The following is a 114,307-nucleotide window of genomic DNA, read 5'->3' as shown; positions in this document are numbered from 1 at the left end:
GAACAACAGGCTGGGCTGAATACTATGCAGACGAGCCACATGAGACAGGGTCATACCTGGCTCCATAGCCTGTTGAATAATGGCGATCTTTTCCTGCGGAGTCTTACGTTTACGGCGCTCCTGTCCCAACAGTATTCCAGTCATCTCAAAATTAGAACCAGTATTAGACATATGTTTAAGCCTATCTCTTATTTTAAGATACATCTACTGTCTGGTGTTTCTTGGGGCCGCAGCAAATGGATCCCTCTCTATCTCAACATAATTAGTAAAAATGCACAGCATTAAATAAGAATCACTCTTATTGACATGTTGAATAATAGACTTTTTTAAATATATCGACTTGCAATACAACCACAGCACATTGTTTACTTAACGCAATTTTTTTAAAAGCAGGGATCACTCATGCAAAAAATGACCAATGCAATCCAAAACTATGCTTGGGGTAGTGTTGATGCATTAACTCGCTTATATGGCATTGCCAACCCTTCGGGTAAACCCATGGCGGAATTGTGGATGGGAGCACACCCGAAGAGCAGCTCTCAACTTGCTGATGCCGCAGGAAATTTCTGTTCGTTACGCGCAGTGATTGATAGCGACCCGGCTAAACAGTTGGGAACCGAAGTGGCCCAACGATTTGGCGAATTACCGTTCCTGTTTAAAGTGCTATGTGCCGACCAACCACTGTCGATCCAGGTTCACCCCAGCAAGCGTGCCGCTGAAATAGGCTACGCCAAAGAAAATGCGGCGGGCATCCCTCTTGATGCTGCTGAGCGCAACTATAAAGATCCCAATCACAAACCAGAACTGGTGTTTGCTTTGACGCCATTCCTGGCGATGAATGGCTTTCGTGAACTGGATGATATTGCTTCCCTGCTGCAACCCCTCGCCGCAGCACATCCTGATATCGCATCATTTTTGCAACAACCGGATATTGCTCATCTGACAACTTTGTTTGCCAGTCTGCTAGCCATGAGTGGCGAGCAAAAAGCACAAGCACTATCAGTACTAAATAGTACGCTGAAAAACCAGCAAGGTGAGCCTTGGGACACCATTCGCTTTATCGCCGGTTTTTATCCAGATGACAGCGGCTTGTTCTCCCCATTGCTGCTCAATGTGGTTAAGCTGGCCCCAGGGGAAGCCATGTTCCTTTATGCAGAAACCCCACATGCTTACCTCAATGGTGTCGCGCTGGAGGTGATGGCCAACTCAGATAACGTTTTGCGTGCCGGGTTGACGCCTAAATTTATCGATATCCCTGAGTTATTGGCTAACCTGCAGTTCCGGCCACAAGCTGCCTCCTCGTTATTGACGCAAGCTGAAAGCCATGGCGATGAGTTATTATTCCCGGTTCCGGTTGAAGACTTCGCCTTCTCATTACACCACCTCACGGCGACGGCGCAACCGTTAGTGCAACAAAGTGCGGCTATTGTGTTCTGCCTGGAAGGCGAAGCTACATTGGAAAAACAGGGGCAACAGATCATATTGCAGCCAGGTGAATCCTGTTATATTGCTGCCTTTGAATCACCCGTTAACGTCGCCGGTAGCGGCCGTATCGCCCGTGTTTATAATACATTGCAATAATTCAGCTAAACTTTGGCAACTACGCAAGGCAAATTAGTTGCCAAGATGATTAAATTAGCTTCACAATAACTGTCTTCAGGTGTTTATTGCCTACAGACTCATTTTGCCCAGCCATTTTTTGTATTAGTTGGCCTTAGAAAGGATAAACGGAACTATGAAAAAATCAGTCGTTGCAGTCAGTATCATTGTGGTTCTTGGCGCTGCATGGACCGGGGCCTCTTGGTACACCGGTAAGCTAATTGAACAACGAATGGGTGAAGTGGTCGCTAATGCCAATAACCAATTGAACGATTACCTGCCGAAAGCGGGTCTTAAGCTCAGTGCTGAAAACTATCAGCGCGGTATTTTCAGTAGCCGGATGCGCTATGTTCTCCGTACTAATAGCACCAGCGATAATGCATTCTTGAAGCCCGGTGATGAAATTGCATTTATCGAAACTATTGACCATGGCCCTTTCCCTCTGAGCCAACTGAAAAGATTCCACCTGCTGCCAAGCATGGCTTCGGTTTACACCGAATTGGAAAACACCGCGAAAGTTAAACCTTTGTTTGAGATCACTAAGGGTAAATCGCTGTTTAGCGCTAATTCACGTGTTTCCTATAGTGGCGCTATTAACACCGTTGCTGACGTGATCCCTCTTGAGTTCACCAAAGATAAAGTGTTGCTGAAATTCAGTGGTGCACAGATTAATGCGGATATGGGCCGTGATATGCAAACCCTGAAACTGGATGCCAATAGTGACAACCTCACCATTAGCGGGCCCAGTGCGTTGGGGCAAAATGAACAAGTGACCATACAAGGCGTTACACTCAACGTTGATACTCATCTAGGTCAATCTGGCATGACTCTCGGTAACCAGAATATGGGCGTCAAGCAGTTTGCAGTGGCCGTTGACGGTAAAACGTTAATGTCAGTGGAAGGCTTCAACCTGGGCAGTAAATTTGATGAACAAGGCTCAAATTTGGCAGGCCAACTCAGTTATACGTTGGATGGGGTAAAAGTTCAGGATATGGACTTTGGTTCTGCTAAGTTGTTACTGAAAGTTGATAATTTGGATGCTAAAGCCCTAAAAGAATTCTCTGAGCAATACAATCAGCAAGCCATGGCTTTGTTGAAAGATAGCCAAGAGATAGATCCAGTGGCTTATCAGGAAGAAGCCAGAACGATTCTACTGAAGAATCTGCCACTATTGCTGAAAGGTAACCCAAGTATCGCTATTGCCCCGTTGAGTTGGAAAAACAGTCAAGGTGAAAGCAGCTTTAATTTGAATGTTGCTTTCCAGGATCAGGCACAGTTTGCTACACCAACTGAAGATCCAGAGCAAAAATTCGCCCGTACATTCAAGAAAATTGAAGCCAACCTCTCCATCCCTATGGCAATGGCAATAGAAACCACTACCCAGGCAGCAAAACTGCAAGGTTACAGTGCTGAAGACGCGCAGAAATTTGCACAACAGCAAGTGCAAACCTTGTCGGCAATGGGGCAGATGTTCAAACTGACGACGGAAAAAGATGGGGTAATCAGCAGCAGCTTCAATTATGCCGACAATCAGATTGAGCTCAATGGCAACAAAATGTCACTGCAAGACCTTTCTCGCCAGCTCGGTGCGTTTGGCGGTAATGATGGGCTAGAGTGAATTAGATCGGCATAATTCACCGGTACCACTATAACAATACATTAAGGGCCCACATTGGGCCCTTAACTGTTTTTGTCGTCAATACAACTGTCGCGGCTGGCTGTAAGGTTTTTGGGTCTCGCTCAATATGCAGGTAGATCAAGCGGATCCGCGTTTGATCAACGTGGGTTGCAATATCACGCTTTGTGGTGGTAACTGATCGTTATCAATGCGTTGCAACAAACGGCTAGCAGCACTGCGGCCGACATCGCGCGCCGAGTTAGAGATAAACGTCAGCGGCGGTTCCGTTAACTCAGCTTCGGGAACATCCCCAAAACCAATCAATGCCACCTGCTGAGTATAAAAACTGTCTAGGCCTTCGGAACCAATATTACGGCCACTGCGCACAATACCAAAATAAGCCCCCAATGCCACAGAGGCCTTATGACATACCAGCGCACTAATATTTGGGTACTGACTTAATAGGTTTTCGGCAGCTTGCGCCGCTATGCGTTGATGGCAATCGCATTCCACAATCCACTCCGTGCGAAATGGCAAACCATACTGCACCAGCGTGGCACAGAACCCGCCTAAGCGTTCAGCCCGGGTCAAAGAATCGCTCTTCCCTCCTAAATAGGCAATTTGGCTATGACCGCGCTTGATCAAAAACTCGGTCGCCATTTTGGCCGCCTGCATATTATCTGGCCGCACTACATCTACGCCTTCCAGGCCATTAGACCGTGCAGCGCACACCAGTGGTACCCCCTGCTCTGCCGCTTTTTCTTGCAAGCCGCTCACAGAACGCAGCCCGCCGGCCAAAACCATCCCATCCACACCCTGTTCCAGCAGCGTATCAAAACAGCGCCTTAAGCCCTTACCATCTCGGCCACTCTGCGTCAGAAACAGCACCTTGCCATGAGCTTCCAGCACCTCACTCAAGCCTGCTGTCACCTCAGCATAAAAAGGTTCACTGATATCACGCAGAATCAACCCCACTATGCCTGACGCTCCGCCACGTAATGTCGCCGCCTGACGATTACGGACATAGCCAAGCTGCTCGATGGCCTGATTAACACGCATCATGGTGGCCGGTGAAATACGCCCTTTACCACTCAGGACTAACGAGACGGTGGTAACGGATACCCCAGCCAATTGGGCAACTTCAGTGATAGTGATCTTTTTGATGGTTATAGCCTCTGCCAAGCCATATCGGAGTGCTTCTCTCGCTGACGACAAATGGTATACCGAATTTCTTTACGCAGTAAAACGATTTACTGATATTGCGGCTGAGGCAGCAAAAAGATGATTCACATTTGTGATTATTAGCGCATTTTTAGTAGGTAAAACGTTTTATCTTATTTTTTACCTAATAGAGCACGCACATTGTTGCGTATTTTTTTGCCAGGAGTTATCGGTTATGCCCGCACCCAAAAAACAAAAAATTACGCTTTGGGAGTTCTTCCAGAGCCTGGGCAAGACATTCATGTTGCCCGTCGCACTACTTTCGTTCTGCGGCATCATGCTGGGGATCGGCAGTTCCCTCAGTAGCCGAGATGTTATTACCCTGCTCCCGGCGCTCAACCATCCGGCGTTCCAGTTACTGTTCACCTGGATGAGCAAAATCGGTTCTTTTGCCTTTAGCTTCCTGCCGGTGATGTTTGCTATCGCTATTCCATTGGGTATGGCGCGTGAAAACAAAGGCGTTGCCGCCTTCTCTGGCTTTGTTGGTTTTGCCGTGCTTAACCTGGCCACCAACTTTTATCTGACTACCGCCGGGATTCTACCGACCACTGACCCACTGATACTGAAAGCCAACAATATCCAGAATATTTTAGGTATCCAATCCATCGATACCGGGATCTTGGGGGCGGTGATCGTCGGTATCATCGTTTATCTGTTGCATGAACGTTTTAATACCATCCGCCTGCCTGATGCACTGGCATTTTTCGGTGGTACCCGGTTTGTGCCTATCGTTACCACCGTGGTGTTGGGCCTGTGTGGGCTGGCGATCCCGTTGATTTGGCCATGGTTTGCCATGGGAATCAACGGGCTGGGGAATATGATCAACAGTGCGGGGGCGTTTGGCCCGATGATCTTTGGCTCCGGCGAACGTCTACTGCTGCCATTTGGCTTGCACCATATTCTGGTGGCGCTGATCCGCTTTACCGAAGCAGGGGGAACGCTGGAAGTTTGTGGCCGTGAAGTTAGCGGCGCGTTGACCATTTTCCAGGCACAACTCTCTTGTCCAACCACTCATGGCTTTGCCGAGAGCGCCACTCGCTTCCTGTCACAAGGTAAAATGCCGGCCTTCCTTGGTGGACTGCCAGGGGCTGCTTTAGCCATGTATCACTGTGCAAAACCAGAGAACCGTCATAAAATCAAAGGATTATTAATTTCCGGCGTCGTTGCTTGTGTCGTGGGTGGCACCACAGAGCCAATCGAATTCCTGTTCCTGTTTGTTGCGCCATTCCTCTATTTGATCCACGCAGTGTTGACTGGCCTCGGTTTCACCGTGATGGCGCTGCTCGGGGTGACTATTGGTAATACCGATGGCAATATCATTGACTTTGTGGTGTTTGGTATCCTGCATGGTACTGCAACCAAGTGGTATTGGGTGCCAGTTGTGGCCACCATCTGGTTCGTTATGTACTACGCTATTTTCCGCTTCGCCATCCAGCGTTTTAATATTAAAACACCGGGCCGTGATAATGACACCAGTGCGTCACAGACGGTATCAACGGGCAACGTCGGTAAGTCCGGTTATAATGTGCCCGCTATCCTGCTGGCTCTCGGCGGTAAAGAGAATATTATCTCCTTGGACAACTGTATCACCCGGTTGCGTTTGTCGGTTAACGATATGAGCAAGGTGGATGATGCGCTACTCAAAGCCAACCGTGCCATTGGTGTGGTTCATCTCAATGATCACAATCTGCAAGTGGTGATCGGCCCACAAGTACAATCCGTGAAAGATGAATTAGACTATTTGATGACCAGTGCATAATTTCTTTCAGGCGCAGCATTGCTGCGCCGTTGCCCGGAGTTTTACATGTTTGATTTTTCCACCCCGATTGATCGCCATGGTACTTGGTGTACCCAGTGGGACTATGTTGCTGACCGTTTTGGCAGCGCCGATCTGCTCCCTTTCACTATCTCCGATATGGACTTCGCCACCGCCCCTTGCATTCTTCAAGCCCTGCAACAACGCCTGCAACATGGTGTGCTGGGCTATAGCCGTTGGCAGCATGAAGACTTTCTCGGTGCCATCAGGCACTGGTACCAACAGCGTTTTCATTGCGCTATTGATACTCATCTAGCGGTGTATGGCCCATCGGTGATTTACATGGTGGCGCAGTTGGTACGCATCTGGTCGGCACCAGGTGAGTTTGTGGTTACCCATACCCCGGCTTATGATGGGTTCTATAAAGTGGTGGCAGGCAATCAGCGTCAAATACTCCCTTGCCCATTGCACAAAGTGGGTAATGATTGGCACTGTGATATGGCCCAACTGGAAGCCCTACTGGCGTTACCACAAACCCGGATCTTGCTGCTGTGCAGCCCACACAACCCTACCGGCAAAGTTTGGACCCAGCAGGAGCTGGCGCAGATGGCAGCACTCTGTGAACGCCATAAGGTCAAGGTGATCAGTGACGAGATCCATATGGATATGGTTTGGAACGGACAGCAACATATCCCATGGAGCCAGGTCGCCACCACCCCTTGGGCATTACTGACTTCAGCCTCTAAGGCATTCAATATTCCGGCACTCACCGGGGCTTATGGCTTGATCAGTGATGATTACACCCGTGAAAGCTATACCCGTGCACTGAAAAACCGTGATGCTATCTCATCACCGGCGGTGATGGCACTTATCGCCCATATTGCCGCCTATCGTCATGGTGAGCCCTGGCTAGATGCACTGCGCGATTATCTGCAAGCTAATCTGGCTTATGTCGCCGAGCGCCTTAATCTGGCCTTTCCACAGCTTAACTGGCAACCACCCCAGGCCACTTATTTGGCATGGATAGATTTGCGTCCACTGGCGATTGATGACCAACAGTTGCAACAGGTTCTGATTGAGCGCGAGAAAGTAGCCATTATGCCGGGCTTTACCTATGGCGAAGAGGGGCGCGGTTTTGTGCGCCTGAATGTCGGTTGCCCACGCAGCAAAGTAGAAGCGGGTGTGGATAAATTGATTAATGCCTTGAATTTTCTGCTAGCCAGCAGTTAAAACCATCTTCAACTTACTACTGAACTCCTCGCCCACATTTCAATTAGGGCGAGGGGTTACCACAGTTTTTTGCTGACACGCTATCTCATCCGGTTTGGAGACTCAGCTAAACAAAAGGGATTGTTGCCGAGATGCCTTCGTGATGATTAATCGACCTTAAATCAGCGAATCGACCCTATGATAAGGCAATACCACTCGATGACTTTCCTCAATCAATGACACAATCTCTGTTCGCGGCCCTTCACGCCAGGCTTTGCTGTGATAGAAATCATGCAGTACCTGCTCCATTTCCTCCATGCCATCAAACAAACGAATCAAATAGTAGGCATCGGCGGCATGCAATGAAATACCATACTCAAGCACAGTAATGCCTGATGTTAAATGCAATGGCACACTGTTATGTTGCATTATATGGTGAAAGCGTTCTCCACTTCCCACCCGTAATCGGTACTGTAAAATCTCGATCACTTTGCCCATAGAGGCTCCTTCGGTTGAATGCGCTGACAAGTTATTTCCCTACCTCCGCGTCTGCCTGCTGCTGCGCCGTCTTGCGCGCATAACGTTGCGCCAGTACCGCGCACACCATTAACTGTATCTGGTGGAATATCATTAAGGGCAACACCATAGCCCCAACGGCAGATGCCGAGAACAGGACATTGGCCATCGGAATACCATTGGCCAGACTCTTTTTCGAACCACAAAACACGATGGTGATCTCATCGGCGGTATTAAAACCGAGCCAGCGCGCAATATAAGTGTTGAAAATCAGTACCACCGTTAGCAGCAGCATTGACATAATCACAATCATCAGCAATGACCAGCCATCAATACGCTGCCAGATCCCTTCAACGACTGCGGCGCTAAACGCGGTGTACACCACCAGCAAGATTGATGAGCGGTCAGTGAGATTAATTAATTTACGGTGCCGTTCAACCCACTTGGCAATCAGTGGTCGCGACAGGTGGCCGATAATAAATGGCACCATCAGCTGCAAAATAATGGCACCAATGGCATGCCAAATATCCGTTCCTTCCCCTTGGGCATGCATAAGCGCCCCCACCAGCAACGGTGAAAGAAACACGCCCAAAAGACTAGAGGCAGACGCACTACAAATAGCCGCAGCCACATTTCCCCCGGCAACAGAGGTAAATGCTATCGCCGATTGAACCGTGGCAGGCAAGGCACATAAATAAAGAAAACCGAGATAAACCGTTGGGGAAAGATAATCCGGCACCAAGAATTCCATACTCAGCCCCAGCAACGGAAATAGCGCAAAAGTACTGAACAACACCAGCAGGTGTAACCGCCAATGGCTGATCCCGGCAATAACCGCAGCACGGGAAAGTTTTGCCCCATGCATAAAGAACAACAAAGCGATAGCGGCGGTAGTAAGATGCTCAAAGAACGTTTTCCAAGCCCCCTGGCAAGGAAACAGTGAAGCAAGAATCACCACTATAATCAGAACCAGCAAAAAACTATCGATACGTAGGCGCTGCAACCAGGACATTTAACACCCTACCTTGAAATTAATGGCCTATCCCATGGGTTCGGACCGCTGGATGATCGGTTATCACAAAAGCTACCTATACCCTTAATACGCTTAATACGCTTAATACCCTCAATACGCTTAAGCAGCGTACATAAAAAAGGGTTCAAACCGAACCCTTTGATAAGCTGATTATTATATAACTTATACTGCCACTTAAACTATCGGCAGTGCTTTTTGCTGCCGGGCAGAGTCGATACCCAGTTCAATCAGCTCCATCACTTTAATCGCTTCATTCGCCGCTACCGGGTTAACCCCCTCACCGTTGATGGCATCACGCACCGCAGCATAATAGGCAGGATAGTTACCCGGAATGGTCAGTAAAGGTTTCTCTGTTAACACCCCATCAAGTGACAACGTCACCACACCATCACGCATATCATAACCCCAATCTGCTTGTGGCAAGCGTTCACCGGCTTTCAACCGATCTTCTTGTGGGTCGAGTCCAAATTTAACAAAACTGCCTTGAATGCCATGGACCACATAGCGCGGGCTTTCTGCCGCCGCCAGCATGCTACTGTGCAGCACCACACGGCGATTGGCATAAGTTAGCACTGCATGGAAGTAATCCACTGATTGAGCACCGGGGCGCAACTCCCCAAGGTCAACAAACAGCGTTTGCGGCGTGCCAAACAGTTGCAGAGTCTGGTCAATTAAGTGTGGAGCCAGGTCGTACCATAACCCGCTGCCCGGCCCGCCTTGCTCGCGCCAGCGCTGGCGAACTTCTGGCCGAAAGCGATCAAAATGAGATTCAAAATAGACCACTTCCCCGAGCGAGCCCTCTTTTAGCAATGCTTTCAAAGTCAGAAAGTCACTGTCCCAACGGCGATTATGAAACACCGAAAGTAGTAACCCACACTGTTCTTCTTGCTGCTGTAACTGTTGCGCTTGTGACAACGTCACCGTAAACGGTTTATCCACCACCACATGTTTACCGGCGGCCATCGCCTGCTGTGCTAACGGGAAATGGGTCTCGTTTGGGGTCGGAATAACAATCAGATCAATCGCGGGATCATTAAACAATGCCTGCGGATCACTCACCACCTTCATGGTGGGCCAATCCGCATGAACTTTACCGGCATCACTACTAGAAACCGCGGTCAACTCCATCCCAGGGGTTGCAACAATCAATGGGGCATGGAAAGTCTTACTGGCATAGCCATAACCGACCAGGCCAACATGGATTTTTTCGGTCATTTTGGGTCCTCATAACAGAACAATGCTATCGCTAAGTGTATATCAGTTGCCGATAAGCAACGGCGCCATTAAACCTGCATAATCCTCTACTGACTGTAATTTGAATAGCACTGATTATTTAAAAAATTGAAACCGGTTTCAGAAACCGGTTGTAATCCAAAGCGCATCCCCCCTAAACTAGACTCAATTTTTATTATCCAACGAGATGTGGAGTAAGAGGTTATGACTGCTTTTCCAAAATCCTTCCTTTGGGGTGCCGCTAGCGCAGCGTATCAAGTTGAAGGGGCCTACAACAGCGATGGCAAGGGCCTATCTATCTGGGATACCTTTTCCCACCTGCCTGGCACCACCTACCAGGGCACCAATGGTGATGTCGCTGTCGATCACTATCATCGTTTCCGTGAAGATGTCGCCTTGATGGCAGAAATGGGCTTGCAGAGCTATCGCTTTTCTATCTCCTGGCCACGTCTGTTGCCACAAGGACGGGGCGAGATCAATGAAGCGGGCGTCAAGTTCTACAGTGACCTGATTGATGCCCTGCTGGAACATAACATTGAGCCGATGATTACGCTTTATCACTGGGATTTACCGCAAGCATTACAAGATGAAGGTGGCTGGGAAGCACGCAGTACCGCAGAGGCGTTTGAAGAGTATGCCCGCCTGTGTTACGAGCGTTACGGCAAGCGCGTCAAACTCTGGTCAACCTTCAATGAAACCGTATGCTTTATCGGCTTTGGTTATATTACCGGCGGGCATCCACCGGGTGTAAAAAACCCCGCACGAGCGATACAAGCCTGCCATCATGTTTTTGTCGCGCATGCCAAAGCTGTCGCCGCCTTTCGCACCAGTGGCATTGAAGGCCAAATCGGCTTCGTTAATGTGTTGCAGACCCATACGCCACTCAGCCAATCAGCAGATGATCTTGCCGCCTATCAACTGGCCGAAGGGATCTTTACCCATTGGTTCTATGATCCGGTGCTGAAAGGTGAATACCCAGCAGAACTGCTGGCTCAAGCTCAAACCATATGGGGAGTGCCGCTATTTGCCCCTGGGGATGAACAGCTATTACGTGACAATATTTGCGACTTTATTGGCTTGAACTACTACAAGCGTGAAACCATTGCCGCCAATCATCAAGACTCACACCTGAGTATGAATACCTCCGGTGAAAAAGGCAGTGGCCACCAGCAAGGCAACGAATTTGGCTTTAAAGGGCTATTCAAGTTCGTTCGCAACCCTCACGGCGTCTATACCGATTGGGATTGGGAGATTTATCCACAGGGCCTGACCGAAGGCATTATGAACATCAAAGCACGCTACGGTGATATCCCACTCTACATTACCGAGAATGGACTGGGTGCCAAAGACCCTATTATCAACGGTGAAGTGGTGGATGATGCGCGTATCGATTATCTGAACCAGCATATCAGCGCGGTTGAAGATGCCATCAAACAAGGGGCTGATGTTCGCGGTTACTACCCATGGTCATTTATCGATCTACTGAGTTGGCTCAATGGTTTCCAGAAGCAATACGGTTTTGTTTATGTCGACCATAACAAGGGGCTGGCTCGCCAACGCAAGAAGAGCTTCTTCTGGTATCAGCAGTTAATCGCCAGCAATGGTGCTGAGCGTTAATCCCTTTCCGGCGACGTTTGCTGTCACCTGAACTTGGCAGCGTCGCCGTCTATCGGCTCATTTAACTTAATTAACCGCACTATTTTCAGCAAAACCGACAAAAAGAGCCATAACCCTACAATTCAAGTGTTGTTGTTACGCCGCCAATTTCCGATAATAGGCGGCTTTTATTTTTTAGGCATCGCAATGACCGAATACCTGCTCCTGTTCGTTGGCACCGTGCTAGTGAATAACTTTGTCCTGGTGAAATTTCTGGGGCTGTGTCCTTTTATGGGTGTTTCCAGGAAGCTGGAAAGTGCCATAGGCATGGGCATGGCAACGACTTTCGTCATGACACTGGCCTCTATCTCTGCCTGGTTGATTAACAGTTTGATCCTGATCCCGCTGGATCTGGTGTATCTGCGCACCCTATCCTTCATTTTGGTGATCGCGGTAGTGGTGCAATTTACTGAAATGATGGTGAGAAAAACCAGCCCGGCACTATATCGTCTGCTGGGGATTTTCCTGCCGTTGATCACCACCAACTGCGCGGTGCTGGGTGTCGCTTTGCTGAACGTTAACCTGGGTTATAATTTTCTGCAGTCTGCCGTCTATGGCTTTAGTGCCGCCGCCGGTTTCTCCTTGGTGATGGTGCTGTTTGCTGCCATTCGTGAGCGTTTGGCGGTTGCTGATGTCCCCGCCCCCTTCCGCGGTTCGTCTATTGCGCTGATCACAGCCGGGCTGATGTCCTTGGCCTTTATGGGCTTTACCGGATTGGTGAGATTCTGATGAGCGCGTTATGGATTGCGATTATCGCATTAAGCCTGTTAGGGCTGCTATTTGGCGTGGTGCTGGGTTTTGCTTCACACCGATTTGCAGTGGTCGAGGATCCCCTTGCCGAACAGGTCGATGAGATTCTGCCGCAAAGTCAGTGTGGCCAATGCGGTTATCCTGGTTGCCGACCCTATGCGGAAGCAGTGGCCAATGGTGAGATGATCAACAAATGTGCGCCCGGTGGTGAGGCAGTGATGCTCAAACTGGCTGAATTGCTTAATATTGACCCGCAACCCCTTGATGGCGGCGAGGCGGTGGCCGTACCAATCCGCACCGTGGCTTTTATTGATGAAGCCAACTGCATTGGTTGCACCAAATGTATCCAAGCCTGCCCGGTAGATGCCATTGTAGGGGCGACCCGGGCGATGCATACCGTGATCGCCGACCTTTGTACAGGCTGCGATTTGTGCGTTGCCCCCTGTCCGACGGATTGTATTGAAATGATACCGGTCACCACCACTACCGCCACCTGGAAATGGGATATGAAAACCATTCCACTGCGCGTGATCCCCGTGGAGCCACATGTTTAATCTGTTTAGCCGCGCGAAAAAAGGAAAGATTTGGGATTTCACTGGGGGGATTCATCCACCCGAAATGAAAAGCCAATCGAGTGGTGTGCCTCTTCGTACCGTGCCTCTACCAGATATTTTTATCGTCCCATTGCAGCAACACCTGGGGCCTGAAGGTGAGCTACGGGTTAAAATCGGTGATTCGGTATTAAAAGGCCAGCCTCTGACCTTCGGACATGGGCGAACACTGCCGGTACATGCCCCGACATCAGGCATGATCCGCGCCATTGAGCCTCATATCACTGCTCACCCTTCTGGCTTGCCTGAACTCTGTGTCATTCTGCAACCTGATGGTGAAGATCGCTGGTGCCCACTGTCACCAATCGCCGATTACCATCAATGGGATGCCGATGAGCTAATCCAACATATCCACCAGGCCGGAATAGCTGGCTTGGGTGGAGCAGGTTTCCCCACCGCCAGTAAACTGCAGGGCGGTGCGGATAAAGTGGAAACACTGATCCTCAACGCTGCTGAATGTGAGCCCTATATCACCGCCGATGATCGCCTGATGCAAGAGCACGCCGATCAAATCATTGAAGGCACGCAAATTTTACGCCACCTACTGCAACCCAAGGTGACGTTGATCGGTATTGAAGACAATAAACCACAAGCTATTGCGGCATTAAAAAAAGCCCTTGGTCAACAGCGTGATATTACCTTGCAGGTGATTCCCACCAAGTACCCATCTGGTGGTGCCAAGCAGCTAACCAAGATCCTGACGGGTAAAGAAGTCCCCCATGGTAAGCACTCCTCGGCCATTGGCGTGCTGATGCAAAATGTGGGCACCGCCTTTGCCATTAAGCGTGCCATTATAGACGGTGAACCACTGATTGAGCGTGTGGTGACATTAACTGGCGAAGCCATGAGTCAACCGGGCAATGTTTGGGCACGCATTGGCACGCCTATACAGCACCTGCTGAATATTGGCGGCTATCAACCGCAGCCTCGGCAAAGCGTTATTATGGGCGGGCCATTAATGGGCTTTACCCTACCGCAACTTAACGTGCCGATTGTGAAAATCAGTAACTGTATCCTGGCACCTACGGCCAACGAGATGGCACCACAAGAAGCGGAGCAATCTTGTATCCGTTGTGCCTTGTGTGTTGATGCCTGCCCAGCCGGTTTGTTACCACAGCAACTCTACTGGTTTAGCCGTGGTGAAGAACATGAGAAAGCGCGTAATCATCATCTGTTTGACTGTATTGAATGTGGTGCCTGTGCTTATGTTTGCCCCAGCAATATTCCGCTGGTGCAGTATTACCGCCAGGAAAAGGCTGAGATCAGAGCCTTGGATCAGGAAGCAGTACGAACTGCGGCTGCCAAAGCCCGTTATGAAGCCAAACAAACCCGTTTAGCGCGGGAAAAAGTGGCACGGGAAACACGCCATCAGCAAGCAGCAGCAAAATCGAATAGCAGTGACCAAGCAAAGGTTCAGGCAGCGCTGGCTCGAGTTCAAGCTAAACATGTCGGGGATACTACGATTATCATCACTGGCGGTGAACCTGACAATAGTAGCGCTATTGCCGGCCGTGCAGCGCTTAAGGCGCAAATACGCGCACGTAAAGCCGAGCAGCTCCCTGATACCAACCAGGCTGACACGCCCGCTGATGATCCGCGCCAAGCAGCTATTGCCGCCGCATTGGCAAGGGTAAAAGCCAAGAAAGCTGAGTCACAGGCAGAGCAGCCAGAAAGCACGGAAGCGGAAACTCAACCTGACCCGCGCAAAGCAGCTATCGCGGCGGCTATTGCCCGGGCTAAAGCCAAAAAAGCTGAGCCACAAGCAGAGCAGCCAGAAAGCACGGAAGCGGAAGCTCAACCTGACCCGCGCAAAGCAGCTATCGCGGCGGCTATCGCTCGGGCTAAAGCCAAAAAAGCTGAACAACAATTGCCGACAGCGGAAAAAGAGTGAGTAACGTTGTCATACCCCAGAAATGGCGGCGACTACAGCACTGCGGCATACACCCTGGCATCCACAGTGTAATACACTGATAATATGGAAAAAATGGTAGCTATTTTATGAAGTTCAGGCCGAAACAACAAATCGTTAATGGGGTACATATCGCCAGTTCCCCGTTTACCCATAACCAGCAAAGCACCAGTCGTATCATGCTGTGGGTAATACTGGCCTGTATCCCGGGTATTGCAGCACAAATCGTATTCTTCGGTTACGGTACGCTTTTTCAGGTCGCTTTTGCCATAGTCACGGCCTTACTGGCGGAAGCCGCTATTCTAGCGATGCGAAAACAACCGATAAAAGCTCGGCTGGCAGATAATACGGCCTTGCTCACGGCACTCCTGCTGGGCATCAGCCTCCCACCATTGGCTCCCTGGTGGATGGTGGTGATTGGTACCTTCTTCGCCATTGTGATCGCCAAGCAACTCTATGGTGGATTAGGGCAGAATCCTTTCAACCCGGCCATGGTCGGTTATGTGGTACTGCTGGTGTCCTTCCCGGTACAAATGACCAGTTGGTTACCGCCAGAAGAACTCCGCATCACCTCACTCTCATTGCAGGATACTCTACTGACTATTCTCAATGGGCATAGCGTACAAGGGATGACGCTGCATCAACTCGCGATGGGAGTTGATGGCATCAGCCAGGCTACGCCGCTCGATGGATTTAAAACCGGGTTACGTAGTGGTCATCCCATAGAACAGGTGTTGCAGCAGCCGTTGTTTGGCGGCATGTTGGCAGGTATCGGCTGGCAATGGGTTAATTTGGGCTTTCTGCTTGGTGGCCTATTTTTATTGGCGCGTCGGATAATCCACTGGCAAATCCCCGCCAGTATGCTGGTTTCCATCATGCTGTGTTCCGGGCTAGCCTGGATGCTGGACCCTAGCCATCAGGGCACCCCGCTATTTCATCTCTTCTCCGGTGCCACCATGTTAGGCGCTTTCTTTATTGCCACGGACCCGGTGACTGCAGCCACCACCCGCAACGGCCGGTTAATTTATGGCGCACTTATCGGCCTGCTGGTCTGGCTTATCCGGGTGTATGGCGGCTACCCAGACGGTGTGGCCTTTGCTGTGCTATTGGCCAATATGACTGTGCCATTGCTCGATCATTACACGCAGCCTCGTGTCTATGGCCACCGCTGAGGAACCGATATGCTGAATTCAATGCGTAAACATGGCATTACCTTGGCACTCTTTGCCGCCGTAACCACCGGCCTGACTGCTTTGGTCTATCAATTGACCAAAAGCACCGTTGCTCATCAGGCGGCACTTCAGCAACAAGCCTTGCTCGATCAGGTTATCCCCGCTGAATACTATGATAATGATTTACAAAAAGAATGTTTTCTGGTGAGCGACCCGGCGTTAGGCAGCGCTGCCCCTCGCCGCCTCTATCTGGCGCGTAAACAGGGCCAGCCGATTGGCGCTGTACTTGAAACCACCGCCCCAGATGGCTACTCAGGTGCCATTCAGCTCTTAGTGGCTGCCGACTTCAATGGTACGGTGTTTGGCAGCCGGGTGGTGGAGCATCATGAAACCCCAGGGCTTGGTGATAAAATTGAGTTACGCATCTCCAACTGGATTACCTATTTTAGTGGCAAAACCATTGATGGCCCGGATGATAAACGTTGGGCAGTTAAAAAAGACGGCGGCATGTTTGATCAGTTCACCGGGGCAACCATTACCCCACGAGCAGTGGTGAACGCAATTGCTCGCACCGCGCTCTTTATCAAAACCTTGCCAACTAAACTGGATACCTTGCCAACCTGTGGAGGCACTGAATGAGTGAAGTCAAACAGTTAATCGTTCAAGGATTATGGAAAAACAACTCAGCATTGGTGCAATTATTAGGCCTGTGCCCATTGTTGGCCGTCACCTCCACCGCGACCAGTGCTCTTGGTTTGGGGTTAGCCACAACGTTGGTCCTGGCCATCACCAATAGCGCTATTTCGATCTTTCGCCACTGGATCCCAAGCGAGGTGCGTATTCCCATTTATGTGATGATCATTGCTGCAGCGGTGAGTGTCGTACAAATGTTAATCAATGCCTATGCCTTTGGCTTGTATCAATCTTTGGGGATCTTTATTCCATTAATCGTCACCAACTGTATTGTGGTGGGGCGAGCGGAAGCGATTGCCGTCAGAAAACCACTGGGGTTAGCACTGATTGATGGTCTGTCCATTGGCTTTGGTGCAACCGCTGCCATGCTGGTTCTCGGTTCCCTGCGTGAATTGCTGGGTAACGGTACGCTGTTTGATGGTGCGGATTTGTTACTGGGTAACTGGGCCAAAGTGTTGCGTGTTGAAGTAATACATTTTGATAGTGCCTTTCTGTTAGCCATGCTGCCGCCGGGTGCCTTTATCGGCTTGGGATTGCTATTGGCTGCTAAATATGTGATTGATGAAAAAACCAAACAAAAACAGTCCGAGAAAGCGCCATGAATAAAGAGAAACGCCTGGAGATCCTCACCCGCCTGAGGGATAACAACCCACACCCCACTACCGAACTGATGTATAGCTCGCCTTTTGAGCTATTAATTGCGGTATTGCTTTCCGCCCAAGCCACCGATGTCAGCGTTAACAAAGCAACGGCCAAATTGTACCCGGTTGCCAATACGCCAGCGGCGATGCTGGCGCTGGGTGTCGAGGGTATCAAGGGTTACATCAAAACCATTGGTCTGTTCAATAGCAAAGCGGAGAATGTGATTAAAACCTGCCGTCTATTGCTGGAAAAACATGGCGGCGAAGTGCCTGAAGACCGTGCCGCGCTGGAAGCGTTACCAGGTGTGGGCCGTAAAACCGCCAATGTGGTGCTCAATACCGCCTTTGGTTGGCCAACCATTGCCGTTGATACCCATATTTTCCGGGTCTGTAACCGCACCCGTTTCGCACCGGGCAGTAATGTTGATCAAGTGGAGGACAAATTACTCAAGGTGGTACCCAGCGAATTTAAAGTCGACTGCCATCACTGGCTGATCTTGCATGGGCGCTATACCTGCATCGCACGCAAACCACGTTGTGGTTCCTGCATTATCGAAGATTTATGCGAATTTAAAGATAAAGTTTACCCAGCTGAGTAAGCCTCTCCAGCCCTGCTTTTTCTACTGCCCAGCTATCACCGGTTCGGGGACTGCATACACAATGCAGTTCTTGTTGGTTCTTTATGCTGCTTCAATCTCCACTGTAGGGATACACGGCTATCTTTGCATTATTTTTAAGCAGAAAAAGTGTCTTTTTTTCACTTACGCCACAGATCTACTTTCACATTTTTTTCACAATCGCCTGGTTTGATTACTTGCCCTTCCCCCTGCAATATAGCCACCAGCTTCAGATATATAATCCTTATTGGTAATATTTTATAGAATATAGATTTGCAATTATTCAATAAAATGGGGTATTAATCTTATTGGGGCGTTATTATTTCATTTTGAAATAATAATTTGCCAATCATGAAAATATCAAACGTTAATTCTGCATATGTTTTTTAACATAGTTACTTAGCGTTGTAATGATTATATGTAACAGAACATGTCAAAATGCTTGCCTCATTGACAAAGATAGTGAACATTAGCCGCCGTTATTCCATCCTAAAACATCGAATACTCATCATTTTTCACGTTGCATTTTTGTCTCGGCCCACAGCCGGCCTGCTGCCAACATGATCTATTTAGAGTTTTAAGTATAAAAGGGTGCAGCCCTGCACCACTTTTGCCGTTTCCCGTATTGATCAACGGACAGTGATCCTGCGGACAGTAAAAAAACTAGAGGTACCCGTGTCAACTGCAAACAACAAATCATCCGAAAGCGTTAGCCTTAACGCATTCAAACAGCCTAAAGCGTTCTATCTGATCTTCTCCATTGAGCTCTGGGAACGTTTTGGCTATTACGGCCTACAAGGCATTATGGCTGTCTATCTGGTCAAAATGCTGGGCCTGAGTGAAGTCGACTCCATTACTCTGTTCTCTTCCTTTAGTGCGCTGGTTTATGGCTTTGTCGCCGTCGGTGGCTGGCTCGGCGATAAAGTGTTGGGTTCAAAGCGGGTCATTGTATTAGGTGCCATCATTCTGGCTTGTGGCTACGCCATGGTTGCCTATTCAGGTCACGAAGTTTTCTGGGTCTACCTGGGGATGGCGACCATTGCCGTGGGGAGTGCGCTGTTCAAAGCCAACCCCTCTTCTTTGCTGTCTACCTGCTATGAGAAAGATGACCCACGCTTGGACGGTGCATTTACCATGTACTATATGTCCATCAATATCGGTTCATTTTTCTCCATGCTGGCTACCCCATGGTTGGCCGCTAAATATGGCTGGAGTGTCGCCTTCTCACTGAGTGTGGTGGGGATGCTGATTACACTGGTCAACTTTATGATGTGCCGCAGTTGGGTTAAGCAATACGGCTCCAAACCGGACTTTCAACCGTTGCAGATACAGAAACTGCTGATGGTTCTGGTGGGGGTTGTGGTACTGATCGCAGTGTCCAGTTGGTTGCTGCATAACCAGACCATTGCACGCTGGGCGCTGGCAGTGATCTCTGTAGGGATCATTGTGATCTTTGCCAAGCAAACCTTTATGTTAGAGGGTGCGGCACGCCGCAAGATGATCGTCGCCTTTCTGCTGATGTTGGAAGCCGTGGTGTTTTTTGTGCTGTACAGCCAGATGCCAACCTCACTGAACTTCTTCGCTATCCATAATGTTGAACACAGTATTCTGGGGATTACCTTTGAACCAGAGCAATTCCAGGCATTGAACCCATTCTGGATCATGCTGGCCAGCCCACTCTTGGCGGCACTGTATAACAAAATGGGTGATCGCCTGCCGATGCCACACAAGTTTGCCTTTGGGATGTTCCTCTGTTCCGGCGCCTTCCTGGTGCTGCCATGGGGCGCCACCTTCGCCAACGAACAAGGCATTGTATCGGTTAATTGGCTGATTCTGTGCTATGCCCTGCAAAGTATTGGTGAACTGATGATCTCTGGGCTGGGCCTGGCAATGGTCGCACAACTGGTTCCTCAGCGGCTGATGGGCTTTATCATGGGTTCCTGGTTCCTGACCACCGCTGCGGCAGCATTGATTGCCGGCAAGGTGGCAGGGCTGACTGCTGTCCCTGCTGATATCAACGATGCCCATGCCTCACTGGCAATTTACAGCCACGTATTTATGCAGATCGGCATTGTTACTGCGGTTATTGCCGTAATTATGGCGTTAACCGCACCGAAACTGTATCGCATGACGCTTGATACAGAGGAAGATACGGATAATAAAGCACAAGTCGCGACAGCTAACTAAGTCTAACGCCCACCGCTGCAACTTGAATTGACTCTGAATAATTTGAGTTGCAGCGCGGCATCATCAGGAACAGAATGCAGATGTAACCTGTATCAACCGACAAAACCAGAATCCATTCAACCTGAGCTGTGATGAGTATAAGGATAACCAATGTCATTCTCACCATTACGCCGTAAACTCCTCCTTGCCGCCGCCACTATCCCCGCGTTCACTGCCCTTCACCCTCTATTGGCCTATGCGGCAAGTGATAAAATACAACAAGCGCAACAGCAACTCGCTGCATTGGAAAAACAGCATATGGGTCGTCTGGGGGTCTTTGCCATCGATACTACCAGCAGTAACACCTTGCAATTAAATGCTCACCAACGGTTTGCCTTTTGCAGCACCTTTAAAGTGATCGCAGTGGCTGCTATTTTGCACCACAGCTTGAGCCATCCTGGTTTTCTTGATCAACGTATCCATTACCAGGCAAGTGATTTAGTTACCTATTCCCCCATCACCGAGAAGCACCTCGACAGTGGCATGACCATTGCCGAACTCTGTGCAGCGGCATTGCAATACAGCGATAACACCGCAGGCAATATGCTGATGAAACAGCTTGGTGGCCCTGCGGCCATCACGGCCTATGCACGCAGCCTTGGTGACACCACTTTCCGACTAGATCGCTGGGAGACCGAACTCAACAGTGCTATTCCTGGTGATGAGCGTGATACCACCACACCAGCAGCTATGGCGGCCAGCTTACAAAAGCTGACCCTGGGAACGACGGCATTGCCGGAAGCTCAACGTCAACAACTGGTGAACTGGATGAAGGGAAATACCACCGGCAATAAACGTATCCGAGCAGGTATGCCACCTGATGCGGTCATTGCGGATAAAACCGGCGGGGGCGATTATGGCACGACTAACGATATCGGTGTGGTCTGGTTATCAGGCAGAGCGCCCTGGTTGGTCGTTATTTATTTTACTCAACCCAATCAACATGCCACAGCCAATAATGAAGCTGTTGCGGCTGCCGCACGCATCATCAGTCAGGCATTTATTTGACACCACGCGCCATTAACTGTTGTGGTCCCTGTTCGATATGAGCATACACTGCCTCCCTAGGGCAAATATCATGCTCTACGTAGGTCCTTGCCGATATCTTGCAAAAAAATGGCGATAAACAACAAATTTTCGGTTATAAAACCAGTACAGTGGCAGTTCAACTTCACAACATAGGGTGTCATGATGAAAAAGTTAACGCTGAAAGAGATGACAGAAAGTGAACAACGTGAAGTAAAAACGGAGTTGGATAGAGCGCGCAAAAACCTTGAACGCCCGTTAACCAACTCTGAACAGAATAAGATTAAAGAGCAAGCCATTGACCGCATTATGGCGGCACGAGAAAAAATAGCCAAAGTGGCGCGGGCAGAACGCAAAGCCAACCGTGCCAAACCGACAGACAGCACCTTCAACTGGACCGCCTCCATCAGTACCCGGCCCCACCGTTAATCATTTGCTATTTCAGCCCGGTTGCCAAAATAGGTGGCCGCGTTGATGTCGTTAAAAGGTAAAAAATTGTTGGCAAAAACGCTGTAATTTTGCCGCCAGAGCACTAGGATGTGTAGTTGAACTTGTCTGTCCTTCATCTTATCAAGGAGTTTTCGATGAAATTGTTCTATAAAGCTGGCGCTTGTTCCCTGTCACCACATATTGTCTTGCGTGAAGCTGGACTCGATTTTACTGCGGAGAAAGTCGATTTAGCGCAAAAGATAACAGAAAGTGGCGCCAACTATCTGACAATCAACCCTAAAGGGCAAGTCCCGGCATTAGTGCTTGATGATGGTAGTCTATTAACCGAAGGTGTAGCGATTGTGCAATATCTGGCAGACCGCGTACCGGATCGTAATTTGCTCCCAGCAGCAGGAACCCTTGCCCGCTACCACGCGATCGAATGGTTGAACTATGTGGCCACTGAGATGCATAAAGGGTTTAGTCCGCTGTTTAACCCCAAGACACCTGATGAATATAAAGTCATTGTGCGTGAAAAGTTAGCGTCTCAATTCAGCTATCTGGATTCAGTGCTAGAGAAACAGGATTATCTGTTAGGTCAGCGTTTCAGCGTAGCCGATGCTTACCTGTTCAACGTGTTATGTTGGGCGCCGCATATGCAGTTTGATCTCAAAAAATACCCTCATCTGCAGGCTTACGTTGAGCGCGTAGCAGCGCGCCCTGCGGTAGAAGCGGCGTTAAAAGCTGAAGGTTTGAAGTAAATTGATGACCCCGGCTACCAGTGAGCCGGGGATCTCTTTAACATTTTACTGCGCGGAACTGACATTCCGGCTCAACAATACGGTCTTGTGCTGCCACTACCTGCAACTCGTACTCCCCCATCGCCTGGGTGGTTAACATCACTTCATATACCGCCGCCGTAACATGTTCCAGTGCTTTAGCCAGCCCCTCACCCTTAAGCAAGTTCACCAGTAGCAGGCCACTCGTCAAATCCCCCACCCCAACGGGATGGTGTGAGCCGAAATCCACCAGAGGACGGCTGATATGCCAGGCTTCGTCGGCGGTGACTAACAGCATCTCAAAACAATCCAAATCATAACCAGCTCGGCTGAGGTGTTTTATCAATACCACTTTCGGCCCTTTGGCGATCAACTCCCGCGCCGCAGCAATCGCCTGCTCAACATTATGAACATCATGCCCCGCCAACTTTTCCAGCTCCAACAGGTTCGGGGCCACAATATCGCAACAAGGCAAAGCTTGTTGGCAGAAGAACTCTGCGACACCCGGTGCCACAATGCAGCCCTTTTCAGGGTGACCCATCACCGGATCACAGAAATACCAGGCATTGGGATTAGCCTGTTTGACTTGGCGCACAATGTCCAGAATATGACTGCCCTGCTCGGGTGAACCGATATAACCACTTAACACCGCATCGCAGGTTTTCAGTTTATCGATATTTGCAATGCCTTGGGTTATTTCTGTCAAGTGACTGGCAGGCATGACACAACCGGTCCACTGCCCGTACTGCGTATGATTAGAAAATTGCACGGTGTTCAGTGGCCAAACATTAACCCCCATTCGGCGCATGGGAAACTCTGCCGCACTGTTACCCGCATGCCCGAAGACCACATGAGATTGTATGGAAAGAATATTTTTCATGAAAACAAACCTGGTTAAACATAAAAAAGAGGATCATCACCTGACAACCCAAAAAAAACAAAGGGGCCAAATGGCCCCTGAGTGTAAAGCTGATTATTCCCAATCAACCAGGCAGTAATGTTTTTTACCACGACGTAGCAGTGTGTATCGGCCAAACAGGCGGTCACTATCCGTAAACTGATATTCGGGATTAGATTGTTTTTCGCCGTTGATAGTCACTGCATTGGAGCTGATCATGGTCCGCGCCTGCCCCCGGGAAGGCACCAGCTCGGCATTGACCAATGCCTGCTGCAGGTCGGCATCATGCTCCAGCTTAATGGTTGGCATACCATCTTGCGCCAATTGGGCAAAGTCTGCTGGAGTCATTTCATGCAAGGCACCGGAGAACAAGCTTTGGGTGATACGCTTCGCAGCGGCCAGCCCTTCAGCACCATGTACCATCCCTGTCACTTCTTCTGCCAGTACATATTGAGCACGTGGCGCTTTACCGCTATTTTTATCCTCTTCTTCCAGGGCATTAATCTCTTCAAGGCTTAAGAAGGTAAAGAATTTGAGGAAGCGATAAACATCGGCATCCGCGGTATTGATCCAGAACTGGTAGAATTTGTATGGGCTGGTTTTTTCTGGTGCCAGCCAGACCGCGCCCCCTTCTGTCTTACCAAATTTGGTGCCGTCCGCTTTGGTGATCAACGGTACCGTCAGGCCAAATACCTGCTTTTGATGCATACGACGGGTCAGATCGATACCTGAAGTAATGTTACCCCATTGGTCCGACCCACCGATTTGCAACTCCACCTGATGACGGTTATAGAGTTCAGAAAAGTCAAACCCTTGCAGCAGATTGTAAGAGAACTCGGTAAAAGAGATACCGGAATCATCACGGTTCAAACGCTGTTTTACCGCTTCTTTATTGATCATCTGGTTGACAGAAAAGTGCTTACCGATATCCCGCAAGAAAGTCAGCACATTCATGCCACCAAACCAATCATAGTTGTTGGCTGCAATGGCACTGTTGCTGCCACAATCAAAATCAAGGAACGGAGAAACCTGCTTGCGAATTTTCTCGACCCATTCGTTAACCGTTTCTGTGGTGTTCAGCTTACGCTCAGCCGCTTTAAAGCTGGGATCACCAATCAGACCGGTGGCACCGCCGACCAACGCCACTGGCTGATGACCCGCCAGTTGGAAACGTTTCAGGCACAACAACGGCACCAGATGGCCCAAATGCAAGCTGTCTGCGGTCGGATCAAAGCCGCAATACAGCGCGATTGGCCCTTGCGCCAGTCGTTCTGCTAACGCGTCCTCATCCGTTACCTGGGCCACCAGGCCCCGCTCTTGCAATTGTTTAATCAGGTTGCTGCTAGCCATCAATTTCTCCATCTTTAAACGAATGTACCTTTGCCGGTACACAACCTTCACCCATTGGCGAAATAATAAAATTCGAGATAGCGCATAGAATAAAGCGCCAGCGATATCTGTGCCAGCGCTTAAAAGAGATTTTCTTGCTATTAGGGGGCTAGGCGGTCAATTTTCCAGTCATTTTCTACCCGTTGGTATAGGAAACGGTCATGTAACCGGTGCTCCCCTCCCTGCCAAAACTCAACAGAGTGAAATTTAACCCGAAAACCACCCCAGAAGCTGGGCACCGGTATTTCACCCTGTTGGAATTTTTGCTTCAACTCAAGAAACTTGCTTTCCAAGATGCCTCTGGTGGAAATACGTGTTGATTGTTGTGAAACCCAGGCACCAATCTGGCTATCTTTGGGGCGACTACTGAAATACTTCATCACCTCCAAAACAGATAAGCGTTCAGCCTGACCAAGGAAAGCCACCTGACGATCCAGCATATGCCAAGGGAAGAGCAGACTAATACGCGGGTTTTTCGCTAACTGCTGTGCCTTACGGCTACCGAGGTTAGTGTAAAAAACCAAGCCTTGGTCGTCATAATGTTTAAGCAAGACAATGCGCTGGAAAGGTTGCCCCTGCTCATCAACCGTAGCGACACACATCGCGGTGGGATCAGCCAGGCGCGCTTCACACGCCTGCTTTAACCAACGTTCGAACAAATCGAGCGGATTAGCCGTCAAATCGTGACGACGCAGCCCTCCTTTGATATATTCACGTCGCAAATCTGCCACATCAAATTCATTTTTATCAGTCATTTAGATTACCAACCAACAGTAAATTTATCATTAGATTCGTGCCGACCGGTGCGGGTTAACCCGCGCCTGCCGACAAATTACAATTAGAATAAGACCAGCTAACGCGACTCCACTGGCAAAACCGGGTAAATCCCCCCTAGTAGCGTTTCACAACTGGCCCCCGTGACCGACGGTAGATTACCCGGCTGACCTGAAAGGGTACGGAATGCCAGCCAGGCAAACGCTAATGCTTCCATCGCATCGCCACTGACACCAAAATTATCGGTGGTCGCCACCTCAATGCCCGGTAGCAACGCGGACATTCTGGCCATCAGCAACGGATTGCGCGCCCCGCCACCACACACCAGCAACCGCTCGCAACCTCCTGCTAACAGAACTTGTTCACAGATAGTCATTGCCGTCAGCTCTATCAGGGTGGTCATCACATCCACAGGCGCAAGATCCGGTAGCCTCACCAACTGCTCTTCCAGCCAACTGATATTGAAATATTCTCGCCCGGTACTTTTGGGTGCAGCCAAGTAAAAGTAGGGATCAGCCAGCATCTGCTGTAATAACGGTAAACAGATGCGCCCTTCCATCGCCCAAACCGCATCCTTGTCATAAGGTTGTGAATGATGGCGCCATACCCAGGCATCCAGTAGTATATTCCCCGGGCCCGTATCAAAACCGCGCACCGGTACCCCCGGTAACAACAAGGAAAGATTCGCAATCCCGCCAATATTCAGAACCATGCGTCGTTCTGTCGGGTGAGCCAGTAAAGCCTGGTGGAATGCGGGGACCAGTGGTGCCCCCTGACCACCGTAGGCCATATCACGACGGCGGAAATCGCCAACGGTGGTGATGTTTGTCAGGGCACTCACTCGGTTGTTGTCCCCCAACTGCATAGAAAAACGTGTCTCTCCTTCTGGCTCATGCCACACCGTCTGCCCATGGCAGCCAATGGCGGTAATTTCATCGGCTTTAATATCAGTCTGTTTCAGTAACCCCAATACCGCTTCACCAAACAAGATGCCTAACTGCGCATCCAGCCGCCCCACAGCGGAAAGCGTGGTTTTCTGCCCTTGGCACATGCCCAGGATATCTTGCTTTAATTGCATCGGCATCGGGTGACTATAGATAGCCTGTTGGGCCACCGTATGTTCATCGATCGCAGCAAGGACTACATCAACCCCATCCAGACTGGTGCCAGACATAACACCGATATAACGACCTGATCTCATAGCAATACCTTAGATTCTATTTCGAGTGACAATCGTTTTGGCCCCGTTATACTCATCACTATTCAACCTGACAACGTATTGCTGCAGCTTGAAGACGATAGGTATCTGCCCAAAATAATTCGAGTTGCTTGCAGGCAGTAAGTTCTAGAGTCCCCAGCAGCATAGCCCGCTATGTGACTGGGGCGATAGATGTTGCCAACAAACTACCGACTTGAATTATGTATGAAGGGTATAATGCAATCTGAAGTATGATGAGTATACATGTGACTCAAAATATTTAGAGTATACTTGCTGAACATTTTTATAAGCCTGATTTGAATATGCCCAAAATTATTCGAGTTGCTTGTAGCGGCAAATGAACGCTGGCGGCCCCGTAAGGGCGAGTCTCATTAATGAGGCGAATAACCGCCGTCAACCCCCAAGCAGCCTGAATGATGACGAGTATTGATGGTCAAATCAGGATGATTAACCGCAGGAGTTTTATATGATTAAGCGTATTCTCGTTGTTGCTCTGACCGGGGTCATGTTGGCTGGATGTGCAGACCCAACAACATCCGGTGATGTCTATTCAGCCTCCCAGGCAAAGCGTGTGCAGACTGTCACCTTTGGTACCGTAGTCTCTGTTCGCCCGGTACAAATTCAAGGTAGCGAAAGCGCAAATACCATTGGTGCTATCGGTGGTGCCGTGCTGGGTGGGTTGATAGGGAATACCATTGGTGGTGGTAGTGGCCGTAATATTGCAACCGCCGCAGGTGCAGTGGCCGGTGGCGTGGTGGGTAACAGTGTAGGTAGTGTTGCCGGCCGCAGCAGTGGTGTCGAACTGGAAATCAAAACCGACAATAAAGAAAATATTGTCGTGGTACAACGTGCCAGTGCAACCCAGTTCAACCCTGGCCAGCGTGTTCGTATGGCGCAAAATGGTGATACTGTGACGGTTTCCCCACTGTAATATTTCCAGCCTAATGCGGTAGCAGCCAAATGATTGGCAAGTGAGGCTCATGGATGAGCCGGCCCATGCCTTCTGCGCATATCTTAAAATGAATAGCGCTGTATTAAAGAGTGCCTTTCGCTATTTTTTATCAAATAGAAACCGAAACCTAACAGAATATCAGGCTTCTATTTGATGCTATGCCGAAAAATCACCTGCTCTACGCTTGTTCTTGCAGCTTGATAATGTTTCGTTCAAGTTTGCTAATCAAACCGGTTAATAGTTTCAATTCTTCCGGCGAAATGCCATCAAGAATTTCCCCTCTGACCATAGTGATAGTTCGGTTCATTTCCTGAATAATCGGCTCAGCAGCCTCCGTGAGTTTAATCAGTTTGGCACGCCGGTCATTAGTACAAACATGACGAGTAATCAGCCCCCTGGCTTCCAGTTGATCCAGTGTCCGTACCAGTGACGGTTGCTCGATGCCAATCGCTTTTGCTAATTGGTTTTGTGATTGTTCTGGCGGCAACCGATTAATGGTGTATAGAGTCAACCAATGAGTTTGTGTCAGCTCCAATGGCTTGAGCCGATAATCAATGAGCGCACGCCAAACACGAACCAATCGCGCTAAATCTGGACCCAATGTAGATTCCACTTATTCATCCTCATAATTAGCATGCTAATATTGATTTCCCGAAACCTGTTTTTAAGTTTATGCAAATTGCAAAACATCAGCAACTCGCATCAGGTAATAAGGTTATATTAAAAATACAAATGTATATGATTCATACTTTTGAATAATATCATGGTTCTACCAGTTATTGATTATCATTTACACTTTTTGAATTACTTCAACATGCGGACACCGGATACGGTGAGTGGATATCACCACGATAGTCACGTGTCGCTTTAGCATACAAAGCCCACATGGATTGATTAGCCATATTAATAGTAAGGCTATTGTAACCATGCCTGTTCAGCACTGACCAAAACATCATCACCGAGAAAGACATTCAGCATCGGACATTAGACGCCGCGTTACAGGCGTTTCAACGGATGAGCGACTCTCGGAACCCGCAGTTGGTGATTTAGCATGGCTGGTGATTTAGTACGGGTTAATTTGGCGGCTTTATTGCTCATTACAGCAATTACAGCAAACAACAATTGCGGAGCAACCTGTATCTCGCTGATGCAGGTTGCTACCAATCAACGGAGGCCTGTCTTAAGGCACATCATAACCTAACGCCGCTTTACGAATCCGGAACCACTGCTGGCGGCTGAGCTCAAGTGAGGACGCCTTCAATGCTGACCGTACTCGGTCGATTTTACCCGTTCCGATAATCGGTAACGGTTGAGAGGGTAAGCGCATCACCCAAGCGTAAACCACTTGCTCAATGGTTTCAGCCCCTATCTCCTTGGCCACCGCATTCAGTTCATCACGTAGTGGCTGGAATTGAGCATCACTGAATAGCCGCCCCCCACCAAGGCATGACCAGGCCATCGGTTTTATCCGCAGTTGTTGACACTGATCCAATGTACCATCAAGAATGGCGGGCTGGTGCAGCGGTGAAATTTCTACCTGGTTAGTGACCAATGCAAATGGCAAACGTGACTGTAACAGGGAAAACTGCGCAGGAGTAAAATTGGATACGCCAAAATAGCGTACTTTGCCGCTTTTATGCAGAGCAACAAAGGCTTCTGCAACTTCATCGGCATCCATTAGCGGGTCCGGCCGATGGATCAACAGCAGGTCGAGATAATCAGTATGCAGATTAGACAGTGACTGCTCAGCACTGTGCACAATATGCTCGTGGGTGGTGATATAATGACCTATGGTATTGCCTGGCTTGTCCAGGGTCGCGATACCACATTTTGACACCATCTCCATTTTTTGACGCAGTGAAGGTTTCAGTTTGATTGCCTGACCAAAAGCTTGTTCACAGGCATAACCACCATAAATATCCGCGTGATCGGTTGTCGTCACGCCTAATTCAAGATGCTGTTCAATAAACGCCAGCAACTGTTGTGCTGACATGCCCCACTCCATCAACCGCCAGTAACCACAAATCATGCTCGAAAACTCGGGCCCCTGCGGTGATAGCTTAATACGATCCAGCATAATTAACCTCGTGACACTATTTAACTTAGCGCCAGCATACACAAGCGAACTATCACTGGGAATCTCAAAATAACCCTATTGAAATAGGTGCTTCATCTATTACGAATCGGCTAATGAATCGCCGACTCAAAATGAATTGCTGTCTCAAAACAAGCTGTCTCAAAACAAGGAAGGCTGCTCGGGTGGGATTTCATCCGGCTGCTTTTGCGCACGTTGCAAGCGCAGATAACGCTGGCGGCATAGACGCAGCACTTCGCGTTTCTGTGTATCGTTCATTTTCATCCAGCCAAAACGTTCCTCGCGGCTACGCAAGCAGCCACGACAATAACCGCGCTCATCCGCCTGGCAAATGCCACGGCACGGGCTAGGGATGTCAAAAAACTCAAGTTGCTGTGCCACGCATCCTCCGGCATTGTATCCTTAAGTTTTTCACCTTACCTCAAGACTGTAATTTGAAACAACTTAGGTATATAACGATAGTATTAACTTAAGCGCATGGGTTGGTCTATATAAGGATATATTATGAAGCTCGAAAAGCTATTCTCTCCGATTAAAGTGGGTCATCTCACATTACCTAACCGCATATTTATGGCACCGTTGACCCGTCTACGCAGCATTGAACCTGGTGACATTCCTACCCCCTTGATGGCGGAACATTATGCGCAGCGTGCCAGTTCGGGGCTATTGATCAGCGAAGCGACCCAAATCTCTTACCAGGGAAAGGGTTATGCCGGTGCACCTGGCATACACACGCCAGAACAAATCGCTGCATGGCGTAAAATCACCCAAGCCGTTCATGAAAAACAGGGCCATATTGCCGTACAGTTATGGCATGTGGGGCGTATTTCCCATAATAGCTTGCAGCCCAACCACCAAGCCCCTGTGGCCCCTTCGGCGATTAATGCTGAAACCCGCACTACGGTTCGTGATGAAACCGGTGCCCTGACACGTATACCAACCTCTACCCCACGGGCGCTAGAACCGTCTGAAATCCCACAGATAGTCAATGAATTTCGTCAGGCGGCGGCCAATGCACTTGACGCCGGTTTTGACTATATTGAGCTGCATGCGGCACACGGTTATTTATTACATCAGTTTATGTCCCCCGAAGCTAACCAGCGCACGGACCAATATGGCGGCACGATTGAAAATCGTACCCGCCTGACGCTGGCGGTGCTTGATGCCACCATCGCAGAGATCGGTGCTGACCATGTCGGTATTCGCATTTCACCACTGGGCCCATTCAACGGTCTGGATAATGGGGACGATCAAGAAGAAGCCGCGCTCTATCTAATTGAAGAGTTGAACAAGCGTCGCATTGCCTACCTGCATATTTCCGAGCCTGATTGGGCGGGTGGCAAACCCTTCTCGGTTGCTTTCCGCGATGCCATCCGTGCCCGTTTCAGTGGAGTGATTATCGGATCTGGTGGTTACACGGCAGAAAAAGCTGAAGTAATGATTGAGCAAGGTTTGGTCGATGCTGTCGCTTTTGGCCGCAGCTATATCGCCAACCCGGACCTGGTGGAACGTTTTAAGCAACGAGCCCCACTGAACGAACCGCAACCTGCTACCTTTTATGGCGGTGGTGCGGAAGGTTATACCGATTATCCAGTCCTATGACTCGGGGCCAGGGAAATTGACCGTCATAGCAATAAGTAAGCCAGCAGCAATTTCTTTTTTGTGACACCGTAACACTGATTATTGCTGTGGTCGTCTCGTTGAGTTGTCTTATAGGACAAGGCTATACTGTTCTCCGCTTCAATACATTGCCGTTCACTACGGCCTATCTACTTAGAGGGAATTATGCGCCTACTTCATACCATGATCCGCGTTGGTGATCTGCAACGCTCGATTAATTTTTATACCAAAGTATTGGGCATGCGTTTGCTGCGCACCAGCGAAAATGCCGAATATAAATACTCATTGGCGTTTGTTGGCTATACCGATGAAAAGGATGGCTCAGTAATCGAGCTCACTTATAACTGGGGAGTCGATAGCTATGACATGGGTTCCGCCTTTGGTCATCTGGCACTGGGCGTTGATGATGTGGCCGCTACCTGCGACATTATTCGCCAATCGGGAGGTAAAATTACTCGTGAAGCGGGCCCAGTAAAAGGGGGCACCACGGTGATTGCCTTCGTTGAAGATCCCGACGGTTACAAAATTGAACTGATCGAAAAAAAGTATGTGGGTCATGGTCTAGGCTAATCGACGTTTAGGGCGCTTTAGCGCGCCCTTGTTTATACCCGTCGCCAATGAAACTGCAGGGGTGTTGACTACGCGCGTTCGCCCTAGTCACATAGTTATCTATGTTCCCAGGGACTCACTCTCTTGTCGCCTACTGCAACACCATTGAACTTGGGTATATATCTGCTCTCTGCGCTGCATTAAGGGCATAAATTTGGCATAATGCGCGCTGTATTCGATCAAGATAAGAAACCGATGACCGAAAAAAATGATCTTAATGCCCTCAGTGGCCGTTTTCGTGGATTTTATCCCGTTGTTATTGATGTAGAAACTGCCGGATTTAACGCCAAGAGCGATGCGCTGCTGGAGATTGCCGCCGTCACCTTGAAAATGGATGAGCACGGTTGGTTACAACAAGATGAAGCGCTACATTTTCATATAGAACCGTTTGAAGGTGCCAACCTGCAACCGGAGGCGCTGGCTTTTAATGGCATTGACCCACATAACCCGCTGCGTGGGGCAGTGAGCGAATATGATGCGTTACACGCGATTTTTAAAGCGGTACGTAAAGGCATTAAAGACCAAGGGTGTAATCGCGCAATTATCGTCGCCCATAATGCCAACTTTGATCACAGCTTTCTGATGGCGGCAGCGGAACGTGCCAGCCTGAAACGTAACCCATTCCACCCGTTTGCCACCTTTGATACCGCCGCATTAAGTGGGTTGGTATTAGGGCAAACGGTTCTGGCTAAAGCCTGTATTACTGCGGGTATCGCGTTTGATAGCAGTCAGGCACACTCGGCGTTGTATGATACCGAGCAAACCGCCCTGCTATTCTGCGAATTGGTTAACCGCTGGAAACGCCTGGGCGGCTGGCCAATTACCGGGGACCTGACGGAAAAATCTTAAGCTCAGAGCAGGTTTGTTCCCTGCCTTTACACTCAGGCAGGGAATGATTATCACTTAATATCTGCTCACTGTTACGGCTGTATCTCTTGCTGATCTTTGTATTTTTCAGCCGTTTGTTTGATTAATGGTTGCAGTTCACCACGCTGATACATCTCAACAATGATATCGCTACCACCAATCAATTCACCGTCTACCCATAATTGTGGGAATGTTGGCCAGTTAGCATACTTAGGCAACTCTGCACGAATATCCGGGTTTTGCAGAATATCCACATAGGCAAAGCGTTCACCACAAGCGGAGAGTGCCTGCACAGCCTGAGCAGAAAAACCACAACTGGGTAATTTCGGCGAGCCTTTCATATACAACAGAATGGGATTAGTGGAGATTTGCTGCTGAATTTTTTCAATCGTGCTCATTATTGCTTCCTCAAGCTATACCATGGCGACAAATACATCATACGGATATTGTAGCGGTAGCAACAGACCAAGAAAACACTATCTTTTGCATGGGTATGCTCCCTCCTCCGCCCTATACTTAAGTGATTTGATTGATTTGACACAGTGCGATGAAGGTTAAATAGCATTTATGCCCGCCCTAATGTTAAGCCAAGGCCGTGAGACTTATCCCTATGGTAAATATTTTTTGACGATCTGTGATTAATGAATAATAATTTTCAATGCTACTGCTGAACGCAGTTTGATCTTTCAATGTGCTATTTTTTGACCTGATAAAAAGTCATTAATGTTTTCTCACAAAATAAATCATTATTTATGAGATCAATAGCACGTTATATGGTTAACTTCGGGATTATTGTACTCGGATTTAGCAAGTACATTATTTATACATTTTCTGTTTGAGCCAAGGTTGGTAATATAGACATGCGGTTAATTACAACATTTTTAATGCTGCTATTCACACAACTGTTCTTTAACCTCGCCCATGCTGCGCCGCGGGCTGATGTTTCTGCTGAGCAACGCAAAAACCACGTTAAGCAAGCTCAGCCAAATGCTGGTAAGAAAAAGAAAGCCGATAAAACCAGCAAAAAAGCAAAGCTCGCCTCTCCACCAAAAGCAGTAAAAGCGTCATCCTCTGCAGTGAAGACCAGCAAGAAAACCAGCAGCCTGAAGTCAAAAACTAGCACCCGGAAAATCGCCGGTACTAAAGTGACCCCCAGCAAAAAAGGAAAAACAAAGGGTTATGGCCGTCATCGTGAAGCCGGTAAGGCTACGGCAAAATTGCTGACACAGGAAAAAACACTAAAACTTAGCCCTGAGCACAAAAAACGTTTTCAGCGTGCCAAGCAAACCGCCGTCAGTAAGCTGATGGGACAAATGGGTAAACCTTATAAGTGGGGAGGCTCATCACCAGGTACCGGGTTCGATTGCAGTGGTTTGATCTATTACGCCTACAAAGACGTCGTCAAGATCAAAATGCCGCGGACTGCTAACGAAATGTTCCACTTGCGTGATGCCGCCCCTGTCAAACGTAGTGAATTGGAAACAGGTGATCTGGTGTTTTTCCGTATCAATAATCGCGGCACTGCGGACCATGTTGGCGTCTATATCGGTAACGGTAAGTTTATCCAGTCGCCACGCACGGGTGAAGAGATCCAAATCACTCAGTTGAATAATGACTACTGGCAAAACCACTATATTGGTGCCCGCCGTGTGGTTACACCTAAAAACATCCGCTAATCCACCTTCGCTGGCTGAGTAGTTAAACTCAGCCTCTCCTTTTTTCTCTTGTTATTTAGTTAGTTACTCAATTAGTACACATTGGATCTTTTATTCACTCGGAAAGTTGATAAGATTAACAACTATGAAATATCTATAACAATTCTGTGTTTCCTCTCTCCGCGGCTCTGACTGGCGCTAACGAGAGAGAACTCTGTATATAAAAAGGAGAAAGCAATGCCGTTTCAATTACCTGCACTACCGTATGAAAAAAATGCGCTTGAGCCTCATATTTCCGCTGAAACTCTGGAATACCACTATGGTAAACACCATAACACCTATGTGGTTAACCTGAATAACTTAGTGAAAGGTACCGAGTTCGAAGACAAAACCCTGGAAGAGATCGTCAAAACTTCCACCGCTGGTATCTTCAACAACGCCGCACAGGTATGGAACCACACCTTCTATTGGCACTGCCTGTCACCACAAGGCGGCAATGAGCCAACGGGTGCTGTTGCTGAAGCCATCAACAAATCTTTCGGTTCTTTCGCTGCATTTAAAGATCAATTCACCGATGCCGCAATAAAGAACTTCGGCTCCGGCTGGACCTGGCTGGTGAAAAAAGCTGATGGTTCACTGGCAATCGTCAGTACTTCCAATGCAGCAACCCCACTGACTGGCGCTGACAAGCCGTTATTGACGGTTGACGTTTGGGAACATGCTTATTATATCGACTATCGTAATGCACGCCCTAAATACCTGGAAAACTTCTGGGCATTGGTCAACTGGGCATTTGTAGCAGAAAACCTGGCTTAATCGCCGGCAATTGCTCAGAGAACAGTGACCTATCGAGCTGTTACTCATAAAGCTGTTACCAATAAAGAAGGCGCGGAATTTTTCCGCGCCTTAATTTATGGTACTCGTCATTGACATTACTGTGGCTGACCGCCCAGCAACCTGAATATACCCGTCGCCAATCAAACTGCTGCGGTGTTGGCTACGCGCACTCACCCTAGTCACATAGTGGGCTATGCTCCTAGGGATTCACTTGCTTGCCGCCTAGCTGCATCTTGATTGAACTTGTGTATAAACTAATTTAATGCGGCAATAAGGCCGAACGCCATAATCACTGCCAATGCACAGCAGGTAGTAAACAATGACATCTTCAAATTGGTATCCATAAACGTCTCCCTCTCTATGATCTTCGTCGTACTGTAAGTGGTATGGTTCCTGGTTGCCCTTTCGTGACGTAGCTGCCTCAGTAACCGGGGGGCTGCTTACTGATTTGCCCCGTTATGACTATTTATTGTTACTGCTCATTGCGACTACTCATTGCAACCGAAATAAACTCAGGTATGTGGTTACTCAAGCATAAGCGACGCAGCCAATACAGCAAATCATTTTTCCCACAGTTCGTGACTTATCTCTTGTTATCCCAGTAGTCTATGCCCCCATTACAATCTAAATGACGGTGTATCCGTTATGGCTCGAATAAACTTGATGTTAAATACATGATTAGCTCTTCCACTTTGCTGCAATATACGACAAAATCGCCCATTCATAACCGCATACCGGTGTAATGCCCTCCTGTTTAAGCGACTGACGAATTCAGTACTAAAAACTCAGTTTTCGCTTATCTAAATAACTATGCCTCCAGGTGGGTATGATGCAGGTTAGCTGAGCGTTGAGCGCATGGATGCGCGATACGAGCCCCCACGGATGGGTTCACGGCGTGTCAGCGTTCCGCATCGTGCCCACAAGCCAGATGCTTAACGTGAAGCGACATCAGGTACGGTTATCTAGACAGGTAGGCAAACGATTAACATCACACCTGCATAATGGACATGTAGGTTTAGGAGTCATTTTTTACATGGCAACGATTAAAGATGTAGCCAAGCGCGCGGGCGTTTCCACAACGACCGTTTCACACGTTATTAATAAAACGCGTTTCGTCGCCGAAGAGACTAAGATAGCCGTTTGGGCTGCGATTAAGGAGCTACATTATTCGCCCAGTGCTGTGGCCCGCAGTCTGAAGGTTAATCATACCAAATCGGTGGGTTTGCTGGCGACCTCCAGCGAGTCCCCCTACTTTGCCGAAGTGATCGAGGCAGTAGAAAACAGTTGCTATAGCCAAGGCTATACCTTGATCTTATGCAACTCTCACAATGATTTGGATAAGCAACGAGCCTATCTGTCGATGCTGGCGCAAAAACGCGTTGATGGCTTGCTGGTAATGTGCTCCGAATATCCAGAGCCTTTACTGGAAATGCTGGAAGATTACCGCAATATCCCTATGGTGGTTATGGATTGGGGCAGCGCACGCAAGGATTTTACTGATACCATTATTGATAATGCTTTTGCGGGCGGTTACCTGGCTGGCCGTTATCTTATCGAACGTGGGCACCGGGATATCGGCGCGATTCCTGGCCAACTTTCGCGTAATACCGGCGGTGGACGTCATCAGGGATTCCTGAAAGCGCTGCAGGAAGCACATATCGACATCCGTGAAGAGTGGATCGTTCAAGGTGATTTCGAGCCGGACTCTGGTTACCAAGCCATGCACCAGATCCTGTCGCAAAAGCAACACCCTACTGCCGTTTTCTGTGGCGGTGATATTATGGCGATGGGTGCCATCTGTGCTGCTGATGAACTGGGGTTGCGCGTGCCACAAGATATTTCGGTGATCGGGTATGACAATGTGCGCAATGCTCGCTACTTTACCCCGGCACTGACCACTATCCATCAACCCAAAGAACGCTTGGGTGAAATGGCCTTCACCATCTTGCTGGACCGCATTACCAGCAAACGTGAACAATCCAAAGTAATCGAAATTCACCCAACCCTGATCGAACGCCGTTCTGTCGCCGATGGTCCTTTTATCGATTACCGTCGTTAATCGCTCACGCCGGGAAGCTGCAGACTTTCCGGCGAGTTCTCGCTCAGCCATTCTTGATTAAGGGTTTCACTGTCACCCAGATAGTTGAGTAACCAAGACATGGCAGGTGACTGCGCTTTTTGCTGCCAGGTAAGGCAACAAGCACTTGGAGGAAAGGGTTCACGCAGTTGTAACTCCACCAACTCTCCGCTTTGTACCAACGGTAATACCCGGTGGGCTGGCGCCATCCCCACACACAAGCCGCTACATAGGCAATCCACCGCAGAAACCCAATCAGGCACCATTAAGCGCCGTTGGTTATCCAGCGACCAAGTTACTCGTTTGGGTAAATTACGTGATGTATCCTCTAACACCAGCGAAGGGTAAGCGCGTAATTGCTCATCACTGAGGGGGCCTTTCATCGCCGCCAAAGGATGACTGGCGCTGACCACACAAAGCCAATTGATAAAGCCCATATCACGGAATGCATAACCCCCCCCTACGGGCACAGCACGTGTCGCACCGATAGCCATATCCACACGGCCATCAACCAAGGCATCCCATACCCCATTAAACACCTCTGGCTGCAGCACCAACTCCATATCAGGAAAATGGTGATAAAAATCCAGTAATAGCTGGCGGCTACGCTGTGGCTTTACAATCAAATCAACTGCAATTCTTAACTGACCACGCCAACCATTAGCAACCTGCTGGCACTGTCGACGCGCATCAAGCATTTTTTTGATAACAACTCTCGCCTCTTTAATAAACAGTGAGCCCGCAGGTGTTAATTCCACATTACGGTGATGGCGCACAAAGAGAGGGACCGCCAACCATTGTTCCAGTTGCCGCACGGTATAGCTCACCGCTGAAGGAACACGATGTAATTCCTGTGCTGCTGCGCTGAAACTCCCGGTACGTGCTACCGCATCAACGACATCTAACGAGTATTCAGACCACATAGTGATATTCTGCCTTCAAATTTTTTAATAGCACCTTGCAAATAATACCGTTTCACAACTAGAGATCCAGCCGTATACACTTGCCGCCGCTAAAAAAATTTGCGTAACATAATTTTAACGAGAAATACCATGCGAAATTTTGGATTTATGTTTTATCTTGCTGGCCTCAGCATGTTGGGGTACCTGGCTACCGACATGTATCTGCCAGCATTTGGTGCTATGCAACAGGAGTTGCAGATTTCCCCTGGGGCCATCAGTGCCAGTTTGAGTATTTTCCTGGCCGGGTTTGCCTTTGCTCAACTGCTGTGGGGGCCCTTGTCAGATCGCCTGGGGCGTAAACCGGTGCTCTTGGTTGGCCTAGTGCTATTCGCCTTCGGTTGCCTGGGTATGTTATGGGTGGAAAACGCAGTCCAACTGTGGTCACTGCGCTTTCTTCAAGCCATTGGGGTCTGTTCTGCTGCAGTCACCTGGCAAGCCATCGTGGTGGATCGCTACCGCGACGGTAAGGTCAACCGTGTTTTTGCCGCTATCATGCCGCTGGTCGCCCTCTCCCCCGCATTAGCACCACTCTGCGGTGCCTGGTTACTCAATCATATGGGCTGGCGTGCCATCTTTATTGTATTACTTGCCATCACATTATTATTGCTTATTCCTACCCTATTACTGAACGATCACAGCCGGTTGGTGCCCTCTACTGACAAACAACCCGGCAGCAGTTTCTATCAGATTTTAAAATCCCCGCGATTTAGCGGCAACGTGATGATTTTTGCTGCCTGTTCCGCCAGCTTTTTTGCTTGGCTGACTGGCTCACCATTTATCCTTGGTGATATGGGGTATAGCCCAAATGATATTGGCCTGAGCTATGTTCCACAGACTCTGGCTTTTTTGCTGGGTGGATACAGTTGCCGCAGTGCCTTGAGTCGTATTTCCGGTAATCTCTTGTTGCCTTGGCTACTGCTCGCCTATGGCTTCAGTATCTTGGCTTTATATTTACTGGCAACATTAACGGAACCGACGTTAACCACTCTGCTGATCCCATTCTGCTTTATGGCCTTAGTTAACGGTGCCAGCTACCCTATTCTGGTCAGTAATGCGCTCATGCCGTTCCCTGAAAGCAGTGGTAAAGCCGCCGCATTGCAAAATACCATCCAATTGGGTCTATGTTTTGTTTCCAGTTTGCTGGTCTCGGCATTTATTAGCCAACCGTTGGTAGCAACCGTCACCATCATGCTCACTACGGTATTTTTGGTCGCTTTGGGCTATGTGATCCAACTTTATGGCGTCAATGAAAAACAGCGGCGTTTACAACAAGAAAGTACAGACTCAGTCTGATGATGAGATGACTTTTGCCGAGCGCGATAAGCTATGGCAGCAAGTGTTTAGTGTCAAAGGCACCAAACACTTTATTGGTCGAATAGTCGCAGCCCGGCCAAACCTGGGCTGCTTTAATCACTCTTAGGCTTTTACTGGGCTACTGTATTCGCTGCTACAGCCATAGCGGCTTCGCGGCTGGCAAGTACCCGCTCAACGGTATCAACCACGGCCTGAGTCTGCGGGTCGATCTCGATATTCACTTTATCGCCAAGGCGTCGCTTGCCCAACGTGGTACGCTCAAGGGTTTCCGGGATTAAGTGTACGCAAAAGCGGTTATTAACCACCTCACCAATGGTCAGGCTAATACCATCAATGCCGATATAGCCTTTATGCAGCACATATTTCATCAAATCATGCGTTGGCATCCGTAACCATACTTGACGGTTATTTTCCGAGGTAAAAATCTTGGCAACTTCAGCGGTGCAAATAATATGCCCGGACATTAGGTGACCACCAATCTCATCATTGAATTTGGCCGCCCTTTCGACGTTAACCTTATTGCCAAGTTTGAGATCACCAAGATTGGTCAAGCGTAACGTTTCTTTGATCAAATCAAACGTCACTTGGTTACCGTTAATGGCGGTTACCGTCAAGCAACAACCATTATGCGCCACCGAAGCGCCTAGCTCGAGCCCTGGCAACAGTTCAGCGGGCATTTCAATTGTATGGGTGCGAAAATTAGGTTTTTCATCAATGGCAACCAGCGCTGCGGTGCCCTGTACGATACCGGTAAACATGTTGGCCTCTTTTCTGAACTCAATGTACTGTAAGCAGTTTGCCCCAGTTAGCAGTGAAAACCAAACTACTGAAGCAAAAAATCCTGTTTCTAGCGCCTGTTTAATCAAGCGATAGAGTATGGCGACATCTGAATAAAGCGGAGATGCGCACCATCAAATCAGTAGCGCTATTCGCTGGCGATTTACTCCGCTTTTTTTGCCACTTTACGGGGGCTTTTTTTCTGTTTTTTGCCCTCTGTCGGTGGCGAGCTCGGCAAGCCACGAAACGCGACACTGGCGCGGCTCTGCTTGGCCTGATAGATCAATTCCTGCAAGGTGGCTTCCAGCGGTTGCATAAAATCCTGATAACGGCAGGATTTTTCACTGATTTGGGTGAGTGTTGCTTCCCATTGGGCCGTCATATCAGGACGCGCTGCCATATCCGGTAATGAGTGGATCAAGGCACGCCCGGTGGGGCTTGAATGAATATAGCGTCCTTTCTTGTAAAGAAACGCGCGCTTAAATAACAGCTCAATAATCCCTGCCCGCGTTGCCTCGGTGCCCAAGCCATCGGTCTCTCGCAAGATTTTTTTCAGCGCTTTATCTTGCACAAAACGGGCAATCCCCGTCATGGCAGAAAGCAAACTGGCATCAGTGAACGGTCTGGGGGGTTGCGTCTGCCGTTCAACCACTTCACCGCGTTCACACAGCAACTCATCCCCTTTAGCCACCACCGGTAATGGCGCCCCTTCATTTTCCTCATCACGCTCTTTGCTACCCAATAGGGTTCGCCAGCCCGCTTCCGCCAGAAAACGTGCCTTGGCAATAAATTTGCCACCCGCGATATCCAACTCAATAACGCACTTGCGGAACAAGGCATCCGGGCAAAACTGCATCAAATATTGCCGGGCTATTAGCGTATAAACATTCAGTTCGTCTTGGCTCAGGTTAACTTTACCGCCCCGTGCCGTGGGAATGATGGCGTGATGCGCATCGACCTTTTTATCATCCCAGCAGCGGTTACGGCGTTCGCTGTCAATCACCGGCTGTGGGTAAAGGTCAGGTTGATGGGCACTGATGGCATTCAATACCGCATGCCGCCCAACAAAATGCTCCTCCGGTAAATAACGGCAATCAGAACGGGGATAGGTAATCAGTTTATGCGTTTCATACAACCGTTGGCAGATATCCAATACTTGTTGGGCACTGAGGTTATAACGTTTGGCAGCCTCTATTTGTAACGTAGACAGAGAAAAGGGCAATGGCGCAGTATCCGATTCCCGCTTGTCATTATAGGAGGTGACTTGGGCTGGCTGGCCTTCAATACGTTTGACCACATGCTCTGCCAAAGGCCGGTGCAGTAAACGCCCCTCTTCATCCTGATAAGGTTCACAAGACTCGCTGGGCTGCCATAAAGCAACAAAGCGTTCCTCTTTTGGCGTCACAATGTGCGCTTTCACTTCAAAGAAGTCTTTCGATACAAAGTCTTCAATTTCTTCGTCACGGCGCACTACCAATCCCAATACTGGTGTTTGCACCCGCCCCACGGATAACACGCCATCATAGCCGGCATTACGCCCCAGCAAGGTATAAGCACGCGTCATATTGATACCATACAGCCAATCAGCACGCGCACGGGCTAACGCAGAAACACACAAGGGAATAAAATCGCGGTTATCGCGCAGGCGTTCAACCGCCCGTTCGACCGCTTGAGGGTTAAGATCGTTAATCAGACAACGGCGCACGTTCTGCCGCTTTTCCACCGGCAGTGCCAAGTAATCCAACACTTCATCCACCAGCAGTTGCCCCTCTCTGTCAGGGTCACCGGCATGGATCACTTCATCGGCCTCGCCCAGTAGACGCTGGATGGCATTCAGTTGCTTGCTCACCGAGGGGCGCGGCTGTAACAACCATTTTTGCGGGATAATTGGCAAGTCTGCCAATGACCAACGGGCATAACGACTATCGTAAACATCGGGTTGAGCCTGTTCCAGCAAGTGCCCGACACACCAGGTCACCACGTCATGGCTGCCACAGGCAATGAACCCATCCCCACGGCGATGGGGCTTCGGCAATATATCAGCAATGGCACGGGCCAAACTCGGTTTCTCGGCTATAAACAGTCGCATTACTCACCGTTATTCTGGCTATAGGCCATTAAAAATTCTTTCACCTGCGCATAGTTTCCACGGAAAATCACGCGCTGGTTTTTCTTTTCCAATTGATAGCAATACATCGGATCATAGTAGTGTTGTAACAATGGCACCAACCACTGCTGGTGAGCATCACTGTTACCGGTGGCCCGTTGTAATTGCAGCGCCTCTTCCAACCTTTGTGTTAACTGCTGGAAGAGTTCCAACCCCAAACGGCGTCGAATGGCAAACAAGCCGTGATGCAAATACTCATCATATTGCTGCCAACCCTCCAGTTCACCGTAGGTCTGTTCGAAATCGGCTCGCATCCGGTCAATATACTCTTCCTGCAGCCTTGCCACGCGCACGTCAAATGGATCATCAATCACCACCACCGGTGCTTGCTGCATGGCATTGAATAAACTCAACGGCAGGCTATCAGAACCAATCGTCCGGCTTTCATCTTCCACTATCCACTTGCGACAGCCACCATGCTGTTTTTTCAGCATCTGCACCGCCAATTGATTTTCAAAATCAATCTGGCTAGGTTGTTTGGTCAAGGTTCGGCCAAAAGATGAACCACGGTGATGGGCCAGATTTTCCAGGTCAATACCGGACGCCATTTCATTAATCAGTAGCGTTTTACCGCAACCGGTATTGCCACCAACGATCACCATCGGCAAGGTCATCGCCGATTCGAGTGTCTCCAGTAGAAAATGGCGCAGCGCTTTGTAACCACCAATAATCCGCGGATAATCGACCCCGGCCTCATGTAGCCACTGCTGTACCAGTTGAGAGCGCAATCCACCACGGAAACAGTAGAGATAACCGCTTGGCTGCTGTGCTACCTGTTCAATCCAGGCACGAGTCCGCTGCGCCCGTAACTCACCATTGACCAGGCTGTGCCCTAAAGCAATCGCCGCCTGTTGCCCCTGTTGTTTATAACAGGTCCCCACTATTTGGCGTTCGCGGTCATCCATCAGTGGCAAGTTGACTGTCAACGGGAATGCACCTTGCCGAAACTCGATGGGTGCACGTACATCAATAAGCGGAACATCCTCTAAGAAAATGCGCTGATAATCTTTCGTGTCACCCCGTAACTGCTGCGTTAGCACTCGATAACCTCAATCAATGGTTTACCAGGGCGGACGGCATGCAATTCACCTATGGCGTTGATGGCAATACCATGGCGTGCCGCAATCGCCTGCACGTCAGCCTCCGCTTGCGGCAGTACCGCCAGTAACAACCCGCCAGAGGTTTGTGGGTCACACAACAATTGGCGTTGCAGCTCAGTCATGGTACCAATCAGATGGCCGTAGCTTTCATAATTGCGTTGCGTCCCACCCGGTACGCAACCTTGTTTAATATAGGATTCTACCTCGGGTAGCCGGGGTACCTGATCGAACCACAGTGTCGCTTGCAAGCCTGAGCCTTGACACATCTCACTTAAGTGCCCAAGCAAACCAAAACCGGTCACGTCAGTCATTGCCGTGACACCGGCAACGTCAGCAAATTCAGCCCCAGGCTTATTTAATTGGCACATCACTTGGGTGGCCAACCCTTCATGCTCTGGGCGCAATTTGCTTTTCTTCTCTGCGGTGGTCAACACACCGATACCCAACGGTTTGGTTAAGAACAGCCTAGCTCCCGCTTGTGCTGCGCTATTTTTCTTTACCCGTTCGGTACTGACAATACCCGTAACAGCCAGGCCAAAAATGGGCTCGGGTGCATCAATCGAGTGCCCCCCAGCCAACGCGATACCGGCCTGCTGGCAAGCGTATCGCCCACCATCAATTACCTGTTGCGCCACCTCTGCGGGTAATGTGGCAATCGGCCAGCCTAGAATGGCAATCGCCATCAAGGGTTTCCCCCCCATCGCGTAGACATCACTAATGGCATTGGCCGCGGCAATGCGACCAAAATCAAACGGGTCATCGACAATCGGCATAAAAAAATCAGTGGTGCTGATAATGCCGACACCATTACCGATGTCATAAACGGCCGCATCATCACGGGTTTCATTCCCCACCAATAAATTAGGGTCAACAAACTTTTCCTGTTCGCTGTGCAATATCGTCTCAAGTACTTTCGGTGAGATTTTGCAGCCACAGCCAGCACCATGGCTGTACTGGGTTAAACGAATCGCTGGCAATGTCATAATCCACTCCCTCTGAGTAATGCGCGTCAGGATATCATAACGGGTTATTCCCATCGTCATTCAAACTGCTGAGGTGGGTACAGAAAGGTCCGAAAGGTAGATACCCTGTAGCTTGAATCAATGCGCTATAGGGTAGCGCTTGGCGAAGGGATTGATAAGCGGTGGTTGGCATAATGCGTGCGAATGCTCATAAATAGTGCAAAGCGACACCATGATGGGCCACTTTGCACCTGCTTGATCACAGATGGTTCAGAAGTAACTGACAAAAGTCGTGCTATCCGGCGCGACTACTTTTGCCGGGGCCTTCAACTGTGGTGTACCCAAATAAAGGAAGCCAACAATTTCATCCTGCTCACGGCAGGCGAAGGCTTCACGCACCAACGCATTTGCCGTCCAGACGCCAGTACGCCAGATGCCATTGAAGCCCTGTGCCAATGCCGCCATCTGCATCGCCTGCACCGCACAACCGGCTGACACCACCTGTTCCCAGTGGGGGACCTTCGGGTTATCGCTGCAATGGGCAATCACCGTGATGATCAACGGCGCACGGGAAGGGATTTGCTTGGCTTTCTCGATGGCGCTTTCACCCAGTTGGTCCTGTTGGGCCGCGCGCTGCAATAGTTCACTGAAACGCACTAATCCCTGGTTCTCAATCAGCACAAAACGCCAGGGTTGCAGTGCACCATGGTCTGGAGCCCGTAAGCCTGCATTGATGATATTCTGACGCACTTCACCTTCAGGTGCAGGTGCTACCAGGCGCGATGCCGAACGGCGGTTGAGTAACAGTTCTAGTGCATCCATGATTCATTCCTAATAACAATTTTTATTTCACGCACGTTAGCATAGCCCAACAAAGAGTGACAGTTTCTGCAATACTCTCTTTAACCAGCGAATTAAAAAGTTAAAGCTGACATTTGTTTAACCACTCATTACGATAGCGGCGTATACCACCCTATTTTGGAGAGCACATGCGCACATTGTGGCGATTTATTGCCGGTATTTTCAGATGGACCTGGCATCTAATCAATTTTGTCAGGGAGTTGATCCTCAACTTGTTCCTGATTTTTCTGATCCTGATTGGCGTGGGTATTTATCTCACCTTTCAGAATAATGTCTCAATGGAAATCCCCCGCGGGGCACTATTGGTTGATCTGAAAGGCACTGTGGTTGATAGCCCAGCCGTCAATAACCGCTTCCGTCTATTAGGGCGTGAACTACTGGGTACATCCAGTAATCGTCAGCAAGAAAACTCGCTGTTTGATTTGGTGGATACCCTTCGCAAAGCGAAGGACGATAAGAACATCACCGGAATGGTGTTGCAATTAAATGACTTTGTCGGTGCCGACCAACCCTCGTTGCAATATATCGGCAAAGCCCTGCGTGAATTCCGCGATAGCGGTAAACCGATCTATGCCATAGGTGATAGCTACAACCAGACACAATATTACCTCGCCAGCTACGCCACCAAGATTTATCTATCACCACTTGGTGCCGTAGACCTGCATGGCTTTGCCACCAATAACCTGTATTACAAAGCGTTATTGGAAAAAGTGAAGGTTACCACCAACATTTTCCGCGTGGGTACCTATAAATCTGCCGTAGAACCGCTGATTCGTAACGATATGTCGCCAGAAGCACGTGAGGCTGATAGCCGCTGGATTGGCGGATTATGGCAAAACTACCTGGATACGGTAGCAGCCAATCGTCAACTGACCCCAGACCAACTGTTCCCTGGTGCTGCCGATATCATCAACGGCCTCAAAGCCGCAGGGGGAGATACTGCACAGTTTGCCTTGAACAGCAAACTGGTGGATGAGCTCGCTTCCCGACCCGTCATTGAAAATCAATTGGTGAAAACCTTTGGTTGGAATAAAACCAATAATAACTTCAATTCCGTCAGTATCTACGATTACCAACCTCAATCCCCCGCTGAACTGGGGGAAGAGATCGCCGTGGTTTTTGTTAATGGCCCAATCATGGATGGCCCACAAACGGCGGGTAATGTTGGTAGCGATACCACCGCAGAACAATTACGCCAAGCCCGTCTCGATCCCAACATCAAAGCCGTGATACTGCGCGTCAATAGCCCAGGTGGCAGCGTCAGTGCTTCAGAAGTGATTCGTTCAGAATTGGTGGCCATTCGCGCTATTGGCAAGCCGGTGGTGGTTTCTATGGGAGGGATGGCGGCTTCTGGGGGGTATTGGGTCTCCGCACCCGCAGATTATATTATTGCTAGCCCGAGCACTCTCACTGGTTCCATCGGCATTTTTGGCGTGATCAATACCTTTGAGAACACCCTCGATAGTATCGGTGTCAATACTGATGGCGTGGCGACGTCTCCATTGGCGGATATCACCGTCACCAAGGCACTACCCGCTGAGTTCTCGCAAATGATGCAACAGAACATCGAGAATGGTTACAAGAAGTTCATCACGCTGGTGGCTGACTCTCGCAAGATGACCCCAGAACAGGTCGATCAAGTTGCTCAGGGCCACGTCTGGCTGGGTAGTGATGCCAGGAAAAATGGCCTGGTGGACCAACTGGGTGACTTTGATGATGCAGTGAAAAAAGCGGCGGAGTTAGCTAAACTGACCCACTGGCAACTCAGTTGGTTTGTTGATAACCCAAGTCTGGCGGATATCCTGCTTAGCCAGTTTAATGTCTCTATTCACGCCATGCTGCCAGCCATGATTCAATCAATGCTGCCAGCACCATTGAACTCGCTGGCAAAAGCTGCGGCGGAGCAGCCTGGCCTATTCAACAACCTTAATGACCCGCAACATCGTTATGCTATCTGCCTGACCTGCGGTGAAGTTCGCTAACTGTTATCCCTAGGCTCATTCAGCATGGCGATAAATCTCTAGCCCGACAAAGTCGTCGGGCTTTTTTTTTGTTACCATCTCCCTATAATTTGCCCTATTAGCAGGTCATATGAGCCTTACCATGCAAAAAAAATCCATCTACGTCGCCTACACAGGCGGCACTATCGGTATGCAGCGCTCGACGCAGGGTTATATTCCGGTATCCGGGCATCTACAGCACCAACTGTCACTGATGCCAGAATTCCATCGGCCAGAGATGCCAAACTTCACCATTCATGAATATGTGCCATTGATTGACTCTTCAGATATGACGCCAGAAGATTGGCAGCACATCGCTGACGATATTAAAAAGAATTATGATCAATACGATGGCTTTGTGATCCTGCATGGCACTGACACCATGGCTTATACCGCCTCTGCGCTCTCTTTTATGTTGGAGAATCTGGCTAAACCGGTTATTGTGACAGGGTCACAAATCCCTTTGGCTGAATTGCGTTCTGATGGTCAAACCAACCTATTGAATTCGCTCTACTTGGCGGCCAATTATCCAGTCAATGAAGTGAGTTTGTTTTTCAATAATAAGTTGTTTCGCGGCAACCGTACCACCAAGGCCCATGCCGATGGTTTTGATGCCTTTGCCTCACCTAATCTGCCCCCGTTACTGGAAGCCGGGATCCACATCCGCCGTCAGACAGGCATCCCATCGCCGGTTTGCCGTGGGGAACTGGTGGTACATAACATCACGCCACAGCCGATCGGCGTAGTCACTATCTATCCGGGTATTTCTGCTGCGGTGGTACGTAATTTTCTGCTACAACCGGTAAAAGCCCTGATTCTGCGCTGCTATGGTGTGGGCAATGCCCCACAAAAAACCGAATTGTTGGATGAGCTACGCGATGCCTCAGCACGTGGCACTGTGGTAGTGAATCTGACCCAATGTATTTCAGGTAGAGTCAATATGGGGGGATATGCTACCGGTAATGCGCTGGCCCATGCAGGCGTTGTTAGCGGGTTTGATATGACCGTGGAGGCAGCATTAACCAAGCTGCATTACCTGCTGAGCCAACCCTTGACACCCGAGGAGATCCGCAACCTGATGCAGCAGGATCTACGTGGTGAACTGAGCGTGGCAGATTAACCCCTATTGGAGCTGAGATGAAGTCCGCCTTGTTATTAATCGATTTACAAAATGACTTTTGCCCCGGTGGCGCGTTAGCGGTAGCCGAAGGTGATGCCACCATTGCCATCGCCAATCAGGCGATTGACGCTTGTGGTGCGCGCAACGAACCGGTTATTGCCAGCCAGGACTGGCATCCGGCTAATCATCGCAGCTTTGCCATTCACGCTAACGCACCCGTGGGCACCTTGGGTGAACTTGAAGGTTTGCCACAGGTCTGGTGGCCAGTGCACTGCGTCCAGCATAGCTCGGGGGCCGCACTGCACCCTCAGCTTCAGCGCCAACAAATCGCAGCGGTGTTTCGTAAAGGGGAAGATCCCAACATTGATAGCTACAGTGCTTTCTTTGATAACGGCCACCGCACCTCAACCCTTTTGGATAGCTGGTTGAAAACACACGGTGTTACCCAACTTGCCGTGATGGGATTGGCCACTGATTACTGCGTAAAATTCAGCGTATTAGATGCATTGAGCCTGGGTTATCAAACTCAGGTGATTATTGATGGCTGCCGTGGTGTCAATTTGCAGCCCGAAGATAGCCAACGTGCTTTAGCGGAAATGCAGCAAGCGGGAGCAAAATTGGTGACGCTGTCACAATTTATCAACCGCTAATATCCCCTGCACTATTTCCTGCACTATCCCCTTCACTCTCCCCGGTGGGTTGCCCGCTAGCACTAACAACCTCGGGGAGGTTCGCTTGCTACTGTGGTTTCAATTTTACCAGCGGTTCTGCCATAAACTGCTGCTTCAGTTCCTGTTTGCTTTTCATCACAATCTGCCCATCAGTGCCAATACTCATATGTTGTGCTTCAACATTGTGCATTGATTGCCAGAGCATCACCGCTTGCAGACTGTTTTCTTTCTGTTCGGTTGTCAGCGCGACCCCATCGGGCCATTTACCCAGTTCCACCGCCTGGCGCAAACGCTGATAAATTTCCGGCGTCATGCAAGCAATCAAGTCTTTTACTTCCATCAGTCAGTTTTCCTTTAGATGATAATAACCGATAGTTAGCTGAATCGATTTTGTTAATTCTTAATACATAGAGATCCGCTTGCCACCTATTCCCGCCGTCTACTCGAATTATCACGGAGAATCACCTGTTAACCCAGCGTCTGCTCACCACTGTTGTCATCGGTGAAACTCAGTGAGGCAGAGTTGACACAGTAACGTTCCCCCGTTGGCTGTGGCCCATCCGGGAAAACATGCCCCAAATGGGCATCGCAGCTGGCACAGCGGATCTCTACACGTTGCATATTGTGTGAATTATCATCAAGATAACGAATGGCATCAGCAGAAACGGGCTGATAAAAGCTTGGCCAACCGCAGCCTGGATCATACTTGCTGGCGGAGTAAAACAGTGGCGCGTGACAGCACAAACAGTGATACATGCCATCACGCTGGTTATGCAACAATTTGCCTGAAAAAGGCGCCTCAGTCCCCTGTTGCTGCGTCACATGGTGTTGAATGTCATTCAACTCTGTGCGCAATTGATTTTTAGTCATTTGTGCGATTTCCGCCCTTTACCATCACCAACCAAAACAAAACTCAATAATAACAAAAAAACAACAACACCAAGAGGGTTTTTAACCTAGACTGTAGCGGATGTGATGTGTGTAGCGATAAGACGTGATCTTAATCACACATATTGTATTTACTATCTTTATACTTAATAATTTATCCCCATATCAAGCGGAGACTAAGCGCAAATTGTGTGTGCAAATAGCGAACAAAACAGGCACTAGGTTTTGATTTGCAGCAACAATTGACACGATTCCGCTTGACGCTTGGCAAGGTTTTGGTAATTCTACAACCAACCTTTTATTCACTAACAAATAGCTGGTGGAATATATGACTATCAAAGTAGGTATCAACGGTTTTGGCCGTATCGGTCGCATTGTTTTCCGTGCTGCTCAAGAGCGTTCTGACATTGAGATCGTTGCAATCAACGATCTGTTAGATGCAGAATACATGGCTTACATGCTGAAGTATGACTCTACCCATGGCCGTTTCAACGGTACAGTAGAAGTTAAAGACGGCCATCTGGTTGTTAACGGTAAAACCATCCGTTGTACCTCAGAAAGAGATCCGGCTAACCTGAAGTGGAACGAAGTCAATGTTGACGTCGTTGCTGAAGCAACTGGCCTGTTCCTGACTGACGAAACTGCACGTAAGCACATCGCTGCCGGCGCTAAAAAAGTGGTTCTGACTGGGCCATCTAAAGATGATACCCCAATGTTCGTTATGGGCGTAAACCATAAGGCTTACGCGGGTCAGGAAATCGTTTCTAACGCATCTTGCACCACCAACTGCCTGGCTCCTCTGGCTAAAGTGATCAACGACAAGTTTGGCATCGTTGAAGCACTGATGACTACTGTTCACGCAACAACTGCAACTCAGAAAACTGTTGATGGTCCGTCTCATAAAGACTGGCGCGGCGGCCGTGGTGCGGCTCAGAACATCATCCCTTCTTCTACCGGTGCAGCTAAAGCGGTTGGTAAAGTTATCCCAGAATTGAACGGCAAGTTGACAGGTATGGCGTTCCGCGTTCCTACTCCTAACGTGTCTGTGGTTGACCTGACTGCTCGCCTGGCAAAACCAGCTTCTTACAAAGAAATCTGTGCTGCTATCAAAGCCGCTTCTGAAGGCGAACTGAAAGGCGTTCTGGGCTATACCGAAGACGAAGTGGTCTCTACTGACTTTAATGGTGAGAAACTGACTTCTGTATTCGATGCCAAAGCAGGTATCGCTCTGAGCGACACTTTTGTGAAGCTGGTTTCTTGGTACGATAACGAAACCGGTTACTCAAACAAAGTACTGGATCTGATCGCTCACATCTCCAAGTAATCGCAGATGTGGTGTTGATTATAAGGGCGACATTCGTGTCGCCCTTTTTGTACCTGTCCTCTTACCAACCACAGTGTCGTCAACTGTACAGCCCGATCTGACCATTTATCTAAGTTGCGTCTTGTAAATGAGTGGGCATTCTGGCAACTGTTTGCAGCAGTTTAGGCGACAGATATCTCTGTTTTTGCGCCGAATAGAGGCCTTAGCATGAACGAAAAAATTTTCACCTTGCCCGTTACCGAGCAATTATCCCCTTCTATTAGCCTGCGCCAATTGGATGAATTAGCCGTCGTAGTGGTTTCTCATCCTAAAACTCGGGCGGCTATCACCTTACAAGGCGCACATTTACTGGCTTGGCAACCCGATGGAGATCAGCCCGTCATCTGGTTAAGTAACAATACCCCCTTCAAAGCTGGGGTCGCTATCCGTGGCGGTGTACCCATCTGTTGGCCATGGTTTGGCCCAGTCAATAACCCGGCCCACGGATTTGCCCGTAATGTCCCTTGGCAATTAGTCGCCCATGATGAAGATCAAGAAAATGTCAGCCTGACCTTCAAATTGCAGGATAATGCAGAAACCCGAAAACTGTGGCCACATGCCTTTAGCCTGACGGCTCACTTTAAGTTCGGTACTGAATGCGATATCGCGCTAGAGTCGCAAGGTGACTATCAGGCTACCGCCGCACTCCATTCCTATTTCCAAATCGGAAATATTGACAAGATTAAAGTTGCCGGTTTAGGTGAACACTTTATTGATAAAGTGGCAGAAGGTATTGAAGCGCATCAGGTGGGTGAACTGGAATTTACCGGTCGGACAGACCGTATCTATACCCAGCCAGCCGCCACTAGTCTGATTAAAGACCCGGTATTACAGCGCACAATTGAAGTTAATCACCAGCATATCAGTGATGTTGTCGCTTGGAACCCAGGGGTTGAACTCTCTTGCAGCATGGCCGATATGCCGAATGACGGTTATAAAACCATGGTCTGCGTAGAAACGGCTCGTGTCACCAGGCCCTTGCTAGTTACCCACGAACACCCTGCCCGTTTGGCAGTTAAAATCCGCAGCATCAAAAATCGTTGAGTTAATAAACCGAGGTGAAAGCTATCCATTGCTTTCGCCTTGCTGGTTTTCTATGGGGATGGCAAAACACGTAGTACAGTAACCTGCATCTCAGTGGTAGCCAAGCAGCCTACTTGTTTAACGCCCTTTTTTAGTGCAAGAGCGCACTAAAAAAGAGCACAGCACCATTAAAAACTATAGGAAATCCCTGTCAATAACGAACCGGAATAGGATTTATCCACCATTGGGCTGTCTTTAATTTCACTGGCCAAACTGGTGTAACGCCCAGTGAAGAAGCCAGTCCAGTTGGTGTTGATTTTATATTGGGTGGTCAGTTCAAGATAAGGTGACACACTACTGCTCGGTGTATAGGTATTGAAACCACTACGGCGTGACTCATTACCATTAACGCCAAAATAATATTTATTCTGGTTTGAGCTATTCATGGTCATCCCCAGCGCAGGGATAATACGCCAGTCACCTGTCTGGAAGCGGTATAGATAAGCCACATCGCCTACCAGGCCATTGCTGTTATTCAACACATCACCGACCAAGGTGCTGCGGATTGTTCCCCAATCAGCATTATATGAATAAGCCATACCGCCCATTAGCGTACTGCGGCGCTTATCCAACTGCTTCATACGATCATCATCACTATCATCGGGGTCAAAATTCAGCGGCGAATAGAGTACGATAACACTTAACTGGTTTTGCTGGTCGCGCCACAGGTTATAACCCGCCATCAATGAACGGAAGTGAAAGTTTTCCCCTTCGTAATTGATAATAGGAACGGGATAGACGCGGTCCTGATAACCACGATAAGGGCCAGGTGTGAGCAATGCTGAAGCACCCAGTGACCAAGTTCCTGCCTGAGCATTGTGAGCACAAGTGACAGCGGCAACAATAATCGCTAATGTTTTTAATGAAGGTATTTTCACGATGTTTTCCCATACATAAAAAAGGTAAATGTCATAACGTAAATAGTTTATGTGAAAATATGTTTCCGTGTGTGATATTTACAATAAAAAACAGTTATAAGTCAATAAATGAGCAGATAACGCTCATTTATTCTGCTGAATTAGCCCCTACTTCTCGTCTATTCTACGCCGCCCTTCCAGTCTCTCCGCAGTAACCGCAAGTGAGTCATTGATATGGCTTAAAAAAAATTTTATTGATGCAGGAAATTTTCCAGTATGCAACTAGACTTATATCGGAAGGTGGATTTATCCTGAGGTCGGTTGAATAAAGCGCAACTCGCGATAATAAATCTATCATGTTGGCATACGAGTTGCTGTACTCAGTTATGCTTCCCACTTTCAGGAGCCACAATATAAACACCAGCTCCTTTTTTAACCTGTGCTAATAACGAAAGGACGGGCATCGCCATGAACATATTTGACCACTATCGTCAGCGCTACGAAGCAGCCAAGGACGAAGAGTTCACACTGCAGGAATTTCTTACCATTTGCCGGCAAGATCGCAGTGCATATGCCAATGCAGCAGAACGGCTGTTGATGGCTATCGGTGAACCAGTCATGGTGGATACCGCGCTTGAATCGCGCATGTCACGCCTGTTTTCCAACCGGGTCATCGCACGTTATCCTGCATTCGAGGAATTCTACGGCATGGAGGAAGCTATCGAGCAGATAGTTTCTTACTTGAAACACGCCGCGCAAGGACTTGAGGAGAAGAAACAGATCCTTTATCTGTTGGGCCCAGTAGGTGGTGGTAAATCATCCCTTGCTGAACGGCTAAAAGACTTGATGCAACGTGTCCCTATTTACACGCTGAGTGCTAATGGTGAACGTAGCCCGGTAAACGATCACCCATTATGCCTGTTCAACCCACAGGAAGACGCCACTATTCTGGAGCAGGAATACAATATTCCCCGGCGTTATCTTGGCAGCATTATGTCGCCATGGGCAGCCAAACGTCTGCATGAATTCGGTGGTGACATCACTAAATTCAAAGTAGTGAAGGTTCGTCCATCCATTCTGGAACAGATAGCTATCGCCAAAACTGAACCCGGTGATGAGAATAACCAGGATATCTCTGCCTTGGTAGGTAAAGTAGATATCCGTAAGTTGGAGAACTATGCCCAGAACGATCCGGATGCCTACGGCTATTCCGGTGCCTTGTGTCGTGCCAACCAAGGTATTATGGAATTTGTCGAGATGTTCAAGGCACCGATCAAAGTGCTGCACCCTCTGCTGACCGCCACTCAGGAAGGTAACTACAACGGTACTGAGGGGATCTCTGCCCTGCCATTCAGCGGCATTATTCTGGCGCATTCTAACGAGTCAGAATGGGTCACTTTCCGCAACAACAAAAACAATGAGGCCTTCCTTGACCGGGTTTATATCGTCAAGGTCCCTTACTGCCTGCGGGTGTCCGAAGAGATCAAAATCTACGACAAACTATTGGATCACAGTGAGCTAACCCATGCCCCTTGCGCCCCTGGTACGTTAGAGACACTGGCACGCTTTACCGTATTGTCACGTCTTAAAGAGCCAGAAAACTCCAGTATTCACTCAAAGATGCGTGTCTACGACGGTGAAAGCCTGAAAGACACCGATCCCAAAGCCAAGTCATATCAAGAGTATCGTGACTATGCTGGGGTTGATGAAGGCATGAATGGTCTTTCAACCCGTTTTGCCTTCAAGATACTGTCTCGGGTCTTCAACTTTGATCATGCCGAGGTGGCTGCAAACCCAGTACATTTGTTCTACGTGCTTGAGCGACAAATTGAACGTGAACAATTCCCGCAAGAACAGGCAGAAAAATATCTGGAGCACCTGAAAGGCTACCTGATACCGAAGTATGCCGAGTTTATCGGTAAAGAGATCCAGACAGCTTATCTGGAATCCTACTCGGAATATGGTCAAAACATTTTTGATCGCTACGTGACCTATGCCGATTTCTGGATCCAGGATCAGGAATACCGTGATCCCGATACCGGTCAACTGTTTGATCGCGAGTCTTTAAACGCCGAACTGGAGAAAATTGAAAAACCAGCAGGTATCAGTAATCCAAAAGATTTCCGCAATGAAATCGTTAATTTTGTCCTGCGGGCTCGTGCTCATAACAGCGGCCACAATCCTAACTGGACCAGTTACGAGAAGTTGCGCACCGTCATCGAGAAAAAAATGTTCTCGAATACGGAAGAGTTACTGCCCGTTATTTCCTTCAATGCCAAAACCTCAACGGATGAGCAGAAAAAACATGATGATTTTGTCGACCGTATGATGGAGAAAGGCTACACCCGTAAACAGGTTCGCCTGCTGTGCGAATGGTATCTGCGGGTCAGAAAATCATCATGATGTAAGCTACATGACGTCATATACCTAAGTGGTTTCAAGTGACAGCGTGCGCCCAAGGAGGGGCGAGTCATTACGCCAAACTTGAATGATCGTGGATATATGCTTTATGGCTTGCCGGGCAACGTTGTTTGGGGGATGTATGGCCTATTTCATTGATCGACGGTTAAATGGCAAAAACAAGAGCATGGTGAACCGCCAGCGCTTCTTGCGTCGCTATAAGTCGCAAATCAAACAGTCGATAGCTGAAGCCATCAATAAACGTTCGGTCACCGACGTAGACAGTGGGGAATCCGTGTCGATTCCTAGCGGCGATATCAGCGAACCCATGTTTCATCAAGGCTCTGGCGGTAAACGTCAGCGTGTTCATCCAGGCAACGACCATTTTGTGCAAAATGACCGTATTGAGCGCTCCCAAGGTGGCGGTGGCGGCGGTGGAAGTGGCCAAGGGGATGCCAGCCAGAATGGTGAAGGCCAGGATGAATTTGTGTTCCAAATCTCCAAAGATGAATATCTCGATTTACTGTTTGAAGACTTGGCGTTGCCTAATCTGAAGAAGAATCAGTATAAGCAGCTTACCGAGTTCAAAACCCATCGTGCTGGTTACACGGCAAACGGCGTGCCTGCCAATATCAGTGTGGTGCGCTCGTTGCAAAACTCATTGGCACGACGTACTGCTATGACGGCAGGTAAACGGCGTGCTTTGCATGAACTGGAAAATAGTCTCAGCCTGTTGGAAAACAGTGAACCTGCTCAATTGCTGGAAGAGGAACGCCTGCGTAAGGAGATTGCTGAGCTGCGTAAAAAAATTGAAAGTGTGCCATTTATTGATACTTTCGACCTACGCTATAAAAACTATGAGCGCCGCCCTGAACCTTCCAGTCAGGCGGTGATGTTCTGCCTGATGGATGTCTCTGGTTCAATGGATCAGCCAACCAAAGATATGGCCAAACGTTTTTATATTCTGCTGTATCTCTTCCTCAGCAGAACCTATAAAAATGTCGAGGTGGTATACATTCGCCACCATACGCAGGCCAAAGAAGTGGACGAGCAAGAGTTCTTCTATTCGCAGGAAACTGGCGGCACTATCGTTTCCAGTGCACTGAAGTTAATGAACGAAGTGATAGAAGAGCGCTACGACCCTGCTCAATGGAATATTTATGCCGCTCAAGCTTCAGATGGCGATAACTGGGCTGATGATTCGCCTCTGTGTTACGAGTTGTTGGCAAAAAATACGTTGCCGATGGTACGTTACTATTGTTATATCGAAATCACCCGCCGTGCTCATCAGACCCTGTGGCGGGAGTATGAACATTTACAAGCAACCTTTAAAAACTTCGCCATGCAGCCAATACGTGAGCCGGAGGATATTTACCCTGTATTTAGGGAGCTGTTCCAGAAGCAAACCGTATAGTGTTATGACGACCCACACAGCCAGTCAATTGACTGGCTGTGTGAGATCTTTTATTAAACGGCAAGCTATACACGCCCGTGCTCCGAGCAACTCTCCCCTGCCTGTTTATTGATAATGGTGTACCATCAGCGCAATACCACGCCGAGGAAACCCGCATGCACCACCTGATGTTAGATATTGAAACCCTGGATATCACCCCCAGCGCAGTGATCCTGGCTGTTGCCGCCGTGTTCTTTGACCCCAAAACTGGCGAACTAGGCGCAGAATTTGATGTTGCGGTCAACTGTCAGCAAGAGCAACCCGGGCGAACCATCAGTCTGGAAATCGTCGCTTGGTGGGCAAAACAATCAGATGAGGCACGCAAATTAGCTTTTGGCGGTACAGAAAGCCTGAAACGCGTATTAACCGGCCTGAGTCGTTTTATTCATATAAACAGTACGGATACCGTGAAAGTGTGGGGCAACGGTAAAGAGTTTGATTGCGTTATTTTGGAACATGCTTTCAAGCAACTGGGCATGCCCTGCCCGTGGAAGTTCTGGGATACACAAGATGTCCGCACCATTATCACCTTGGCCGAGTTAAATGGCTTCAACCCCAAAAAACAGCGGGCATTTGAAGGCACGCCGCACCGGGCGTTGGATGATGCCAAACATCAGGCACGTTATGTGGCTGATGCCATCTCCGCACTTTATACCCGTCACCAATGAAGCCGCAGCGGTGTTGGCTACGCTCTTTCACCCTAGTCACATAGTTATCTATGCTCCTAGGGAGTTATGAACCTCATCCATGAGGTTCACCCTGCGGGCCAGCACTAGTGCTGTTCAAATCGGTTCCTGACCGATTTGTCACTCGCTTGCCGCCTACCTGCAACTCCATTGAACTTGGGTATATCAGCGTAAGGCGGTTTTGTAGAAAACTGGCGAGTATCAGTTAAGGTGATGCTGTAGCTTAAACAGCGCTAGTATAGCGCCCCACCGCCAAATCGTCAGAGGCTATCGCGGGTGTAATACCAGAAACCAGATCCGCCAGCAGTTGCCCGGAACCACAAGCCATGGTCCAGCCCAAGGTACCATGCCCGGTATTCAGATAGAGATTTTTCAGGGGCGTTTTGCCAACGATCGGCGTGCCATCAGGGGTCATCGGCCGCAATCCTGTCCAGAACGAGGCTTGCTCAATTCGCCCCCCATGAGGATAAAGGTCACGCACCACCATCTCCAACGTTGCTCGTCGTTTCTGTTCTAGCTGGCTATTAAAACCGACAATCTCCGCCATGCCTCCCACACGAATACGTTGGTCAAACCGCGTAATGGCGATTTTATAGGTTTCATCCAGCACGGTTGAAATGGGTGCAGCCATTTCATCTGCAATCGGAATGGTTAACGAATAGCCCTTCAGAGGATAGACCGGTATCGGAAACCAATCACCCAGCAATGCCGTCGAATAAGCCCCTAGCGCCATGACATAGCAATCTGCTTTTATCAGATCACGACCACATTGCACCCCGATGACTTTATCTCCCTCCACCAATAAACGATCAATCGTTTGATTGAAAAAGAAATTAACCCCCGCCAATTTTGCCATTTCTGCCAATCGCTGGCTAAACAGCTGGCAATCTCCCGTTTCATCATTGGGCAACTGTAAGCCGCCCACTAATTTGTGAGCCACCTGAGCCAATGCCGGTTCAACGGTGGACAATTGATTGGCAGACAATAACTGGTAAGGAACACCAGCCCCTTCCAACACCACGATATCTTTGCTGGCGTTATCGAACTGCTGTTGAGAGCGGAACAGTTGTAATGTGCCTTTTTGACGACCTTCATACTGGATCCCGGTCTCCTGACGCAGCAGTTTAAGGCAATCACGGCTATATTCCGCCAACCGCACCATGCGGCTTTTATTGGTCTTATAGTGACTGATGTCGCAATTTTTCAACATCTGCCACATCCAATGCAGTTGAAAACAACTGCCATCAAGATGAATAGCCAACGGAGCATGCCGCTGGAACATCCATTTAATCGCCTTTAATGGCACACCCGGTGCGGCCCAGGGAGCTGCATAGCCAGGGGAAATCTGCCCGGCATTCGCCGCACTGGTCTCAAGTGCTGGCCCAGGTTGACGATCGATCACCGTCACTTGATGACCGGCTTTTGCCAAGTACCAAGCGCTACTCACCCCCACCACACCACTGCCTAAAATTAGCACTCGCATCTCTCACCCCTGCATGGCTTTCACCCAGCATAATTATCCTCTTCATTCTTCAAGCTGCTTGGGTGTTAGCTGCGCTCTATCACCCCAGTCACATAGTCAGCTATGCTCCTGGGGATTCCTTCGCTGGCTGCCTACAAGCAATCCGAATAATTCTGGGTATAGCCATGGTGAAGAATTAATTCAGTGATAGTCAACTCGGCAAAATGAGTCAACCATACTGATAATACTCACAATAAGTGGTTTCAGTCCCTCTTTAAGTGACAGCAGCTGCAACTTGGATAAGTCTAATACCTAAATTACCTCATGTTTATCAATCACAGATGATTTCAAACGATTTATTGTGACTTAGACTATCATTGTAAAAGGGTCTGCCAAATGAGCGGGATCTGTTAATAACGAGGGTGCGCTGATGACTACTTCGACACATAAAAAAGTGAAGGCAGATAAACGTCTGAGCGATGGACCGGACTGGACGTTCGACCTGCTGCGAGTTTATCTGGAACAGATTGATCGTGTCGCCAAGCATTACCGGCTCGACACCTATCCACACCAGATCGAGGTGATTACCTCCGAACAGATGATGGATGCCTATTCCAGCGTCGGGATGCCGATTAACTATACGCACTGGTCATTCGGCAAAAAATTCATTGAAACTGAGCAGCGTTATAAGCATGGTCAGCAAGGCCTGGCCTACGAGATCGTTATCAATTCCAACCCTTGTATCGCTTATCTGATGGAAGAAAACACCATCACCATGCAAGCTCTGGTGATGGCGCATGCTTGCTATGGGCATAACTCGTTTTTCAAAAATAATTATCTGTTCCGCAGTTGGACGGATGCCAGTTCGATTGTCGATTATCTGTTGTTTGCACGCCATTACATCAGTCAGTGTGAGGAGCGTTATGGTGTGGAAGAAGTGGAAAAACTGCTCGATTCCTGCCATGCCTTGATGAACTACGGTGTTGATCGCTATAAACGACCACAAAAAATCTCACTGGTGGAAGAGAAAGCACGTCAGAAAGTGCGTGAAGAGTATCTGCAGAGCCAGGTAAATTCTCTGTGGAAAACCTTGCCACGTATCGCGCGCGAAGAGTCGCCGGGGCAAGCATTGCGTTTCCCCCGCGAACCGCAGGAAAATATTCTCTATTTTATGGAGAAAAATGCGCCGTTACTGGAGCCATGGCAACGGGAAATTTTGCGCATTGTGCGTAAAGTAAGCCAATACTTCTATCCACAAAAACAGACTCAGGTCATGAATGAAGGGTGGGCAACCTTTTGGCACTACACCATCCTGAACCATCTCTACGATGAAGGGCGGGTAACGGATCGCTTTATGCTGGAGTTTTTACACAGCCATACTAACGTGGTCTATCAACCGGCCTACAATAGCCCCTATTATAATGGGATTAACCCTTATGCATTAGGCTTTGCCATGTATCAGGACATTAAGCGTATCTGTCAGTTTCCCACCGAAGAGGACCGCTACTGGTTCCCAGATATTGCCGGTAAAGACTGGCTGGATACCTTACATTTCGCCATGCGTGACTTTAAGGATGAGAGTTTTATCAGCCAGTTCCTGTCGCCTAAGCTGATGCGCGACTTCCGCCTATTTAGCGTATTGGATGACGATCACAACAATTATCTGGAAATTTCGGCGATCCACAACGAGGAAGGCTACCGTGCGATTCGCCAAGCGCTGTCAGCACAATATAACCTCAGTAATCACGAGCCTAATATCCAGGTCTGGAATGTTGACCTGCGCGGTGATCGCTCTTTGACATTACGTCATGTTCCGCAAGACAGAGCACCATTAGACAAAAGCCGCAAAGATGTGATGAAACACCTGCACCGATTGTGGGGATTCGATATTATCCTGGAACAACAAAATGAAGATGGCAGTATAGAGTTGCTTGACCGTTGCCCACCAAGGCCAACCCAATTATAGCCTCAATCCGCTTCAGTTCATTCAAGCTGCAGGGCTCTTCTGCAGCTTGAATCTCATGGAGACCTATCTACGATGTGCTTCGGCAAGATCACTTGGCATGGTACCTTGCATACTCTGCCAGATAGCCCCACTCTCTTTACCGTAATTACGGACACAATCCATCACTTGGTCGTACATTTTCTCATGGCACAGGCTCGACAATTTATTGTAAAAGCTGAGTGCCAACTGACGTGCTTCTGGATTTGAAAAATAATATCGCCCAACCCGGATATAGAGCCCTTTCAAGCCGTTAATGATCAAGCCATAAATCGGATTACCTGAGGCGAACGCCAGGCCACGAAATACTTCATAATCAAGCTGATCGAAGGCATCAGTCTGCTCATCAGCCTGTGTGGCTTTAGCTAATATTTCTAGCGCCTGCTCTGGATGGTTGCGCACAGCGGCGCGGATAAAAATAGACGCGATATTGGTACGTACCGCCAGCAAATTATCAATCAACTGTGGCACGCTATTATGATCAAGACGTGCCAGCGTCTCTAAGATATTAAGACCTGAAGTTTCCCAAAAATTGTTCACTTTGGTGGGCTTACCATGTTGAATGGTCAACCAGCCATCGCGGGCCAATCGCTGTAATACCTCACGTAAAGTGGTGCGCGTAACGCCAATCAACTCTGAAAGCTCACGCTCTGCAGGCAAGATAGAGCCGGGCGGGAAACGATTATTCCAAATACTTTCAATAAGATATTCTTCCGCAAAACCGGCAGGGCTCTGGGCCTTTATAACCATGTGTAATGTCCGTGGCGATGATCATCAATAATTGTAATCGTCTGATCATACCAGATCACTATGGCATCACATAGTATGAGTAAAAGGCAATAAACGAAAGTGTGCATAATCCGACAAAAAACCACTTCTATTCGATGCTATGCAAGCAGACGAAAGGCAAGATAAGTTAAATGGTGACGGGTATATATTTACCTGAAACACTGAGTTAGGTAAGCTCGACCTCGTGCGCACTCATTTTAAGGCTTCTCGAAATAACATGACTATAACAATTCGTTCCGCATTGATGAAAAATTTTCTCGGGGATTCTCCCGACTGGTATAAATGGGTGATCATAAGTTTTCTGCTGCTCAATCCGCTGGTCTTTTTTCTGGTCAGTCCCTTCGTGGCAGGTTGGTTGCTGGTGGTGCAGTTTATCTTCACCTTAGCGATGGCATTAAAATGCTACCCACTACAACCCGGTGGATTATTGGCTATTGAGGCCACCTTGATCGGCATGACTAGCCCGGCACATATCGGCGAGGAAATTGCCAATAATCTTGAAGTGCTGCTGCTGCTGATATTCATGGTCGCTGGCATCTATTTTATGAAGCAATTGCTGCTATTTCTTTTTACCAAGCTGTTGCTTAGTATCCGCTCAAAAATGCTGCTTTCTCTCGCCTTCTGTGGTGCTGCTGCCTTCCTTTCCGCCTTTCTGGATGCTCTGACGGTGATAGCCGTGGTTATCAGTGTCGGTACCGGTTTTTATGCTATCTATTACAATGTGGTGGCTAAACAAGCAGATAATAATTCGCAAATTGCTGATGACAGCCTCATTGATAATCCTGAACACCAGCAAATCATGGAACAATTCCGCAGTTTCTTGCGCAGCCTGCTGATGCATGCTGGCATAGGGACCGCACTCGGCGGCGTAATGACCATGGTCGGGGAGCCGCAAAACCTGATCATCGCCAAAAACGCAGGCTGGGGATTTGTCGAATTTTTTCTACACATGACCCCCGTAACGCTGCCAGTCTTCGTTTGTGGGCTACTGGTTTGTCTTTTGGTTGAGCGTTTTCGGTTGTTTGATTACGGAACCAAACTACCAGAACCGGTGCGTGAAGTGCTCAAAGAGTTCGATCGTAAGGCAAGCGCCAAGCGTAACCGTCAGGATAAAGTCAAACTAGTGATACAGGCATTGGTTGGCGTATGGTTGGTAGTGGCTCTCGCTTTCCACTTAGCCGAGGTTGGTTTGATTGGCCTGTCGGTTATTATTCTGGTCACTTCATTCTGTGGCGTCACCGATGAACATGACATTGGCAAAGCGTTTCAAGAAGCCTTGCCTTTCACCGCCCTGCTGACGGTCTTTTTCACTGTCGTGGCTATCATTATCGAGCAACAACTGTTTAGTCCGGTGATCCAGTTTGTCCTTCAGGCCCCACCAAGCACGCAGATCTCCCTGTTCTATCTGTTCAACGGCCTGCTCTCTTCCGTTTCAGATAACGTTTTTGTAGGAACGGTGTATATCAATGAAGCTAGAGCCGCACTAGAACAGGGGCTTATTTCCCTCAAACAGTTCGAAATGTTGGCCGTCGCCATTAACACCGGTACCAATCTGCCTTCTGTTGCCACACCTAATGGCCAAGCTGCCTTTCTGTTTTTGTTAACCTCATCGCTGGCACCACTGCTACGTATCTCTTATGGGCGTATGGTCTGGATGGCGTTACCTTATACGCTGGTACTGACACTGGTTGGCTTATTATGTGTGCACTATGCCTTGGTCCCGGTTACCGAATGGCTGACTCAATGGAACTGGATATCCCCGCCGTCACTTAACGTCATCTCATCAGTAACGGCACATTAGGTTATAGTATCCACAGTATTAGTCATGATTAAATGACGACGCCTCAATTGCATACTAAACCAGCAAACGAGGCGCCATTAATCCTTTACTGGCTAAAATTTTTCATTGAATCAGTGACTGGTGGCTGGCAGCGGGGGAAAATTGGTTTACACTCCCTGTTCAATAGCTTACTGCATGGAAGAGTATATATGTTGCAATTCTTTAACCGCTGCTCCAAAGGGCGCGGTGCTTGGATCTTGATGGCTCTCACTGCACTGGCACTGGAGTTGACCGCACTCTATTTCCAACACGTTATGTTGCTGCAACCTTGTGTCATGTGCATCTACGAACGCGTTGCTCTGTTTGGCATCCTGGCCGCGTCACTGATTGGCGCAATAGCACCGAAAAGCGCCTTACGCTATCTTGCTATCCTATTGTGGCTCTATAGCGCCGGGGAAGGTCTACGGTTGGCGTGGAAACATACCATGATCCAACTACACCCATCGCCCTTCAATACCTGTGACTTTTTTGTCAATTTCCCTAGCTGGCTCCCCTTGGATAAATGGGCTCCTGCCATATTCCACGCATCGGGTGACTGTTCGTTACTTCAATGGCAATTTCTGTCATTGGAGATGCCGCAATGGTTAATCGGCATCTTTGCCGCCTATCTGTTGGTGGGTATTCTGGTACTGATCAGCCAATTTGTACGCCCGCGTAAGCGTGATCTGTTTGGACGTTCCTATTAAATTTTCGGGATGGGGTTGATTTCAAGGATGAAAAATGAGTCGACCTTGGTGATGGAAAGAACGCCATCACCATTTAAACGCTAACTCGAAGCAACCTGGCTAACGCCTGTCAGCAAATTACTTCGCCCAACCAGGTTTGTTTAAAATGTGATCCTGCCAGTCCACCACTTCACTCTCGCGCACCGCAATATGGCGCACAGAGATGCGTTCGCCATGCATCGCTGCTTTTGAACCACTGATTAACGGGTGCCAAGTTGGTAAAGTGTGACCTTCACCAATCAGGCGGTAGGCACAGGTGGGGGGCAACCACTCGAAACTTTTGAGGTTCTCACGCGTCAACTTGATGCAATCTTCCTCCAGTTCAAAGCGCTGTTCATAGTGACGGCACTGGCAGGATTTTATATTAAGCTGATCACAGGCCACATTGGTGAAATAAATCTCATCGGTATCTTCGTCGATCAATTTATTCAAGCAACATTGCCCACAGCCATCACACAGTGACTCCCACTCTGCTTCAGACATTTCATCCAGCGTTTTCTGTTGCCAAAAAGGAGGTTGTGACATATTGGTGGTTTCCGAAGATAGAGAAATAACGGCCAGCAGGCTTCAATGGGCACTATATAGCATACCCACACGCCTGCACGCTACCAGATATCTCCTCGCTTGAGAAACCAATGGGCGGCCTGCTTGGGCAAAATAGTGTTGGCAAGCCGCAAGACGCTGGTGTGAAATTAGATAACCCGCGTAGTGAGTGATTTGCCATTAAGCGATATTTTCAACGTATCACCAGCGGTCATCGGACCTACACCCTGCGGGGTACCCGTCAAAATGATATCACCAGGGCGCAACGTGAAGAAACGGCTCATATAGGCAATCAACGGTATAATCGGCGTGATCATATCGCGGGTGTTTCCTTGCTGACGCAATTGATCATTAAGCGTCAAGGTCAGTTCCGCATTTTGCGGATCACCAAATTCAGCCACTGGAATAAACCCTGAAATGGGGCAAGAACCATCAAACCCTTTCGCTTTCTCCCAAGGTTGCCCCGCCTTTTTGAACCCAGCTTGTAATTCACGCAACGTTAAGTCGAGAGCGACACCGTACCCTGCTATAGCCCGAAACACACGATCTTCATTGGCCTGCTTCAGCGGCGAACCGATCAGTACCGCTAACTCAACCTCATGATGCACTTCCCCAAACTCTTTAGGGATCGCTATCGGCTGACGGATATCGCACAAGGCAGTTTCAGGTTTAATAAATAATACCGGCTCAGCGGATACCTTATTGCCCATCTCCTTGATGTGGTCAGCATAATTGCTTCCGACGCACACCACCTTACTTACCGGAAAATCGAGCAACGCACCTTGCCAGTCTCTATGTTGATACATTCCGTTTCTCCCAACCACAATGCCAAAATTATATACTCTTCGCCATTCACGCTGTAGTCAACTGCAACATCATTGAATAGTGATGTGCTAAACAGTGGATTATTTCTTGCCGGATGAACAATGCTGATTCATTAAATTTTCTACCGGCGGCGGGACTTGCAGATAAAACCCTTGCTCTTTTAGTGCCTCTTTCACTTTTTCGATATCCGCCGAGGCCAATTTTTTACGCTCATTCAATGAAAGCATCATCGATAACTGCGGTATACCAAAACTTTTCAGCAGTTCTTCGGGCACACGAGAAAAATCGTCTTTTTTTTCAACATAAAGGTAAGTTTGATCACGTTTAGGGCTTCTATAGATCACACAATGCATTTTTAAAACTCTATTTAATTGAGACTGCGGCTTGCCTGGATATAACTCTGACTATAACATGTTTATGATACGTCGGAATATCGTACCCCGAGTGGTATTCAGGGGATTTAACGTTGCTGAAACTGAGTCAGGATAGATGTCACAATCGCCAATTGAGCTAAAAGGCAGCAGTTTTACCCTATCGGTTGTTCATTTGCATCATTCGGACCCCGAGGTAATTCGTCAGGCACTGCAAGAGAAAGTAAACCAGGCGCCCGCTTTTCTCAAAAATGCCCCTGTTGTCATCAATGTTGCTGCACTGGACAGTGACGCAAACTGGAAACAACTGCAGCAGGCTTTCACTTCTGCGGGGTTGCGTGTGGTTGGCATCAGCGGATGCAAAGATGAGCAGCAAAAACGTGCTTTTGCCCGCGCGGGTTTACCCTTGCTCAATGAGGGGAAAGCACAGAAAGCCGCTCCACCCGCACCAGCCGCTCCTGTTATACCGGATAATGCCCCTGCTAAAACGCGCATCATCAATACACCAGTGCGTTCAGGCCAACAAATTTATGCTCGTAACAGCGATTTAATCATCACCAACAATGTCAGTGCTGGCGCTGAATTGATCGCCGATGGCAATATTCATATTTATGGCTCGCTACGCGGGCGGGCATTGGCTGGTGCCTCTGGCGATCCACAATGTCAGATTTTTTGCACCTCCCTGAGTGCTGAGCTAGTCTCTATTGCAGGGCAATATTGGGTGAGCGACCAGATACCGGTTGATTTTTTCGGCCAGGCGGTACGCCTCAGCCTATTGAATAATACATTAACCATACAACCTTTAAATTAAGCCCTTTTGACAAGGAATACTTTTCATGGCACGCGTTATTGTTGTTACCTCGGGTAAAGGGGGCGTTGGCAAGACCACATCAAGTGCAGCCATTGCTACCGGCTTAGCCCAAAAAGGCAAGAAGACTGTCGTGATCGATTTTGATATCGGCCTGCGTAACCTTGACCTCATCATGGGATGTGAACGCCGGGTAGTTTATGATTTTGTTAACGTTATTCAGGGTGATGCCACACTGAACCAGGCGTTAATCAAAGACAAACGTACCGAAAATCTGCATATTCTGCCCGCTTCGCAGACGCGTGATAAAGACGCGCTTACTTACGAAGGTGTTGAGAAGGTACTCAATGATCTCGACGAGATGGGTTTTGAATTTATCGTCTGTGACTCTCCTGCCGGGATCGAAACTGGCGCATTAATGGCGCTCTATTTCGCTGATGAAGCCATTATTACCACTAACCCTGAGGTCTCTTCCGTTCGTGACTCTGACCGCATTCTAGGCATTTTGGCCTCCAAGTCACGCCGTGCCGAAAAAGGCGAAGAGCCTATCAAGGAACATCTGCTGTTGACTCGCTACAATGCAGGGCGTGTCAACCGTGGCGATATGTTGAGCATGGAAGATGTGCTGGAAATTCTGCGTATTCCGCTGGTCGGTGTGATCCCGGAAGATCAATCCGTATTGCGCGCGTCCAACCAAGGGGAACCTGTTATTCTGGATAAAGAGTCGGATGCCGGTAAGGCCTATGACGATACTGTTTATCGCCTGTTAGGCGAAGAGCGTCCATTCCGCTTCATCGAAGAAGAGAAAAAGGGCTTCCTGAAACGCCTTTTTGGGGGATAAATCATGGCTTTGTTAGACTTCTTTCTGTCCCGCAAAAAATCGACAGCCAGCGTAGCCAAGGAGCGGTTGCAGATTATCGTCGCAGAACGTCGTCGCGGAGATAGTGAACCACGCTATCTACCTGATTTGAAACGCGATATCTTGGCTGTAATTTGTAAATATGTTCAAATTGACCCTGAAATGTTACATGTACAATTCGAACATAAAGGCGACGATATTTCAGTGCTTGAACTTAATGTGACACTGCCGGAATCGGAAGAGTCCACTAAATGATCGCTCTCTATTAGCCCCCTGAATCTTCTATCAGGGGGCAATCATGGTCAGAACCAATTTAGGTCAACTAGCCGAGACTCAAATAGCCAATTGCCCACACAAGTCAGCGTTAGCTACCCTGCAAAATAGCTTGTAGTGGTGCTGTCAATAAGGCTCCACGCCAACCACTGATTAACTCTGGTTGTGTATCATTCTCTTTTAATTTCCAATGCCAGTTCAGCAATTGATTGATCTGCCGCCGTGAAGCTAGCAATTCTGCACTTAAACCACTCTGTTCACTGACTGCCGTAATCACCGCTTTTATTTCTTTAAACACTCGCTTATAGCCTGGTTGATCAATCAGGTTAAGCAAGGGTTCAGGCAAGTCAGACTCATCAAGGGCATTAGCCTGCGCCACCAAGGCCAGTAAGGTGTTACCATGGTAGCGGATCTCTTGCCCACTCAGGCCTAACGCATCAAGTTCACCCAATGAGCCAGGCATATAACGCGCCACTGCCCACAGATTCTCTTCACGCACCACGAAATTCACAGCCAGATCACGCTCACGTGCCTGCTGTAGCCGCCAGGCAGCTAATAGCTGCAAACAGCCTAATTGACGTGGAGTTAACTGCCAGGCATTAGTAATTTCACGATACGCCAGTTCAGGGCGTAACGTTTCACTACGACGCTGGCAAAGTAACAGACACTCATCGGCGGCGGCGGCAGTCCATCCTGCGGCTTCAGTTTCCTGCACCAATTGTTTCGCCATGGGCAGCAAGTAAAGCACATCCGCCGCAGCATAACTGCACTGGCGCTCAGTCAATGGTCGTGCTATCCAGTCGGTACGAGATTCGCTCTTATCTAGCTCAACATGCATATATTCCGCGACGAGTTTGGCAAAACCACATGAAAGTGTATGGCCACCGAATGCCGCCAGGATCTGCGTATCCACCATCGGGCTCGGTAGTGTCTTGAATGCGTTCAAAAAAACCTCAAGATCTTCACTACCTGCATGTAAAAATTTCACTACCGCACAATCTGTCAGTAAATCAATAAATGGTTGCCACTGCGTGATTGGCAGGGGATCGATCAAAGAAAGTTGCTCACCATCATATAATTGAATCAAGCCTAACTGTGGATAATAGGTGCGTGTGCGGACAAACTCCGTATCGAGTGCCACCTGAGCATAATTTCTTGCCTGCTCGCAGACCTGCTGCAAGCCAGCATCGGTAGTGATCAACTGATAATTCAAAACATCATTCTCTTGGTCATTTTAAGGTTCAAACGCAACAAAGCCGGTATTCACCGGCCTGGTTGATAACTTGCGATAACAATTCGCCTAGGCAGCATCTTCCGTGTTCAGCTTTTTCTGTTCATCTCGTAATTCTCGCCGCAAAATTTTACCCACGTTTGATTTCGGCAATTCGTCGCGAAATTCAACAATTTTGGGCACTTTATAGCCGGTAAGGTGGCGGCGACAATGGATCAATAACTCCTCTTTAGTGAGTGTCTGGTCTTTCTTCACCACACAAACCTTGACCTGCTCACCTGATACGCCATTTGGAACACCAATCGCTGCACACTCCAACACTTTCGGATGCTGACTGACAACCTCTTCAATTTCATTCGGATAAACGTTGAATCCCGATACCAGGATCATATCCTTCTTACGATCAATAATACGGATAAAACCTTCACCATCCACGGTAACAATATCACCGGTTGCTAACCAACCATCGCGTAATACTTCTGCGGTAGCTTCTGGCCGCTGCCAATAACCTAACATAACTTGTGGCCCTTTAACCCAAAGTTCACCCTGTTCACCAGGCGCCACCTCATGACCTTGATCATCCACCAGGCGAATCTCCGTTGAAGGAACCGGCAGGCCAATACTACCACTGTAGTGCGTTAAATCATGTGGATTACCTGATACCAGAGGGGAACACTCCGTCAATCCATACCCTTCCAACAGATGCTTACCCGTCAGTTTCTCCCATCTATCCGCCACCGCTTTCTGCACCGCCATACCACCGCCGACAGAAAGCCTTAACGAAGAGAAATCCAATTTTTGGAAATCCTCATTGTTAAGCAGTGCATTAAACAGTGTATTGACCCCGGCTATGGCACTAAATGGATATTTTGCCAACTCTTTTACCAAGCCAGGAATATCACGCGGGTTAGTGATCAACAGGCTTCTACCACCCAGTTCGATAAACAGCAGGCAGTTTATGGTCAGCGCAAAAATGTGATAAAGAGGCAACGCCGTCACCACCAACTCTTGCCCTTCATGTAGCACCGGGGCATAGGCCCCCTTCGCCTGTGCCAGGTTGGCCTGCATATTGCGATGAGTCAGCATGGCACCTTTAGCAACCCCGGTGGTGCCACCGGTATATTGCAGGAAAGCCAAATCACTATTGATAACATCTGGCTTCACATATTGCATGCGGCGGCCTTGTTGCAAAACGCGACGAAATGAAATCGCATCAGGCAAATCGTATTTTGGAACCAACCGTTTGATATATTTGATAATAAAGTTAACCAATGTTCCTTTCGCACCAGAAAGCTGATCCCCCATGCGCGTCAGAATCACATGTTTTACCTGCGTGTTGAACACCACCCGTTCTAGGGTATGAGCAAAGTTAGAGGCAACAACAATCGCTCTGGCACCACTGTCATTTAACTGGTGTTCCAATTCGCGTGGTGTATAGAGTGGGTTAACATTGACCACTACCATCCCGGCACGCAAGATACCGAACATGGCAATCGGATATTGCAGCAAATTAGGCATCATCAACGCAACACGGTCACCTTTTTGCAGCTTTAACTCATTTTGCAGATAGGCGGCAAACGCCCGACTACGCTCTTCCAACTTGCGGAAGGTCATCACCTCCCCCATGTTGATAAATGCAGGTTGATCCGCAAAGCGCGAGGCTGAATTTTCGAACAATTCGATCAATGATGTGTACTGGTCAGCATCAATTTCTGCCGGAACATCTGCTGGGTAGCGTTTTAGCCAGACTTTTTCCAAGGGTCACCTCTAAAATCATTACAAGCTGTTATCGTGGCCACAAAAATCGCCACAAACATTAACGATATTTTAACTCAGCCCACTGACTCACGTTTCAAACAATATACAGGTTGCGATATATATCACTAATTACTGGCAACGCCTTACTCTATCACCACAGTCTGAACCTGAGCGGGGCCTGGAGAGTACCAACCATTGCCAGGTCCCCACGGACGATGATGCCAACCCCACGGATCCATCGGTTGTGGTGGCATAACAATTTGCTGGGTAACATGCCAACGCTTGAAACCGCTCGCATTCATGGTCACAAAGCGGTATGGCGTCATGCCAATTTTCCCCTCCAGCACACCGGTGATGGGCCCAACCACCGTCACGAGTTGCCCCTTGAAATCCACAGGATCAAGGAAACCGTTAATGGCGGCCAATACCCGACCTTGAGAGGGTTCACCTAGCACTGGACGAGCCCCTGCATCTAACGGCACCGTGGCTATTTCCAGCACGGTACGCCCAGGTTCATTCGCTACCCCGACCACCGTACCACCAAAGCGGGCTTCAGCACCGGTGAACTGTTTCGGCGCATTTTGCACCGCAATCAGTCTTTCAACCGGCGTTGGTGAGTTTCCTTTAATCGCATCAGGAATAGTGACACATCCAGAAAGCAGCAACAGGCTGCTAGAGATGACCAGCATGACGCCTTTTTTATTTAAAATAGGTGTTAACATCCCATAGCCTCCTGTTATACCCGCCACCATTCAAACGGCTGCGACATGGGTTACTGCTATCCCAATGCTCATCTATCCCAACGCTTATACAGTAATCATAGGCGATTAACGGCCAGGTAGTTTCTTCCAGGTCACTTCATTACGCAGATAAGTGGGCTCACTCTGTTCTACCGGCACCGCCAACCCCTGCTGCCAAGCCATTAGTGCCAAAGGCAGCATATCCTCAGCCTGCGGTAACAGCGTCTTACCATCAGAAAGAGTCAGTAATGTGCCAGCAACCAGATCAGGATAAGCTTCCCAGCCAGTTCCTGCATGAGACCAAGCTCCCTGTAAACGTTGCGCACGTTCTAACGCTTGTGGAGGGGAAAGGACCGCCTCCCCTTCACTTTCCAACCAGCCACCCTCTTGCTGACGTTCAAACGCTCCCCAGTACACTTCGCCCATACGCGCATCAATGGCAGCTAAAACACGTTGCGACCCCGTCATCCGCCAAGCCCCTTGCGCCAGCGTTTGCAAGGTGGAGATGCCTAGCATCGGCAGATCAGCTCCCAACGCCAACCCTTGGGCAATACCAATACCGATACGTACACCGGTGAAGCTCCCCGGGCCACGGCCAAAAGCGAGTGCATCAAGTTGTGAAAGTGTTAATCCGCAGCTAGCCAGTAGTTGTTGGACCATGGGCAAAATACGCTGGGTATGTTCCCGTGCACAGAGTTCAAACAAGGCGTGAGTTTCGCCATGATCCCAGATAGCAACAGAACATGCTTCCGTCGCCGTATCGATCGCTAAAATTCGCGTAGACATGCCAGACCCCAGGCAGGAAAAATCAGTAATTTCATCTATAAGGCGCGCATTGTAACACGTCCCCGTGGTCGAGCCTATCCGCTAACGTCCGGTCCGAAGAAAGGCAATAGCCTCGGATAAATCACGGGTACGGGGTGCAGGCGGTAAGCTCTTGAGGAAGACTTCCCCATACGGTCGCATCACCAGTCGATTATCACAAATCACCAATACCCCGCGATCATCGCTATCACGGATTAAACGGCCAACCCCCTGTTTCAGGGTAATGACAGCGTCAGGCAGTTGAACGTCGTTGAAAGGGTCGCCACCACGCAAGCGGCAATCTTCAATACGCGCTTTCAGCAAGGGGTCATCTGGTGAGGTAAAGGGCAACTTATCGATAATCACGCAAGAGAGGGTGTCGCCACGCACATCCACCCCTTCCCAGAAACTACTGGTTGCTACCAGCAAGGCATTCCCCGCCTCAACAAACTGGGCCAACAATTGGCCTTTGCTGGTTTCTCCTTGCAGTAGTACCGGCAACGTCAGCGTGGCACGGAACTCTTCAGCCAGTTCACGCATCATCTGATGGGAAGTACAGAGGAAAAAACAACGCCCTTGGTTTGCTTCGATCATCGGCCGCAACATACGTGCTAATTGCCGTGCCGCCCCTGGCTGATTGGGTGCCGGCAGGAAGCGCGGTACGCACAATATCGCCTGGTTGGCATAATCAAATGGGCTGGGCAATAACAGTGTTTTCGCCTTATTCAGCCCCAAGCGTTCAGTAAAGTGCCCCATTTGTTCATTAACCGACAGCGTCGCCGAAGTAAAAATCCAACTACCCGGTTTATCATTGAGCATTTCACGAAACCGCTCTGCCACTGTTAATGGCGTCAGCGCCAATACAAAATGGCGTGAGTTGCACTCATACCAATAGCTGAAACCCGGTTCATTGACTTCTTTCAAGCGCTTGAGGCGCGTGCGATATTGCGCTGCCCGTTCAAACGCCGCATCCAGTAAGGCTGAACGGCCTAGAGAAAGTTTGACCACGTCATAACACAACTCCAATGCATCATCGAGTAACAGCAAGGCCCGTTGCACATTGGGCTGGGCCAAAACTTCACGCAAATTACCACGGAACCCTGGCTCACCTAATGCCAAGCGGAAATCCTGGGTGCTTTGGCTGAGGCGATCAGCGCTTTTTTGCAACTGTGCGGTATCACGGACCTCGGTACGATAGGCAATCGTAATATCTTTTGCCAAATCGAGTAATTGGCGACTGGTCAGTTGCTTGCCAAAGTATTGGCTGGCGATATCGGGTATCTGGTGAGCTTCGTCAAAGATCATCACATCAGCTTCTGGGATCAGTTCAGCAAAACCGCCCTCTTTGACCACCATATCGGCCAGGAATAGATGATGATTGACCACCACCACATCAGCTTCCATCGCCCGGCGGCGCGCCTTAACGACAAAACAGTCCTTATACTGCGGGCAGTCCCCCCCCAGACAATTATCATTAGTGCTGGTCACCAGTGGCCAAACAAAGCTGTCTTCCGCCACATCTCGGCATAAGCTGATGTCCCCTTCTTCAGTCAGCGATGACCAGCTACGCAGACGCACCAGGTCAATTAGCGTTTGCCCCGCCAACTCACCGCCAGCCATCGATTGTTGCTCCAGGCGCTCCAGACATAAATAGTTAGAACGCCCCTTTAGCAACGCTAATCTACCTTGGTATTTTAATGCATTGGCTACCGTGGGGAGATCACGCGCATAGAGTTGATCCTGTAATGCTTTAGAGCCGGTGGAAATAATCACCTTACGCTTTGAACGCAATGCCGGGGCTAAATAGGCATAGGTTTTACCGGTACCGGTTCCTGCTTCGACCACCAGTTCCTGTTTGAAGTTAATCGCTTCTGTCACCGCATTGGCCATCAGCCTTTGTGGTTCACGGGGTTTAAAGCCTTTGATGGCCTGCGCTAATGCGCCTTCTGGTGCAAAATCGTCTATCACGCTATCTCTCTGGCCGAATCATCCAGCGGTGATTATGCCAAGGCTGCTGCTCCGCTACCACCGACTTGATCGATACACACTTCTTATTGCCATTGTGATAATCTTGCCAATATTAAAAACCGGGAGATAACTGAATGAATATTGAGCGAATTGACCCAGCGCAGCGTTGGTCCGAAGCCGTGATCCATAATGACACTATCTATTACACCAGCGTGCCCGAAAACCTGGATGAAGATGCCACAGCGCAAACCACTAATGCACTTGCCGCCATTGATACCCTGTTGGCTCGCGTTGGGTCCGATAAAAGCCGGATTTTAGACGCCACCATTTTTTTGGCAAACGGTGATGATTTTGCCGCCATGAATACCGCTTGGGATGCCTGGGTCGTGGCCGGTAGTGCACCGGTGCGTTGTACGGTAGAAGCGCGCTTGATGAACCCGAAATTTAAAGTGGAAATCAAAATCATCGCCGCGATGTAACAGAAACCGCAGGTCCCCGCCTGCGGCCTCTATTTTGTTTTTATGCCAACTTGATAATAACCATGCCAGTCAGCAGCAACAGTAACCCAAGCCAGCCTTTGGTGTTCAAGCGTTGGCCGAACAAGATCCAGCCTGCCGCAATAGTCGCGGCAATGCCGAATCCCCCCCACAGCGCATAAGCAACCGACAAATCGATCCCTTTAACCGCCTGCGCCAATGCACTAAACGCCGCCAACACTGAGAGTAGTGAAAGCAACCCCAGCCAGATTTTGCGAAAACCATCTGACATTTTCAGAAAAATATTCGCCACGATCTCCAGCACGATGGCTAATGCCAGAAAGCCAATGTGGTATAACTCAAGCTGTTGCATGGTTGTCTCCACCTGGCTTTTTCTGTATTGGTGCTTTGTCAGTGCCTGATTTCACGAGCAAAATGCCGATAAGCAACGCGATCAATCCCAACACTTTTAGTGAAGAAATCGGTTCATCAAACAACATGACGCTAAATAGCGTAATAAACAGAATACCAATCCCTTCCCACAGTGCATACGCCACCCCCAACGCAACCCGCTTCACCGCCAATGACAACATGATGTAAGAACCAGTAATCATTACATACATCATTATATGCCCGGCCATACCGCCACTAACGCTGGCGTATTTCATCGCCAAGGTACCAATAATTTCAGCAACGATAGCAACCGCTAAAAATATCCAATAAATCATTATGCTTCTCCCGAACTACAGATAATGCACGCCAAGGCGTGTTATTTCTGGTCTCTCCCCGTCGGCACCCAAGCAGGTATAGTGCTCATTGCAACTTAGATGAATCTGAGGAAAAACTATTTATCCGGCTATACCAAAACACCGGTTAGAGGGAGAAAAAAGCTATAGTTCGCTGCACCAGTGATACTCACTGGCAAGGATGGCAGAAAGGAAAAGTTGGTAAGTAGAGGTTATGAGGGTAATACCATTTATTGTCATCATAATTATTCTATATTTACAGCCAATAGTAGTGTGGTTCGCTTAATATTCTCATAAGTGTAAAATTATTCACTGCGCTAGTTGTACCATAGTAAAAATAATATAGCAAAGTGCCTTGTTCACTGATAAAGCAAAAAAAGCTTGAAAATAAGCGTGTTAACTTTTTGACTGAGCGAGTTGTGCCAGTAGCATCGTGGGGATTAAATAATGATAAGGATAAAAAAGGCCCAGGTTGCTTACCTGAGCCTGATAAAAATAAACCGAGTAAATTCGCTCGCTGCATCCCTATAAGGGAGTCTAAGCCTTGTGTAGGTTTAGGCGGTTGCGCCTTTAACGGCTTCACGAGCCAGCTCGGTGATACGAGCATAATCGCCTTTTTCCAACGCATCTGCCGGTACCAGCCATGAACCACCAATACACAATACGCTTTTCAGCGCCAGGTAATCACGGTAATTGTTCGGGGTGATCCCGCCAGTCGGGCAGAAACGGATTTGTGGGAAAGGCCCGGCGATCGCTTGTAAGGCTTTAACACCACCGTTAGCTTCCGCAGGGAAGAATTTGAATTCGCGCAAACCATAATCCATCCCTAACATCAACTCGGAAACCGTGCTAATACCCGGGATTAACGGGATTTTACCTGCGGTGGCGGCTTTCAACAGCTCAGGTGTCAGCCCTGGGCTGATCACAAACTGCGCCCCGGCCTCCGTCACTTCATGCAATTGTTGTGTATTGATGACGGTACCCGCACCAATAATCGCTTCTGGTACTTCTTTGGCGATGGCACGAACCGCATCCATCGCACAAGCAGTACGTAGTGTCACTTCCAGTACACGCACACCACCAGCGACCAGTGCTTTAGCCAGCGGTACCGCATGTTCCAGCTTATTAATTACAATTACCGGAACCACTGGGCCTGCCGTCAGGATCTGCTCTGCACTGGTTTTCCAATTATTCATTGTCATTATCTCCACTACTTGCGATTAATATATATGGCAAACCCTGCCACAGGGCACCGCATTACTGCGGTTTCCGATCGTCTCTTTACTCTTTCCGACACCATAAAAGCGCTATCCCCAGTGAATCTACCGGGGTAGCGTGGTTCAAACTGGCATCAAACTAAAATAATTACTCAAACTCATTCCAGGAACGGCCATCACGCGTAATCATGGCTACAGAAGCAATCGGCCCCCAAGTCCCCGACTGATAGGGCTTAGGTGCTTCGTTATCCGCTTTCCAGGCATCCATGATCGAATCAACCCATTTCCAAGCCTCTTCCACTTCATCACGGCGCACAAACAGAGCTTGTATACCGCGCATCGCCTCTAACAACAGCCGCTCGTAAGCATCCGCGATATGTTCCTGGTTAAAGGTTTCTGAAAAGCTCAAATCCAGCTTGGTGGTTTGCAAGCGATGCTTATGATCCAGACCGGGCACTTTATTCAATACTTGAATTTCAATCCCTTCGTCTGGCTGCAAGCGAATCGTCAATTTGTTTTGTGGAAGCTGCTGGTAAGAGTCACGGAATAGATTCAGTGGCGGGTTTTTAAAGTACACCACCACTTCTGAACATTTAGTCGGCAGGCGTTTACCCGTACGCAGATAGAATGGCACGCCCGCCCATTGCCAGTTATCGATATCCACACGAATGGAAACAAAGGTTTCAGTATTGCTGCGCTTATTCGCGCCCTCTTCTTCCAGATAGCCCGGAACCTTATTGCCTTGTACAAAGCCCGCCGTGTACTGGCCACGTACCGTGGTTTCCCGCACATTAGTCTGATCAATGCGGCGTAGCGAACGTAATACTTTTACTTTTTCATCGCGGATACGATCAGTGGTCAAGTCTGCCGGTGGCGACATGGCAATCATGGTCAGGATCTGTAGCAGGTGGTTCTGGACCATATCACGCATCTGTCCTGCCTGATCAAAATAGCCCCAGCGACCTTCAATCCCCACCTCTTCCGCTACCGTGATCTGCACATGGTCAATGGTGCGATTATCCCAGTTGGAGGCGAACAGTGAGTTAGCAAAGCGTAATGCCAATAGATTGAGTACCGTCTCTTTACCCAAATAGTGGTCAATACGATAAACCTGGCATTCGCTAAAATACTCAGCAACCTGATCATTAATCTCCCGTGACGACGCCAGGTCAGTACCCAGCGGTTTTTCCATCACCACCCGCGCGGGTTCTTTATTCAGCTTGGCCTCCCCCAACCCCCTGCAAACTGCGCCAAAGGTACTGGGTGGCATTGCAAAATAATTGATCGTGGTACGATGTTTCTGATCCAGCATCTTGCCGAGATTGATAAAATTCTTGCTGTTATTGACATCCAGATTACAGAAATCCAGACGAGCACTTAACGTTGCCCACAACTGCTCGTCGAGGGGTTCTTTCATAAAGGTGGTAAGCGCTTCCTTAACCACGTTGCAATAGGCTGCCTTATCCCACTCGGCACGACCCACACCGATGATTCGGGTATCGGGATGGATATGGCCTGCTTTCTCCAATTGATATAGAGAAGGCAGCAATTTACGACGCGCCAAATCGCCTTTTGCGCCGAAAATAACCAGGTCACATGCCTGGGCTGTAGAGGTTACCGCCATACTCATCTCCTCACTGCAAGATATTTGTAATTTTCTTACGTCACTAATGTACTCTTTTTGACTACGGTCCGTAAACCCAGTTTACCGCCGTTGTCATACCAGCAGTCAGTGTGACGACATAAACAACATAATGATTTTATTAATTTTACAGCAATAAAAATAGTGATCAAAAAGAAGAAAAAAATAACAAAAAATGCATTACACTCTCTCTTTAGTTATCTTAACAGCAAGTAAAGCTGTAATTTTCTATCTTTTTTGACGCCTTTTTACCATTGTGAAAGTTAGACACAGGTCATAATCTGGTGAAATAAACCCATTTTTCCTTTGTCCATACTGCCCATGGTTTACCACAGGGAGTATATTTCCCTAAACTGACATTAATTTCACCTTTGATTGAAATCGCTATATCCTATAAATTCAAGTTTCAGCTTGAATGGCGGCGGGTATAAACCATGAGCACACTCGTTATATGAATATGCTGGAAAAAATCCAGAGTTACCTGGAACTATTGAGCAAATCTGAAAGGAAAGTCGCTGAAGTCATCCTTTCCTCACCTCAAACCGCCATTCACTCCAGCATCGCCCGACTGGCAACCATGGCCGATGTCAGTGAACCTACCGTCAATCGGTTTTGCCGCCGTCTTGATACTAAAGGGTTTCCCGACTTCAAATTACATTTGGCACAAAGTCTGGCCAACGGTACACCTTATGTAAACCGTAATGTAGAAGAAGATGACAGCGTGAGTGCCTACACCGATAAAATTTTTGAATCGGTGATGGCCTGCCTGGATATCGCCAAGGCAAATCTCGACATCGCGGCCATTAATCGTGCCGTTGATCTGCTGACACAAGCGAAGAAAATCTCTTTCTTCGGTTTAGGCGCTTCGGCTGCGGTCGCGCATGATGCCATGAACAAATTTTTCCGTTTCAATATCCCTGTGGTCTATTTTGATGACATCGTTATGCAACGTATGGGGTGTATGAATTCAACAGAAGGTGATGTGGTGGTGTTGATTTCGCACACCGGGCGCACTAAAAATCTGGTGGAAATGGCGCATCTGGCGCGTGAGAACGATGCCACCGTCATTGCTATTACCTCCCGTGATACCCCTTTGGCAAAAGAAGCCACTCTTGCCCTGCTGTTAGATGTACCAGAAGATACAGATGTCTATATGCCAATGGTGTCACGCATTGCTCAATTAACGCTCATCGACGTACTGGCAACCGGATTTACTTTACGTCGCGGCGCTAAATTCAGAGATAACTTGAAGCGGGTCAAGGAAGCGTTGAAGGAATCGCGCTTTGATAAGGCAGGTGTCATGCCTGACAATATTGACACTTGAACGATTAAAAAACGCCATTCTGAGCTAATGCTAAGAATGGCGGAGTTTAACCCTGCGCGTCGCAGGTTCGTGCGGATAATCTGGCTGAAACAGTGACCCACTGAAAGTGGTTGTTTTGTCCGTTTTGGTTATCCTCTTTCATTGTAATACCATTTTTGCTTCACCAGTCAACGGAGTAATACATGTCCAGACGACTCAGAAGGACCAAGATCGTTACCACACTAGGCCCAGCTACTGACCGCGACAATAATCTGGAAAAGGTCATTGCCGCCGGAGCCAACGTAGTGCGCCTTAACTTTTCTCATGGCACAGCGGAAGATCAGTTGGCCAGAGCAGATAAAGTTCGTGAAATTGCGGCCAGATTAGGCCGCCATGTCGCTATTTTAGGCGACCTCCAAGGACCCAAAATCCGCGTTTCCACATTTAAGGAAGGTAAAATTTTCCTTAATATTGGTGATAAATTCCTGCTCGATGCCAATTTGTCTGTGGGTGAAGGCGACAAAGAAAAAGTGGGCATCGATTATAAAGGCCTGCCTGCCGATGTGGTCCCAGGTGATATTCTGTTGCTGGATGATGGCCGAGTACAACTGAAAGTGCTCGAAGTCCAGGGAATGAAAGTGTTTACCGAAGTGACCGTTGGTGGCCCCCTGTCGAATAATAAAGGCATCAACAAACTCGGTGGAGGCCTCTCTGCTGATGCGCTGACTGAAAAAGATAAGGCCGATATCATTACCGCTGCCAAAATTGGCGTCGACTATCTGGCGGTTTCCTTCCCTCGTACCGGTGAAGATCTAAACTACGCACGTCGTCTAGCTCGTGATGCTGGCTGTAATGCCAAAATTGTCTCAAAAGTAGAGCGTGCAGAGGCAGTACAAAGCGATGAAGCCATGGATGACATCATTCTGGCTTCCGACGTGGTGATGGTTGCACGTGGCGATTTAGGGGTGGAAATTGGTGATCCGGAACTGGTTGGTATTCAGAAAAAACTGATCCGTCGTGCCCGGAAGCTTAATCGCGCGGTGATCACCGCGACTCAAATGATGGAGTCGATGATCACTAACCCAATGCCAACCCGTGCTGAAGTGATGGATGTGGCCAACGCTGTCTTGGACGGTACCGATGCGGTCATGTTATCTGCTGAAACTGCGGCAGGACAATACCCAGCAGAAACGGTGGCTGCCATGGCGCGCGTTTGCCTGGGCGCAGAGAAAATCCCCAGTATCAACGTTTCCAAGCATCGTCTGGACGTGCAGTTCGACAATATTGAAGAAGCGATTGCCATGTCCACCATGTATGCGGCCAATCACCTGAAAGGGGTTACCGCGATCATCGCCATGACCGAGTCTGGTCGTACCGCATTGATGATGTCTCGTATCAGTTCCGGCCTGCCCATCTTCGCCATGTCACGCCATGAACATACCCTGAACCTGACTGCACTCTACCGTGGTGTGACGCCAGTGTACTTCGGCAGCCACAGCGATGGGGTGGTTGCCGCTAATGATGCCGTGAGCCGCCTGCGTGATAAAGGCTATCTGGTCTCTGGCGACTTGGTGCTGGTCACCCAAGGTGATGAGATGGGTACCGTTGGCACCACCAATACCTGCCGCATCCTGCGCGTCGAGTAATGACGAAATCGGTGCTTTGGTATTTTGGTCTTAAAGCTTAAAAGCATAAAAGCCAGTCCGCAACCGGACTGGCTTTTTAGTGATATCCTTGAGCATAGAAGGCATCTTAAACCCTCTGAGCAAAGCTTAGCGGTATAAATCATCGCGTGAATAGGGTTCGGTTTCACCCTCTTTGCGCGTTTTCAGCAATTTCAGTATCCAGGTATACTGCTCTGGATTTGGGCCTACCAGATTTTCAACTTCTTCATTCATCCGCCGTGCAATTCGATGATCGTCAGCATCAGCCAGATCATCCATCGGTTCACGGATATAAATATCCAACATACTGGTTTTTCCGTCATAGACGGGGAACAGTGGCACAATTGCCGCTTTGCAGACTTTCATCAGGCGGCCAACAGCGGGCAAGGTGGCTTTATAAGTCGCAAAGAAATCAACAAACTGGCTGTGTTCAGCACCATGATCCTGATCAGGTAAGTAGTAACCCCAATAACCTTGACGTACCGAACTAATAAAAGGCTTAATGCCATCATTACGTGCATGCATGCGCCCACCAAATTTACGACGCACGGTATTCCATAAATAATCCACCAAGGGATTACTCTGGTTGTGGAACATCGCCGCCATAGGTTGACCACGCGCCGCCATCAGCATCGCCGGCACATCCACCGCCCAGCCATGTGGCACCAGAAAGATCACATTACGACCTTCCTGGCGAATTTTGTCCAACACCGCCTCACCGTGCCAGCGCACACGTTTCAATACTTTTTCAGGTTGGGTACAGGCCAGTTCAGCCATCAGAACCATCGACTGTGGTGCACTGGCGAACATCTCATCGATGATATGTTCACGCTCGGCCTCAGATAAATCTGGCAGGCAATACAATAGATTGATGCGAGCCCGACGGCGAGCCCCTTTGGCAACCTTTCCTGTCAGCTTGCCAAGCTTGCCAAGTAACGGGTCTCGTACCTTGGCAGGTATCAAAGCAATACCTGCCATCAACCCAACACCTAACCAAACTCCCCAATAGCGTGGATGGTAGAAAGTTTTCTGGAATTGAGGAATAAACTCCAGATTGGATTTTTTTTCTTCTTGTATCAACTTGCTCTTGCCTCTAAGCATGCTCGCAAAAATCATCACCCTGCACTACAGGTCTCAGCGGTAATTAATTCAGTTGCAACTGTGGCGCTACCTCTTTCACTAGTGCCAGATAATCAGTGCGATCTTTGCCAGTCAAACCTTCAGAACGAGGCAGTTTAGCCGTCATAGGGTTCACCGCCTGCTTATTGTTCCACAACTCAAAGTGCAAATGTGGGCCTGTGGAACGGCCGGTGTTACCAGAAAGCGCGATGCGATCACCACGTTTCACTTTCTGCCCTGGTTTAACCAACAATTTTTTCAGGTGCATATAGTGAGTGGTATATTGACGCCCGTGGCGAATGGCCACATAGTTCCCGGCTGCACCACTGTGCTTGGCAATCACCACCTCGCCATCACCTACCGCCACCACTGGCGTGCCGACAGGCATGGAGAAGTCAACGCCCTTATGAGGCGCAACACGCCCCGTCACTGGGTTAACGCGGCGTGGACTGAAACCAGAAGTAATACGGAACTGTTTCATGGTTGGGAAACGCATAAAGCCACGGGCCAACCCAGAGCCCTCACGATCATAGAATTTGCCATCTTCAGCACGGATAGCATAGTAATCTTTACCACCGCTGTTCATCCGTACCCCTAACAATTGGCTCTGTTCGCTCTTACCATCAAACTCTTCGCGCGACATCAGCACCGCAAACTGATCTCCTTTACGCAATTTACTCAAATCGAGCTGCCACTGTAATGCCTTCACCACGGCACTAATTTCTGCACGTGACAGGCCTACAGCCGCAGCGCTGTTAACAAAGCTGCCATTGAGCTGGCCATTAACTACCGTGTTGCGCCATTCACCCTTCTGCGTCTCAACGGTTTCTTTGAACGTATTACCTATGCGCTCATAAATTCGCGTTTCACGACGGGAGACCTCCCAAGTCAAACTTTGCATATCCCCTGCCTCATTGAGGGTCCAGGAAAGTTGTTGGCCGATCTTCAGATTACGTAATTCCCGATTCTGTGATGCCAGCATCGAAACATCTGACATTTCGATACCGTACTCAGTCAGAATACTACCTAAGGTGTCTCCCGTAGAAACCACATACTCATTCTGCCCAGCGGTCTTTTGGTCCAGCTCATCTTGAGGAATATTGTCATCGGGAGTGGGTTGATCCGCATCGATAGGTTCACTGGCTTCAGGCAATAAGCTTCTTACCTGACTAGGTTCTAGCTCGACGCTTTTCACTTCTGGTCCAGCTGCTGTAACAGCCGGAGCATGTTCTGGGTGATAAACTGTGGGCCGCCAGATGGCAACGGCTAGCGTAACAACGGTCAACGACCCCAACATCACGCGGTGGGGCCGAGGCAGGTTGCTATACGCCAGGGTGATAGTTTTTACTACCTTCTGCACTCAATACTATCCTTCTTGTCTTTACTTCAGACAGCTCAGGTACTGGTTAGACAACGCTTGCAGGAAATTCCCGTAGCTCTCTTTTCCCAGTGCAATGCCACTGCCCAACGGGTCCAGCGTTCCAGAACGCACTTGTGTCCCTTTGGCAACGGCATTAATAACGGCCGGTCTGAATTGTGGCTCAGCAAAAACGCAAACTGCTTTCTGCTCAACCAACTGTGTTCGAATTTGATGTAAACGCTGCGCGCCAGGCTGAATTTCAGGGTTAACGGTAAAATGCCCCAATGGGCTCAAGCCGAAGTGTTTTTCAAAGTAGCCATAAGCATCATGAAAAACAAAATATCCCTTACTTTGCACTGGCGTCAGTATTCTAACAAGATTTTTGTCAGTTTGCGCTAGCTGATCCTCGAACTGGCGCAGGTTTGCATCTAATTTGTCCTTATTTTGCGGCATAAGTTCCAACAACCTGTCATGAATCGCGATCGCCGTCACTTTTGCTATCTCTGGTGACAGCCACATGTGCTGATTGTATTCACCATGGTTATGTTCATTTTCTGCTGCCATAGCGCTATCTGTCGCATGCTTATGGTCATGATCATGGTCATGCTTCTGGTTATGGTTATGGTTATGGTCATGCTCATTCTTATGGTCATGCTCATCATCCCCTTTAATCAGCAAAGGTTGCACTGCTGGCAGTTCACTGATGGCCAATTGTTTATTGGCTGGGATCTGCTTCAAGGATTTACTTAAAAACGCCTCCATATCTGGCCCCACCCACAGAACCAAATCGGCACTCTGTAAGCGTTTGATATCCGATGGACGCAAAGCAAAATCGTGAGGTGATGCGCCATCCGGCAATAAAACTTCTGTTGGCATTACCCCATCAGCAATGGCGGAGGCGATAAAGCCTAAAGGGCGAATCGATGTCACAACCGCAGCTGTCGCACTGCCTGCCATCATCAGTGAACCGGCAATTAACGTATATTGCAGCCATTTATTTTTGTGTACCATGTGGGTCATCCTGTCGTTTTCAATTATGCGATGTGATATTATAACATTCGGTTTGTTCCGCAAAGTTAATTACAACTATGTCAACACTGGTAACATTAAAAAACATCTCCGTTGCATTTGGCAGCCGTAACGTTCTGAGCCATATTTCACTCAACCTTCAGGCTGGGCGTATTCTCACGCTGCTTGGGCCTAATGGTGCAGGTAAATCAACCCTGGTGCGCGTTGTGCTTGGGCTGGTGCCCCCCACAGAGGGCCGGATTCAATGCCAACCCGGGCTACGTATTGGCTATGTGCCACAGAAGCTGCATCTTGATGCCACCCTCCCCTTAACGGTCGGCCGGTTTATGCGCCTTAAGCCCGGGGTGAAACAAGCGGATATTTTACCCGCACTCAAGCGGGTGCAGGCTGCCCATTTACTCGAACAGCCGATGCAAAAACTGTCCGGGGGTGAAAACCAGCGGGTACTGCTGGCCCGAGCCTTATTAAATCAGCCACAGCTTTTGGTACTGGATGAACCCACTCAAGGGGTAGACGTTAGCGGCCAGTTGGCATTGTATAATTTGATCGACCAACTACGTAAAGAGTTGGACTGCGCAGTGCTCATGGTGTCTCATGACCTCCACCTGGTAATGGCAAAAACCGATGAAGTACTCTGCTTGAATCAACATATCTGTTGTTCTGGCACCCCGGAAGTGGTCTCCATGCACCCTGAATTTATCGCCATGTTTGGTCAACGCGGGGCAGAACAACTGGCAATTTACCGTCATCATCATAATCACCGGCACGATTTACACGGCAAAATCGTGCTGAAAAGCCAAGGGCAGTAAACGATGATTGAACTGTTATTTCCCGGCTGGCTCGCCGGTGTGTTATTAGCTGCCGCTGCAGGTCCACTGGGTTCTTTCGTGGTGTGGCGTCGCATGTCTTACTTTGGCGATACCCTGGCGCATGCGTCATTACTGGGTGTCGCTTTCGGTTTATTATTGGGTGTTAACCCATTCTATGCCGTCATTGCGGCCACGTTGCTACTGGCGTTATTGCTGGTTTGGCTGGAACATCGTCCACAACTGGCTATTGATACCTTGCTGGGTATCCTGGCTCACAGTGCCCTATCACTGGGTTTGGTGGTGGTGGCGCTGATGTCTAATGTCCGTGTCGATTTGATGGCGTATCTGTTTGGTGATTTGCTGTCCGTCACCCTCAGTGATATTTGGCTGATCGCCAGTGGCGTGGTAGTGGTACTGCTGTTGTTATGGTGGCAATGGCGGCCACTGTTATCCATGACCATCAGCCCTGAAATGGCGCATGTGGATGGTGTGAATATCTCCCGCAGCCGGACCATTTTAATGCTAGTCACCGCTTTAACCATCGGCTTGGCAATGAAATTTGTCGGCGCTCTGATTATTACCTCATTACTGATCATTCCCGCGGCGGCAGCACGCCGTTTTTCCCGTACACCGGAGCAAATGGCAGGTTATGCGGTCATAATAGGGATGATTGCGGTGACAGGTGGGCTCGCATTTTCAGCCTGTTACGATACACCGGCTGGCCCTTCCGTGGTGCTTTGTGCCGCGGTGTTGTTTGTGCTGAGTCTGTCTAAAAAGCAGTTGGCTTAGTGTGATGCTTAGGGGCGGTCAAGCCGCCCCTAAAACAGCATGTCACCGCATTAATCCGCTGGGCGCTCAATACCAAAATGCTTATAGGCATGGTTGGTCGCCATCCGGCCTCGGGGGGTGCGCTGAATAAATCCCTGTTGGATCAGAAAAGGTTCAATCACATCTTCTATGGTTTCACGTTCTTCACCAATTGCCGCAGCCAAGTTATCCAGCCCGACCGGCCCACCGGTAAATTTGTCAATAATCGCCAATAATAATTTGCGATCCATATAGTCGAAACCTTCCGCATCTACATTGAGCAGATCCAAGGCCTGCATCGCTACTTCGCCATTAATCTCCCCATTGGCCCGTACTTCGGCAAAATCACGTACCCGGCGCAACAAACGGTTGGCGATACGGGGCGTACCACGGGCCCGCCTGGCTACCTCATGGGCTCCATCAGCGGAAAGCGTCAAGCCTAGACAATTGGCACTGCGTGTAACGATATGCTCGAGATCAGCCACCTGATAAAACTCCAGGCGCTGCACAATCCCAAAACGGTCACGTAGCGGAGAGGTCAACGAACCCGCGCGCGTGGTTGCGCCAATCAGCGTAAACGGGGGGAGATCGAGCTTAATTGAACGCGCTGCCGGACCTTCACCGATCATGATATCCAGTTGGTAATCTTCCATCGCCGGATACAACACTTCTTCTACTACCGGTGACAGGCGATGTATTTCATCGATAAACAGAACGTCGTGCGGCTCTAAATTGGTGAGCATCGCCGCCAGATCGCCGGCTTTCTCAAGTACCGGGCCCGAGGTGGTCCGTAAATTCACCCCCATCTCATTGGCTACAATGTTGGCCAGCGTGGTTTTCCCCAAACCTGGGGGGCCAAAAATCAACAGATGATCAAGGGCATCACCACGCTGCCTAGCTGCCTGAATAAAGATTTCCATCTGTTCCCGCACATGAGGCTGCCCCACATATTCCGTTAGCAGCTTAGGGCGGATAGCACGATCCAACACGTCTTCTTCATTCAGCGGTTCGGCAGAAATCAGGCGGTCGGCTTCAATCATTTTCTACCCCTTGCAACCTTAGAGAGCGGCACGTAAGGCATCGCGGATTAAGGTTTCGCAATCTGCCCCCGGTTTAGCAATTTTGCTGATCATACGGCTGGCTTCTTGGGGTTTATAGCCCAGTGACACCAATGCGGATACCGCTTCTGCTTCATTATCCCTTTCAACCATTTTGGCCGCACTGACAGGTAAAGGGATCTCACTACTGCTATTAAACAGATCACCATTTAACCCTTTGAAGCGGTCTTTCATTTCTACGACCAGACGTTCTGCAGTCTTTTTCCCTACCCCGGGTAACTTGATCAGAGCAGTGATCTCCTCACGCTCCACCGCGCTGACAAACTGCTGCGCAGACATACCCGAGAGGATAGCCAGGGCCAGTTTGGGCCCCACTCCATTAACCTTGATCAACTCGCGAAACAGTGCCCGCTCCTGTTTATCATTGAAGCCATACAGGAGTTGAGCATCTTCGCGCACCACAAATTGGGTAAATACGATAGCTTCTTGCCCCAGTTCCGGTAGCTCATAGAAGCAGGTCATTGGCATATGCACTTCATAGCCAACACCGTTGGCTTCCAATAGCACCAGCGGTGGCTGCTTTTCCAGAATAACCCCTCTGAGACGACCTATCATTACCCCTCCTGAATAAACACTGCCTGTGGCGTAGGTGACACATTAATGATAAAGCTTATACCATAAAAAAGGCTGGATGAATATCCAGCCCATAGCGACTCAACACTTTTTTAGTGGCAACGAGGTTGGTGGCAATGTCACCCCATTATCGTACGCGACCCCGCGCCAGATTGAGCCGCCCTTCGTTCATACGCAACAGATTCTGGCTGAGATGACAATGAGTAATAGCAATCGCCAAGGCATCGGCGGCGTCCGCCTGCGGATTGGCAGAAAGTTTCAACAATGAGCGAACCATATGCTGAACTTGCGCTTTTTCTGCCGCACCGGTACCGACCACCGTCTGTTTTACCTGGCGTGCTGCATACTCAAACACTTCCAACTGTTGATTAACCGCTGCGACAATCGCTACCCCTCTCGCCTGCCCTAATTTAAGTGCCGAGTCCGGATTTTTAGCCATAAAGACTCGTTCGATGGCAAAAAAATCGGGTCTAAACTGAGTGATAATTTCACTCACCCCAGCATAAATCAGTTTAAGCCGCGTTGGCATATCATCTGTCGAGGTACGGATACAGCCGCTGGCAATATAAATTAATTGGCGGCCTTGCTGACGGATAAGACCATAACCGGTGACGCGTGAGCCGGGATCGATACCCAGTATGATCGCCATTGCTACCACCACCTTGTATTAAGCATTGATTTTACCCGGCGTTGCCAACCGGCAACGCCACTGGTCAGCCACATTACAGCGTCGCGGCGATCTCATCAGAGATTTCACCATTGTGGTAAACCTCCTGAACATCATCGCAATCTTCCAGCATATCGATCAGCCGCAGTAATTTTGGTGCGGTTTCTTCATCCATATCGGCTTTCGTCGATGGGATCATCGATACTTCTGCCGCTTCAGCTTCAAACCCGGTAGCCGTCAATGCATCTTTGACTTCACCCAGATTTTCCCAAGCGGTGAAAACATCAATAGCGCCATCGTCATAAGCCACAATATCTTCCGCACCCGCCTCAAGCGCCGCTTCCATCACCGAGTCTTCATCCAGACCTGGTGCATAGGTGATCACGCCTTTTTTGGTGAACAGATAGGCTACCGAGCCATCGGTGCCGAGGTTACCACCACATTTACTGAAAGCATGGCGAACTTCTGCCACGGTACGGTTACGGTTGTCACTCAGGCACTCAATCATCACTGCCGTACCGCCAGGGCCATAACCTTCATAGATGATGGTTTCCATATTGGAATCATCATCACCGCCGACACCACGAGCAATGGCACGGTTTAGCGTGTCACGCGTCATGTTATTAGACAGTGCCTTATCAATAGCGGCGCGCAAACGTGGGTTGGACCCAGGATCGCCCCCGCCTAGTTTGGCGGCAGTCACCAACTCGCGGATAATTTTAGTGAAAATCTTACCGCGTTTAGAGTCTTGTGCTGCTTTGCGGTGTTTTGTGTTGGCCCATTTACTATGACCTGCCATAAAAATATCTCCAAAAAAAACTACTGGACAGAGTGAATCACAAACTCTTCAATCGCCTGCTGATTGCTCCAGGATTTAGTCAGTTTGACCGCCTCGCTAGCTGCAAGCCATTGATATGCATGATGCTCGGTAAGTACCGGAGCACGCTCTTCAGGCAACGCCAGGCAGAACCAGTGCTCTTTATTATGTAAAGTTCCTGGTGCATAGCGATGCCGCAAGTGAGCAAAAAGTTCAAATTCCACACAGCGCTGGCAATCAAGCAACGGCAGATTTTCTGCCGCAATATCAATGCCAACCTCTTCCATCACTTCGCGCTGTGCAGCATGCTGCGGCAATTCATCGGCTTCCAGGCTGCCAGTCACTGACTGCCAGAACGCCATATCATCTCGCCGCTGCAACATCAGCACCCGACCACTGGCGGGTGAGTAAATCACCACCAGAATCGACTCGGGCCGCTTATAATTCATCACTCGCTCTCTTGTTCTGAGGCGGTTTTCTTCACCACGCTAATCGCTAACTCTTGCAAAGATGCCGGGTTGGCAAAGCTTGGTGCATCAGTCATCAGACAGGCTGCCGCGGTGGTTTTCGGGAAGGCAATAACATCACGAATGTTTTCGGTACCCGTCAATAACATCACCAGACGATCAAGACCAAAAGCCAAACCTGCATGAGGTGGTGTGCCATATTTCAAAGCATCCAGCAAGAAGCCAAACTTCTCACGCTGTTCTTGTTGGTTGATACCGAGGATGCCAAATACCGTTTGCTGCATTTCACTGCGGTGAATACGTACTGAGCCGCCCCCCACTTCATAACCGTTCAGTACCATGTCATAAGCATTGGCTATGGCAGATAGTGGATCTTGCTGTAACGCCTCTGGGCTCATATCGCGAGGTGCCGTGAATGGGTGGTGCATCGCGGACAGGCCACCCTCGCCATCCTCTTCAAACATGGGGAAGTCAACCACCCACAGTGGTGCCCAGCTATCTAATTTGGTCAGGGACAAATCACGGCCTAACTTCAAGCGCAACGCCCCCATCGCATCAGTCACAATTTTAACGTTGTCGGCACCAAAGAACAGGATATCACCGCTTTGCGCATCACAACGGGCCAAAATCGCTTCCAACACCTCAGGGCTCAAAAATTTGGCAACCGGGCTCTGAACACCCTCCAGACCTGCGCCACGATCATTGACCTTCAGCCACGCCAACCCTTTGGCACCGTAAATATTGACAAATGCGGTATATTCGTCGATCTGCTTGCGGGTCAACTGAGCCCCACCTGGTACGCGAATGACCGCTACGCGCCCTTTGGCATCGTTAGCCGGGCCAGAAAACACCTTGAATTCAACCTGTTTAACCAAGTCAGCCACATCCACCAGCTCGAGCGGATTACGCAGATCAGGCTTATCAGAACCAAAACGGCGCATCGCTTCGGCAAAGGTCATCACTGGGAATTTACCCAGATCCACCCCTTTTACCTCCTGCCATAAGTCACGCGCCAGTTTTTCCATGATTTCACGCACCTGTGGTGCGGTCATAAACGAGGTTTCCACATCAATCTGAGTAAACTCAGGCTGACGATCCGCGCGCAAGTCTTCGTCACGGAAGCATTTGACTATCTGATAGTAACGGTCAAAGCCAGACATCATCAGCAACTGCTTAAACAATTGCGGAGACTGCGGCAACGCATAGAATTTGCCTTTATGCACGCGGCTAGGGACCAGATAATCACGGGCCCCTTCTGGCGTAGCTTTGGTTAGCATCGGGGTTTCAATATCGAGAAAACCATGGCTATCCATAAAACGACGCACAAAGCTGGTGATCTTGGCTCGGGTTTTCAGGCGTTCTGCCATTTCCGGGCGGCGCAGATCCAGGTAGCGATACTTTAGACGCGCTTCTTCAGTATTGATCTGATTGGCATCCAGCGGCATTGGTTCAGAGCGGTTGATAATCTCCAACCCATGGGCAAACACTTCCACTTCACCCGTGCTCATCTCTTTATTGCTCTGGTTCTCCGGGCGCGCACGCACAGTACCAACAACTTGAATGCAAAACTCGTTACGCAGTTCAAAGGCTTTATCGAAAGCTACTTTTTGGTCAGGATCGAAGAAAACCTGCACAATGCCTTCGCGATCACGCATATCAATAAAGATCAGACCGCCTAAATCACGACGACGGTTGACCCAACCACACAAAGTGACTTCTTTGCCAACGTGGGTCAGATTCAACTGCCCGCAATATTCAGTACGCATACGCTATCCTTTTGACTTAAACAGATCCCGCCGGAAATGAGGCATTATTGCTGCTGTCCGCACGGCTGCTATCTGATGAATGTTTACTTGCCCGTAGTAAAATCTGTAGCGCCCAAGCGCCCTCTGTCACTGCCAGAACGCAAAGCCGCCAACACGGGCTACAACACGGCGAGTCATCTCTCAACCCTGTAGCTGAAAATTTTTGCCGTTTCTATCACAACTTGAATGAACCGGATAGACCAACAGGCATCGCTCATTGGAATGAAGATCGGTAAAAAAGGCGGACATTATAAAGGAAATTCATGCGCCAGATAAGTGCGAAGCGCGCATTGTTGCCATGCAAATAGCTATCCGAGATCAGAGTTAAATCACTTTATGCCCGTTATCGCTAACACACCGCCAACTGGCGTAACACATTGAGTAACCACTTTTCCATTATCTCCGAACTCATTTCACCTAGTCTCTCCGCCCTGGCTGACGGTTCCGCTACGTTTTATCGGCCAAACATTCAAGTTATCGTTACTGCTGTGGCTTGAATGACCTAGAATAGACTATTACCCATTCCATAAGGAGATGTCCCATGTTGAAGCTTGATGCCCAAACCACCGCCCTGGTACTGATAGACCTGCAAAAAGGTATTCTGCCCTTTGCTGCTGGCCCTCACAGTGCCACTCAGGTGGTCAACCATGCAGCCCATCTGGCAGGTCGTTTCCGTGCACTGAATGCGCCGGTGTTTCTGGTGCGTGTCGGTTGGTCTGATTCCTTTGCCGAAGCGCTGAAACAACCCGTGGACAAGCCATCCCCCGCGCCAATTGGCGGGCTGCCTGACTTCTGGTGGGATTACCCGGAAGAGCTCGGGGTGCAAGAAAGCGACATATCCATCACTAAGCGCCAATGGGGTGCGTTCTACGGTACCGATCTTGATCTGCAACTACGCCGCCGTGGTATTAAAACTATCGTGCTGGGCGGTATCGCCACCAATATCGGGGTAGAGTCTACTGCGCGTAATGCCTGGGAACATGGCTATGAATTGGTGATTGCCGAAGACATGTGCAGTACCTACAGTAGCGAAATGCATCAGTTCGCCTGCGACAATATCTTCCCGCGTATCGCTCGTGTTCGCAGTACCAATGAGATCCTCAACGCATTGTAACGCCCTACATATCTAAAACCAGGGAGGGCAGCGTCATGCCCCCCTGGTTATTATGTGAACAACCAACATGTATTGCGATAATAAACCGTCAAAAACTGACCTTATAACGGAGATAACATTGTTTTTTCCGCGACAGCCACATTAATGACAGCTATCATATTTACTGCCTGATTTGGTTAGGGAATGGAGTTAAAAATGGTAAGCGCGCTCTATGTAGTGCTTGGCGCATTGTTATTGCTCAAACTCTCTTTTGACGTAGTCAGACTAAGAATGCAATACCAGGTTGCCTTCGGTGACGGTGGTTTTTATGAGCTGCAAACCGCCATCCGTGTACATGGCAATGCCGTGGAGTACATCCCTATCGCCATGATAATGCTCCTGATCATGGAGATGAATGGTGCTCAAGTCTGGATGGTACATCTTTGCGGGCTGCTATTAATGATTGGCAGATTGGTTCACTATTACGGTCTGCACCACCGCGATGTTAGCTGGCGCCGTTCAGGTATGGCTGCTACCTATGTTTCGTTGATACTGATGGTGATCGCCAATCTCTTTTACCTGCCATGGGATATGATTTTCAGCCTGCAATAGCGGTATCTGATTTCAGGTGGCCATTCGCCGCCTGCTTCTGCCGCAACTGATTTTCTGCTAGCATGCTCCCTTTCCTATTCTGACCTGATTTGCCGCTATGCCAAACCGCGATACTCTTTTTTCCGCCCCGATTGCCAAACTGGGTGACTGGACCTTTGACGAACGTGTCGCTGAAGTTTTTCCAGACATGATCCAGCGTTCAGTTCCTGGTTATTCCAACATAATCTCGATGATTGGTATGTTGGCTGAACGTTTTGTACAGCCAAACAGCCAGGTTTATGACTTGGGTTGTTCGCTGGGCGCCGCCACGCTATCAATGCGTAGGAATATCAAAGTGCCGGGTTGCAACATCATTGCCATTGATAACTCTCCCGCCATGGTTGAACGTTGCCGCCGCCATCTTGATGCATTCCGCGCCGAAACACCGGTTGAGGTGATCGAAGCGGATATCCTCGACATCAATATTGAGAACGCCTCTCTGGTGGTGCTGAACTTTACTCTGCAATTTCTTGAACCTGCTGACCGCTTGCGTCTGCTCACCCAGGTTTATGCCGGGTTGCGGCCTGGTGGCGCGTTGGTGCTGTCAGAAAAATTCAACTTTGAAGACACTAAGGTGGATGAACTGCTATTTAATATGCACCATGACTTCAAACGCGCCAACGGTTACAGCGAACTGGAAATCAGTCAAAAACGCAGTATGTTGGAAAATGTCATGCTGACAGACTCTGTCGCCACACATAAAACCAGGCTGCAACAAGCCGGGTTTGAACATGCTGAAGTGTGGTTTCAATGCTTCAATTTTGGTTCGTTGATTGCCCTGAAATCAGGAGCCAGCGCATGATTGAGTTTGGAGATTTTTATCAGCGCATCGCCAAAAGCCCGCTAAGCCATTGGCTGGATACGCTACCGGCGCAAATCAGCGCTTGGCAACGGGAATCGCTGCACGGCAAATTTAAGCAGTGGTTCAACTCGGTTGAATATCTGCCCTCACTGATGCCCACCCAGCTCGACTTGCTGCATGGGGTACAGGCCAGTATCGATCCACCGCTTTCACCCGGTCAGTTGGAAGGGATCGAAAAAATGCTACGCTCCTTGATGCCATGGCGCAAAGGGCCCTTTTCGCTGTATGGCATTGATATCGATACCGAATGGCACTCTGACTGGAAGTGGGATCGCGTATTGCCGCATATTTCGCCCTTGGCTGGCCGCACCATTCTTGATGTGGGTTGTGGCAGTGGCTACCACCTTTGGCGCATGATTGGGGCTGGGGCGCATTTGGCCGTCGGCATTGACCCGATGCAACTATTCTTGTGTCAGTTTGAAGCAGTCCGCAAACTGTTAGGCGGCGATCAGCGCGCCCATGTCTTACCGCTAGGCATTGAACAATTACCGAATCTAGCAGCCTTCGATACCGTATTTTCTATGGGGGTGCTCTATCATCGCCGCTCACCATTGGACCATCTCTATCAGTTAAAAAATCAACTGGTTTCAGAAGGTGAACTGGTGCTAGAAACCTTGGTTGTGGCGGGTGATCAACATCAAGTGTTAGTGCCGGGTGATCGTTATGCCCAAATGCGTAACGTCTATTTTATCCCCTCTGCCGAGGCACTGAAATACTGGCTGGAAAAGTGTGGTTTTGTGGATGTGAAAATTGCTGATATCTGCCCCACAACGACCGCCGAACAGCGCCGTACCGATTGGATGACCAGCGAATCATTGGCTGAGTTTCTTGATCCTGACGACCACAGCAAAACGGTAGAAGGTTATCCAGCCCCCGTCCGTGCGGTACTCATTGCCAAAAAACCTTAAATTTCAATGCCAATAGCAGAATAGAACTGACCATTGTCTATTCTGCTATCTGGCAGAATGGCTTTTACTTAAAATTTACATTTTGAAAACATTTAATTACTGTGCATTTTTCGATTCTTAACTAAATTTAAAGTGTTGGTATTGCACCAACACCAGTGAAATCTTAGCCCTGAACACCTCTACCCTGTTCAGGGCTTTTTTTATATCCGCCACTCAGCCATAGGGAGAGATGACATCAGGCTCGGGTTGCCGCGGGTGTTAACATCGCCAATGAATTTTTCATCGCCTCAACCATCTCACCATCAACACAATAATGACTGAATTCATCAAATTCATTATCGGAACACATGGTGACTCCCGCCTTACGGTAACGCATGGTAGAAGGTACTGTATGACCGGCCGAGCTATGGAGCTCCTGAATGCCAATATCGACAAACTTATGTAAATTGCTCAAGCGTACCCCGGCGCCAGCCATCACCACCGGGCCTTTACTGGCACGTAGCAGATCACGCAACAACGGTAGCCCCAACTCAGCATTTTGTTGCTGGCCAGAGGTAAGAATACGCGCCACCCCCAACTGGGTCAGTTGTTCTAACGCCATCATCGGGTTTTGGCACATATCGAATGCACGGTGGAAAGTTACCGCCATATTGCCACTCAAGGCCATGACTTCCTGCATGCGTGGCATATCGATATGCCCTTCGCCATCCAGCATCCCTACCACGACGCCAGCAAACCCCATATCACGCAGTTGAGCGATATCCCGCTTGATGATGTCAAACTCAACGTCGCTATAACAAAAATCCCCTCCCCGTGGGCGTACTATCGGATGAACGGGTATCGTTATGCGTTCCCGTGCTAACTGCAACGAACCAAAACTCGGTGTTAATCCCCCTTCACTTTGGCTGGCACATAACTCGATTCGATCAGCTCCCGCCTGCTCAGCAGTGATGGCACAATCTACGCCATAACAACAAACTTCCAACTTAATCATTCACGCCCCCAGATAACTGCTAAAAATACTTCCATTGCTTGATGGCCCATCCTCTTGACGTCATCTCCCTTTATCAACTTGGCTATCAACAAATCAGTGCGAGGCGACAACTATGCCACTCAGTTTTCAATAATGCCTAGAGCAGGGTCACAGCAAGAAGGTTAAATCAGCCATATCGTCCCCCATACAACTTACGACCCGTCACTTTCACTCAGGCACGCCCGTTAGTGACAACGTCACGGATGGAGTGAGGGTGAAATTTAATAGTGACCTGACCGTCACTCACCGCCAAGGTCGGATTCGCCAAGGACTCATCTTCAGATTTTGGCCAACTCTGTTTCAAGCTAATGCCGGGCTGCAGCAGTGCTTCATCCGCCAGTTGTTCCAATGCGCGGGTATATAAGGTCGCGGGATCACCGGCCAGGACTAATTCCACATGTTCCCAGCCTTCATGGGGATAACGTTTCTTCCCGGGATACGGCAGTTCTATACAGTCGATCTGCCATGGCCCCACCTGCAACGGCACCGTTAAGTCAAACAGACAGATGACGCGCCCATTGATGATGTTTTCAGAAAGCAGAACACCACATTGCAGCAACCCCTGCCGCCAACGTTCAGCAGTGCTATCTTGATGGCAACGCAGCGAAATATGGTCGGCGTGATACTGTGATAACTCAAGGTGTAACTTTTGCGCAAATTCGCTCAATGCTTGTTCAAAGCGGGGTAAATCCAGCGCCAGATCGTTAAGTTCATTAATTGATAAAAGGTCAGTCATGATGTTAATCATCTCTTACTCGTTACATCGGCTAATAATCTCATAGTTTACCGGAACAATCTCGCCGCTGATGCCACGGACAAATGCAGCCAATTACTGACGTAGCGCCACGAATCGGTTACAATTACAGGCTGTTTTATGTTTGTCATTAAGGTAACCCGGTGAATATTCAGGCTCTTCTATCAGATAAAGTCAGCCAGGCGCTGATTGCCGCAGGTGCGCCAGCGGATTGTGAAGCTCAGGTTCGTCAATCGGCCAAAGCGCAGTTTGGTGATTATCAGGCTAACGGTGTGATGTCCGTTGCTAAAAAACTGGGGATGCCACCGCGACAACTGGCAGAGAAAGTAGTCCAGTTGCTGGAACTAGGCGATATTGCCAATAAAGTAGAAATTGCCGGCCCGGGATTTATCAATATCTTTCTCAACAGTGACTGGGTAGCCCACCAGGCTGATGCCATTCTGTTCGCCCCCAAACTGGGTATTGCCCCGGTTAAGCCGCAGACCATCGTCATTGATTACTCTGCCCCCAACGTGGCCAAAGAGATGCATGTCGGCAACCTGCGCTCCACCATCATTGGTGATGCCGCTGCCCGTACTCAAGAATTTCTCGGCCATAAAGTGATCCGTGCCAACCATGTGGGTGACTGGGGTACCCAGTTCGGCATGTTGATTGCTTATCTGGAAAAGATGCAGAACGAAAACGCCAGCGATATGGAACTGGCGGATTTGGAGCAGTTTTACCGCGAAGCCAAGAAAAATTACGATGAAGATGAAGCCTTTGCCCTACGTGCCCGTGGTTATGTGGTGAAGTTGCAAGGGGGCGATGAATACTGTTTGAAGATGTGGCGCAAACTGGTGGATATCACCATGGCGCAGAACCAACTCTCCTACGACCGTTTAAATGTCACCCTGACCAACGATGATGTGATGGGGGAAAGCCTCTACAACACCATGTTGCCCGCTATCGTCGCTGATCTGAAAGCCAAGGGGTTGGCGGTAGAAAGTGAAGGTGCCACCGTGGTCTTTCTGGACGAATACAAAAATAAAGATGGCGACCCGATGGGGGTCATTATCCAGAAAAAAGATGGCGGTTACCTGTACACCACTACCGATATTGCCTGTGCAAAATACCGTTTTGAAACTTTGGGTGCTGACCGCATTCTTTATTACATCGACTCACGCCAACATCAGCACCTGATGCAAGCCTGGGCTATCGTGCGCAAAGCAGGCTACGTGCCGGACTCAGTAACCCTGGAGCACCATATGTTCGGCATGATGCTGGGTAAAGATGGTAAACCGTTCAAGACCCGCACAGGTGGCACGGTGAAGCTGTCTGAACTGTTAGATGAGGCCATTGAGCGTGCTAACAAGCTGATTGCTGATAAAAATCCGCAGATGCCTGGGGATGAAATACAAGCTATTGCCAATGTAGTGGGTATTGGTGCAATAAAATACGCGGATTTGTCAAAAAATCGCACCACCGACTATATGTTCGATTGGGACAACATGTTGGCCTTTGAGGGCAATACCGCCCCCTATATGCAATATGCATATAGCCGTGTTGCGTCGGTGTTCAAACGTGCTGATGTGGCTGAAAGCGACCTGACCTTGCCGTTGGTAATAACCGAAGAACGCGAACAGCTGTTGGCTACCCGCCTGCTACAGTTCGAAGAAACCCTCACGGTAGTGGCCCGCGAAGGTACACCTCATGTGATGTGTGCTTACCTGTACGATTTGGCTGGGCTGTTCTCCGCTTTCTACGAGCATTGCCAGATCCTCAATGCCGAAAGCGAACAAACCCGCCAGAGTCGCCTGAAGTTGGCGCTACTGACCGCCAAAACGCTAAAAACCGGCCTGGATACACTGGGGATCGCTACCGTCGAGCGCATGTAACAGCCACGATAGCGTTAAAAAAGGTCGCTGCGGCGACCTTTTTACTTACTGCATATTTAAGAAAGCGACCACTGATAGATTTTATCGCCCCGCTAAGATTTCTTGCCCTAAACCGTAGTCGGTAGCTAAAACCTTCGATAATTGGTGTCATGACAAACTTCTAACCTATACCTTGAATAGCTTTTTTCTAACTGATGTTGCTTTAATTATGCAAAATTATATTATATAAAATTATATAATATTGTTATGGGTATTATCATGACGTGAAAGAGGACCAATGAATAACGCGTTAATTGATCAACAAAAAATGCGCGATGCTGCCAGTACAGCGGCTGGCGTATTGCGCACCTTGGCTAATGAAGACCGCCTGTTGCTACTGTGCCACCTCAGTCAAGGGGAAGCCTCGGTGGGGCAAATGGAAAGTGCACTGGGGATTGGTCAGCCAACATTGTCACAACAGTTGGGGGTGATGCGCCGCCAGCAACTCGTCGCCACACGCCGTGAAGGAAAACAGATTTTCTACCGTATCGATGACCCCAATGTATTGATATTACTGAGTACGCTATACCAACTTTACTGTCCAAAAGATCAAACAGGAGGTGTTAACCATGACCATTAATCTGGTGCAATTTACCCCGCTTATGAGTTTCTTCGGCGGGATCCTGATCGGAGCTGCAGCCTGGATATTGATATTCTTCTGCGGGCGCATCGCCGGCATCAGCGGTATTATCGGCGGGTTACTCTCCTCAAACACCACCGATCGTGGTTGGCGCCTGGCTTTTCTGATTGGCATTATTGCCTCACCGCTGCTGTATGGTCTTTTCCACCCTCTTCCAGCTAGCGAAATTTCAGCCTCATGGCCCATCGTGATTATTGCTGGGCTGCTGGTTGGTGTCGGTACTCGTTATGGGTCTGGGTGTACCAGTGGCCACGGCGTCTGTGGATTGTCACGTTTATCCCCCCGTTCACTAGTGGCTACGCTGACGTTTATGGGAGTGGCATTTATCACTGTTTGGCTGATGGGCTTACTGGGTTAGAAGTCTGTGCTCACTCGTTAACTTTTTTAGGGGGATATATGAATCTGTTTTTTTCACTACTGGCAGGACTCGTATTTGGTATTGGATTACTGGTTAGCGGCATGGCGAATCCCGCCAAGGTAATTGGCTTTTTAGATATTACCCGCGTCTGGGATCCTTCACTGGCTTTTGTCATGGGGGGAGCTATCAGTGTGGGTTTCTTCGCCTTTCGTTCGGTGAAGCGCCGCACCCAATCTGTTTGTGGTGGCAATATCAACCTGCCAACCAGCAAACAGATTGATAAGCGTTTAATCGGGGGGGCTATCCTGTTTGGTATTGGCTGGGGGTTGGCGGGTATTTGCCCCGGTCCTGGATTGGTCCTGCTTGGTGCTGGAATCACTAAAGGTATTGGTTTTGTGGTTGCCATGCTCACTGGCATGCTGCTTTTCGAACAAATTGAGAAAGCCAGAGCGAAACGTCAGGCGAAGTAATATTGACCGATGCACGATAAGTCACACAACAGGAATGAACCATGACCCTCTCGTTACTCTTAGCGCTATGCGTGGGGATGGTGCTCGGCATCACGGGTGCCGGTGGCGGAATTTTTGCTATTCCCGCACTGATGATGGGCATGGCATGGGCTCCGCAACAGGCAGCTCCGGTGGCCCTGGTGGCCGTTGCCGGAAGTGCTGCCTTGGGAGCAATCGAAGGCTGGCGCAAAGGATTGGTTCGTTACCGTGCCGCCATCGTGATGACGCTGGCGGGGATCCCTATGACAGGTGTTGGGTTATCCGTTGCCCAACGCGCTTCTCCCACATTACTGACCCTACTGTTTGCAGCTGTGTTGCTGACCATCGCGTGGAGATTGATGCGGACGCCGATGATAGCAGTCACCCATACTTACCCTGTTGTACTGGATGAACAAACCGGGCGATTTATCTGGGTGTTAAATACCTGGCTGCTGTTTCTCGCTTTTGGGGCGATAACCGGTTTTATGACCGGGCTATTAGCGGTGGGGGGCGGTTTTATTATTGTCCCTTTACTACGCCAATTTTCGCCTTTGTCGATTCACCATTGTATTGCCACTTCATTGCTGGTGGTGGCCATGGTCAGTCTCGGCGGGATTGTGACGGCAATGATGCAGGGGGCCACCCTGCCGTTACCATTCACGCTGTGGTTTATGATTAGTATGGTAACAGGCATGTTTATTGGCCGCAGGGTAAGTCATTATTTACCTGAGCCTATGGTGCAAAAAGGATTCGCCGGGCTACTGATCATCGTCGCCCTTGGGATGGTATTTAATGCCGTGATAACAAAGCCCATCGGCTAACAACCGTCAATGGACAATAAAAAGACACCGGCAAGCCAAAGAAAGTAGCGCTGCTTGCCGTGCTTAAACTGGGGTGACGGCAAAACCTGGGATTCCGGCGTAGAACCCCATTACTGTACTACCCGGCGCGAAAAATCTCTTGGTCGGAAACCTAACAGGCCCAAAGTTGCAAAGTAGGCAACGATACCCGCCACCACCACCAGTGATAAGCGTAACAAGCGTATTGGCATGTGCCCCTGAGACCAGTCAGGCATCAGCCACATAACCCCCAGCAGCACCGCCGACATCACCAATACTGCGGTGATCAGTTTAACGAGAAATATTCCCCACCCGGGTTGCGGCTGAAAGATCTGCTGTTTACGCAACTGCCAGTAAAGCAGCGACGCATTCAAACAGGCTGCCAGACCAATCGACAATGAAAGCCCAGCATGCTTTAACGGCCCAATAAACATCAGGTTCATCACCTGGGTCATAATCAAGGTAATAATGGCAATCTTCACCGGGGTTTTAATGTCTTGCCTTGAGTAAAACCCTGGAGCCAACACTTTAACCACAATCAACCCCATCAACCCCACCGAATAGGCCACCAAGGCACGTTGAGTCATCAGCGTATCAAAATCGGTAAATTTGCCATATTGGAACAGAGAGGCGATCAGCGGTTTAGCCAGAATACCCAGAGCAATAGCACTTGGCAGCGCCAGTACAAAACATAAACGCAAGCCCCAATCCATCAGGCGGTTATATTCTTCATGATTGCCACTGGAAAAGCTCTTTGCCAATGACGGCAGCAAAATCGTGCCTAGCGCCACCCCCAGCACCCCAGAGGGGAACTCCATCAGGCGGTCCGCATAATACATCCAGGATACCGAACCCGATACCAGAAACGAGGCAAAGATAGTATTGATAATTAAAGAAATCTGGCTGGCAGAGACGCCGAGGATCGCCGGCCCCATCAGGCGCATCACCCGCCATACCCCCGCATCATTCAACTTCAACCGTGGCAGCACCAACATGCCGATTTTTTTCAAATGGGGTAATTGGTAGCCCAGTTGCAGTATGCCCCCCACCACCACCGCCCAGGCCAACGCCATAACCGGCGGGTGAAAATAGGGCGCGGCAAACAGGGCAAAACCGATCATGCTGACGTTTAACAGCGTGGGGGCAAAAGCCGGAATCGAAAACCGGTTCCAGGTATTAAGAATAGCCCCCACCAAAGAAGCCAGGGAAATCAAGAGAATATAAGGAAAGGTGATGCGCAGCAGAGACGACGTCAACGCAAATTTATCTGGCGTATCGGTAAACCCCGGGGCGGTAATATAAATCACCCAAGGGGCCGCCAACATACCAAGCAAGGTCACCAGCGCCAACACCAAGGTCAACAAACCAGCCACATAGGCCACAAAGGTACGGGTGGCCTCTTCCCCTTGTTGGCTCTTGTATTCGGCCAAAATAGGAACAAAGGCTTGGGAGAATGCCCCCTCGGCAAAAATGCGGCGTAACAGATTAGGCAATTTGAATGCCACAAAAAATGCATCCGTGGCCATCCCTGCGCCAAAAATACGTGCCACAATGGCGTCACGTATAAAACCTAGCACCCGCGAAAACATCGTCATCGAGCTAACGGCTGCCAGTGATTTAAGTAGATTCATGCGGTTTTTCTAATTGAGTCTGACGGATAAATGTCAACGCCTGCATTGGCAGGCGTCAGTGGAATAACAGTAGTCTACGGGGGGAACAAGGTAATAGCTACTACCATCTATCACGGTAAATATCACGGCAAAGTTACCTCACATCACCAAGCATTTTTTCGATCACCTGTTGCGCGTAAATGGCCTGTTCACCGCTGGTTTCCGGCGCGGTCTGGTTACTCACTGCCTGAATAAAGTGCTGCACCGCCCCTTCAAAGCCGCGCTGGGCCAAAAGGGTTTGCCAGCCAGGTACCGGTTGCTCAACAATGCCTTGTCGGTCTTCACGCGACCACTGGCGCATCTCATCCACTTGATAGACTGCGCCTTCCGTCACCGCTTGCACCCTCTCCCGCTGACTTCCCGCCTTACGGTGCATACTGGTGGTGATTAGGGTTTCACCAGCAGAAAAGTGGTGCTCGGCATAGCACATTTGCCCGGCATCATTAGCCCGCAAGCAACCACTGAGCAAATTGGCTGAACCACCGGCTAGCCAGATTGACGTATCCACCACATGCAAATAGTCGTCTAATAGTGTGAAACAGAGATCCTTTGGCCCGACACTATCTGCCCGGTGCTTATCCATACGAATTGACGCTGGCTGCTGCATTTGCTGTTTTAATTGGCGATACAAGGGGGCAAAACGGCGATTAAAACCGACCATCAACGCCTTGCCCTGTTTGTTTGCCAGCTCGATCAGTTGCTCACTTTGCGCCAAGGTTTCAGCCAACGGTTTATCAACATAAACATGGACCCCGGATTTAAGTAATTCCCCTACTACCTGAAAATGGCTGGCGGTGCTGCTATGTACAAAGACCGCATCACACTGTTGCGCCAAGCTATCAAGCCGTGGAAAACAGCGCATACGGTAACTATCGCAAACTTGCTGTGCTCTCTGCTGATTGGGTGAGAAGCCGCCCACCAGTTGCCACTCTGCAGCCTGGCTAAGCAAGGGCAGATAGGCTTTTTGCGCAATCCCCCCCAACCCAACCACGCCGATGCGTAATTTACTCATGCTCCCCCCGGGCCAGGAGTTGCTGCAATTGTTGCTTTAATTCCGCCACGTTGGCTTCCAACACCGCCACCCGTTCTGCCAGCGAGCCATTAATCGGCGTGGTTTCTTCTGCTGGGGCTGCCTCGATCTCCCCGCTGAAAAGATGCATAAATCGGCTTTCCCGTTTACCCGGCTCACGGGGTAAACGTACCACAAACGGACCATCGTCACGGGCAGTCAATTGCTGCAAAACCGCTTCCACCTCACTCACATCACCGAACTCATACATGCGGTTGGTACGGGTACGCAATTCACCGGGCGTCTGTGCGCCACGCAGTAGTAAAGTGGTGATCACGGCCAATTCCGCCGGTGATAACTTCAGTTGACCAAACTCTGAATTGCAAAAACGCTGCTCATATTTGACCACCCGGTTACCGAAGCCACTCAACGTACGCAGGAAATGTTTTCTCAGCAGTAAATCGAGAATTTGCTGTACCTCGTTTTCCGCTAACTCCATCACCGGCTCGCGGTTAGTTTTCTGGTTACAGGCCAGGGTAATGGCATTTAAGGAAAGCGGATACTGTTCGGGCGTGGTCACCTGCTTCTCCAGTAGGCAACCAATGACTCTGGCTTCTTTACCATTTAATTCATATTTCATTTACGGCCTCAGCTTGGTGATAACCACTCTTTATGGGTCAACGCGGTCAGGACATGATCTTGCCACTGTCCGTCAATTAATAGGTAGTCCTTGGCATAACCCTCACGCTCAAAACCTAACCGCGCCAACAAGGCACCGCTACGTTGATTGTGGGGCATATAGTTCGCCATAATGCGATGCATCCGCTGTTGCCGTTGCATATAACGAATAGCAGACTGCAACGCTTCATACATCAACCCTTGCCCCTGCCATTTTGCGCCTAGAGAATAACCCAGAAAACAGGCATGAAATGAACCACGCAGGACATTACTGAAATTAGCCACGCCATAGACTTCATGTTCATCAGGGTCGAGCAAAATAAAATAGTAAGCCGCACCCTGTTTTTGCATCTCGCTGATCATCTCCAGCCGAACCTGCCAACCGGAGGGATAGCAATGACTCTCATCCCGTGTCGGTTCCCACGGTTTGAGGAATGCGCGGTTTTCGGCATAATACTCTGCCAGGCGGTGGGCATCTCTTTCGTAAACTAAACGAACCACCAGCCGATCGGTGGTTAAGCGCACTTTCGGTGATGCTGAACGATAGCCAAACATCATATCCCCTGCAGTCAAAACAGTTTTTTTAGAGTATATAATTATTATTGATAAAAAAATATTTTCCCTGCCCTCTAGCGGTCTTCCCCCATTGAGTAGAGTATAAACGGCAGGCCTTTATTCCCTTCTTTTCACTTATTGTATTGCCCGTGGTGAAGCATGTCCTTGGTATCACAAGCTCGGAGCTTGGGTAAGTATTTCTTACTGTTAGATAATCTGTTAGTGGTTTTAGGCTTTTTTGTGGTCTTCCCGCTGATTTCCATTCGTTTTGTCGACCAACTCGGCTGGGCTGCGGTGGTGGTTGGGGCAGCGCTGGGTCTACGCCAGTTGATCCAGCAAGGCTTGGGCATCTTTGGTGGGGCCATTGCTGACCGTTTTGGTGCCAAACCGATGATTGTCACCGGCATGTTGCTCCGAGCGGCGGGCTTTGCCACCATGGCCATGGCGGATCAACCGTGGATATTGTGGTTGTCCTGCGCCCTTTCCGCGCTTGGTGGCACTCTGTTCGATCCCCCCCGTACCGCGCTGGTCATCAAGCTCACTCGGCCACATGAACGTAGTCGTTTCTATTCACTTCTGATGATGCAAGATAGTGCCGGAGCAGTGGTCGGCGCGTTAATCGGTAGTTGGCTTTTACAATATGACTTCCATTTTGTCTGCTGGACTGGTGCCGGTATTTTCATGCTGGCTGCCGGTTGGAATGCCTGGTTACTGCCCGCCTATCGTATTTCCAGCATTCGCGCGCCGATGAAAGAAGGCATGATGCGGGTAGTGCGTGATCGCCGTTTCGTTATCTATGTGCTGACACTCACCGGCTATTATATTCTGGGCGTTCAAGTGATGCTGATGTTACCGATTATTGTGAATGAGGTGGCTGGTTCAGCCTCTGCGGTTAAATGGATGTATGCCATTGAAGCGGCGTTATCTCTCTCATTGCTTTACCCATTGGCACGCTGGAGCGAAAAACGTTTCCGTTTGGAACAGCGCCTGATGGCGGGCTTACTGATAATGACCGTCAGCCTGTTACCTATCGGTTTTGTGAATAGCCTGCAGGTGCTTTTTACCTTGATTTGCTGTTTTTATTTAGGATCCATCATTTCAGAACCGGCCCGGGAAACATTAAATGCCTCATTGGCTGATCACCGAGCGCGCGGCAGTTATATGGGCTTTAGTCGCTTCGGGCTGGCCTTGGGTGGGGCATTAGGTTATACCGGTGGTGGCTGGATATACGATACCGGTCACGCCTTGGGTAGGCCGGAATTACCTTGGTTACTGTTAGGACTAGTAGGCTTTATCACCTTATTTGCCCTATACTGGCTGTTTAATCCCCGCACGGCGGCACCTGCGGTACTACGTGGTGGCTGATGCCCCACCAGCAATAGAGATTATACCCGCGCTCATGCGAATTTTAGCCAGACGACAACAGAGTAACGCTCACCACTGAGCCCCTCTGTAATTCCAATGATAACGGGGATATCACCCTCAAGCCTGATTATGGGAGCTAATATGAAACTGTTTATCTACGATCACTGCCCATTCTGCGTTAAAGCACGCATGATTTTTGGCCTGAAAAATCTGCCAGTGCGGCTGGTCACCTTACTTAATGATGATGAACATACACCGATCAGCATGATCGGCCAAAAAATGGTACCGATCCTGCAAAAAGACGATGGCAGTTATATGCCAGAAAGCATGGATATCGTTCATTATGTCGATAATCTGGATGGCAAACCGCTTCTGACCGGGGAAACCAACCCTGCAATCAGTGAATGGTTAAAACAGACAAGCAGTTTTAGCGGTAAGTTACTCTTCCCCCGTATTGCCAATGCTGATTTTGAAGAGTTTGCTACTGACAGCGCTCGCCACTACTTTACCGAAAAGAAACAGGCTTTTGCAGGGGATTTTACTACGCTATTGGCTGATAGCGCCGATTATATTGTGCAACTGGAAGAGGCACTGCAGCAGCTTTCGCCACTGATCCACTCCCCTGAAGCGGTGAATGGCACGCTTTCAACAGACGATATTCATCTGTTCCCACTGCTACGCTCACTGTCGATTGTGGCCGGTGTCACCCTGCCCAGTAACGTCGAAGCCTACCGTAACCGTATGGCACGACGTAGTGACATCCCACTGCTATTTGATATGGAACAATAGACTTCTACGTTATAACTCTCTTAACCCAGAGCAATTCTGTTAACCGCTTTATGAGGCATGAATGAAAAAGATCCTGATGGGTGTCGTTGCCCTGATATTTGCCGGTGTTCTTACCGGTTGTACTCCCCTGACTCAATACACCGTCAGCGAACAGGAAGTGAATGATTACCTGCAGAAACACAATAATTATCAAAAACAGATCGGCATCCCCGGTGTCGTCGACGCCAATATTGTTCTTACGCAGTTACAAAGCCAAATTGGCCGCACTGAACCGGGTAAAGTCACCCTGACCGGCAATGCCAAGGTCGACATTAGTTCGATTCTTGGGCCACAGACCGCTGAGTTGCAACTGACATTAAAAGCACAACCGGTTTATGACCGTGAGAAAGGCGCCATTTTTCTTAAAGAGTTGGAGTTAGTGGATTACAAAGTTCAGCCAGAGAAAATCGATACCGTGGTAAAAGCGTTGATACCCTACTTGAATCAATCGCTGAAAGCTTATTTCGATCTGCAACCGGTGTTTGTGCTGAACACGCAGGACAGCAAAGTCCAAGAATTAGCACGTAAATTTGCCAAGGGGTTGGAAGTGAAGCCAGGTCAGTTGGTGATCCCGTTAACTGATTAAAATGTGTAGCAGCCCCCGGGTTATGCGGTTAGAAATTGGCTGATTTGCCAGTAATTCACCCATTTGACCTCCTTGCCAGGAGGTCAAATGGACTGTACAGACCGCTCTGATCTACTGTGCAGTGATACGGAAAATGTTGTTCAGCACTAACGGCGTATGATGAGCGGAACTCAGTGCTAATGAAATATCGCCGCCAGCCACCACTTTCTTGCCAAGCAACGCAGTGAATGCTGCTCGTTCCTCTGCGCTAAGCATCAACTGCATCTGCGTATTCCAGTCAGGCTGGGCAACATCAGCATCGCGAACACAAGCCAGTGGTTGGTCCAAGGCAATCACCCAGTAGGCATCACCGCCGGTGCCTTGTTCACGCAACAGACCACTCAACCTGAGGGTATCTCCGGCTTGCACACAACGTTGTCGCAAATTGTTAGCGGTATCTGCTAAATACCCGTCTAAAATCCAGTGATTATGCAACGACCAGTGAACTGTCGATTGCTGCGTTAAAACCATATTTTCTGGTACGGTACGCCAAGTTCCTTTATCTGTTTTTTGCAAAATAACATCAAAATACCCTCTACCAGCACGATAGGGGCTGGGAGTATCTCCGCTCGCTTTACCAAAGAAACGCGCGTAATTTTCGCTGGCACAGAGTTCGGTCACCACAAACTTTACTGCAGGGGACGAAGTATTGAGCGTTAAGGTATTGCTGTCACCAATATAGCTGTCACGCAAACCATCCAAAATCTGTGTCCGTAATGGATCGTCTTTATAAACTGGCTGGCATATGTTCTTGCGCCCCTGCGCTTCCACCTTGTTTTGCACCGTCTGCCGTTGCAACACCGTCCCGTTATCATAGAAACAGTGTGCCTGTTCTGGTGCTGCCACATCACTATCCAAATTAACCGCACTGATCCAACCCTTGTCTGTACGGATCAGAATGCGATCATAAACATGATATTGGTTATTTTTGCCCGCCAGAAAGTGATTACTTTGGTCCTTTAACAACCCGCAAAAATAGGCAACATCGCCTTTACTTGAAATCTGCTTAATATAAAACAGGGTATCAGCCAAATTAAGTTCTTTACGCAGATCCTGAGCGATGCTTTGCCGGGTATAGTCATCTTTCTTCAGTGGTTCCATATCTCCGTCACCCGCATAGCTATGAGCGCAGAGTAGTAATAACAAAACTAAGCAATAACGCATCCCTCAACCCCTCGAAGAACAACTGTTTTCCCGTTATGATAAATGCCCTGTTACTTAACTAGAATCATTTTTATATGCACGCAAGGCAAGGTGTTGTTTTCCTGTTGCTACTCTTGTGCGGCTTCGCCCAGGCCAATGATAGCTCATGGGGTGATGTTAACGGTTCAATTAAACTGATGAAACAAAGTGATATCAGCATGGCGAAAGAACGGCTCTCTATCAGTACCGAGCGCATCAACGTCGATTATCTATTCGTTAATCACGGCCAACAGGATGTTGTGTTACCCATGGCGTTCCCTATGCCAGAAATCATCCAAAACCAGGGGGAAGATCGCACGCCTGGCATCAGTAATTTTAAGCTCAGTGTAAATGGTAAAACGGTGGAAACGGAATCCCGGTGGGTAGTTACACTGCATGATAAACAGACCGGGCAAACTGAAGATATTACCGAAAAAATGCTGCAGAGTGGCTGGGAAATTCCAAAATTACGCCAAGCGTTACGTAATTATGGTAGTTTTGCTTATGGAGATGGCAAGAACATGCCACATGTTTCTGCTGAATTGTTTGACGAGGATGGCATTCCCCGCTTTACCGTGCGGCAATTATTCCTTTGGCAGCAAGCCTTCCCCGCAGGGAAAGAGGTTATTATTCAGCACAGTTACACCCCCAGTGTGTCCACAGGCGTACCAACAGGTTACAAGTGGACTCCAGGTGATGGCACCAAAGACAATGAAGGGAATAAGTGCTTAAGCCGCACAAACCTTGAGCAGTTAAAAAAACTTACCGCGACCATTCCCAAACAAAATAGCGATAGTGATTATATCGATGTGGACTGGGAGCAACTGGACTATATCCTGACAACCGGTGCTAACTGGCGAAATGGGGTTATTGAGGACTTTACCCTGCGCATCCACAAAAATGCGCCTGATGATGTGGTCGTGACCTGTTTTAAACACCCACTGACACAGGTTGACCCACTCACGCTGGAGTTTAAGCAACAGAACTTCAAACCGGAAAACGACCTGAGTATCACCTTCCATTCAAACCCGTGGGGTAAATAAAAGCGCCGCTAATCGCGCTGATACAAGATGCAGGATAAAACACCGGCTTTTATCCTGCACTTAGAAATATGGGGTATCAGCCCCCTAATACATCGACTCACTCTGTTTCGTCAGGCTCGCTGTCTTGTTGCTCTTGTTGCTCATATTCCGCCAACTCATCACGCATTGCAGTGATAGCATCGCGAGTCATTAGCGCCAGCGTGCGATAAAAACCGCTGGTGGCATGGGCTTCAACCTTGCCAAGAAAACGACCACACCATGGCAACAGAAACTGATCAAACAGGGTAATTTGTGCCTGTACTTCATCTTCCTGCGATTGATCTTCCAGCCAGGAAGCGGCCAACAGCAGCAAACCAAAGTGATCAGCAGGGGCATCACCTAATGGCATCCCACGCTGTTGCAGGAACTGGCGTACCTCCATTTCACTGGCATCGGCAACATAAGCCGAGCGGAATGGGGAAACAGCACATTCACTACCAACAAACAGGGCATTAAAATCCGCAGTTAGTAGAGGATCATTGGCATGCTGTTGTAAACGCGCTAATAACTCATCCTGTTCCAGCGGCCAATTCTGTTGCAACTTTCCTTCTGTTATCAGGGTAAACAGCGGTTGCAACAAAGGGTCTTGCGGCTGACGATAAAACAGCGAGCCCAACACCCGGCAAACAACGGAAAACTCATTCATGGGCAAATCCTATTCTCAGACCAAAATTTTTACGTGACAACGTCACAGACTGCTTAATTCTGCTATTACTGGTTTTCCGCGTTGTTCCAGAAAATTTAACAGACGGCGCGGGGACACATTGAGTATTCGCTCCTGCGGGAAATTGACAGCATCAATGACACGTTCGCAATGCTCAAAATCCCCAAGGCTAAACGCCACATGGGAATCAGACCCTAACGCTAGCCAGCCGCCTGCATCACGCACTGCCGCCGCAATAGCCCGGCAATTATCTTCACTCCCCTTACGGGAATGGCTAAACGATGAGTTATTCAGCTCAAGTGCCACCTGATATTTTGCCGCTGCGGCCGCAACCAAAGGAATATCAATGGCATATTTGGGGTTACCCGGATGGCTAATAATATGTACGTTCCCCTGAGCCATGGCAGCAATCAGCGCCTCGGTGTTAGCGGCTTTATCTTGTGGGGGAAATACTGGCTCATGGAATCCGGCAATAATCAGATCAACCTCATCCAGCATCGGGCCAGTACAATCAATATCCCCGGCCAAATTTTTAATATTGGCCTCGATACCACGTAAAATACCAACACCATCCACCAGGCGCGGCCATACTCGCATATTCATAAAATGCCAATAATGCGGGGCATCAGCCATATCAGGCCCATGGTCTGTGATAGCAAACAGCTTGATACCTTTGCGTTTTGCCTCAGTAATATAGTCACTCAAGGTGCTGTAGGCATGGGTACTGGCGACAGTATGCATATGTAAATCAACGGGATACATTATTCCTCCTTCTTTGCTACCGGTAGGGTGTCCAACCGCGGCAACGTGCATGGCGACGGGGCTATCATACCAGTTAACGTTGGCAACCACAGTGCAACAATGCGTCTAAGCAACAATAATCTTATTTTAACAGCCGTTCTTGTGAGCACCGTTATCTGGCAGCTCTATTGACGGTGGCTGAAGATTTTTCTGCATTAGCCCATCAGCGCTAGCAACCTTTGCTGTTAACTATCCGGTGAGGTGTCTAAGTGGCTGAAGGTGCACGCCTGGAAAGTGTGTATACGCGCAAGTGTATCGGGGTTCGACAAAATGGCCTGCCATTTGGGACAGCCGCAAGCCGCCCGAAGGGTGAGCCCCGTGAATCAAGCCCTCCCTCAGCGCTATATTACAGCCCCAGTATTTTGATAACGTCGGTTTCTCGGTATGCCATTAAATTTTGCCTTCTGTTGTTTTGTCTTGTCCTGTGTGGTCATACAGCCAACGAATCCCCTACCATACTTTCAACTTACCTTAATATTTTCAGTAGGCGAGATCCTGTTTCTAAATAAGCGACTTTCCGCTTATTTAGCTTGCAAGCCAGGCATTAGTCTCTATTTATATGATTCAATGCGACACGGCATAAATATAAATTACAACTGAGTCGCATATCTGATTTACGCTCTAACCCCCCCGAGAAAACCTCTTCGGTTTATCTCGTGAAATATAAGGTTAGGAACCTCATCCACATTTGATATTTTTCTATTATGAACAATTATCTGACTTGCATTTTCATAACCTGGCGCCCACAAGTCATTATTATCGACAACATCTTTGTAAACGGAAATTAGTGGTTTTTCCCACGCGGCTGATATATGTACAATGGATGTGTCTGGAGATATGATAAAATCAGCTTCACTAATTAATGCCATGACATGATGTAATGACATAAAAGGGTTTGTTATAACATTGTCGGGAAGTGATATAGTGAGTTCCTTCCGATGATCAAGAATAATAATATTGATATTACGTGATTTTTTGTTAAGCATATCAATGATATTTGATAGCTGCTCTTGGGAGAAATTTCTCTCTGAACTTCCCGTAAAAGCATTAATAATAACCTTCACTCTATCATCCCAAACGTTAAGGTAACTCTTTACTTCGTTAACAATAGCGTCAGGGATGTGTAAATCATAGGCTTGACTGCTTGTAAATTTAATTCCCATGTGATTAGCAACTAGAGAAATTGCTTGTGTCACATGTTCTTTGCCATTTTCAAATGCAATGGAATAACTGTAGTGATTAATACAACTCCATTTGTTAAACCCAAGGACAAACTTTGCATTTATATCCCGAAAAAGCATCATCCGATGTACTGGTGTATCGAATAAACACAGATCAATAA

Annotated in this window: 112 protein-coding genes; 56 read left to right on the top strand and 56 right to left on the bottom strand. The window is 48.9% G+C overall.

Annotation, left to right across the window (positions count from 1 at the left end):
• The coding region (locus IO95_RS15855) for a transposase (protein WP_152554953.1) at positions 1 to 144 on the bottom strand (144 nt) is incomplete at its 3' end.
• 258 nt (positions 145 to 402) lie between these two features.
• Between IO95_RS15855 and manA the strand changes: the two genes are divergently transcribed.
• Together manA and IO95_RS15845 are read left to right on the top strand one after the other, a co-directional pair.
• A complete protein-coding gene (gene manA, locus IO95_RS15850) occupies positions 403 to 1,581 on the top strand; it encodes a mannose-6-phosphate isomerase (RefSeq protein ID WP_023490203.1) in 1,179 nt (392 codons plus the stop codon).
• A 154-nt stretch (positions 1,582 to 1,735) separates the two neighbouring features.
• Positions 1,736 to 3,217 (top strand): YdgA family protein, encoded by a 1,482-nt coding sequence (locus IO95_RS15845; protein WP_023490202.1) that lies wholly within the window; start codon positions 1,736 to 1,738, stop codon positions 3,215 to 3,217.
• 138 nt (positions 3,218 to 3,355) lie between these two features.
• On the opposite strand, the gene IO95_RS15840 is transcribed toward IO95_RS15845, so the two are convergent.
• Positions 3,356 to 4,387 (bottom strand): Mal regulon transcriptional regulator MalI, encoded by a 1,032-nt coding sequence (locus tag IO95_RS15840; protein ID WP_037386059.1) that lies wholly within the window; start codon positions 4,385 to 4,387, stop codon positions 3,356 to 3,358.
• Between the two features lie 226 nt (positions 4,388 to 4,613).
• Between IO95_RS15840 and malX the strand changes: the two genes are divergently transcribed.
• Both malX and IO95_RS15830 read left to right on the top strand, forming a co-directional pair.
• Positions 4,614 to 6,197, top strand: coding sequence for a maltose/glucose-specific PTS transporter subunit IIBC (gene malX, locus IO95_RS15835; protein ID WP_023490200.1), 1,584 nt, complete (start codon positions 4,614 to 4,616; stop codon positions 6,195 to 6,197).
• Positions 6,198 to 6,242: 45 nt separating this feature from the next.
• A complete protein-coding gene (locus tag IO95_RS15830) occupies positions 6,243 to 7,424 on the top strand; it encodes a MalY/PatB family protein (protein ID WP_023490199.1) in 1,182 nt (393 codons plus the stop codon).
• 156 nt (positions 7,425 to 7,580) lie between these two features.
• Here the strand turns inward: IO95_RS15830 and IO95_RS15825 are convergent, their stop codons facing one another.
• The 3 genes from IO95_RS15825 to IO95_RS15815 form a co-directional block, all read right to left on the bottom strand.
• Positions 7,581 to 7,901 (bottom strand): NIPSNAP family containing protein, encoded by a 321-nt coding sequence (locus IO95_RS15825; RefSeq protein ID WP_023490198.1) that lies wholly within the window; start codon positions 7,899 to 7,901, stop codon positions 7,581 to 7,583.
• 31 nt (positions 7,902 to 7,932) lie between these two features.
• Entirely contained in the window at positions 7,933 to 8,931 is a 999-nt protein-coding gene (locus IO95_RS15820; RefSeq protein WP_023490197.1) for a bile acid:sodium symporter family protein, read from the bottom strand.
• A 195-nt stretch (positions 8,932 to 9,126) separates the two neighbouring features.
• Entirely contained in the window at positions 9,127 to 10,167 is a 1,041-nt protein-coding gene (locus IO95_RS15815; RefSeq protein WP_023490196.1) for an oxidoreductase, read from the bottom strand.
• A gap of 222 nt (positions 10,168 to 10,389) precedes the next feature.
• Between IO95_RS15815 and IO95_RS15810 the strand changes: the two genes are divergently transcribed.
• From IO95_RS15810 to gstA, 12 genes are all read left to right on the top strand, one after another.
• A complete protein-coding gene (locus tag IO95_RS15810) occupies positions 10,390 to 11,802 on the top strand; it encodes a glycoside hydrolase family 1 protein (protein ID WP_023490195.1) in 1,413 nt (470 codons plus the stop codon).
• A gap of 186 nt (positions 11,803 to 11,988) precedes the next feature.
• Complete coding sequence (gene rsxA / locus IO95_RS15805; RefSeq protein ID WP_023490194.1) at positions 11,989 to 12,570, top strand: electron transport complex subunit RsxA; 582 nt, start codon at positions 11,989 to 11,991, stop codon at positions 12,568 to 12,570.
• Positions 12,570 to 13,145, top strand: a complete 576-nt coding sequence (rsxB, locus tag IO95_RS15800) for an electron transport complex subunit RsxB (RefSeq protein WP_023490193.1) — start codon at positions 12,570 to 12,572, stop codon at positions 13,143 to 13,145. Before rsxA ends, rsxB begins: the two co-directional genes overlap by 1 nt.
• Complete coding sequence (gene rsxC, locus IO95_RS15795; protein ID WP_081878575.1) at positions 13,138 to 15,093, top strand: electron transport complex subunit RsxC; 1,956 nt, start codon at positions 13,138 to 13,140, stop codon at positions 15,091 to 15,093. The genes rsxB and rsxC overlap by 8 nt, the downstream gene beginning before the upstream one ends.
• A gap of 107 nt (positions 15,094 to 15,200) precedes the next feature.
• Positions 15,201 to 16,283, top strand: a complete 1,083-nt coding sequence (gene rsxD, locus IO95_RS15790) for an electron transport complex subunit RsxD (RefSeq protein WP_023490191.1) — start codon at positions 15,201 to 15,203, stop codon at positions 16,281 to 16,283.
• A gap of 9 nt (positions 16,284 to 16,292) precedes the next feature.
• A complete protein-coding gene (gene rsxG, locus IO95_RS15785; protein ID WP_023490190.1) occupies positions 16,293 to 16,922 on the top strand; it encodes an electron transport complex subunit RsxG in 630 nt (209 codons plus the stop codon).
• Positions 16,919 to 17,578, top strand: coding sequence for an electron transport complex subunit E (locus IO95_RS15780; protein ID WP_023490189.1), 660 nt, complete (start codon positions 16,919 to 16,921; stop codon positions 17,576 to 17,578). Before rsxG ends, IO95_RS15780 begins: the two co-directional genes overlap by 4 nt.
• Positions 17,575 to 18,216 (top strand): endonuclease III, encoded by a 642-nt coding sequence (nth, locus tag IO95_RS15775; protein ID WP_023490188.1) that lies wholly within the window; start codon positions 17,575 to 17,577, stop codon positions 18,214 to 18,216. Before IO95_RS15780 ends, nth begins: the two co-directional genes overlap by 4 nt.
• A gap of 693 nt (positions 18,217 to 18,909) precedes the next feature.
• Positions 18,910 to 20,421: a dipeptide/tripeptide permease DtpA gene (gene dtpA / locus IO95_RS15770; protein ID WP_023490187.1), complete on the top strand. Its 1,512-nt coding sequence runs from the start codon at positions 18,910 to 18,912 to the stop codon at positions 20,419 to 20,421.
• Positions 20,422 to 20,571: 150 nt separating this feature from the next.
• Positions 20,572 to 21,468, top strand: a complete 897-nt coding sequence (gene bla / locus IO95_RS15765) for a class A beta-lactamase (protein ID WP_023490186.1) — start codon at positions 20,572 to 20,574, stop codon at positions 21,466 to 21,468.
• A gap of 183 nt (positions 21,469 to 21,651) precedes the next feature.
• Complete coding sequence (locus tag IO95_RS15760; protein ID WP_037386039.1) at positions 21,652 to 21,915, top strand: DUF3811 domain-containing protein; 264 nt, start codon at positions 21,652 to 21,654, stop codon at positions 21,913 to 21,915.
• 155 nt (positions 21,916 to 22,070) lie between these two features.
• On the top strand, positions 22,071 to 22,676 hold the full coding sequence (gstA, locus tag IO95_RS15755; RefSeq protein ID WP_023490184.1) for a glutathione transferase GstA: 606 nt from the start codon (positions 22,071 to 22,073) through the stop codon (positions 22,674 to 22,676).
• A 37-nt stretch (positions 22,677 to 22,713) separates the two neighbouring features.
• Here gstA and pdxY read toward each other — a convergent pair whose 3' ends face one another.
• From pdxY to anmK, 4 genes are all read right to left on the bottom strand, one after another.
• Positions 22,714 to 23,574, bottom strand: a complete 861-nt coding sequence (gene pdxY / locus IO95_RS15750; RefSeq protein ID WP_023490183.1) for a pyridoxal kinase PdxY — start codon at positions 23,572 to 23,574, stop codon at positions 22,714 to 22,716.
• 93 nt (positions 23,575 to 23,667) lie between these two features.
• Positions 23,668 to 24,942 (bottom strand): tyrosine--tRNA ligase, encoded by a 1,275-nt coding sequence (gene tyrS, locus IO95_RS15745; protein ID WP_023490182.1) that lies wholly within the window; start codon positions 24,940 to 24,942, stop codon positions 23,668 to 23,670.
• A 140-nt stretch (positions 24,943 to 25,082) separates the two neighbouring features.
• Positions 25,083 to 25,736 carry a pyridoxamine 5'-phosphate oxidase gene (gene pdxH / locus IO95_RS15740; RefSeq protein WP_023490181.1) on the bottom strand — a complete coding sequence of 218 codons (654 nt, stop codon included), beginning with the start codon at positions 25,734 to 25,736 and terminating at the stop codon, positions 25,083 to 25,085.
• A gap of 98 nt (positions 25,737 to 25,834) precedes the next feature.
• Complete coding sequence (gene anmK, locus IO95_RS15735; RefSeq protein ID WP_023490180.1) at positions 25,835 to 26,956, bottom strand: anhydro-N-acetylmuramic acid kinase; 1,122 nt, start codon at positions 26,954 to 26,956, stop codon at positions 25,835 to 25,837.
• 484 nt (positions 26,957 to 27,440) lie between these two features.
• Between anmK and IO95_RS15730 the strand changes: the two genes are divergently transcribed.
• Positions 27,441 to 27,905, top strand: coding sequence for a glycine zipper 2TM domain-containing protein (locus IO95_RS15730; protein WP_023490179.1), 465 nt, complete (start codon positions 27,441 to 27,443; stop codon positions 27,903 to 27,905).
• 199 nt (positions 27,906 to 28,104) lie between these two features.
• On the opposite strand, the gene slyA is transcribed toward IO95_RS15730, so the two are convergent.
• The 3 genes from slyA to IO95_RS15715 form a co-directional block, all read right to left on the bottom strand.
• The gene (slyA, locus tag IO95_RS15725; RefSeq protein ID WP_023490178.1) at positions 28,105 to 28,539 is read right to left on the bottom strand and encodes a transcriptional regulator SlyA; all 435 of its coding nucleotides are present in this window, start codon (positions 28,537 to 28,539) and stop codon (positions 28,105 to 28,107) included.
• A 567-nt stretch (positions 28,540 to 29,106) separates the two neighbouring features.
• On the bottom strand, positions 29,107 to 30,003 hold the full coding sequence (locus tag IO95_RS15720) for an aldo/keto reductase family oxidoreductase (RefSeq protein WP_023490177.1): 897 nt from the start codon (positions 30,001 to 30,003) through the stop codon (positions 29,107 to 29,109).
• Positions 30,004 to 30,162: 159 nt separating this feature from the next.
• Entirely contained in the window at positions 30,163 to 30,402 is a 240-nt protein-coding gene (locus IO95_RS15715) for a DUF1289 domain-containing protein (protein ID WP_023490176.1), read from the bottom strand.
• 123 nt (positions 30,403 to 30,525) lie between these two features.
• Between IO95_RS15715 and IO95_RS15710 the strand changes: the two genes are divergently transcribed.
• The 3 genes from IO95_RS15710 (at position 30,526) to rnt (ending at position 33,099) form a co-directional block, all read left to right on the top strand.
• Positions 30,526 to 31,623 carry an alkene reductase gene (locus IO95_RS15710; protein ID WP_023490175.1) on the top strand — a complete coding sequence of 366 codons (1,098 nt, stop codon included), beginning with the start codon at positions 30,526 to 30,528 and terminating at the stop codon, positions 31,621 to 31,623.
• 183 nt (positions 31,624 to 31,806) lie between these two features.
• On the top strand, positions 31,807 to 32,211 hold the full coding sequence (gene gloA / locus IO95_RS15705; protein ID WP_023490174.1) for a lactoylglutathione lyase: 405 nt from the start codon (positions 31,807 to 31,809) through the stop codon (positions 32,209 to 32,211).
• A 201-nt stretch (positions 32,212 to 32,412) separates the two neighbouring features.
• Positions 32,413 to 33,099: a ribonuclease T gene (gene rnt / locus IO95_RS15700; RefSeq protein WP_023490173.1), complete on the top strand. Its 687-nt coding sequence runs from the start codon at positions 32,413 to 32,415 to the stop codon at positions 33,097 to 33,099.
• A 71-nt stretch (positions 33,100 to 33,170) separates the two neighbouring features.
• Here rnt and IO95_RS15695 read toward each other — a convergent pair whose 3' ends face one another.
• Entirely contained in the window at positions 33,171 to 33,518 is a 348-nt protein-coding gene (locus IO95_RS15695) for a Grx4 family monothiol glutaredoxin (protein ID WP_200874178.1), read from the bottom strand.
• Positions 33,519 to 33,977: 459 nt separating this feature from the next.
• Here IO95_RS15695 and IO95_RS15690 point away from each other — a divergent pair, with 459 nt between their 5' ends.
• On the top strand, positions 33,978 to 34,793 hold the full coding sequence (locus tag IO95_RS15690) for a C40 family peptidase (RefSeq protein ID WP_023490171.1): 816 nt from the start codon (positions 33,978 to 33,980) through the stop codon (positions 34,791 to 34,793).
• A 216-nt stretch (positions 34,794 to 35,009) separates the two neighbouring features.
• Positions 35,010 to 35,588, top strand: a complete 579-nt coding sequence (gene sodB / locus IO95_RS15685; RefSeq protein WP_023490170.1) for a superoxide dismutase [Fe] — start codon at positions 35,010 to 35,012, stop codon at positions 35,586 to 35,588.
• A 275-nt stretch (positions 35,589 to 35,863) separates the two neighbouring features.
• On the opposite strand, the gene IO95_RS25260 is transcribed toward sodB, so the two are convergent.
• A complete protein-coding gene (locus IO95_RS25260; RefSeq protein ID WP_023490169.1) occupies positions 35,864 to 35,953 on the bottom strand; it encodes a YnhF family membrane protein in 90 nt (29 codons plus the stop codon).
• 689 nt (positions 35,954 to 36,642) lie between these two features.
• Here IO95_RS25260 and purR point away from each other — a divergent pair.
• Positions 36,643 to 37,668 (top strand): HTH-type transcriptional repressor PurR, encoded by a 1,026-nt coding sequence (gene purR, locus IO95_RS15680; protein WP_023490168.1) that lies wholly within the window; start codon positions 36,643 to 36,645, stop codon positions 37,666 to 37,668.
• Here purR and punR read toward each other — a convergent pair.
• Positions 37,665 to 38,609 carry a DNA-binding transcriptional activator PunR gene (punR, locus tag IO95_RS15675; protein WP_023490167.1) on the bottom strand — a complete coding sequence of 315 codons (945 nt, stop codon included), beginning with the start codon at positions 38,607 to 38,609 and terminating at the stop codon, positions 37,665 to 37,667. The genes purR and punR overlap by 4 nt on opposite strands.
• Positions 38,610 to 38,738: 129 nt before the next feature.
• On the opposite strand from punR, the gene punC reads away from it, so the two are divergent.
• Entirely contained in the window at positions 38,739 to 39,941 is a 1,203-nt protein-coding gene (punC, locus tag IO95_RS15670; protein WP_023490166.1) for a purine nucleoside transporter PunC, read from the top strand.
• Positions 39,942 to 40,072: 131 nt separating this feature from the next.
• On the opposite strand, the gene IO95_RS15665 is transcribed toward punC, so the two are convergent.
• The 5 genes from IO95_RS15665 to IO95_RS15645 form a co-directional block, all read right to left on the bottom strand.
• Positions 40,073 to 40,720, bottom strand: a complete 648-nt coding sequence (locus IO95_RS15665) for a riboflavin synthase (RefSeq protein WP_023490165.1) — start codon at positions 40,718 to 40,720, stop codon at positions 40,073 to 40,075.
• Between the two features lie 182 nt (positions 40,721 to 40,902).
• The gene (locus IO95_RS15660; RefSeq protein WP_023490164.1) at positions 40,903 to 42,828 is read right to left on the bottom strand and encodes a DNA topoisomerase III; all 1,926 of its coding nucleotides are present in this window, start codon (positions 42,826 to 42,828) and stop codon (positions 40,903 to 40,905) included.
• Positions 42,828 to 43,946, bottom strand: coding sequence for a tRNA 2-selenouridine(34) synthase MnmH (gene mnmH / locus IO95_RS15655; protein ID WP_023490163.1), 1,119 nt, complete (start codon positions 43,944 to 43,946; stop codon positions 42,828 to 42,830). Before mnmH ends, IO95_RS15660 begins: the two co-directional genes overlap by 1 nt.
• Positions 43,940 to 44,989: a selenide, water dikinase SelD gene (selD, locus tag IO95_RS15650; protein ID WP_023490162.1), complete on the bottom strand. Its 1,050-nt coding sequence runs from the start codon at positions 44,987 to 44,989 to the stop codon at positions 43,940 to 43,942. Before selD ends, mnmH begins: the two co-directional genes overlap by 7 nt.
• A 249-nt stretch (positions 44,990 to 45,238) precedes the next feature.
• On the bottom strand, positions 45,239 to 45,790 hold the full coding sequence (locus IO95_RS15645; protein ID WP_023490161.1) for an NAD(P)H nitroreductase: 552 nt from the start codon (positions 45,788 to 45,790) through the stop codon (positions 45,239 to 45,241).
• Between the two features lie 167 nt (positions 45,791 to 45,957).
• Between IO95_RS15645 and sppA the strand changes: the two genes are divergently transcribed.
• The 3 genes from sppA to pncA all read left to right on the top strand — a co-directional run bounded on the left by sppA (position 45,958) and on the right by pncA (position 49,599).
• A complete protein-coding gene (gene sppA, locus IO95_RS15640) occupies positions 45,958 to 47,811 on the top strand; it encodes a signal peptide peptidase SppA (protein WP_023490160.1) in 1,854 nt (617 codons plus the stop codon).
• Between the two features lie 121 nt (positions 47,812 to 47,932).
• Positions 47,933 to 48,949 carry an asparaginase gene (gene ansA / locus IO95_RS15635; RefSeq protein WP_037386036.1) on the top strand — a complete coding sequence of 339 codons (1,017 nt, stop codon included), beginning with the start codon at positions 47,933 to 47,935 and terminating at the stop codon, positions 48,947 to 48,949.
• 17 nt (positions 48,950 to 48,966) lie between these two features.
• Positions 48,967 to 49,599, top strand: coding sequence for a bifunctional nicotinamidase/pyrazinamidase (gene pncA, locus IO95_RS15630; RefSeq protein WP_023490158.1), 633 nt, complete (start codon positions 48,967 to 48,969; stop codon positions 49,597 to 49,599).
• Between the two features lie 88 nt (positions 49,600 to 49,687).
• Here pncA and IO95_RS15625 read toward each other — a convergent pair whose 3' ends face one another.
• Together IO95_RS15625 and msrB are read right to left on the bottom strand one after the other, a co-directional pair.
• The gene (locus IO95_RS15625; RefSeq protein WP_023490157.1) at positions 49,688 to 49,960 is read right to left on the bottom strand and encodes a YeaC family protein; all 273 of its coding nucleotides are present in this window, start codon (positions 49,958 to 49,960) and stop codon (positions 49,688 to 49,690) included.
• 128 nt (positions 49,961 to 50,088) lie between these two features.
• Positions 50,089 to 50,490, bottom strand: coding sequence for a peptide-methionine (R)-S-oxide reductase MsrB (gene msrB / locus IO95_RS15620; RefSeq protein WP_023490156.1), 402 nt, complete (start codon positions 50,488 to 50,490; stop codon positions 50,089 to 50,091).
• Positions 50,491 to 50,836: 346 nt separating this feature from the next.
• On the opposite strand from msrB, the gene gapA reads away from it, so the two are divergent.
• Positions 50,837 to 51,832 (top strand): glyceraldehyde-3-phosphate dehydrogenase, encoded by a 996-nt coding sequence (gapA, locus tag IO95_RS15615; protein ID WP_023490155.1) that lies wholly within the window; start codon positions 50,837 to 50,839, stop codon positions 51,830 to 51,832.
• 207 nt (positions 51,833 to 52,039) lie between these two features.
• Positions 52,040 to 52,915: a D-hexose-6-phosphate mutarotase gene (locus tag IO95_RS15610; protein WP_023490154.1), complete on the top strand. Its 876-nt coding sequence runs from the start codon at positions 52,040 to 52,042 to the stop codon at positions 52,913 to 52,915.
• A 167-nt stretch (positions 52,916 to 53,082) separates the two neighbouring features.
• Here IO95_RS15610 and IO95_RS15605 read toward each other — a convergent pair whose 3' ends face one another.
• On the bottom strand, positions 53,083 to 53,832 hold the full coding sequence (locus IO95_RS15605; protein ID WP_023490153.1) for a MipA/OmpV family protein: 750 nt from the start codon (positions 53,830 to 53,832) through the stop codon (positions 53,083 to 53,085).
• A 447-nt stretch (positions 53,833 to 54,279) separates the two neighbouring features.
• Here IO95_RS15605 and yeaG point away from each other — a divergent pair, with 447 nt between their 5' ends.
• The 3 genes from yeaG to IO95_RS15590 all read left to right on the top strand — a co-directional run bounded on the left by yeaG (position 54,280) and on the right by IO95_RS15590 (position 58,332).
• The gene (yeaG, locus tag IO95_RS15600) at positions 54,280 to 56,214 is read left to right on the top strand and encodes a protein kinase YeaG (RefSeq protein WP_023490152.1); all 1,935 of its coding nucleotides are present in this window, start codon (positions 54,280 to 54,282) and stop codon (positions 56,212 to 56,214) included.
• 139 nt (positions 56,215 to 56,353) lie between these two features.
• Positions 56,354 to 57,625 (top strand): YeaH/YhbH family protein, encoded by a 1,272-nt coding sequence (locus IO95_RS15595; protein WP_037386054.1) that lies wholly within the window; start codon positions 56,354 to 56,356, stop codon positions 57,623 to 57,625.
• Between the two features lie 155 nt (positions 57,626 to 57,780).
• Positions 57,781 to 58,332: a 3'-5' exonuclease gene (locus IO95_RS15590; RefSeq protein ID WP_023490150.1), complete on the top strand. Its 552-nt coding sequence runs from the start codon at positions 57,781 to 57,783 to the stop codon at positions 58,330 to 58,332.
• Positions 58,333 to 58,573: 241 nt separating this feature from the next.
• Here IO95_RS15590 and IO95_RS15585 read toward each other — a convergent pair whose 3' ends face one another.
• Positions 58,574 to 59,833 (bottom strand): D-amino acid dehydrogenase, encoded by a 1,260-nt coding sequence (locus IO95_RS15585; protein ID WP_023490149.1) that lies wholly within the window; start codon positions 59,831 to 59,833, stop codon positions 58,574 to 58,576.
• 409 nt (positions 59,834 to 60,242) lie between these two features.
• On the opposite strand from IO95_RS15585, the gene IO95_RS15580 reads away from it, so the two are divergent.
• A complete protein-coding gene (locus IO95_RS15580) occupies positions 60,243 to 61,778 on the top strand; it encodes a SpoVR family protein (RefSeq protein WP_023490148.1) in 1,536 nt (511 codons plus the stop codon).
• A 63-nt stretch (positions 61,779 to 61,841) separates the two neighbouring features.
• Here IO95_RS15580 and fadR read toward each other — a convergent pair whose 3' ends face one another.
• The gene (gene fadR / locus IO95_RS15575; RefSeq protein ID WP_023490147.1) at positions 61,842 to 62,564 is read right to left on the bottom strand and encodes a fatty acid metabolism transcriptional regulator FadR; all 723 of its coding nucleotides are present in this window, start codon (positions 62,562 to 62,564) and stop codon (positions 61,842 to 61,844) included.
• Between the two features lie 256 nt (positions 62,565 to 62,820).
• Here fadR and nhaB point away from each other — a divergent pair, with 256 nt between their 5' ends.
• Positions 62,821 to 64,404, top strand: a complete 1,584-nt coding sequence (nhaB, locus tag IO95_RS15570; protein WP_023490837.1) for a sodium/proton antiporter NhaB — start codon at positions 62,821 to 62,823, stop codon at positions 64,402 to 64,404.
• A gap of 188 nt (positions 64,405 to 64,592) precedes the next feature.
• Entirely contained in the window at positions 64,593 to 65,129 is a 537-nt protein-coding gene (gene dsbB / locus IO95_RS15565) for a disulfide bond formation protein DsbB (protein ID WP_037386030.1), read from the top strand.
• Positions 65,130 to 65,246: 117 nt separating this feature from the next.
• Here the strand turns inward: dsbB and IO95_RS15560 are convergent, their stop codons facing one another.
• The 3 genes from IO95_RS15560 to IO95_RS15550 all read right to left on the bottom strand — a co-directional run bounded on the left by IO95_RS15560 (position 65,247) and on the right by IO95_RS15550 (position 66,889).
• Complete coding sequence (locus IO95_RS15560; protein WP_023490835.1) at positions 65,247 to 65,693, bottom strand: YcgN family cysteine cluster protein; 447 nt, start codon at positions 65,691 to 65,693, stop codon at positions 65,247 to 65,249.
• 167 nt (positions 65,694 to 65,860) lie between these two features.
• The gene (locus tag IO95_RS15555; RefSeq protein WP_023490834.1) at positions 65,861 to 66,517 is read right to left on the bottom strand and encodes a fumarylacetoacetate hydrolase family protein; all 657 of its coding nucleotides are present in this window, start codon (positions 66,515 to 66,517) and stop codon (positions 65,861 to 65,863) included.
• Between the two features lie 99 nt (positions 66,518 to 66,616).
• Positions 66,617 to 66,889, bottom strand: coding sequence for a YcgL domain-containing protein (locus tag IO95_RS15550; RefSeq protein ID WP_023490833.1), 273 nt, complete (start codon positions 66,887 to 66,889; stop codon positions 66,617 to 66,619).
• A gap of 136 nt (positions 66,890 to 67,025) precedes the next feature.
• Between IO95_RS15550 and minC the strand changes: the two genes are divergently transcribed.
• The 3 genes from minC to minE are packed head-to-tail and all read left to right on the top strand — an operon-like array spanning position 67,026 to position 68,829.
• Entirely contained in the window at positions 67,026 to 67,718 is a 693-nt protein-coding gene (minC, locus tag IO95_RS15545; protein WP_023490832.1) for a septum site-determining protein MinC, read from the top strand.
• Positions 67,719 to 67,743: 25 nt separating this feature from the next.
• Positions 67,744 to 68,556: a septum site-determining protein MinD gene (minD, locus tag IO95_RS15540; protein ID WP_023490831.1), complete on the top strand. Its 813-nt coding sequence runs from the start codon at positions 67,744 to 67,746 to the stop codon at positions 68,554 to 68,556.
• Positions 68,557 to 68,559: 3 nt separating this feature from the next.
• The gene (minE, locus tag IO95_RS15535; RefSeq protein WP_023490830.1) at positions 68,560 to 68,829 is read left to right on the top strand and encodes a cell division topological specificity factor MinE; all 270 of its coding nucleotides are present in this window, start codon (positions 68,560 to 68,562) and stop codon (positions 68,827 to 68,829) included.
• A gap of 109 nt (positions 68,830 to 68,938) precedes the next feature.
• Here the strand turns inward: minE and rnd are convergent, their stop codons facing one another.
• The 5 genes from rnd to IO95_RS15510 all read right to left on the bottom strand — a co-directional run bounded on the left by rnd (position 68,939) and on the right by IO95_RS15510 (position 75,348).
• Positions 68,939 to 70,060, bottom strand: coding sequence for a ribonuclease D (rnd, locus tag IO95_RS15530; RefSeq protein ID WP_023490829.1), 1,122 nt, complete (start codon positions 70,058 to 70,060; stop codon positions 68,939 to 68,941).
• 87 nt (positions 70,061 to 70,147) lie between these two features.
• The gene (gene fadD / locus IO95_RS15525) at positions 70,148 to 71,836 is read right to left on the bottom strand and encodes a long-chain-fatty-acid--CoA ligase FadD (RefSeq protein ID WP_023490828.1); all 1,689 of its coding nucleotides are present in this window, start codon (positions 71,834 to 71,836) and stop codon (positions 70,148 to 70,150) included.
• A gap of 143 nt (positions 71,837 to 71,979) precedes the next feature.
• Positions 71,980 to 72,558, bottom strand: coding sequence for a Slp family lipoprotein (locus tag IO95_RS15520; RefSeq protein ID WP_023490827.1), 579 nt, complete (start codon positions 72,556 to 72,558; stop codon positions 71,980 to 71,982).
• 105 nt (positions 72,559 to 72,663) lie between these two features.
• Entirely contained in the window at positions 72,664 to 73,362 is a 699-nt protein-coding gene (gene tsaB, locus IO95_RS15515) for a tRNA (adenosine(37)-N6)-threonylcarbamoyltransferase complex dimerization subunit type 1 TsaB (protein WP_023490826.1), read from the bottom strand.
• Positions 73,363 to 73,443: 81 nt separating this feature from the next.
• On the bottom strand, positions 73,444 to 75,348 hold the full coding sequence (locus IO95_RS15510; RefSeq protein WP_023490825.1) for an ATP-dependent DNA helicase: 1,905 nt from the start codon (positions 75,346 to 75,348) through the stop codon (positions 73,444 to 73,446).
• A gap of 134 nt (positions 75,349 to 75,482) precedes the next feature.
• Here IO95_RS15510 and IO95_RS15505 point away from each other — a divergent pair, with 134 nt between their 5' ends.
• Positions 75,483 to 75,827, top strand: coding sequence for a RidA family protein (locus IO95_RS15505; protein WP_023490824.1), 345 nt, complete (start codon positions 75,483 to 75,485; stop codon positions 75,825 to 75,827).
• A gap of 40 nt (positions 75,828 to 75,867) precedes the next feature.
• On the opposite strand, the gene mdtI is transcribed toward IO95_RS15505, so the two are convergent.
• From mdtI to zwf, 4 genes are all read right to left on the bottom strand, one after another.
• Positions 75,868 to 76,197, bottom strand: a complete 330-nt coding sequence (gene mdtI, locus IO95_RS15500) for a multidrug/spermidine efflux SMR transporter subunit MdtI (RefSeq protein ID WP_023490823.1) — start codon at positions 76,195 to 76,197, stop codon at positions 75,868 to 75,870.
• A complete protein-coding gene (gene mdtJ / locus IO95_RS15495; protein ID WP_023490822.1) occupies positions 76,184 to 76,552 on the bottom strand; it encodes a multidrug/spermidine efflux SMR transporter subunit MdtJ in 369 nt (122 codons plus the stop codon). Before mdtJ ends, mdtI begins: the two co-directional genes overlap by 14 nt.
• Before the next feature lie 572 nt (positions 76,553 to 77,124).
• On the bottom strand, positions 77,125 to 77,766 hold the full coding sequence (locus IO95_RS15490) for a bifunctional 4-hydroxy-2-oxoglutarate aldolase/2-dehydro-3-deoxy-phosphogluconate aldolase (RefSeq protein ID WP_023490821.1): 642 nt from the start codon (positions 77,764 to 77,766) through the stop codon (positions 77,125 to 77,127).
• Positions 77,767 to 77,935: 169 nt separating this feature from the next.
• A complete protein-coding gene (zwf, locus tag IO95_RS15485; RefSeq protein WP_023490820.1) occupies positions 77,936 to 79,411 on the bottom strand; it encodes a glucose-6-phosphate dehydrogenase in 1,476 nt (491 codons plus the stop codon).
• 469 nt (positions 79,412 to 79,880) lie between these two features.
• Here zwf and IO95_RS15480 point away from each other — a divergent pair, with 469 nt between their 5' ends.
• Both IO95_RS15480 and pyk read left to right on the top strand, forming a co-directional pair.
• Positions 79,881 to 80,753, top strand: a complete 873-nt coding sequence (locus IO95_RS15480) for a MurR/RpiR family transcriptional regulator (protein WP_037386048.1) — start codon at positions 79,881 to 79,883, stop codon at positions 80,751 to 80,753.
• A gap of 182 nt (positions 80,754 to 80,935) precedes the next feature.
• The gene (gene pyk / locus IO95_RS15475) at positions 80,936 to 82,378 is read left to right on the top strand and encodes a pyruvate kinase (protein WP_023490818.1); all 1,443 of its coding nucleotides are present in this window, start codon (positions 80,936 to 80,938) and stop codon (positions 82,376 to 82,378) included.
• 126 nt (positions 82,379 to 82,504) lie between these two features.
• Here the strand turns inward: pyk and lpxM are convergent, their stop codons facing one another.
• The 3 genes from lpxM to znuA all read right to left on the bottom strand — a co-directional run bounded on the left by lpxM (position 82,505) and on the right by znuA (position 85,886).
• Entirely contained in the window at positions 82,505 to 83,473 is a 969-nt protein-coding gene (lpxM, locus tag IO95_RS15470; protein WP_037386045.1) for a lauroyl-Kdo(2)-lipid IV(A) myristoyltransferase, read from the bottom strand.
• 67 nt (positions 83,474 to 83,540) lie between these two features.
• Positions 83,541 to 84,875, bottom strand: coding sequence for a murein DD-endopeptidase MepM (gene mepM / locus IO95_RS15465; protein ID WP_023490816.1), 1,335 nt, complete (start codon positions 84,873 to 84,875; stop codon positions 83,541 to 83,543).
• A 21-nt stretch (positions 84,876 to 84,896) separates the two neighbouring features.
• The gene (znuA, locus tag IO95_RS15460) at positions 84,897 to 85,886 is read right to left on the bottom strand and encodes a zinc ABC transporter substrate-binding protein ZnuA (RefSeq protein ID WP_023490815.1); all 990 of its coding nucleotides are present in this window, start codon (positions 85,884 to 85,886) and stop codon (positions 84,897 to 84,899) included.
• Between the two features lie 77 nt (positions 85,887 to 85,963).
• Here znuA and znuC point away from each other — a divergent pair, with 77 nt between their 5' ends.
• Complete coding sequence (znuC, locus tag IO95_RS15455; RefSeq protein WP_023490814.1) at positions 85,964 to 86,713, top strand: zinc ABC transporter ATP-binding protein ZnuC; 750 nt, start codon at positions 85,964 to 85,966, stop codon at positions 86,711 to 86,713.
• A 3-nt stretch (positions 86,714 to 86,716) separates the two neighbouring features.
• Positions 86,717 to 87,502 (top strand): zinc ABC transporter permease subunit ZnuB, encoded by a 786-nt coding sequence (gene znuB, locus IO95_RS15450; RefSeq protein WP_023490813.1) that lies wholly within the window; start codon positions 86,717 to 86,719, stop codon positions 87,500 to 87,502.
• Between the two features lie 50 nt (positions 87,503 to 87,552).
• Here the strand turns inward: znuB and ruvB are convergent, their stop codons facing one another.
• From ruvB to aspS, 6 genes are all read right to left on the bottom strand, one after another.
• A complete protein-coding gene (ruvB, locus tag IO95_RS15445; protein ID WP_023490812.1) occupies positions 87,553 to 88,560 on the bottom strand; it encodes a Holliday junction branch migration DNA helicase RuvB in 1,008 nt (335 codons plus the stop codon).
• 18 nt (positions 88,561 to 88,578) lie between these two features.
• Positions 88,579 to 89,193: a Holliday junction branch migration protein RuvA gene (ruvA, locus tag IO95_RS15440; RefSeq protein ID WP_023490811.1), complete on the bottom strand. Its 615-nt coding sequence runs from the start codon at positions 89,191 to 89,193 to the stop codon at positions 88,579 to 88,581.
• A gap of 145 nt (positions 89,194 to 89,338) precedes the next feature.
• A complete protein-coding gene (gene ruvC / locus IO95_RS15435; protein WP_023490810.1) occupies positions 89,339 to 89,860 on the bottom strand; it encodes a crossover junction endodeoxyribonuclease RuvC in 522 nt (173 codons plus the stop codon).
• A gap of 73 nt (positions 89,861 to 89,933) precedes the next feature.
• Positions 89,934 to 90,677 carry a YebC/PmpR family DNA-binding transcriptional regulator gene (locus IO95_RS15430; protein ID WP_023490809.1) on the bottom strand — a complete coding sequence of 248 codons (744 nt, stop codon included), beginning with the start codon at positions 90,675 to 90,677 and terminating at the stop codon, positions 89,934 to 89,936.
• A 20-nt stretch (positions 90,678 to 90,697) separates the two neighbouring features.
• On the bottom strand, positions 90,698 to 91,144 hold the full coding sequence (gene nudB, locus IO95_RS15425; protein WP_023490808.1) for a dihydroneopterin triphosphate diphosphatase: 447 nt from the start codon (positions 91,142 to 91,144) through the stop codon (positions 90,698 to 90,700).
• Entirely contained in the window at positions 91,144 to 92,928 is a 1,785-nt protein-coding gene (aspS, locus tag IO95_RS15420) for an aspartate--tRNA ligase (protein WP_023490807.1), read from the bottom strand. The genes nudB and aspS overlap by 1 nt, the downstream gene beginning before the upstream one ends.
• 580 nt (positions 92,929 to 93,508) lie before the next feature.
• On the opposite strand from aspS, the gene IO95_RS15415 reads away from it, so the two are divergent.
• The 4 genes from IO95_RS15415 to cmoB all read left to right on the top strand — a co-directional run bounded on the left by IO95_RS15415 (position 93,509) and on the right by cmoB (position 96,481).
• Entirely contained in the window at positions 93,509 to 94,081 is a 573-nt protein-coding gene (locus IO95_RS15415) for a hydrolase (protein ID WP_023490806.1), read from the top strand.
• Between the two features lie 195 nt (positions 94,082 to 94,276).
• A complete protein-coding gene (locus IO95_RS15410; RefSeq protein WP_023490805.1) occupies positions 94,277 to 94,672 on the top strand; it encodes an MAPEG family protein in 396 nt (131 codons plus the stop codon).
• 97 nt (positions 94,673 to 94,769) lie between these two features.
• Positions 94,770 to 95,513, top strand: a complete 744-nt coding sequence (gene cmoA / locus IO95_RS15405) for a carboxy-S-adenosyl-L-methionine synthase CmoA (RefSeq protein WP_023490804.1) — start codon at positions 94,770 to 94,772, stop codon at positions 95,511 to 95,513.
• On the top strand, positions 95,510 to 96,481 hold the full coding sequence (gene cmoB / locus IO95_RS15400; RefSeq protein WP_023490803.1) for a tRNA 5-methoxyuridine(34)/uridine 5-oxyacetic acid(34) synthase CmoB: 972 nt from the start codon (positions 95,510 to 95,512) through the stop codon (positions 96,479 to 96,481). The genes cmoA and cmoB overlap by 4 nt, the downstream gene beginning before the upstream one ends.
• Positions 96,482 to 96,716: 235 nt before the next feature.
• Here cmoB and cutC read toward each other — a convergent pair whose 3' ends face one another.
• Together cutC and IO95_RS15390 are read right to left on the bottom strand one after the other, a co-directional pair.
• Positions 96,717 to 97,475 carry a copper homeostasis protein CutC gene (gene cutC / locus IO95_RS15395; RefSeq protein ID WP_023490802.1) on the bottom strand — a complete coding sequence of 253 codons (759 nt, stop codon included), beginning with the start codon at positions 97,473 to 97,475 and terminating at the stop codon, positions 96,717 to 96,719.
• A 211-nt stretch (positions 97,476 to 97,686) separates the two neighbouring features.
• Positions 97,687 to 98,250 (bottom strand): VOC family protein, encoded by a 564-nt coding sequence (locus IO95_RS15390; protein WP_037386043.1) that lies wholly within the window; start codon positions 98,248 to 98,250, stop codon positions 97,687 to 97,689.
• A 161-nt stretch (positions 98,251 to 98,411) separates the two neighbouring features.
• Between IO95_RS15390 and argS the strand changes: the two genes are divergently transcribed.
• The 5 genes from argS to IO95_RS15365 all read left to right on the top strand — a co-directional run bounded on the left by argS (position 98,412) and on the right by IO95_RS15365 (position 102,488).
• Complete coding sequence (argS, locus tag IO95_RS15385; protein ID WP_023490800.1) at positions 98,412 to 100,142, top strand: arginine--tRNA ligase; 1,731 nt, start codon at positions 98,412 to 98,414, stop codon at positions 100,140 to 100,142.
• 277 nt (positions 100,143 to 100,419) lie between these two features.
• Complete coding sequence (locus tag IO95_RS15380; RefSeq protein WP_023490799.1) at positions 100,420 to 100,761, top strand: metalloregulator ArsR/SmtB family transcription factor; 342 nt, start codon at positions 100,420 to 100,422, stop codon at positions 100,759 to 100,761.
• Positions 100,751 to 101,179, top strand: a complete 429-nt coding sequence (locus IO95_RS15375) for a YeeE/YedE family protein (RefSeq protein ID WP_023490798.1) — start codon at positions 100,751 to 100,753, stop codon at positions 101,177 to 101,179. Before IO95_RS15380 ends, IO95_RS15375 begins: the two co-directional genes overlap by 11 nt.
• Before the next feature lie 38 nt (positions 101,180 to 101,217).
• On the top strand, positions 101,218 to 101,649 hold the full coding sequence (locus IO95_RS15370; RefSeq protein ID WP_023490797.1) for a DUF6691 family protein: 432 nt from the start codon (positions 101,218 to 101,220) through the stop codon (positions 101,647 to 101,649).
• 41 nt (positions 101,650 to 101,690) lie between these two features.
• On the top strand, positions 101,691 to 102,488 hold the full coding sequence (locus tag IO95_RS15365) for a sulfite exporter TauE/SafE family protein (RefSeq protein WP_023490796.1): 798 nt from the start codon (positions 101,691 to 101,693) through the stop codon (positions 102,486 to 102,488).
• 110 nt (positions 102,489 to 102,598) lie between these two features.
• On the opposite strand, the gene murJ is transcribed toward IO95_RS15365, so the two are convergent.
• From murJ to rimJ, 4 genes are all read right to left on the bottom strand, one after another.
• Positions 102,599 to 104,137, bottom strand: coding sequence for a murein biosynthesis integral membrane protein MurJ (murJ, locus tag IO95_RS15360; RefSeq protein WP_023490795.1), 1,539 nt, complete (start codon positions 104,135 to 104,137; stop codon positions 102,599 to 102,601).
• A 133-nt stretch (positions 104,138 to 104,270) separates the two neighbouring features.
• Complete coding sequence (locus tag IO95_RS15355; protein WP_023490794.1) at positions 104,271 to 105,188, bottom strand: Gfo/Idh/MocA family protein; 918 nt, start codon at positions 105,186 to 105,188, stop codon at positions 104,271 to 104,273.
• A complete protein-coding gene (locus tag IO95_RS15350; RefSeq protein WP_023490793.1) occupies positions 105,181 to 105,825 on the bottom strand; it encodes a YceH family protein in 645 nt (214 codons plus the stop codon). Before IO95_RS15350 ends, IO95_RS15355 begins: the two co-directional genes overlap by 8 nt.
• 8 nt (positions 105,826 to 105,833) lie before the next feature.
• Complete coding sequence (gene rimJ / locus IO95_RS15345) at positions 105,834 to 106,418, bottom strand: ribosomal protein S5-alanine N-acetyltransferase (RefSeq protein ID WP_023490792.1); 585 nt, start codon at positions 106,416 to 106,418, stop codon at positions 105,834 to 105,836.
• A gap of 159 nt (positions 106,419 to 106,577) precedes the next feature.
• Here rimJ and mdtH point away from each other — a divergent pair, with 159 nt between their 5' ends.
• The 3 genes from mdtH (at position 106,578) to IO95_RS15330 (ending at position 109,197) form a co-directional block, all read left to right on the top strand.
• Positions 106,578 to 107,783: a multidrug efflux MFS transporter MdtH gene (gene mdtH / locus IO95_RS15340; RefSeq protein ID WP_023490791.1), complete on the top strand. Its 1,206-nt coding sequence runs from the start codon at positions 106,578 to 106,580 to the stop codon at positions 107,781 to 107,783.
• 141 nt (positions 107,784 to 107,924) lie between these two features.
• Positions 107,925 to 108,572, top strand: coding sequence for a glutaredoxin 2 (gene grxB, locus IO95_RS15335; RefSeq protein ID WP_023490790.1), 648 nt, complete (start codon positions 107,925 to 107,927; stop codon positions 108,570 to 108,572).
• 61 nt (positions 108,573 to 108,633) lie between these two features.
• Complete coding sequence (locus IO95_RS15330; RefSeq protein WP_023490789.1) at positions 108,634 to 109,197, top strand: lipoprotein; 564 nt, start codon at positions 108,634 to 108,636, stop codon at positions 109,195 to 109,197.
• 111 nt (positions 109,198 to 109,308) lie between these two features.
• Here IO95_RS15330 and IO95_RS15325 read toward each other — a convergent pair whose 3' ends face one another.
• Entirely contained in the window at positions 109,309 to 110,337 is a 1,029-nt protein-coding gene (locus IO95_RS15325) for a DUF4431 domain-containing protein (protein ID WP_160165627.1), read from the bottom strand.
• Positions 110,338 to 110,474: 137 nt separating this feature from the next.
• On the opposite strand from IO95_RS15325, the gene IO95_RS15320 reads away from it, so the two are divergent.
• Positions 110,475 to 111,461, top strand: a complete 987-nt coding sequence (locus IO95_RS15320; RefSeq protein ID WP_023490787.1) for a DUF4424 family protein — start codon at positions 110,475 to 110,477, stop codon at positions 111,459 to 111,461.
• Positions 111,462 to 111,558: 97 nt separating this feature from the next.
• On the opposite strand, the gene IO95_RS15315 is transcribed toward IO95_RS15320, so the two are convergent.
• The 3 genes from IO95_RS15315 to IO95_RS15305 all read right to left on the bottom strand — a co-directional run.
• On the bottom strand, positions 111,559 to 112,146 hold the full coding sequence (locus tag IO95_RS15315) for a molecular chaperone (RefSeq protein ID WP_023490786.1): 588 nt from the start codon (positions 112,144 to 112,146) through the stop codon (positions 111,559 to 111,561).
• A 42-nt stretch (positions 112,147 to 112,188) separates the two neighbouring features.
• Positions 112,189 to 112,926, bottom strand: coding sequence for a phosphatase (locus tag IO95_RS15310; protein ID WP_023490785.1), 738 nt, complete (start codon positions 112,924 to 112,926; stop codon positions 112,189 to 112,191).
• Between the two features lie 653 nt (positions 112,927 to 113,579).
• A partial coding sequence (locus IO95_RS15305) for a glycosyltransferase family 9 protein (RefSeq protein ID WP_037386025.1) occupies positions 113,580 to 114,307 on the bottom strand: 728 nt, incomplete at its 5' end.

It is taken from the genome of Serratia sp. DD3, assembly GCF_000496755.2.
The sequence above is the reverse complement of the archived record's forward strand: the minus strand, read 5'-3'. Positions and strand labels throughout refer to the sequence as shown.

Coding starts and splice junctions, on each gene's coding strand:
- manA (WP_023490203.1), top strand. CDS start 403: ATGCAAAAAATGACCAATGCAATCCAAAACTATGCTTGGGGTAGTGTT.
- IO95_RS15845 (WP_023490202.1), top strand. CDS start 1,736: ATGAAAAAATCAGTCGTTGCAGTCAGTATCATTGTGGTTCTTGGCGCT.
- malX (WP_023490200.1), top strand. CDS start 4,614: ATGCCCGCACCCAAAAAACAAAAAATTACGCTTTGGGAGTTCTTCCAG.
- IO95_RS15830 (WP_023490199.1), top strand. CDS start 6,243: ATGTTTGATTTTTCCACCCCGATTGATCGCCATGGTACTTGGTGTACC.
- IO95_RS15825 (WP_023490198.1), bottom strand. CDS start 7,901: ATGGGCAAAGTGATCGAGATTTTACAGTACCGATTACGGGTGGGAAGT.
- IO95_RS15820 (WP_023490197.1), bottom strand. CDS start 8,931: ATGTCCTGGTTGCAGCGCCTACGTATCGATAGTTTTTTGCTGGTTCTG.
- IO95_RS15815 (WP_023490196.1), bottom strand. CDS start 10,167: ATGACCGAAAAAATCCATGTTGGCCTGGTCGGTTATGGCTATGCCAGT.
- IO95_RS15810 (WP_023490195.1), top strand. CDS start 10,390: ATGACTGCTTTTCCAAAATCCTTCCTTTGGGGTGCCGCTAGCGCAGCG.
- rsxA (WP_023490194.1), top strand. CDS start 11,989: ATGACCGAATACCTGCTCCTGTTCGTTGGCACCGTGCTAGTGAATAAC.
- rsxB (WP_023490193.1), top strand. CDS start 12,570: ATGAGCGCGTTATGGATTGCGATTATCGCATTAAGCCTGTTAGGGCTG.
- rsxC (WP_081878575.1), top strand. CDS start 13,138: ATGTTTAATCTGTTTAGCCGCGCGAAAAAAGGAAAGATTTGGGATTTC.
- rsxD (WP_023490191.1), top strand. CDS start 15,201: ATGAAGTTCAGGCCGAAACAACAAATCGTTAATGGGGTACATATCGCC.
- rsxG (WP_023490190.1), top strand. CDS start 16,293: ATGCTGAATTCAATGCGTAAACATGGCATTACCTTGGCACTCTTTGCC.
- IO95_RS15780 (WP_023490189.1), top strand. CDS start 16,919: ATGAGTGAAGTCAAACAGTTAATCGTTCAAGGATTATGGAAAAACAAC.
- nth (WP_023490188.1), top strand. CDS start 17,575: ATGAATAAAGAGAAACGCCTGGAGATCCTCACCCGCCTGAGGGATAAC.
- bla (WP_023490186.1), top strand. CDS start 20,572: ATGTCATTCTCACCATTACGCCGTAAACTCCTCCTTGCCGCCGCCACT.
- IO95_RS15760 (WP_037386039.1), top strand. CDS start 21,652: ATGAAAAAGTTAACGCTGAAAGAGATGACAGAAAGTGAACAACGTGAA.
- gstA (WP_023490184.1), top strand. CDS start 22,071: ATGAAATTGTTCTATAAAGCTGGCGCTTGTTCCCTGTCACCACATATT.
- pdxY (WP_023490183.1), bottom strand. CDS start 23,574: ATGAAAAATATTCTTTCCATACAATCTCATGTGGTCTTCGGGCATGCG.
- tyrS (WP_023490182.1), bottom strand. CDS start 24,942: ATGGCTAGCAGCAACCTGATTAAACAATTGCAAGAGCGGGGCCTGGTG.
- pdxH (WP_023490181.1), bottom strand. CDS start 25,736: ATGACTGATAAAAATGAATTTGATGTGGCAGATTTGCGACGTGAATAT.
- anmK (WP_023490180.1), bottom strand. CDS start 26,956: ATGAGATCAGGTCGTTATATCGGTGTTATGTCTGGCACCAGTCTGGAT.
- IO95_RS15730 (WP_023490179.1), top strand. CDS start 27,441: ATGATTAAGCGTATTCTCGTTGTTGCTCTGACCGGGGTCATGTTGGCT.
- IO95_RS15720 (WP_023490177.1), bottom strand. CDS start 30,003: ATGCTGGATCGTATTAAGCTATCACCGCAGGGGCCCGAGTTTTCGAGC.
- IO95_RS15710 (WP_023490175.1), top strand. CDS start 30,526: ATGAAGCTCGAAAAGCTATTCTCTCCGATTAAAGTGGGTCATCTCACA.
- gloA (WP_023490174.1), top strand. CDS start 31,807: ATGCGCCTACTTCATACCATGATCCGCGTTGGTGATCTGCAACGCTCG.
- rnt (WP_023490173.1), top strand. CDS start 32,413: ATGCGCGCTGTATTCGATCAAGATAAGAAACCGATGACCGAAAAAAAT.
- IO95_RS15690 (WP_023490171.1), top strand. CDS start 33,978: ATGCGGTTAATTACAACATTTTTAATGCTGCTATTCACACAACTGTTC.
- sodB (WP_023490170.1), top strand. CDS start 35,010: ATGCCGTTTCAATTACCTGCACTACCGTATGAAAAAAATGCGCTTGAG.
- IO95_RS25260 (WP_023490169.1), bottom strand. CDS start 35,953: ATGGATACCAATTTGAAGATGTCATTGTTTACTACCTGCTGTGCATTG.
- purR (WP_023490168.1), top strand. CDS start 36,643: ATGGCAACGATTAAAGATGTAGCCAAGCGCGCGGGCGTTTCCACAACG.
- punR (WP_023490167.1), bottom strand. CDS start 38,609: ATGTGGTCTGAATACTCGTTAGATGTCGTTGATGCGGTAGCACGTACC.
- punC (WP_023490166.1), top strand. CDS start 38,739: ATGCGAAATTTTGGATTTATGTTTTATCTTGCTGGCCTCAGCATGTTG.
- IO95_RS15665 (WP_023490165.1), bottom strand. CDS start 40,720: ATGTTTACCGGTATCGTACAGGGCACCGCAGCGCTGGTTGCCATTGAT.
- IO95_RS15660 (WP_023490164.1), bottom strand. CDS start 42,828: ATGCGACTGTTTATAGCCGAGAAACCGAGTTTGGCCCGTGCCATTGCT.
- selD (WP_023490162.1), bottom strand. CDS start 44,989: ATGACATTGCCAGCGATTCGTTTAACCCAGTACAGCCATGGTGCTGGC.
- IO95_RS15645 (WP_023490161.1), bottom strand. CDS start 45,790: ATGGATGCACTAGAACTGTTACTCAACCGCCGTTCGGCATCGCGCCTG.
- sppA (WP_023490160.1), top strand. CDS start 45,958: ATGCGCACATTGTGGCGATTTATTGCCGGTATTTTCAGATGGACCTGG.
- ansA (WP_037386036.1), top strand. CDS start 47,933: ATGCAAAAAAAATCCATCTACGTCGCCTACACAGGCGGCACTATCGGT.
- pncA (WP_023490158.1), top strand. CDS start 48,967: ATGAAGTCCGCCTTGTTATTAATCGATTTACAAAATGACTTTTGCCCC.
- IO95_RS15625 (WP_023490157.1), bottom strand. CDS start 49,960: ATGGAAGTAAAAGACTTGATTGCTTGCATGACGCCGGAAATTTATCAG.
- msrB (WP_023490156.1), bottom strand. CDS start 50,490: ATGACTAAAAATCAATTGCGCACAGAGTTGAATGACATTCAACACCAT.
- gapA (WP_023490155.1), top strand. CDS start 50,837: ATGACTATCAAAGTAGGTATCAACGGTTTTGGCCGTATCGGTCGCATT.
- IO95_RS15610 (WP_023490154.1), top strand. CDS start 52,040: ATGAACGAAAAAATTTTCACCTTGCCCGTTACCGAGCAATTATCCCCT.
- yeaG (WP_023490152.1), top strand. CDS start 54,280: ATGAACATATTTGACCACTATCGTCAGCGCTACGAAGCAGCCAAGGAC.
- IO95_RS15595 (WP_037386054.1), top strand. CDS start 56,354: ATGGCCTATTTCATTGATCGACGGTTAAATGGCAAAAACAAGAGCATG.
- IO95_RS15590 (WP_023490150.1), top strand. CDS start 57,781: ATGCACCACCTGATGTTAGATATTGAAACCCTGGATATCACCCCCAGC.
- IO95_RS15585 (WP_023490149.1), bottom strand. CDS start 59,833: ATGCGAGTGCTAATTTTAGGCAGTGGTGTGGTGGGGGTGAGTAGCGCT.
- IO95_RS15580 (WP_023490148.1), top strand. CDS start 60,243: ATGACTACTTCGACACATAAAAAAGTGAAGGCAGATAAACGTCTGAGC.
- fadR (WP_023490147.1), bottom strand. CDS start 62,564: ATGGTTATAAAGGCCCAGAGCCCTGCCGGTTTTGCGGAAGAATATCTT.
- nhaB (WP_023490837.1), top strand. CDS start 62,821: ATGACTATAACAATTCGTTCCGCATTGATGAAAAATTTTCTCGGGGAT.
- dsbB (WP_037386030.1), top strand. CDS start 64,593: ATGTTGCAATTCTTTAACCGCTGCTCCAAAGGGCGCGGTGCTTGGATC.
- IO95_RS15560 (WP_023490835.1), bottom strand. CDS start 65,693: ATGTCACAACCTCCTTTTTGGCAACAGAAAACGCTGGATGAAATGTCT.
- IO95_RS15555 (WP_023490834.1), bottom strand. CDS start 66,517: ATGTATCAACATAGAGACTGGCAAGGTGCGTTGCTCGATTTTCCGGTA.
- IO95_RS15550 (WP_023490833.1), bottom strand. CDS start 66,889: ATGCATTGTGTGATCTATAGAAGCCCTAAACGTGATCAAACTTACCTT.
- minC (WP_023490832.1), top strand. CDS start 67,026: ATGTCACAATCGCCAATTGAGCTAAAAGGCAGCAGTTTTACCCTATCG.
- minD (WP_023490831.1), top strand. CDS start 67,744: ATGGCACGCGTTATTGTTGTTACCTCGGGTAAAGGGGGCGTTGGCAAG.
- minE (WP_023490830.1), top strand. CDS start 68,560: ATGGCTTTGTTAGACTTCTTTCTGTCCCGCAAAAAATCGACAGCCAGC.
- IO95_RS15520 (WP_023490827.1), bottom strand. CDS start 72,558: ATGTTAACACCTATTTTAAATAAAAAAGGCGTCATGCTGGTCATCTCT.
- tsaB (WP_023490826.1), bottom strand. CDS start 73,362: ATGTCTACGCGAATTTTAGCGATCGATACGGCGACGGAAGCATGTTCT.
- IO95_RS15505 (WP_023490824.1), top strand. CDS start 75,483: ATGAATATTGAGCGAATTGACCCAGCGCAGCGTTGGTCCGAAGCCGTG.
- mdtI (WP_023490823.1), bottom strand. CDS start 76,197: ATGCAACAGCTTGAGTTATACCACATTGGCTTTCTGGCATTAGCCATC.
- mdtJ (WP_023490822.1), bottom strand. CDS start 76,552: ATGATTTATTGGATATTTTTAGCGGTTGCTATCGTTGCTGAAATTATT.
- IO95_RS15490 (WP_023490821.1), bottom strand. CDS start 77,766: ATGAATAATTGGAAAACCAGTGCAGAGCAGATCCTGACGGCAGGCCCA.
- zwf (WP_023490820.1), bottom strand. CDS start 79,411: ATGGCGGTAACCTCTACAGCCCAGGCATGTGACCTGGTTATTTTCGGC.
- IO95_RS15480 (WP_037386048.1), top strand. CDS start 79,881: ATGAATATGCTGGAAAAAATCCAGAGTTACCTGGAACTATTGAGCAAA.
- pyk (WP_023490818.1), top strand. CDS start 80,936: ATGTCCAGACGACTCAGAAGGACCAAGATCGTTACCACACTAGGCCCA.
- znuA (WP_023490815.1), bottom strand. CDS start 85,886: ATGGTACACAAAAATAAATGGCTGCAATATACGTTAATTGCCGGTTCA.
- znuC (WP_023490814.1), top strand. CDS start 85,964: ATGTCAACACTGGTAACATTAAAAAACATCTCCGTTGCATTTGGCAGC.
- znuB (WP_023490813.1), top strand. CDS start 86,717: ATGATTGAACTGTTATTTCCCGGCTGGCTCGCCGGTGTGTTATTAGCT.
- ruvB (WP_023490812.1), bottom strand. CDS start 88,560: ATGATTGAAGCCGACCGCCTGATTTCTGCCGAACCGCTGAATGAAGAA.
- ruvA (WP_023490811.1), bottom strand. CDS start 89,193: ATGATAGGTCGTCTCAGAGGGGTTATTCTGGAAAAGCAGCCACCGCTG.
- ruvC (WP_023490810.1), bottom strand. CDS start 89,860: ATGGCGATCATACTGGGTATCGATCCCGGCTCACGCGTCACCGGTTAT.
- IO95_RS15430 (WP_023490809.1), bottom strand. CDS start 90,677: ATGGCAGGTCATAGTAAATGGGCCAACACAAAACACCGCAAAGCAGCA.
- nudB (WP_023490808.1), bottom strand. CDS start 91,144: ATGAATTATAAGCGGCCCGAGTCGATTCTGGTGGTGATTTACTCACCC.
- aspS (WP_023490807.1), bottom strand. CDS start 92,928: ATGCGTACTGAATATTGCGGGCAGTTGAATCTGACCCACGTTGGCAAA.
- IO95_RS15415 (WP_023490806.1), top strand. CDS start 93,509: ATGTTGAAGCTTGATGCCCAAACCACCGCCCTGGTACTGATAGACCTG.
- IO95_RS15410 (WP_023490805.1), top strand. CDS start 94,277: ATGGTAAGCGCGCTCTATGTAGTGCTTGGCGCATTGTTATTGCTCAAA.
- cmoA (WP_023490804.1), top strand. CDS start 94,770: ATGCCAAACCGCGATACTCTTTTTTCCGCCCCGATTGCCAAACTGGGT.
- cmoB (WP_023490803.1), top strand. CDS start 95,510: ATGATTGAGTTTGGAGATTTTTATCAGCGCATCGCCAAAAGCCCGCTA.
- cutC (WP_023490802.1), bottom strand. CDS start 97,475: ATGATTAAGTTGGAAGTTTGTTGTTATGGCGTAGATTGTGCCATCACT.
- IO95_RS15390 (WP_037386043.1), bottom strand. CDS start 98,250: ATGACTGACCTTTTATCAATTAATGAACTTAACGATCTGGCGCTGGAT.
- IO95_RS15380 (WP_023490799.1), top strand. CDS start 100,420: ATGAATAACGCGTTAATTGATCAACAAAAAATGCGCGATGCTGCCAGT.
- IO95_RS15375 (WP_023490798.1), top strand. CDS start 100,751: ATGACCATTAATCTGGTGCAATTTACCCCGCTTATGAGTTTCTTCGGC.
- IO95_RS15370 (WP_023490797.1), top strand. CDS start 101,218: ATGAATCTGTTTTTTTCACTACTGGCAGGACTCGTATTTGGTATTGGA.
- IO95_RS15365 (WP_023490796.1), top strand. CDS start 101,691: ATGACCCTCTCGTTACTCTTAGCGCTATGCGTGGGGATGGTGCTCGGC.
- murJ (WP_023490795.1), bottom strand. CDS start 104,137: ATGAATCTACTTAAATCACTGGCAGCCGTTAGCTCGATGACGATGTTT.
- IO95_RS15355 (WP_023490794.1), bottom strand. CDS start 105,188: ATGAGTAAATTACGCATCGGCGTGGTTGGGTTGGGGGGGATTGCGCAA.
- IO95_RS15350 (WP_023490793.1), bottom strand. CDS start 105,825: ATGAAATATGAATTAAATGGTAAAGAAGCCAGAGTCATTGGTTGCCTA.
- rimJ (WP_023490792.1), bottom strand. CDS start 106,418: ATGTTTGGCTATCGTTCAGCATCACCGAAAGTGCGCTTAACCACCGAT.
- mdtH (WP_023490791.1), top strand. CDS start 106,578: ATGTCCTTGGTATCACAAGCTCGGAGCTTGGGTAAGTATTTCTTACTG.
- grxB (WP_023490790.1), top strand. CDS start 107,925: ATGAAACTGTTTATCTACGATCACTGCCCATTCTGCGTTAAAGCACGC.
- IO95_RS15330 (WP_023490789.1), top strand. CDS start 108,634: ATGAAAAAGATCCTGATGGGTGTCGTTGCCCTGATATTTGCCGGTGTT.
- IO95_RS15325 (WP_160165627.1), bottom strand. CDS start 110,337: ATGGAACCACTGAAGAAAGATGACTATACCCGGCAAAGCATCGCTCAG.
- IO95_RS15320 (WP_023490787.1), top strand. CDS start 110,475: ATGCACGCAAGGCAAGGTGTTGTTTTCCTGTTGCTACTCTTGTGCGGC.
- IO95_RS15315 (WP_023490786.1), bottom strand. CDS start 112,146: ATGAATGAGTTTTCCGTTGTTTGCCGGGTGTTGGGCTCGCTGTTTTAT.
- IO95_RS15310 (WP_023490785.1), bottom strand. CDS start 112,926: ATGTATCCCGTTGATTTACATATGCATACTGTCGCCAGTACCCATGCC.